102 protein-coding genes, 1 tRNA gene and 3 pseudogenes are annotated in these 107,520 nt (G+C 72.3%); 55 read left to right on the top strand and 51 right to left on the bottom strand.

Annotation, left to right across the window (positions count from 1 at the left end; genetic code table 11):
• Both IG88_RS43830 and IG88_RS0124250 read right to left on the bottom strand, forming a co-directional pair.
• Positions 1-301: pseudogene (locus IG88_RS43830) on the bottom strand (hypothetical protein); the annotation flags it as partial.
• A 4-nt stretch (positions 302-305) separates the two neighbouring features.
• Positions 306-968, bottom strand: a complete 663-nt coding sequence (locus IG88_RS0124250; protein ID WP_031045000.1) for a hypothetical protein — start codon at positions 966-968, stop codon at positions 306-308.
• A 163-nt stretch (positions 969-1,131) separates the two neighbouring features.
• Between IG88_RS0124250 and IG88_RS0124245 the strand changes: the two genes are divergently transcribed.
• Positions 1,132-1,638 (top strand): GNAT family N-acetyltransferase, encoded by a 507-nt coding sequence (locus IG88_RS0124245; RefSeq protein WP_031044997.1) that lies wholly within the window; start codon positions 1,132-1,134, stop codon positions 1,636-1,638.
• Between the two features lie 6 nt (positions 1,639-1,644).
• On the opposite strand, the gene IG88_RS0124240 is transcribed toward IG88_RS0124245, so the two are convergent.
• A complete protein-coding gene (locus IG88_RS0124240; RefSeq protein ID WP_037836528.1) occupies positions 1,645-3,747 on the bottom strand; it encodes an MDR family MFS transporter in 2,103 nt (700 codons plus the stop codon).
• 201 nt (positions 3,748-3,948) lie between these two features.
• Between IG88_RS0124240 and IG88_RS0124235 the strand changes: the two genes are divergently transcribed.
• Positions 3,949-5,184 carry a peptidoglycan-binding domain-containing protein gene (locus IG88_RS0124235; protein ID WP_031044991.1) on the top strand — a complete coding sequence of 412 codons (1,236 nt, stop codon included), beginning with the start codon at positions 3,949-3,951 and terminating at the stop codon, positions 5,182-5,184.
• 433 nt (positions 5,185-5,617) lie between these two features.
• Here IG88_RS0124235 and IG88_RS0124230 read toward each other — a convergent pair whose 3' ends face one another.
• Complete coding sequence (locus IG88_RS0124230; protein WP_031044988.1) at positions 5,618-6,283, bottom strand: HAD family hydrolase; 666 nt, start codon at positions 6,281-6,283, stop codon at positions 5,618-5,620.
• 156 nt (positions 6,284-6,439) lie between these two features.
• The gene (locus tag IG88_RS0124225) at positions 6,440-7,021 is read right to left on the bottom strand and encodes a TMEM165/GDT1 family protein (protein WP_031044986.1); all 582 of its coding nucleotides are present in this window, start codon (positions 7,019-7,021) and stop codon (positions 6,440-6,442) included.
• Between the two features lie 455 nt (positions 7,022-7,476).
• Between IG88_RS0124225 and IG88_RS0124220 the strand changes: the two genes are divergently transcribed.
• From IG88_RS0124220 to IG88_RS0124210, 3 genes are all read left to right on the top strand, one after another.
• Entirely contained in the window at positions 7,477-8,121 is a 645-nt protein-coding gene (locus IG88_RS0124220) for an HNH endonuclease family protein (protein ID WP_031044983.1), read from the top strand.
• Positions 8,122-8,513: 392 nt separating this feature from the next.
• Positions 8,514-8,975: a DoxX family protein gene (locus IG88_RS0124215; RefSeq protein WP_031044980.1), complete on the top strand. Its 462-nt coding sequence runs from the start codon at positions 8,514-8,516 to the stop codon at positions 8,973-8,975.
• Between the two features lie 306 nt (positions 8,976-9,281).
• Complete coding sequence (locus IG88_RS0124210) at positions 9,282-9,911, top strand: DedA family protein (RefSeq protein WP_031044978.1); 630 nt, start codon at positions 9,282-9,284, stop codon at positions 9,909-9,911.
• A 34-nt stretch (positions 9,912-9,945) separates the two neighbouring features.
• Here the strand turns inward: IG88_RS0124210 and IG88_RS0124205 are convergent, their stop codons facing one another.
• Positions 9,946-10,179: a DUF2277 domain-containing protein gene (locus tag IG88_RS0124205; RefSeq protein ID WP_030399711.1), complete on the bottom strand. Its 234-nt coding sequence runs from the start codon at positions 10,177-10,179 to the stop codon at positions 9,946-9,948.
• Between the two features lie 4 nt (positions 10,180-10,183).
• On the bottom strand, positions 10,184-10,708 hold the full coding sequence (locus IG88_RS0124200) for a GNAT family N-acetyltransferase (RefSeq protein ID WP_031044976.1): 525 nt from the start codon (positions 10,706-10,708) through the stop codon (positions 10,184-10,186).
• 114 nt (positions 10,709-10,822) lie between these two features.
• Between IG88_RS0124200 and IG88_RS0124195 the strand changes: the two genes are divergently transcribed.
• Positions 10,823-11,179: a hypothetical protein gene (locus tag IG88_RS0124195; RefSeq protein WP_031044973.1), complete on the top strand. Its 357-nt coding sequence runs from the start codon at positions 10,823-10,825 to the stop codon at positions 11,177-11,179.
• A gap of 59 nt (positions 11,180-11,238) precedes the next feature.
• Here IG88_RS0124195 and IG88_RS0124190 read toward each other — a convergent pair whose 3' ends face one another.
• The 3 genes from IG88_RS0124190 to IG88_RS0124180 all read right to left on the bottom strand — a co-directional run bounded on the left by IG88_RS0124190 (position 11,239) and on the right by IG88_RS0124180 (position 12,601).
• Positions 11,239-11,901: a DUF305 domain-containing protein gene (locus tag IG88_RS0124190; protein WP_031044953.1), complete on the bottom strand. Its 663-nt coding sequence runs from the start codon at positions 11,899-11,901 to the stop codon at positions 11,239-11,241.
• A gap of 84 nt (positions 11,902-11,985) precedes the next feature.
• Complete coding sequence (locus IG88_RS0124185) at positions 11,986-12,435, bottom strand: DUF6153 family protein (protein ID WP_031044950.1); 450 nt, start codon at positions 12,433-12,435, stop codon at positions 11,986-11,988.
• A 91-nt stretch (positions 12,436-12,526) separates the two neighbouring features.
• Positions 12,527-12,601: transfer RNA gene (locus tag IG88_RS0124180), tRNA-Val, on the bottom strand.
• 229 nt (positions 12,602-12,830) lie between these two features.
• Here IG88_RS0124180 and IG88_RS0124175 point away from each other — a divergent pair.
• The 4 genes from IG88_RS0124175 (at position 12,831) to IG88_RS0124160 (ending at position 16,204) form a co-directional block, all read left to right on the top strand.
• Entirely contained in the window at positions 12,831-13,601 is a 771-nt protein-coding gene (locus tag IG88_RS0124175) for a DUF4097 family beta strand repeat-containing protein (protein ID WP_031044948.1), read from the top strand.
• 71 nt (positions 13,602-13,672) lie between these two features.
• Positions 13,673-15,076 carry a hypothetical protein gene (locus tag IG88_RS0124170; protein WP_031044944.1) on the top strand — a complete coding sequence of 468 codons (1,404 nt, stop codon included), beginning with the start codon at positions 13,673-13,675 and terminating at the stop codon, positions 15,074-15,076.
• 53 nt (positions 15,077-15,129) lie between these two features.
• The gene (locus IG88_RS0124165) at positions 15,130-15,345 is read left to right on the top strand and encodes an FmdB family zinc ribbon protein (protein ID WP_031044941.1); all 216 of its coding nucleotides are present in this window, start codon (positions 15,130-15,132) and stop codon (positions 15,343-15,345) included.
• Between the two features lie 88 nt (positions 15,346-15,433).
• Positions 15,434-16,204, top strand: coding sequence for a DedA family protein (locus tag IG88_RS0124160; RefSeq protein WP_031044938.1), 771 nt, complete (start codon positions 15,434-15,436; stop codon positions 16,202-16,204).
• On the opposite strand, the gene IG88_RS0124155 is transcribed toward IG88_RS0124160, so the two are convergent.
• From IG88_RS0124155 to IG88_RS0124145, 3 genes are all read right to left on the bottom strand, one after another.
• On the bottom strand, positions 16,122-16,934 hold the full coding sequence (locus tag IG88_RS0124155; RefSeq protein WP_031044935.1) for a hypothetical protein: 813 nt from the start codon (positions 16,932-16,934) through the stop codon (positions 16,122-16,124). The two genes, IG88_RS0124160 and IG88_RS0124155, sit on opposite strands and share 83 nt — an antisense overlap.
• On the bottom strand, positions 16,934-19,441 hold the full coding sequence (locus IG88_RS0124150; protein ID WP_031044932.1) for a phosphoribosyltransferase: 2,508 nt from the start codon (positions 19,439-19,441) through the stop codon (positions 16,934-16,936). The genes IG88_RS0124155 and IG88_RS0124150 overlap by 1 nt, the downstream gene beginning before the upstream one ends.
• 104 nt (positions 19,442-19,545) lie before the next feature.
• The gene (locus tag IG88_RS0124145) at positions 19,546-20,712 is read right to left on the bottom strand and encodes an HpcH/HpaI aldolase/citrate lyase family protein (protein ID WP_031044927.1); all 1,167 of its coding nucleotides are present in this window, start codon (positions 20,710-20,712) and stop codon (positions 19,546-19,548) included.
• A gap of 208 nt (positions 20,713-20,920) precedes the next feature.
• On the opposite strand from IG88_RS0124145, the gene IG88_RS0124140 reads away from it, so the two are divergent.
• The gene (locus IG88_RS0124140) at positions 20,921-21,919 is read left to right on the top strand and encodes a TerD family protein (RefSeq protein ID WP_031044925.1); all 999 of its coding nucleotides are present in this window, start codon (positions 20,921-20,923) and stop codon (positions 21,917-21,919) included.
• 36 nt (positions 21,920-21,955) lie between these two features.
• Here the strand turns inward: IG88_RS0124140 and IG88_RS0124135 are convergent, their stop codons facing one another.
• The 6 genes and pseudogenes from IG88_RS0124135 to IG88_RS0124110 all read right to left on the bottom strand — a co-directional run bounded on the left by IG88_RS0124135 (position 21,956) and on the right by IG88_RS0124110 (position 26,258).
• Positions 21,956-22,687, bottom strand: coding sequence for a TerD family protein (locus IG88_RS0124135; protein ID WP_031044923.1), 732 nt, complete (start codon positions 22,685-22,687; stop codon positions 21,956-21,958).
• Between the two features lie 151 nt (positions 22,688-22,838).
• Positions 22,839-23,696 (bottom strand): annotated as a pseudogene (locus tag IG88_RS0124130) (DUF475 domain-containing protein); the annotation flags it as partial.
• A 49-nt stretch (positions 23,697-23,745) separates the two neighbouring features.
• A complete protein-coding gene (locus tag IG88_RS0124125) occupies positions 23,746-24,321 on the bottom strand; it encodes a TerD family protein (RefSeq protein ID WP_031044916.1) in 576 nt (191 codons plus the stop codon).
• Positions 24,322-24,499: 178 nt separating this feature from the next.
• Positions 24,500-25,075, bottom strand: coding sequence for a calcium homeostasis/redox stress adaptation protein (locus IG88_RS0124120; RefSeq protein WP_030399727.1), 576 nt, complete (start codon positions 25,073-25,075; stop codon positions 24,500-24,502).
• Positions 25,076-25,214: 139 nt separating this feature from the next.
• Positions 25,215-25,673 carry a peroxiredoxin gene (locus IG88_RS0124115; RefSeq protein WP_030399728.1) on the bottom strand — a complete coding sequence of 153 codons (459 nt, stop codon included), beginning with the start codon at positions 25,671-25,673 and terminating at the stop codon, positions 25,215-25,217.
• Positions 25,674-25,820: 147 nt separating this feature from the next.
• Positions 25,821-26,258: a DUF3052 domain-containing protein gene (locus IG88_RS0124110; protein ID WP_030399729.1), complete on the bottom strand. Its 438-nt coding sequence runs from the start codon at positions 26,256-26,258 to the stop codon at positions 25,821-25,823.
• 422 nt (positions 26,259-26,680) lie between these two features.
• Here IG88_RS0124110 and aceE point away from each other — a divergent pair, with 422 nt between their 5' ends.
• Positions 26,681-29,437, top strand: a complete 2,757-nt coding sequence (aceE, locus tag IG88_RS0124105; RefSeq protein ID WP_031044911.1) for a pyruvate dehydrogenase (acetyl-transferring), homodimeric type — start codon at positions 26,681-26,683, stop codon at positions 29,435-29,437.
• Positions 29,438-29,557: 120 nt separating this feature from the next.
• Here the strand turns inward: aceE and IG88_RS0124100 are convergent, their stop codons facing one another.
• Positions 29,558-29,863 (bottom strand): hypothetical protein, encoded by a 306-nt coding sequence (locus IG88_RS0124100; protein WP_031044909.1) that lies wholly within the window; start codon positions 29,861-29,863, stop codon positions 29,558-29,560.
• Between the two features lie 96 nt (positions 29,864-29,959).
• Positions 29,960-31,570: an MFS transporter gene (locus tag IG88_RS0124095; protein ID WP_031044907.1), complete on the bottom strand. Its 1,611-nt coding sequence runs from the start codon at positions 31,568-31,570 to the stop codon at positions 29,960-29,962.
• Positions 31,571-31,685: 115 nt separating this feature from the next.
• Here IG88_RS0124095 and IG88_RS0124090 point away from each other — a divergent pair, with 115 nt between their 5' ends.
• The 3 genes from IG88_RS0124090 (at position 31,686) to IG88_RS0124080 (ending at position 34,604) form a co-directional block, all read left to right on the top strand.
• Positions 31,686-32,369 (top strand): TetR family transcriptional regulator, encoded by a 684-nt coding sequence (locus IG88_RS0124090; protein WP_031044905.1) that lies wholly within the window; start codon positions 31,686-31,688, stop codon positions 32,367-32,369.
• A gap of 54 nt (positions 32,370-32,423) precedes the next feature.
• On the top strand, positions 32,424-33,644 hold the full coding sequence (locus IG88_RS0124085) for an alpha/beta hydrolase family protein (protein ID WP_031044902.1): 1,221 nt from the start codon (positions 32,424-32,426) through the stop codon (positions 33,642-33,644).
• A 66-nt stretch (positions 33,645-33,710) separates the two neighbouring features.
• Positions 33,711-34,604 (top strand): DUF4429 domain-containing protein, encoded by an 894-nt coding sequence (locus IG88_RS0124080; protein ID WP_031044900.1) that lies wholly within the window; start codon positions 33,711-33,713, stop codon positions 34,602-34,604.
• Positions 34,605-34,635: 31 nt separating this feature from the next.
• Here the strand turns inward: IG88_RS0124080 and IG88_RS0124075 are convergent, their stop codons facing one another.
• Together IG88_RS0124075 and IG88_RS0124070 are read right to left on the bottom strand one after the other, a co-directional pair.
• Positions 34,636-35,652 (bottom strand): aldo/keto reductase, encoded by a 1,017-nt coding sequence (locus tag IG88_RS0124075; RefSeq protein WP_031044897.1) that lies wholly within the window; start codon positions 35,650-35,652, stop codon positions 34,636-34,638.
• Positions 35,649-36,134, bottom strand: coding sequence for a MerR family transcriptional regulator (locus IG88_RS0124070; RefSeq protein ID WP_031044894.1), 486 nt, complete (start codon positions 36,132-36,134; stop codon positions 35,649-35,651). The genes IG88_RS0124075 and IG88_RS0124070 overlap by 4 nt, the downstream gene beginning before the upstream one ends.
• 96 nt (positions 36,135-36,230) lie before the next feature.
• Here IG88_RS0124070 and IG88_RS0124065 point away from each other — a divergent pair, with 96 nt between their 5' ends.
• A complete protein-coding gene (locus IG88_RS0124065) occupies positions 36,231-36,698 on the top strand; it encodes a GNAT family N-acetyltransferase (protein ID WP_031044891.1) in 468 nt (155 codons plus the stop codon).
• 366 nt (positions 36,699-37,064) lie between these two features.
• Here IG88_RS0124065 and IG88_RS0124060 read toward each other — a convergent pair whose 3' ends face one another.
• Positions 37,065-37,466 (bottom strand): RidA family protein, encoded by a 402-nt coding sequence (locus tag IG88_RS0124060; RefSeq protein ID WP_031044889.1) that lies wholly within the window; start codon positions 37,464-37,466, stop codon positions 37,065-37,067.
• A 103-nt stretch (positions 37,467-37,569) separates the two neighbouring features.
• Between IG88_RS0124060 and IG88_RS0124055 the strand changes: the two genes are divergently transcribed.
• Positions 37,570-37,953, top strand: a complete 384-nt coding sequence (locus tag IG88_RS0124055; protein ID WP_031044886.1) for a winged helix-turn-helix transcriptional regulator — start codon at positions 37,570-37,572, stop codon at positions 37,951-37,953.
• A gap of 503 nt (positions 37,954-38,456) precedes the next feature.
• Entirely contained in the window at positions 38,457-39,284 is an 828-nt protein-coding gene (locus tag IG88_RS0124045; protein WP_031044881.1) for a serine hydrolase domain-containing protein, read from the top strand.
• On the opposite strand, the gene IG88_RS0124040 is transcribed toward IG88_RS0124045, so the two are convergent.
• On the bottom strand, positions 39,281-39,931 hold the full coding sequence (locus IG88_RS0124040; protein ID WP_031044878.1) for a pirin family protein: 651 nt from the start codon (positions 39,929-39,931) through the stop codon (positions 39,281-39,283). The genes IG88_RS0124045 and IG88_RS0124040 overlap by 4 nt on opposite strands.
• A 62-nt stretch (positions 39,932-39,993) precedes the next feature.
• On the opposite strand from IG88_RS0124040, the gene fasR reads away from it, so the two are divergent.
• The 5 genes from fasR to IG88_RS0124015 all read left to right on the top strand — a co-directional run bounded on the left by fasR (position 39,994) and on the right by IG88_RS0124015 (position 45,014).
• Entirely contained in the window at positions 39,994-41,199 is a 1,206-nt protein-coding gene (gene fasR / locus IG88_RS0124035) for a fatty acid biosynthesis transcriptional regulator FasR (RefSeq protein WP_031044876.1), read from the top strand.
• 89 nt (positions 41,200-41,288) lie between these two features.
• Complete coding sequence (locus IG88_RS0124030) at positions 41,289-42,215, top strand: ACP S-malonyltransferase (protein WP_031044871.1); 927 nt, start codon at positions 41,289-41,291, stop codon at positions 42,213-42,215.
• Positions 42,216-42,231: 16 nt separating this feature from the next.
• A complete protein-coding gene (locus IG88_RS0124025) occupies positions 42,232-43,263 on the top strand; it encodes a ketoacyl-ACP synthase III (protein WP_031044869.1) in 1,032 nt (343 codons plus the stop codon).
• A 102-nt stretch (positions 43,264-43,365) separates the two neighbouring features.
• The gene (locus tag IG88_RS0124020) at positions 43,366-43,614 is read left to right on the top strand and encodes an acyl carrier protein (RefSeq protein WP_031044864.1); all 249 of its coding nucleotides are present in this window, start codon (positions 43,366-43,368) and stop codon (positions 43,612-43,614) included.
• A 110-nt stretch (positions 43,615-43,724) separates the two neighbouring features.
• A complete protein-coding gene (locus tag IG88_RS0124015) occupies positions 43,725-45,014 on the top strand; it encodes a beta-ketoacyl-[acyl-carrier-protein] synthase family protein (RefSeq protein WP_031044862.1) in 1,290 nt (429 codons plus the stop codon).
• 101 nt (positions 45,015-45,115) lie between these two features.
• On the opposite strand, the gene IG88_RS0124010 is transcribed toward IG88_RS0124015, so the two are convergent.
• Positions 45,116-45,610 carry a DUF3145 domain-containing protein gene (locus IG88_RS0124010; RefSeq protein WP_030399745.1) on the bottom strand — a complete coding sequence of 165 codons (495 nt, stop codon included), beginning with the start codon at positions 45,608-45,610 and terminating at the stop codon, positions 45,116-45,118.
• A gap of 256 nt (positions 45,611-45,866) precedes the next feature.
• Between IG88_RS0124010 and IG88_RS0124005 the strand changes: the two genes are divergently transcribed.
• The 3 genes from IG88_RS0124005 (at position 45,867) to IG88_RS0123995 (ending at position 49,355) form a co-directional block, all read left to right on the top strand.
• A complete protein-coding gene (locus IG88_RS0124005) occupies positions 45,867-46,778 on the top strand; it encodes an SGNH/GDSL hydrolase family protein (RefSeq protein WP_031044858.1) in 912 nt (303 codons plus the stop codon).
• A gap of 35 nt (positions 46,779-46,813) precedes the next feature.
• Positions 46,814-47,785: an aldose epimerase family protein gene (locus IG88_RS0124000; protein WP_031044856.1), complete on the top strand. Its 972-nt coding sequence runs from the start codon at positions 46,814-46,816 to the stop codon at positions 47,783-47,785.
• Positions 47,786-48,050: 265 nt separating this feature from the next.
• Positions 48,051-49,355, top strand: a complete 1,305-nt coding sequence (locus tag IG88_RS0123995) for a hypothetical protein (RefSeq protein WP_031044854.1) — start codon at positions 48,051-48,053, stop codon at positions 49,353-49,355.
• Here IG88_RS0123995 and IG88_RS0123990 read toward each other — a convergent pair.
• The 3 genes from IG88_RS0123990 to IG88_RS0123980 form a co-directional block, all read right to left on the bottom strand.
• Complete coding sequence (locus IG88_RS0123990) at positions 49,327-50,151, bottom strand: EI24 domain-containing protein (protein WP_031044852.1); 825 nt, start codon at positions 50,149-50,151, stop codon at positions 49,327-49,329. The genes IG88_RS0123995 and IG88_RS0123990 overlap by 29 nt on opposite strands.
• A 40-nt stretch (positions 50,152-50,191) precedes the next feature.
• Positions 50,192-50,611: an organic hydroperoxide resistance protein gene (locus IG88_RS0123985; RefSeq protein WP_031044849.1), complete on the bottom strand. Its 420-nt coding sequence runs from the start codon at positions 50,609-50,611 to the stop codon at positions 50,192-50,194.
• Positions 50,612-50,739: 128 nt separating this feature from the next.
• On the bottom strand, positions 50,740-51,762 hold the full coding sequence (locus IG88_RS0123980; protein ID WP_031044846.1) for an NADP-dependent oxidoreductase: 1,023 nt from the start codon (positions 51,760-51,762) through the stop codon (positions 50,740-50,742).
• 114 nt (positions 51,763-51,876) lie between these two features.
• Between IG88_RS0123980 and IG88_RS0123975 the strand changes: the two genes are divergently transcribed.
• Both IG88_RS0123975 and IG88_RS0123970 read left to right on the top strand, forming a co-directional pair.
• Positions 51,877-52,332 carry a MarR family winged helix-turn-helix transcriptional regulator gene (locus tag IG88_RS0123975; protein ID WP_031044843.1) on the top strand — a complete coding sequence of 152 codons (456 nt, stop codon included), beginning with the start codon at positions 51,877-51,879 and terminating at the stop codon, positions 52,330-52,332.
• A 156-nt stretch (positions 52,333-52,488) separates the two neighbouring features.
• Positions 52,489-53,100, top strand: a complete 612-nt coding sequence (locus tag IG88_RS0123970; protein WP_031044840.1) for a sugar O-acetyltransferase — start codon at positions 52,489-52,491, stop codon at positions 53,098-53,100.
• Positions 53,101-53,103: 3 nt separating this feature from the next.
• Here the strand turns inward: IG88_RS0123970 and IG88_RS0123965 are convergent, their stop codons facing one another.
• Positions 53,104-53,856 (bottom strand): SCO2400 family protein, encoded by a 753-nt coding sequence (locus tag IG88_RS0123965; protein WP_031044838.1) that lies wholly within the window; start codon positions 53,854-53,856, stop codon positions 53,104-53,106.
• A 214-nt stretch (positions 53,857-54,070) separates the two neighbouring features.
• Here IG88_RS0123965 and IG88_RS0123960 point away from each other — a divergent pair, with 214 nt between their 5' ends.
• From IG88_RS0123960 to IG88_RS0123925, 8 genes are all read left to right on the top strand, one after another.
• A complete protein-coding gene (locus IG88_RS0123960) occupies positions 54,071-55,237 on the top strand; it encodes a mandelate racemase/muconate lactonizing enzyme family protein (RefSeq protein WP_031044835.1) in 1,167 nt (388 codons plus the stop codon).
• Complete coding sequence (locus IG88_RS0123955; RefSeq protein ID WP_031044833.1) at positions 55,234-56,250, top strand: zinc-dependent alcohol dehydrogenase; 1,017 nt, start codon at positions 55,234-55,236, stop codon at positions 56,248-56,250. The genes IG88_RS0123960 and IG88_RS0123955 overlap by 4 nt, the downstream gene beginning before the upstream one ends.
• Positions 56,251-56,404: 154 nt before the next feature.
• The gene (locus tag IG88_RS0123950; RefSeq protein WP_031044830.1) at positions 56,405-57,376 is read left to right on the top strand and encodes a hypothetical protein; all 972 of its coding nucleotides are present in this window, start codon (positions 56,405-56,407) and stop codon (positions 57,374-57,376) included.
• Between the two features lie 95 nt (positions 57,377-57,471).
• Positions 57,472-58,584 (top strand): multiple monosaccharide ABC transporter substrate-binding protein, encoded by a 1,113-nt coding sequence (chvE, locus tag IG88_RS0123945; protein WP_031044828.1) that lies wholly within the window; start codon positions 57,472-57,474, stop codon positions 58,582-58,584.
• A 32-nt stretch (positions 58,585-58,616) separates the two neighbouring features.
• Positions 58,617-60,185 (top strand): multiple monosaccharide ABC transporter ATP-binding protein, encoded by a 1,569-nt coding sequence (gene mmsA, locus IG88_RS0123940; protein WP_031044824.1) that lies wholly within the window; start codon positions 58,617-58,619, stop codon positions 60,183-60,185.
• The gene (gene mmsB / locus IG88_RS0123935; protein ID WP_031044820.1) at positions 60,182-61,426 is read left to right on the top strand and encodes a multiple monosaccharide ABC transporter permease; all 1,245 of its coding nucleotides are present in this window, start codon (positions 60,182-60,184) and stop codon (positions 61,424-61,426) included. Before mmsA ends, mmsB begins: the two co-directional genes overlap by 4 nt.
• A 67-nt stretch (positions 61,427-61,493) precedes the next feature.
• Positions 61,494-62,642, top strand: coding sequence for an aldose epimerase family protein (locus tag IG88_RS0123930; RefSeq protein WP_031044818.1), 1,149 nt, complete (start codon positions 61,494-61,496; stop codon positions 62,640-62,642).
• A 128-nt stretch (positions 62,643-62,770) separates the two neighbouring features.
• Positions 62,771-64,375 (top strand): pyridoxal phosphate-dependent aminotransferase, encoded by a 1,605-nt coding sequence (locus tag IG88_RS0123925; protein WP_031044816.1) that lies wholly within the window; start codon positions 62,771-62,773, stop codon positions 64,373-64,375.
• 11 nt (positions 64,376-64,386) lie between these two features.
• On the opposite strand, the gene IG88_RS0123920 is transcribed toward IG88_RS0123925, so the two are convergent.
• The 14 genes from IG88_RS0123920 to IG88_RS0123855 all read right to left on the bottom strand — a co-directional run bounded on the left by IG88_RS0123920 (position 64,387) and on the right by IG88_RS0123855 (position 78,018).
• On the bottom strand, positions 64,387-65,682 hold the full coding sequence (locus IG88_RS0123920; RefSeq protein WP_031044813.1) for a lytic transglycosylase domain-containing protein: 1,296 nt from the start codon (positions 65,680-65,682) through the stop codon (positions 64,387-64,389).
• Positions 65,683-65,738: 56 nt separating this feature from the next.
• The gene (locus IG88_RS0123915) at positions 65,739-66,536 is read right to left on the bottom strand and encodes a hypothetical protein (protein ID WP_031044809.1); all 798 of its coding nucleotides are present in this window, start codon (positions 66,534-66,536) and stop codon (positions 65,739-65,741) included.
• A 49-nt stretch (positions 66,537-66,585) separates the two neighbouring features.
• Complete coding sequence (locus IG88_RS0123910; protein ID WP_031044808.1) at positions 66,586-67,134, bottom strand: nuclear transport factor 2 family protein; 549 nt, start codon at positions 67,132-67,134, stop codon at positions 66,586-66,588.
• 26 nt (positions 67,135-67,160) lie between these two features.
• On the bottom strand, positions 67,161-67,958 hold the full coding sequence (locus IG88_RS0123905) for a nuclear transport factor 2 family protein (RefSeq protein ID WP_078861584.1): 798 nt from the start codon (positions 67,956-67,958) through the stop codon (positions 67,161-67,163).
• 86 nt (positions 67,959-68,044) lie between these two features.
• Positions 68,045-68,560 (bottom strand): hypothetical protein, encoded by a 516-nt coding sequence (locus IG88_RS0123900; RefSeq protein WP_031044804.1) that lies wholly within the window; start codon positions 68,558-68,560, stop codon positions 68,045-68,047.
• Positions 68,557-69,846: an MlaD family protein gene (locus IG88_RS0123895; RefSeq protein WP_031044801.1), complete on the bottom strand. Its 1,290-nt coding sequence runs from the start codon at positions 69,844-69,846 to the stop codon at positions 68,557-68,559. Before IG88_RS0123895 ends, IG88_RS0123900 begins: the two co-directional genes overlap by 4 nt.
• A complete protein-coding gene (locus IG88_RS0123890; RefSeq protein ID WP_031044799.1) occupies positions 69,843-71,048 on the bottom strand; it encodes an MCE family protein in 1,206 nt (401 codons plus the stop codon). Before IG88_RS0123890 ends, IG88_RS0123895 begins: the two co-directional genes overlap by 4 nt.
• On the bottom strand, positions 71,045-72,067 hold the full coding sequence (locus IG88_RS0123885; protein WP_031044797.1) for an MCE family protein: 1,023 nt from the start codon (positions 72,065-72,067) through the stop codon (positions 71,045-71,047). Before IG88_RS0123885 ends, IG88_RS0123890 begins: the two co-directional genes overlap by 4 nt.
• Entirely contained in the window at positions 72,067-73,119 is a 1,053-nt protein-coding gene (locus IG88_RS0123880; RefSeq protein ID WP_031044796.1) for an MCE family protein, read from the bottom strand. The genes IG88_RS0123885 and IG88_RS0123880 overlap by 1 nt, the downstream gene beginning before the upstream one ends.
• Entirely contained in the window at positions 73,116-74,180 is a 1,065-nt protein-coding gene (locus IG88_RS0123875) for an MCE family protein (protein ID WP_031044794.1), read from the bottom strand. Before IG88_RS0123875 ends, IG88_RS0123880 begins: the two co-directional genes overlap by 4 nt.
• Positions 74,177-75,433: an MCE family protein gene (locus IG88_RS0123870; RefSeq protein WP_031044791.1), complete on the bottom strand. Its 1,257-nt coding sequence runs from the start codon at positions 75,431-75,433 to the stop codon at positions 74,177-74,179. Before IG88_RS0123870 ends, IG88_RS0123875 begins: the two co-directional genes overlap by 4 nt.
• 1 nt (position 75,434) lies before the next feature.
• Entirely contained in the window at positions 75,435-76,241 is an 807-nt protein-coding gene (locus IG88_RS0123865) for an MlaE family ABC transporter permease (protein WP_031044788.1), read from the bottom strand.
• 5 nt (positions 76,242-76,246) lie between these two features.
• Positions 76,247-77,011 carry an MlaE family ABC transporter permease gene (locus IG88_RS0123860; RefSeq protein ID WP_031044785.1) on the bottom strand — a complete coding sequence of 255 codons (765 nt, stop codon included), beginning with the start codon at positions 77,009-77,011 and terminating at the stop codon, positions 76,247-76,249.
• Complete coding sequence (locus IG88_RS0123855; RefSeq protein ID WP_031044782.1) at positions 77,008-78,018, bottom strand: ABC transporter ATP-binding protein; 1,011 nt, start codon at positions 78,016-78,018, stop codon at positions 77,008-77,010. Before IG88_RS0123855 ends, IG88_RS0123860 begins: the two co-directional genes overlap by 4 nt.
• A 653-nt stretch (positions 78,019-78,671) precedes the next feature.
• On the opposite strand from IG88_RS0123855, the gene IG88_RS0123850 reads away from it, so the two are divergent.
• The 4 genes from IG88_RS0123850 to IG88_RS0123835 all read left to right on the top strand — a co-directional run bounded on the left by IG88_RS0123850 (position 78,672) and on the right by IG88_RS0123835 (position 83,439).
• Positions 78,672-79,304, top strand: a complete 633-nt coding sequence (locus IG88_RS0123850; RefSeq protein ID WP_031044778.1) for a hypothetical protein — start codon at positions 78,672-78,674, stop codon at positions 79,302-79,304.
• A gap of 139 nt (positions 79,305-79,443) precedes the next feature.
• Positions 79,444-81,057: a DUF6801 domain-containing protein gene (locus IG88_RS0123845; RefSeq protein ID WP_031044773.1), complete on the top strand. Its 1,614-nt coding sequence runs from the start codon at positions 79,444-79,446 to the stop codon at positions 81,055-81,057.
• 45 nt (positions 81,058-81,102) lie between these two features.
• Positions 81,103-82,044 (top strand): hypothetical protein, encoded by a 942-nt coding sequence (locus tag IG88_RS0123840; RefSeq protein WP_031044767.1) that lies wholly within the window; start codon positions 81,103-81,105, stop codon positions 82,042-82,044.
• A gap of 183 nt (positions 82,045-82,227) precedes the next feature.
• Entirely contained in the window at positions 82,228-83,439 is a 1,212-nt protein-coding gene (locus IG88_RS0123835) for a helix-turn-helix domain-containing protein (RefSeq protein WP_031044764.1), read from the top strand.
• A 21-nt stretch (positions 83,440-83,460) separates the two neighbouring features.
• Here IG88_RS0123835 and IG88_RS0123830 read toward each other — a convergent pair whose 3' ends face one another.
• Positions 83,461-84,429, bottom strand: coding sequence for an arabinan endo-1,5-alpha-L-arabinosidase (locus IG88_RS0123830; RefSeq protein WP_031044761.1), 969 nt, complete (start codon positions 84,427-84,429; stop codon positions 83,461-83,463).
• A 263-nt stretch (positions 84,430-84,692) separates the two neighbouring features.
• Between IG88_RS0123830 and IG88_RS0123825 the strand changes: the two genes are divergently transcribed.
• The gene (locus tag IG88_RS0123825) at positions 84,693-86,261 is read left to right on the top strand and encodes a substrate-binding domain-containing protein (RefSeq protein WP_031044758.1); all 1,569 of its coding nucleotides are present in this window, start codon (positions 84,693-84,695) and stop codon (positions 86,259-86,261) included.
• Between the two features lie 144 nt (positions 86,262-86,405).
• A complete protein-coding gene (locus IG88_RS0123820; protein ID WP_031044755.1) occupies positions 86,406-89,168 on the top strand; it encodes a beta-galactosidase in 2,763 nt (920 codons plus the stop codon).
• On the opposite strand, the gene IG88_RS0123815 is transcribed toward IG88_RS0123820, so the two are convergent.
• Positions 89,143-89,859: a MarR family winged helix-turn-helix transcriptional regulator gene (locus tag IG88_RS0123815; RefSeq protein WP_234332261.1), complete on the bottom strand. Its 717-nt coding sequence runs from the start codon at positions 89,857-89,859 to the stop codon at positions 89,143-89,145. The two genes, IG88_RS0123820 and IG88_RS0123815, sit on opposite strands and share 26 nt — an antisense overlap.
• 110 nt (positions 89,860-89,969) lie before the next feature.
• Between IG88_RS0123815 and IG88_RS0123810 the strand changes: the two genes are divergently transcribed.
• The 8 genes from IG88_RS0123810 to IG88_RS0123780 all read left to right on the top strand — a co-directional run bounded on the left by IG88_RS0123810 (position 89,970) and on the right by IG88_RS0123780 (position 97,457).
• Positions 89,970-90,941, top strand: coding sequence for an aldo/keto reductase (locus IG88_RS0123810; protein ID WP_031044748.1), 972 nt, complete (start codon positions 89,970-89,972; stop codon positions 90,939-90,941).
• A gap of 77 nt (positions 90,942-91,018) precedes the next feature.
• Positions 91,019-91,666 carry a Gfo/Idh/MocA family protein gene (locus IG88_RS44410; RefSeq protein WP_234332259.1) on the top strand — a complete coding sequence of 216 codons (648 nt, stop codon included), beginning with the start codon at positions 91,019-91,021 and terminating at the stop codon, positions 91,664-91,666.
• Entirely contained in the window at positions 91,667-92,110 is a 444-nt protein-coding gene (locus IG88_RS44405; protein ID WP_234332258.1) for a hypothetical protein, read from the top strand.
• Positions 92,111-92,306: 196 nt separating this feature from the next.
• Positions 92,307-93,422 (top strand): NAD(P)-dependent alcohol dehydrogenase, encoded by a 1,116-nt coding sequence (locus IG88_RS0123800; RefSeq protein WP_031044745.1) that lies wholly within the window; start codon positions 92,307-92,309, stop codon positions 93,420-93,422.
• Between the two features lie 46 nt (positions 93,423-93,468).
• Positions 93,469-94,551, top strand: coding sequence for an MBL fold metallo-hydrolase (locus IG88_RS0123795; protein ID WP_031044732.1), 1,083 nt, complete (start codon positions 93,469-93,471; stop codon positions 94,549-94,551).
• Positions 94,552-94,608: 57 nt separating this feature from the next.
• On the top strand, positions 94,609-95,514 hold the full coding sequence (locus IG88_RS0123790; RefSeq protein ID WP_031044726.1) for an NADP-dependent oxidoreductase: 906 nt from the start codon (positions 94,609-94,611) through the stop codon (positions 95,512-95,514).
• A gap of 51 nt (positions 95,515-95,565) precedes the next feature.
• The gene (locus IG88_RS0123785; RefSeq protein WP_031044723.1) at positions 95,566-96,315 is read left to right on the top strand and encodes an alpha/beta fold hydrolase; all 750 of its coding nucleotides are present in this window, start codon (positions 95,566-95,568) and stop codon (positions 96,313-96,315) included.
• Positions 96,315-97,457: a Gfo/Idh/MocA family protein gene (locus IG88_RS0123780; RefSeq protein WP_031044721.1), complete on the top strand. Its 1,143-nt coding sequence runs from the start codon at positions 96,315-96,317 to the stop codon at positions 97,455-97,457. The genes IG88_RS0123785 and IG88_RS0123780 overlap by 1 nt, the downstream gene beginning before the upstream one ends.
• A gap of 48 nt (positions 97,458-97,505) precedes the next feature.
• On the opposite strand, the pseudogene IG88_RS41555 reads toward IG88_RS0123780, so the two are convergent.
• Positions 97,506-97,787: pseudogene (locus tag IG88_RS41555) on the bottom strand (aldehyde dehydrogenase family protein); the annotation flags it as partial.
• 228 nt (positions 97,788-98,015) lie between these two features.
• On the opposite strand from IG88_RS41555, the gene IG88_RS0123775 reads away from it, so the two are divergent.
• Positions 98,016-98,210, top strand: a complete 195-nt coding sequence (locus tag IG88_RS0123775; RefSeq protein WP_031044718.1) for a hypothetical protein — start codon at positions 98,016-98,018, stop codon at positions 98,208-98,210.
• Between the two features lie 31 nt (positions 98,211-98,241).
• Here IG88_RS0123775 and IG88_RS0123770 read toward each other — a convergent pair whose 3' ends face one another.
• The 4 genes from IG88_RS0123770 to IG88_RS0123755 are packed head-to-tail and all read right to left on the bottom strand — an operon-like array spanning position 98,242 to position 102,938.
• Complete coding sequence (locus IG88_RS0123770) at positions 98,242-99,747, bottom strand: alpha-N-arabinofuranosidase (RefSeq protein ID WP_031044716.1); 1,506 nt, start codon at positions 99,745-99,747, stop codon at positions 98,242-98,244.
• A 43-nt stretch (positions 99,748-99,790) separates the two neighbouring features.
• On the bottom strand, positions 99,791-100,654 hold the full coding sequence (locus tag IG88_RS0123765; RefSeq protein ID WP_031044713.1) for a carbohydrate ABC transporter permease: 864 nt from the start codon (positions 100,652-100,654) through the stop codon (positions 99,791-99,793).
• Positions 100,651-101,592 (bottom strand): carbohydrate ABC transporter permease, encoded by a 942-nt coding sequence (locus IG88_RS0123760; protein WP_031044710.1) that lies wholly within the window; start codon positions 101,590-101,592, stop codon positions 100,651-100,653. The genes IG88_RS0123765 and IG88_RS0123760 overlap by 4 nt, the downstream gene beginning before the upstream one ends.
• Positions 101,589-102,938, bottom strand: coding sequence for an extracellular solute-binding protein (locus tag IG88_RS0123755; protein WP_031044707.1), 1,350 nt, complete (start codon positions 102,936-102,938; stop codon positions 101,589-101,591). The genes IG88_RS0123760 and IG88_RS0123755 overlap by 4 nt, the downstream gene beginning before the upstream one ends.
• A 255-nt stretch (positions 102,939-103,193) precedes the next feature.
• Between IG88_RS0123755 and IG88_RS0123750 the strand changes: the two genes are divergently transcribed.
• The 4 genes from IG88_RS0123750 to IG88_RS0123735 all read left to right on the top strand — a co-directional run.
• Positions 103,194-103,745 (top strand): hypothetical protein, encoded by a 552-nt coding sequence (locus IG88_RS0123750; RefSeq protein WP_031044705.1) that lies wholly within the window; start codon positions 103,194-103,196, stop codon positions 103,743-103,745.
• On the top strand, positions 103,742-104,923 hold the full coding sequence (locus tag IG88_RS0123745) for an MAB_1171c family putative transporter (protein ID WP_031044701.1): 1,182 nt from the start codon (positions 103,742-103,744) through the stop codon (positions 104,921-104,923). The genes IG88_RS0123750 and IG88_RS0123745 overlap by 4 nt, the downstream gene beginning before the upstream one ends.
• Before the next feature lie 82 nt (positions 104,924-105,005).
• The gene (locus IG88_RS0123740; RefSeq protein ID WP_031044699.1) at positions 105,006-106,217 is read left to right on the top strand and encodes an MAB_1171c family putative transporter; all 1,212 of its coding nucleotides are present in this window, start codon (positions 105,006-105,008) and stop codon (positions 106,215-106,217) included.
• Positions 106,207-107,520 (top strand): NAD(P)/FAD-dependent oxidoreductase (locus IG88_RS0123735; RefSeq protein ID WP_107452284.1); only part of this gene is annotated, 1,314 nt, incomplete at its 3' end. The genes IG88_RS0123740 and IG88_RS0123735, both read left to right, overlap by 11 nt.

Below are 107,520 nucleotides of genomic sequence, written 5' to 3'. Positions count from 1 at the left end.
TGCCGGGGGCGGCGGGGGCACCGCCCGGGTCGGCGGGGGTGCCGGGGGTGGCAGGGGCGCCCGGGTCGGCCGCCGTACCGGGGCCTGCGAGGCTGCCGGGCTCGGCAGGGGCGCCGGACCCGGCCGCGGTACCGGCGTCGGTGTTGGCGCCGGGACCGCCGGGGCCGCCCCGGTCGTCGGGGTGGACGGCCTCGCCGGGGTCGGTGCCGGCGTCGTGGCCGGTGCGGACCCTGCCGGTGCCGTGGACGGTGCCGCCGGCGTCGGGGCCGGTGCCGGAGGTGCCTGTCGCTGCTTCGGACATGGGGTCAGCTCTCCTTCGGGCTGCGCTTGGCGAAGGACCACGTGGAGGACGGACGGGCGGCCGCCGCCGGTGCCCCCTCCGTACCGGTGCGGCGCCCGTCGCCGCCGCCGTCGTGGCGGCCCGGCCGCGTCAGCGCCTCGAACAGCGCACGGGCCTCGACCATGGACGCGCGCAGCTCCTCCGTACCGGCACCGTCGCCGTCCACGCCCGCGTGCGTGGCGCGGTGCACGCGGCGGTAGCCCTCGACGTGGTGGGCGTGGTGCACGGACAGCGCCGTGAGCTGCTCCTCGTACTGCCCGCCGTCCGGGAAGCCCCGCGCACCGGCGAGTTCCGCGAGCAGCCGGTCCGCCTCGGCGACCGCCTCGCGCGGGGAGTCGACGAAACGCTCCTGAGCCGCGGTCCAGCGCGCCACGAAGCGCTCGCGCTCGGCGGGCTCCAGGGGCCGGGTGCGCAACGACCCGTGCCGCCGCACCCGTTCGGCCAGCTCGCGCTCGGCGGCCTTGGTGTCGCCGTCGTGCCGTGCCACGGCCAGGTCGTACTCGGGCCCGAAGCGCCGCTTCAGGCTGCCGCCGTGCCGGGGGCCCCGCGCGCGCAGGGCAAGGACGGCCGCGGCGACGAGCACGACCGCCACGACCACGATCAAAGCGATGATCACGCCTGTGGACATGAGTGCCTTCCGGGTTCTCGGCCTGCCGGCCCTCCGAACGGGCCGGTTCGCGGATCGTGTTGCCCCCGAGTCCGCGCTCAAACGGCGCTCGGCGTGCACCCACCGCGCACCGGTGGGAAAATCCGCTTGCCCCGCGCGGGCCGGCCCGCCGACCATGCCCGCCATGACCTGGACCGTCGGCCCGGAACCGTACGACTCCCCCGTCGCCGCAGCCCTGTGGCGCGCGTACTACACGGAGGTGAGCGACCGCTGGTACCAGCTCCACGAGGGACACCCCACCGACCCCGCCGAGCTGGAGCGGGAGATCGCCGCGCAGTCCGGGGCCGACCTCGCGCCACCCCGGGGACGGCTGCTGGTCGCGCGCTACGCCGGTGAAGCGGCCGGCAGTTCGGGCGTACGGCTGCTGGACGGCACCACCGCCGAGCTGACCCGGGTCTTCCTGCACGCCGGGATGCGCGGCCGGGGCGGGGCCGCACTGCTCGTACGGGCCGCCGAGGACGCCGCGCGGGCGCTGGGGGCCGAGCGCATGGTCCTGGACACCAGGGCCGACCTCGTCGAGGCCCGGACCCTGTACGCGCGTCTGGGCTACACCGAGACCGAGGCGCACAACGAGCGTCCGTACGCCGAACACTGGTTCGCCAAGCCGCTGCGCCTCGACGGCGGCTCCTGAGGGCGCTCAGCCGGCCCGCGCGGGCGCCCGGCCCTCGCGCCCCTCCCGCCCCTCGCGGGTGGCGTGCCGGTCGTGCGGGCACTCCCGTTCCGAGCCGCACAGCTCGCCGGTCAGCTCCCGCACGAGCTGCACCAGGTCGGTCGGGCGGTCCGGGCCCCACCAGTCGCCGAGCAGCTCGGCGAGGGAGTCCTGCCGCGCCTGCGCCAGCCGTTCGGCGACCTCGCGGCCCCGGCCGGTGAGGACCAGGTCGGGACCCTCGCGGACGGCCAGGTGCCGTTCCTCCACCTGCCGGGCGGCCGCCATGACCGTGGCCAGCGGGACGGGGCTGCGCTCCGCGAGCTGGGCCGGCTCGACGCGGCCGTACTTCCTGACCCGCAGCAGCATCCAGCTCGACGCGGGCAGCAGGTCGTAGCCCGCCCGTTCGGTGATCCGGCGGTAGATCTCCCGGCGGCCCTCCCGGGTGCCGAGGACCGACAGGGCGCGGCACACCTCGTCGCGCGAGGAGCGTTCCACCGGGTTGCCGGCGAGGGTCTGGGCGGCGTCCGGCGCCGTGACCGAGCCGCGCAGCCGGTCCTCCTTGAGGAACCAGGCCAGCAGGAAGGCGAGCAGCGCGACGGGGGCGGCGTACAGGAAGACGTCGGTGATGGAGGAGGCGTAGGCGTGGATCGCGTCGGGGCGCAGCGCGGGCGGCAGGGCGCCGATGCCGCGCGGGTCGGCCTTGAGGGTGTCCGCGGAGACGCCGGGCGGCAGGGCGGCGCCCCGGAAGGCGTCGGCGAGCTGGTCGCCGAGGCGGCTCGCGAAGATCGTGCCGAAGATGGCCACGCCGAACGACGCGCCGATGGACCGGAAGAAGGTCGCGCCGGAGGTGGCGACGCCCAGGTCCTCGTAGGCGACGGCGTTCTGCACGATGAGGACGAGGACCTGCATCACCAGGCCGAGGCCCAGGCCGAAGACGAAGAAGTAGGCGCTCACCTCGGCGGTGGCACTGTGCTCGTCGAGCCGGTGCAGCAGGAGCAGTCCGAGGGTGGTGACGGCGGTTCCCGCGACGGGGAACACCTTCCAGCGGCCGGTACGGCTGACGATCTGCCCGGAGACGGTCGACGACAGCAGCAGGCCGAACACCATCGGCAGCATGTACACCCCGGACATGGTGGGGGTGACACCGCGCACGACCTGCAAGAACGTCGGCAGGTACGTCATCGCGCCGAACATCGCGAAGCCGATGACGAAGCTGATGACGGCGGAGAGCGTGAAGGTGCGGATGCGGAACAGCTTCAGCGGCAGGACGGGTTCGGCCGCCCGGCGTTCCACGGCCACGAAGAGGACGGCGAGGACGACCGCGAGCACCGCGAGACCGATGATCTGCGGGGAGCCCCAGGCCCAGGTGGTGCCGCCGAGCGAGGCCACCAGGACCAGGCAGGTGGCGAGGGAGGCGATGAGGAGGGTGCCGAGGTAGTCGATGACGTGCCGGGCGGTGCGGCGCGGGATGTGCAGGACCCCCGCGATCACGGCGAGGGCGACGACGCCGATGGGCAGGTTGATGTAGAAGACCCAGCGCCAGCTCAGGTGCTCGGTGAAGATCCCGCCGAGCAGCGGCCCGAGCACGCTGGTGGCGCCGAAGACCGCGCCGAACAGCCCCTGGTAGCGGCCGCGTTCACGGGGCGGGACCAGGTCGCCGACGATCGCCATCGACAGCACCATCAGCCCGCCGCCGCCGAGCCCCTGGAGGGCGCGGAAGACGATCAGCTCGGACATGCCCTGCGCGATGCCGCACAGCGCGGAACCGACCAGGAAGATCCCGATCGCGAGCTGGAACAGCTTCTTGCGTCCGTACTGGTCGCCGAGTTTGCCCCACAGCGGGGTCGCGGCGGTCGCCGCCAGCAGATAGGCGGTGACCACCCAGGACAGGTGCTCCAGCCCGCCCAGGTCGCTGACGATGGTCGGCAGCGCCGTCGAGACGATGGTCTGGTCGAGCGCGGCGAGCAGCATGCCGAGCAGCAGGGCTCCGATGGAGACGAGCACGCTGCTGGAGACCTGCTCCCGCTCCCCCTGCGCCCCGGGCCGCGACCCGGGATCCGTCGCCGCCGCCTCGCGCACCTCTCCGGCCATGTGGACCTCCACGGATGTCGTGACTCTCACGGATGCCGACGTGCACCGCCCATCCTGTTCGGTGTGACCGGTTATGGCCGTTTCAGTCCTCCGGAAGCCGCAGTTCCACCGGTACTCCGGGGGCTTGTGTGCGGAAGTGTGGAGAAGATCTGCATAATCTCTGGAGTTCGCGAGGGGAGTCGCGAGGGGAGGGACGAACACGTGAAGCAGGAGAAGGAACCGCCGCGGGAGCAGCCCGCGAGGACCTCGTGCCCGCAGTGCGGCACGCCCAGGGCGGCCGACAACACGCCGTCCTGCGCCTGCGGCACCAGGGCCGCCGACGCCCTGCGCGACGCGCGCACGGCCCAGGCGGCGGCCGCGGAGGACTTCGACCCGCTGCGCATACGGCCGTACGTGGAGCTGGACGGCGCCGCGGACCCCTCGGCCCCGCCGCCCGACGCATCCGGCGAGCGCCCGGCCGCGCCCCCGCCCGACCCGGACGCCACGATGACACTGCGCACGGTCGAGGCAGGTGCGGGTCCGGATGCCGGTGCGGGTGCGGGTAGCGGTACAGGTGCAGGGGCCGGTACAGGTGCAGGGGCCGGTACAGGTGCCGGTACGCGTACGGGCATCGGTGTGGGCGCGGGTGCGGGTACGGGTGCCGGTGGGACCGATGGGGACGCGCAGGCGACTTCACCGCTGCCGACGCCCCTCGCCCCGTCCGCCGGCGCGCCCAGCGCGCACGACCTGCGCCTGTTCGACGCCTCCGCCACCGCGCCCCTCCCGCGGGCGAACCCGGGCACGGAGGACGCGGGCGACGGGGAACGGCCCCCGCGCAGGCGTCGCAGGGGTGTACTGCTGAGTGCCGCCGGGGCGGTCGTCGTCATGGCCGGCGCGGCGGCATACGCCGGCGGGCTCTTCTCGTACGACGCCCCGTCCCGGGACGACGCCCTGCCGGACGAGGTGCGGGTGAGCGTGCCGGACCCGTCGACCGGCGAGGCATCGCCGAGTACCGGACCGAGCGCGTCCGCGGCCCCGCCGACCGCCTCCGCGTCCCCCTCTCCTTCCGCGTCCGCCTCCGCGTCGGCGAGCCCGAGCGCCTCCGCCTCGCCGTCCCCGTCGGCGTCGAGCGCCTCGCCCACACCGTCCCGGTCCGCGGAGCCGACGCGGAGCACGACCGCGCCGGCCGTCGACGCCCCGTCGGAGCCCGAGGACGACGCCGACCCCGGCGACGGCCCCACGCTGCAGCGCGGCGACCGGGGCCCGGAGGTCGTGGAACTCCAGCAGCGCCTGACCGGGATGAAGATGTACTGGGGCGCCCTCAACGGCAACTTCGACCGCCAGGTCGAGGACGCGGTCCGCCAGTACCAGTGGTACCGCGGCATCTACACCGACGGAGTCGGCGTCTACGGCCCCGACACCCGCCGCAGACTGGAGTCGGAGCGCGGGGAGCGGTAGCCGGTCCGACGCGGCGCAGCACCGTACGGCGCCGACCACTCGGGCGACAGCGGCAGGGCGTCGGCACCTCGGGCGGGAACCCCGAGGAGCGGAACCCCGGAAACAACAGCCGAGGGCACCACCGCCTCGGACACGACGGCCCGCGGGCGCCACAGCACCCCACACCGCAGCGGCGCGTAACCGCGGTCGCGGAGACGACAGTCACCGGCCCGAAGCCGGACACCCCGACGACCGCAGCCGCCGACACCACCGCCCGGCGACCGCAGCCGCCGGCACCACCACCCGGCGACCGCAGCCGTCGGCACCACCACCCGGCACACGACAGCCCGGACACGACCACGGCGACCACCCGCGCCCGACCCGCGCCGAAACGGTCCCGTGCGCGTCACACCGCCGCACCGCGGCGGCGGCCGGGGCGCAGGGGGCGCGGCCGTCAGCCGATGTGCAGCCGCAGCGACCCGTCCGCCGCGGCCTCGACCCGCACGCGCGTCAGGTCCTCCACGACCACGTCCGGCCCGTGGAGCCCGGCGCGCGGTCCGACCCCGACGACCCGCATGCCGGCGGCGCGCGCCGCGGTGATGCCGGCGCCGGAGTCCTCGAAGGCGATGCAGTCGGCGGGATCGATGCCCAGTTCGGCGGCACCCTTGAGGAAGCCCTCCGGGTCGGGCTTGCTGGCGCCGACCGACTCGGCGGTGACCCGGACGTCCGGCTGGGCGAGCCCGGCGGCGGCCATGCGCGCGGTGGACAGGGCCACGTCCGCCGAGGTCACCAGGGCGTGCGGCAGGCCACGCAGCGAGGCGAGGAACTCCGGCGCACCGGGGATCGCGACGACGCCCTCGGTGTCGGCGGTCTCCTCGGCGAGCATGCGCGCGTTGTCGGCGTGGTTCTGTTCCATGGGCCGGTCGGGCAGCAGCAGGGCCATCGAGGCATAGCCCTGCCGCCCGTGGACGACCTTCATGACCTCGTCGCCGTCCAGCCCGTGCCGGTCGGCCCAGCGCCGCCAGACGCGCTCGACGGCGGCGTCCGAGTTGACGAGGGTGCCGTCCATGTCGAGCAGCAGGGCACGGGCGGGCAGAACGGTGGCGGGGGTGGCCGTCATCGGCAGACTCCAAGGCGCGGGGAGGAAACAAGGCGGCCCCGCCCGCCGGTCAGGGAGAACGGGCGGGAGCCACTTTGTTCATCCACGGTACAAAAAGACCGGGATTCGCGCCACCGGCCCCCGTCACCGCGGCGGGCGGGCCCCGGCGCCGACGGCTCAGCCGGCGATCGCCTCCCACAGGCTCCACACGCCGAGGCCCAGCATGAGCACGGCCGCGATCTTCGTGATCAGCCCCAGCGGCACCCGCTTCATCAGGGCCTTTCCGCCGACGATGCCGAGCCCGGCCACCGCCCACAGCGCGAGCACCGCGCCGAGGCCGACGGAGAGCGGGTCGTCGTAGCGGGCGGCGAGGTTGGCCGTCATGATCTGCGTCAGGTCACCGAACTCGGCGACCAGGATGAGCATGAACCCGGCCCCGGCGACCTTCCAGAAGGACTGGTCCCGCGGCTTGCGGATCTCCTCGTCCTCCTCGTCCTTCTTCATCAGCAGCACGGCGGCGCCGCCCAGGAAGAGCACACCGGTGATCGCGTGCACGAGCTGCTGGGGCAGCAGGGTCAGCACGCTTCCGGCCGCGACCGCGAGCACGACGTGCAGCAGGAAGGCGGCGGCCACGCCCGCGAAGACGTACGAGGCGCGGTAGCGGGTGCCGAGGACGAGGCCGGCGAGCGCGGTCTTGTCCGGCAGTTCGGCGAGGAAGACGACACCGAAGACGAGTGCCGTCACGGTCAGGCTGATCAAGGTTCCTCAATCGGTCGGGGCCGCCCCGCCGAGAGTGCTGGTTGCGCGGATTCCACCGTCTCCGCGACGCGCGACACCTCGGCACGGCAGCACACGGTCCACCCTGCCGTACGGCACGGGCGCGCACTGCTTGCCGAAGGTCTCGCTGGCCGGCCTCGCGCACGAGGCCTGCCTCCGGGCGCCGGCTCAGGCTGGCTGAGCAGTATGTCGACGGTCCGGCGAAGAGCTACTCCCCTTCTGCGCCGTCCATAGTACGCGAACCCGCGCCCGCCCCCGAAGGCCGAAGGTCCCCTCGCACCCGCCGCCCGCGCGTTCCGTCACGAGTCCTGTCGCACACCTAGACGTGCCATGCACACGTCATTAACTTCTTACCGACCGCACACCTGCGCGTCATGCGGCGTCGCGAGCATTCCCCTGCCCGCGCCCCAACACCCCCACACCCCAAGGGAGTTCGCATGCCGAAGTTCTACGCGCGTCGACGGCTCGGTTTCCTCGCCGCGTTCACCGGACTCATAGCCTCCGCCGGCCTCCTCAACGGCCCCGCCGCCTCCGCCGCCCTCCCCACGCCGGTCAGCGCCGCCACCGCCCGCACCTACCTGGCCTCGCTCACGGTGGCCGCCGAGAACCGCACCGGCTACGACCGCGACCTCTTCCCGCACTGGATCACCCAGTCCGGCACCTGCAACACCCGTGAGACGGTCCTCAAGCGCGACGGCACGAACGTCGTCACCGACTCCTCCTGCGCCGCCACCAGCGGCAGTTGGTACTCCCCCTACGACGGCGCGACCTGGTCCGCCGCCTCCGACCTCGACATCGACCACCTCGTGCCGCTCGCCGAGGCATGGGACTCGGGCGCCGGCTCCTGGACCACCGCGCGGCGGCAGGCCTTCGCCAACGACCTGACCCGGCCGCAGCTCCTCGCGGTCACCGACAACGTCAACCAGTCCAAGGGCGACCAGGACCCGGCGACCTGGATGCCCTCGCGGACCGCCTACCGCTGCACCTACGTGCGCGCCTGGGTGCAGGTGAAGTACTACTACGACCTCTCGGTCGACTCCGCGGAGAAGTCCGCCCTGCAGGGCTACCTCGCCAACTGCTGACACCCGCCCCGCACTCCACGCGCAGAGCCTTCCCCACCGGACTCCCCCCACCGCCCCCCGCCGGACCCCCGATCCCGCCCTCGGCGCCCCTACCGCCGGGGGCGGCGCGGCGCGGACCGGGAACGGGCATGGCCGGAGGGGGGTGCCGGGCCCGGCGGACGGGTATGAATTGAGTCACATCGGCGAACCTCGCCGTGATCGTGGGAGCGCTCCCACCTGGTCCGGCGCCAGTGACGCGCCAGTGACCGCACGTCAGGTTATGGCTAAATGTTGAACTTGCAAGTACTCATTAGGCACACCTAACGTGGGCAGCCCACTCGGTTCCGTCCCCCATCGGCCACGCCCCGGCCGGTCGACCGAAGGAGCAACCCCCCATGCCCGGACGCCTCAACCTGCCAGGACGCCTCGACAGCGCCGGTGCCCAGCCCTACGTCCTCGGCCTGTTCCGCATAGTCGTCAGCCTGCTCTTCGCCTGCCACGGCGCCGCCTCCCTCTTCGGCGTCCTCGGCGGCGCGGCGGGGTCGGGCGGCACCATCGAGGCGGGCACCTGGCCGGGCTGGTACGCGGCCGTGATCCAACTGGTCGGCGGCGGCCTGGTCCTGCTGGGCCTGGGCACCCGCCCGGCCGCGGTCATCTGCTCCGGCTCCATGGCCTACGCCTACTTCAAGGTGCACCAGCCGGGCGCCCTGTGGCCGCTGGAGAACGGCGGTGAGGCTCCCGCCATGTTCTGCTGGGCCTTCCTGCTGCTCGCCTTCACCGGTTCCGGCGCGTTCGGCGTGGACCGCCTCCTCGCCCGGCGCTCCGCCGAGCGGGAGCAGCCCGCCCCGGAACGGCAGACACCGGTCGCGGCCTGACCCCGGCCGCTCCGCGTCGGCGGTGCCTCCTGCGCGGGGGCACCGCTGTCGCACGTGAGGACGGACGGCCCGAGGGGCGGGACGGCACGGCGGACAGGCAAGCAGGCGGGCAGGCGGGCAGGCGGGGTACGGCGCGGGTGACGCCGTTGTGAACGTCCCGCACCGAACGCACAAGCCCCCTGTGAACCCTCTGTCACACCCCGGGCGTACGCTGTATGGCTGTCATTGGCCGCTCCTGCCGTCCCCGCGTCTCGCGGCATGGCCCGGCCCGCGGGGGAGCTATCGGGAGTAGTGGTGGTCGAGAGTCTGCTGGGAAGCATCGGGTCGCTGGTCAGCAGCCCATGGATTTACGTGCTGGTGGCCGTCTCGGTGCTCCTCGACATCTTCCTGCCGGTGCTGCCGAGCGGCGTCCTGGTGATCACGGCGGCTACGGCGGCGGCCGCCGGTTCGGGAGCCGCGGCCGCCGGACGGGTCCCGCAGGACGTCCCCGACATCCTCGTCCTGACGCTCTGCGCCGCTGCCGCATCCGTCGCCGGAGACCTGGCCGTCTACCGACTCGCCTGGCGCGGCGGGGCGCGCCTGGACCGCGCCATCGCCCGTTCCCGGCGGCTGACCAGCGCGCAGGAACGTCTTGGCGATGCGCTGGCCCGCGGTGGCGGCGCCCTCGTCGTCCTGGCCCGCTTCGCCCCGGCCGGCCGCTCGGTCGTCTCCCTCGTCGCCGGGGCGGCCCACCGCCGGGTCCGCGAGTTCCTCCCCTGGTCCGCCCTCGCCGGGCTGGCCTGGGCCGCCTACAGCGTCGCCCTCGGCTACTTCGGCGGCCAGTGGCTGGGCGCGAGCTGGCTGGCGGCGGGGGTGTCACTGGCGGCGCTCTTCGGCGCGGGGGCGGGCGCGGCATACCTGATGCGCCGCCAGCCCCGGGCGAGCGAGGCGTCGTAGCGGACCGGACCGCGCGCGGCCCCGGCGAACGGGGTCAGGAGGCGCGTCGCGCGCCCGCGCCTCCCCGTATCTCCAGGCCGTCCAGCAGCTCGGCGGTGGCGTCGGCGACGGCCTCGACGGCCCGTTCGAAGACCTCCCGGTTGTGCGCGGCGGGCGCCCGGAAGCCGGAGACCTTGCGGACGTACTGAAGGGCGGCGGCCCTGATCTCGTCCTCGGTGGCCTCCTCGGCCAGCACGGGCGGACGCAGGGTCTTGATACTGCGGCACATGACGTCAGTCCTCCCTCTCCAGGCCGACGCGCCAGTCGTTCGACCTGATCCAGTGGCCCTTCGGATACTCGAAGTCGACCTGGCCGAACAGCGTGAACCCGGCCTTCCGGCAGACCGCGTTCGAGGCGGCGTGGCCGACGCCCGGAAAGGCGTGCAGATACCGGCCCGCCCCGGCCGGGCGAGCCGCCTCCCGTACGGCGCGGGCAGCCCGCACGGCCAGCCCGCGCCCCTGGAACTCCGGCAGCACACCCCACCCGGTCTCCCAGACCTCGGCGCCCTGCCAGGTCCGCTGCCAGTACCCGACGGAGCCGACGGTCTCGCCGCCGTCCGCCAGGACCACCCGGTACATCCGCCCCGTCGCCGGCTCGACGTGCCGGGCCAGGAGCCGGTCCTCGCTCTCGGGGCCGCCCAGGTGGGCGGTCATCTCCGGGCTGTTGAGCCTGCGCAGCAGCCACAGGTCCTCCTCCGCCCAGGGGGCCAGACGCACCCGCTCCCCGCCGGCTCCGGTCCGCTCGCTCACGCCGTCCATGTGTTCACCGTAGGGCAGGGGTCTGACAGCCGGGCCGGGCCGGGGAGCCACCCGTTCGCGTGAACCGCGGAAGGGAACGCGCGTCCCAAAATCGAACAGGCGTATCATTGAGGTGTGGCTACGACCTATGATTTTCCCAGTGACCTCCTCGCCGGTCAGGAGGAACTGCATCAGGTCCGGGCCGAGCTGTCGGCCCTGCTGAAGAGACTTCCGTGGTCCGTCGAACCGGTCGACGGGTTCAGCGACGACAACGGCTGGCGCAAGGTCGAGCGCCCCGCCTCGCCCGGCTGGTCGGCGGACGAGCAGGCCGAGGTGGAGAAGCTCCGGCAGCGCGAGCGCGAGCTGGCCGTCTTCGTCAGCACCCACCGCTACTGGTCGCAGACAACCGGCCCCGACCGGGTGCGGGCCCGGTCGGAGCTGAAGCACGCCCACGAGGGCCCGCCTCCCCAGGCCCCGCCCGGGGACGCCTGAGGAGCGCCGCCCGGGCAGGGCCGGAAGGCAAGGGAGGACGGACGGCCGGAAGCGGAGGCTCAGTCCTTGCCGAGGAGCTTGTTCATCTCGGTGATCTCGGCGTTCTGTGCGGTGACGACGTCCTCGGCGAGGGCCTTGGCCGGGGCGTAGCGGCCCTTCGCCTTCTCGGTCCCGGCCATCTCGACGGCGCCCTCGTGGTGCTCGACCATCATGGTCAGGAACATCGTGTCGAACGCCCGGCCCGAGGCCCGCTCCAGCTTCGCCATGTCCGCGCCGTCCATCATCCCGGGCATGCCCGCGTGCCCCGAGTGGTCCGTGCCGCTCATCGCCTCCGGCACCTCCTCGCCCCAGGCCGTCAGCCAGCCGGTCATGGTCGTGATCTCCGGGTCCTGGGCCTTCTCGATGCGCGCGGCGAGGTCCTTGACCGCGGGCGACGCCGACCGGTCAGCGGCCAGCCGTGCCATGTCGAGCGCCTGCCGGTGGTGCGGGATCATGCCCTGCGCGAAGGCGACGTCCTGGGCGTTGTGCGCGTTCTCGCCGGTCTCGCTCCCGGCGCCGCCGCCGGCCTCGGCGGGCGCGGACGCGGAGCCGTGCGGGCTGCCGTCGTGACCGCCGCCGGTGCCGCCGTCGCCGTCGCCTCCGCAGGCGGCGAGGACGAACGCGGCGGTGGCCGTGGCCGCCACCAGGACGGTGCGGCGCGTGCGGGTACGGATGCTGTTCATGGGTGAACTCCTGCTCTGGGAAGGGGGGATCGACATGCCGGTGCACCACGCCGCGCTCGGGCGGCGCGGGTGCGGGGGCGGTGTCTATATCCGCAGGAGCTGGAGTTCGGCGAGGGTGGGCGGTGCCCGCGCTCCGTCCGGCGCGTCGGGCGCGTACGCGCGTACGGTCCCCTCGCACCCGACGACCGGGACCGGGTCGGGGACGGGCGCGGGCAGCACCGGTCCGTCGCTCACCGCGCCGGAGGCGCACACCGCGTCGGCGTGCCGGAGGTGTCCGCCGCCGCAGGAGCCGTCGCCCGGCGGGCACCCCGCGTGCGTCCCGCTCGCGGGGGACGTGTGCGTACCGGTGCCGGCGGCGGCCGTCGTCGCCGCAGACGACGACGTGTGCGGCGGGTGCCCGGCGGTGTGGTCCGTGAGGCCGCCGCCGGGTGCCAGGCCGTGCATGCCGAGGAGCCCGGCGAGCAGTCCGAGCACGCACACGGCCTGCCACCACCGCGCGGGCGGTCGCCGGAGGTGCTGCTCGGGGCTCGTCACGGACCTCATCCTAGGGAGCGCGGGTACGACCGCACGCGTAAGGCCCCCGGAAGGACTCCGGGGGCCTTCGCACCGGCGACGGCGCCGGTCCTGGTGGGCGCGGACGGTTTCGAACCGCCGACATCCTGCTTGTAAGGCAGGCGCTCTACCCCTGAGCTACGCACCCAGGACGAGTCGACAGCCTACATGGCCCGGGGCGCTGCCCGGCAAACACGTTCGCGCCGTTCCCGGGCGTACGGGCCGGGGGTTAACCCCACCAGGGATCCGGTAGCGGCCCGGATCCCGGCCGGGGGCCCGTGCTCCGTAGGGTCGCCAGAGCCTCCCCGGAAGGTCGCCGCCACCGCGGAACGGCCCAGGGTGCGGCACCTCGTCGTCCGTTCCAGGGGGAGACCGTCATGACCGCCCGTACCGTTCCCGTCCGCGCGCTCGCCGCCGCCGGCGCCGTCGCCGTCCTCGTCGCGGGCCTGAGCGCCTGCGCCTCCGCCTCGGACGACAAGGACCCCGAGCACCGGTCGTTCGACCTGCCGGGCCGCACGCTCACCGTCGACTCCGACGACTCCGCCCTGGAACTGGTCGCCTCGGACGACCAGGAGTCCGGGAAGATCCAGGTCACCCGGTGGTTCTCCGGTTCGGTGGCCGTCGGTTCGGACCCGAAGGCGACCTGGAAGATGGACGGCGACCGGCTGGTGCTGCGGATGCACTGCTCCGGGGTCATCGCCGACTGCGCGGCCAGGCACCGCGTCGAGGTGCCGCGCGGCGTCGCCGTCAAGGTGAAGGACGGGGACGGCAGCGTGCGGGCGAGCGGGTTCAAGGACGCGTTGAACATCCGTACCGGCGACGGCTCCGTGCACGTCAGCGATTCGACCGGGCCGCTGGAACTGCGCACCGACGACGGGTCCGTGCAGGCCGAGGTCTCCTCCCGCCGGGTGAGCGCGCAGACCGGTGACGGTTCGGTCCGGCTGCGGCTCGGTGCCGTACCGGACCGGGTGGAGTCCCGTACGGGCGACGGTTCGGTGACGATCTCGCTGCCCCGGGCGACGTACCGGGTGACGACGCACACCGGGGACGGCTCGGTCGACGTGTCCGTGCCCACGGACGGCGCCAGCGCTCACGTGGTCGACGCCCGGTCCGGTGACGGCAGGATCACGGTCCGGACGGCGAACTGACCGGCCCGTGTGTTCGTCCTCAACGGGTGGGAGAATGAACCCGGGCAGGACGGACGACACGGGAGAGTGATGTGACGGCGACGCCATCGCAGCCGTACTCGCCGATGGCGGTGCGCGCCCGGCGCGCGCCGCGCAGCTCCCGCCGCCGGGCGACCGGCGCGGCCCGTGACGCGATCACGCTGCTGGGCCTGCCGCTGCTCGCCGCGCTGGCCCTGCCCGCCGCGTTCGCCGGGGGCGGCACGCGCCGCTGGTTCGGCGGGCGGGCCGAGAGCCAGCGGGCCGAGGCGCAGGCCGCGAAGGACGACGCGGCCGCCGCCTTCTACGAGCTGGACACCGCCCAGCGGGACCTGCGGATCTCGATAGAGACGATCGCGGCCGTCGACTCCTCCCCCGCGGCCCGGCGCGCCGTCTCCGACTTCGAGGCCCTGGGCCGGCGCATCGACGAGGTCAGCCACCAGTACATCAGCGCGGTCGACGCCCACGACCTGGACCGGGACGACCTGGAGGCCTCCGCCGCCTCCCGCGCCCGCGCCGAACTGACCGCCGCCAGGACCGAGCTGGGCCGGGTCAAGCAGGACCTCGACCGCTTCGCCGAGGGCCTCGGTCCCCTCCTCGGCAAGGCCGAGACCCAGCTGGCCCGGCTGGCACCCGCCGTGGAGCGTGCCCGGCAGGCCCTGCTCGCGGCCTCCAACGCCCTGGACACCGTGCGCGGGTCCGGACTGAAGGCGGACGACCTCGCCGCCCGGCTCGCCGCCCTCGGCCCGGAGCTGACCCGGCTGAACCAGGGCGCGGGACAGCACGGGGTGCCCGAGACCCTGGACCGGGCCGCGCGGGTCACCCGGGAGGCCGAGGCGGTCCGCGCCGAGGCGGAACGGCTGCCCGAGCGCGCCGCCGAGATCGACCACCGCCTGGTCTCCCTGCGCACCCGCGCCCAGGCCCTGACCACCCGCACCGGGCAGGTCGAGCCGGTCCTGAGCGAGCTGCGGCGCCGTTTCACCGCCGCCTGCTGGCAGGACCTCCAGCAGGTGCCGGACCAGGCCGCCGAATCGGTTCGGCAGGCCGAGCGCAAGCTGTCCGAGGCGCAGGCCGCCCGCGACGCACAGCGCTGGCCCGACGCGACCGCCCTGTTGTCGACGGTACGGGCGCTGCTGAACTCGACCGACGAGGCCGTCTCGGCCGCCGGCGACCGGCTGAGCCGGCTGAACGCCGTGCAGAAGGACCCGCAGCAGGAGATCGAGCGCACCCGCTTCGCCGTCCGCGACGCCCAGCGCCTGGCCATGGCGGGGCGCAACACCCCGGAGCCGCGGCACGCGCGCCCCCTGGACGAGGCCGTGGCGCGGCTGGAGCGGGCGACCGGCACGCTGGAGGGGCGCCACCCCGACTACTGGCACTTCCTGACGGAGACGGAGGCCGTCCGGCAGGCGGTGGCCCGGGTCGTCGCCCTGATCCGCGAGGAGCGCGGGGCCGGTCACTGACCGCCTCGCCCGACCGGGGTCCGCCGGCGGGCCGTGCCGGTTAACCTGTGCGCATGCCTCGCTACGAGTACCGCTGCCGGAGCTGCGGCGACACCTTCGAACTGAGCCGTCCCATGGCCGAGTCCTCGGCTCCCGCCGCCTGCCCGGCGGGTCACGAGGACACGGTGAAGCTGCTGTCGACGGTCGCGGTCGGCGGCTCGTCCTCCGCGCCCGCGCCCTCGTCGGGCGGCGGCGGAGGCGGCTGCTGCGGCGGGGGCTGCTGCGGCTGATCCCGGCGGGGCCGCGCTCCCGGTGGACGCGGCCGCCCGGTGCCCTTTCCTCAGGCTCCCTTCAGCCGCGTCTTTCTAGCGTGGCGTCATGACAGCCATCGCAGCGCAGCCGGCCGCGGACAGCGGCGCGGCCCCGCAGTGGATCAACGACCTCATGGACGCCCTCGGAGCGCCGGGAGCCGGTCTCGCCATCGCCCTGGAGAACCTCTTCCCTCCGCTGCCGAGCGAGGTGATCCTGCCGCTCGCCGGGTTCGCCGCGAGTTCCGGCCGGATGAACCTGATCGCCGTCCTGCTGTGGACGACCGCGGGTTCGGTGATCGGCGCGCTCGCCCTGTACGGCATCGGCGCGCTGCTGGGGCGGGACCGGACGGTGGCGCTGGCGGGCAGGCTGCCGCTGGTGAAGGTGTCCGACATCGAGAAGACGGAGGCCTGGTTCCTCAGGCACGGGACGAAGGCCGTCTTCTTCGGCCGGATGATCCCCGTCTTCCGCAGCCTGATCTCCGTGCCCGCGGGTGTCGAGCGGATGCGGCTGCCCGTCTTCCTGGCCCTGACGACCCTGGGCAGCGCGATCTGGAACACGGTGTTCGTGCTGGCCGGCTACGCGCTGGGCGACAACTGGTCCGAGGTCTCCGGCATCGCCTCGGCGTACTCGAAGGTGATCCTCGCCGGGGCCGCCCTGGCGCTGCTGGTCTTCGCCGTCCTGCGCCTGCTGCGGCCGGGCGCCGGTCACCGCAGGCGCGGCGGCCGGGGACGCGACGGGGACCCGGAGGACGGGCTCACCGAGCCGGGCGCGCCGCGCGCAGGAACTCCCGGAGGATCCGCTCCCCGGCCGCCACGCCGCGCTCGGGCAAGGCGCTGACCGCCGGGGCCGTCCACCCGGAGTCGGCCAGTTCGCCGTGGCCCGGGCGCCAGCCGCGGTCGGCGGCGAGCAGCAGGTCGGCGTCGAGGAGCGAGTCGCCCGCGGCGAGGGTGAGTTCGGCACCGGTGCGGCGGGCGACCTCGCGCACGGCGGCGCTCTTGGTGAGCGGCTTGGGCACGGCGTAGATCTTGCGGCCCTGGAGGGAGACGGTCCAGCCGCGGTTCTCGGCCCACACGGCGAGTTCCTTCACCCAGTCCGGGGGCAGCAGGTCGCGTTCGACCACCAGGTAGGCGAAGAGGTCCTCGGCGACCCGGTGCTTGCGCACCCACAGCGGGTCGGCCGTCTTCGCCAGGTGGTCGCGGACCTCGGCCAGCGAGGCGCATTCGTCGGCCAGCCGGGCGGTCACCCGGGCGTGCCAGGCGGGGTCGGAGACGCCGTCCACGAGCAGGTGGCCACCGTTGGCGCAGATGGCGTACGCGGGCGCGGGGCCGGGGAGGTTGATGCGCCGGTACTGCTCGCGGGTGCGGGTGGTGACCGGCACGAAGACCGCCGTGTCGCCGAGTTCGGCGAGCAGGCGGGCGGCCGTCTCCGTCAGGTAGGACAGGGGCCTGCCCTCGTAGACCTCCACGCACAGCAGCCGCGGCGCCTGCGCGTCGGGCACGGTCAGGCCGAGCGCGGCGGCGGAGTAGATGAGCGTGCGGTCGAGGTCGCTGGCGACGAGCACCGGCATCAGCGCGTCACCGCCTTGCCGTCGGCGCCGGTGGCGCCCCGCGTGTACCGGGGGTGGATCAGCCCGACGCAGGTGTACGGCAGGTCGGCGACCTCCTCCACGGGCACGCCCCGCTGCTCTGCCAGCAGGCGGACGTGGTCCAGGTCGGCGCCGGCGCCGGAGCGGGCCAGCACCTTCCACGGCACGCGGCGCAGCATCACCCGGGTGGTCTCGCCGACGCCGGGCTTGACGAGGTTCACGTCGTGGATGCCGTACTCCTCGCTGATGCGCTCCACGGCTGCCCAGCCCTCCCAGGTGGGGGTGCGGTCGGCGGAGAGGAGGTCCTTGGCCTGGGCGTCGACCGTCTCCGTGACGTCCGGGAAGCGGGCGGAGACGGCGTCGAGGAAGGCCGGGGACAGGTCGGCGGCGGCCAGCTCGCGGTAGAACTTGGCGCCGTGGAAGTCGTGCGGGCCGACCAGGTCGGCGCGGAGCACGGTGCGCGATATCAGGCCGGAGACGGTGGAGTTGAGGCACGCGGAGGGGATGAGGAAGTCGTCACGGGTGCCGTAGGTGCGCACGCAGGAGCCGGGGTCGGCCAGTACGGCGATCTCCGGGTCGAAGCCGGTGATCCCGTCGGAGACCTCGAAGTCGCGCAGGGCGGCGGCGAGTTCGCGGGTGATGGCGCCCTTGCCGGTCCAGCCGTCGACGAAGACGACGTCGGCGGGGTCGTGGTGGGCGGCCAGCCAGCGCAGGGCGTTGGCGTCGATGCCCCGGCCCCGGACGATCGACACCGCGTAGTGCGGGAGGTCGAGACCGTGCCGGAACCGCGCCCAGCGGCGCATCAGGACGCCGACCGGGGTGCCCGCCCGGGCGAGGGAGACCAGGACGGGGCGGGGCGAGCGCTCCGCGAGCACGACCTCGGTGACGGCGCCGACGGCGCGCGCCAGCCGCGCGGCGGACGCCTCCAGCGCCGCGTGGAACAGCTCCTGGTACTGCTCGCTGGGCTGGTACTCCACGGGCAGCGACTCGGCGTAGTGGGCACCGCCGCGCTGGATGGCCTCCTCGCGCTCCTCGGTCGGCGCCTCCAGGGTCACGTCGGAGAGGTCCTGGAGGAGCCAGCCGACCTCGTCGGGCGCGTACGAGGAGAAGGCGGGGCCGCGCAGCGGCTCGGGCAGCATGGAGGGCCTTTCGGGGGCGTGCGGGGCCCGCGGGACGTACGAGGGGACGACCGCGAGCAGGACGTGGGGGACGTGGGCGGCGAGCCGGGCGGCCAGTCCGTCCGGGGCGTGCAGCGCGGGGGTGTCGGCGACCGAGTCGACGACGGCGACCACGGCGTCGAAGCCGGCGCCCGCGACGTTGTAGGCGTAGCGCTCGCCGGGGCCGTCGTCCGGGTCGTCGTGCGCGGGGAAGACCAGGCGGGTGCGGATGGCGTAGCCGGGGTCGTCGACGGCGAGGACGGGTGAGCGGGTGGTGGTGGAGTAGCGCACCTCGACGCCGTCGCCGACGGTCCGCTCCAGCGCGTGGGCCAGGCGCAGGGGGGCGTACATGAGTTCCTCGAAGCCGAGGACGAGCACGCGCCGGGCCCCTGCGGGCAGGGCCCGGGCGATCCGCGCCGCCATGCCGGGCAGGGCGCCCTCCAGCCGGTTGCGGTCCGCGGCGGTGAACCCGTGCCGTCCGCCGTCGGGCACGTCGTGGGGCCAGCGCAGGTCGACGCGGACGGCGGAGCCGGGCGGCGCCTCGCCGGGCGCCGCCGCCGACGCCTGGGGGGCCGCTTCCGTGGCCGCCGCCTCGTGCCGGGCGACCAGTTCCTGCCCCTTCTCCAGCACCCCGGGCGGCAGCCGGACCGTGCCGGAGGCGGTGGTCACCAGGTCGACGCGGGCGCCTATCTCCCGGGCGAGGCCGTCCAGGCGGCCGGCGTCGGCGGGCGAGCGCATGTCGACGAGGGCCACCACCACGTACCGCGTGCGGGGGTAGCGCTCGTGCAGGGCGCGGACGGTGTTGAGCACCGTGTTGCCGGTGGAGAACTCGTCGTCGACCAGGACCAGCGGGCCGTCCCCGGCCAGCAGGGCCGGGTCCTCGGGCAGCAGGAGGTGGGAGGTCGCGTGCGAGTGGGACTCCTCGAAGCCGCCCGCGCGGGCGACCCCGGGGACCGCGCGGCGGGTGGAGTGCAGGTACGGGGCGGTGCCCAGGCCGTCGGCGACGGAGTGGCCCAGTCCGGTGGCGGTCTCCGCGTAGCCGAGGACGACCGCGCGGGCGGCCGCGTCGGCGCCGAGCAGGTCGCGCACGCGCCGGCCGAGGGCGACGCCGTGGCCGTAGACGACGGAGGGCGACTGGGGGACGTGCTTGCCGAGCACGTGGGAGACGAGCAGGTGCGCCCGCTTGGGGTTGCGGCGCAGGGCGAGCCCCAGCAGGCCGGTCAGCGCCTCGTCGCCGGTGAGTTCGACGCCGAGCCGCTCGGCGACCCAGGTGCCGGACCAGACTCCGGCCTCGTCGCCCACGGCGTGCGCGGCGTGCGCCCTGTCGGTCATGTACTCGTGCCTCCCGTCGTGCGCCGCGGCGTGCGCCCGGCGTCGGTCATGGATCGCTGGCGTCCGGTCGCCCGGCGGTCAGCTTGCGTCCGGTCGCCCGGCGGTCAGTCGGACAGGCCGGCGGCGAGCAGTTCCACGAAGCCGATGTCCTCGTTCGCCACCCCGAAGACCTCGGCGCGCAGCAGGGTCCGCTCGGCCCAGGCGCGGTGGGGCTTCACCTCGTTCATCTTGTTGGTGTAGGCCGACCTCATCACGCCCCCGCCGCAGCGTTCGGGCCGCAGGATGTCCTGGGCGTCGCTGAACTCCTCGTGGCTGACGACGGACAGCGCGTGCACGGGGAGCACGTGCGAGGGGTGGATGCAGGTCTTGCCCAGCAGGCCGTTGGCCCGGTCGAGGGAGATCTCGCGCAGCAGTCCGTCCATCGAGTGCTCGATGAGCTTCTGGCGCAGTTCGACGGCCTGCCCCTCGAGGAAGGGGCTCTGGCGCAGTTGCGGTTTGAACATGCGCTCCTGGACGCGGAAGTACTCCCACACGGGCCCGGTCACCGTGAAGCCGGTGCCGTCGGCGCGGGCGAGCATGTTCACCACGTCGGCGATCACGGAGGCGACGATCTGCACGTCGTAGGCCGTCATGTCGGGGCCTCTGCGCAGCCCGTAGGAGGAGCAGAAGTCGGTCACGCCGAGCCGCAGGGCGAGCACGCGGTCGCGGTACTTGTCGACCGCGCGGAAGATCCCCTCCAGCGTCTGCACCCGGGACTCGCGGTAGAGCAGGTCCGGGGACTCCAGCACGGGCATGGCGAAGAGCCTGCGGCCGGTGGCGGCCTCGGCGGCGGTGAGCGCCTCCAGGAAGGGCACGCCGCGTTCCTCGGTGAACTTCGGCAGCACGAACCCGGACAGCAGTCGCACGGCGGGGCCCAGGCGCCGTACGAGGTCGGGTATCTGCTCGGGGGTGCGGACCCGGACGAACAGCAGGGGGACGCCGTCGCCGGAACGTTCCGCCAGGTCCGTGAGATGGCGGACGAGGTTCGCCTCGCCGAACGGCACCTCGGCGTCGTCGATCGAGTCCTCCAGGCACAGGACCATCGACACCACCCCGCGCGCGCCCTGCTTCAGGATGTCGCCGGCGAGGTTCGGCCGGGTGGCCGGGCTGTAGAGGGTGGCACCCAGCGCCGCGGACAGCAGCCGGGCCGGGGAGTCGGCCGTGAACGAACAGGGCTCCTGATGGAAGAGCCGCTTCCGCACTTCAGGGGCCATCTGTCCGAAATGACGCATCTGAACTCCCCCGTGGTGTCTGGGCAACCTGTGAACCGCCGAAAGGTGGCCGGTAATAGTACGTACGTATCCATGTCGGAGGTTCCCACCGGGCATGAATTCCAGGTAACCCCGCCGTGTCGGCGGCGGCGACCCGGGGCACGCGCGCTCGTCCCGCGTACCCGCCCCCGCGTTGTCGTGACCAGGACGGAGAGGGCAGGATGACGGCATGACGCACGCGATGCTGAAGGGGTCGAACGTCCCACTGCAAGCCACCACGGTACGCGCCGTGCTGCGCTGGGCCCCCGGGCAGGGGGTCCCCGACGTGGACGCCTCCGCGCTGCTGCTCGGGACGGACGGGCGCGTGCGGTCCGACGAGGACTTCGTCTTCTACAACCAGCCCCGGCATCCCTCCGGCCAGGTCTGGCGGCTCGGCAAGAAGCGGGTGGCCGAGGGCCTGACCGACACGATCCAGACGGACCTCGCCGGCGTCGAGCCCTCCGTGAGCCGCATCCTGCTGGTCGCCTCGGCGGACGGCGCCGCCTTCGACCGGGCCGCGTCGCTGCGCATCCTGCTGTACGACGCGGCGGCGGGCGACGCGGAACCGCTGGCCCACTTCGACGTCAAGCCGGAGACGGGCGAGGAGACGGCGCTGATCTGCGGCGAGCTGTACCGGCGCGGAGAGGGCTGGAAGTTCCGGGCGCTGGGCGAGGGCTACTCCAACGGACTCAAGGGCCTGGCGACCGACTTCGGCATCTCGGTGGACGAGTCGGAGGGGGCGGACGATCCCATGGCGGCCCCGGGTCCCGAGCCAACCGCGCCCGCCCCCGCTCCCGCGCCCTCCGCTCCGTCCCAGTCCACTCCCGGCCCGCCCACGCCCGCCCAGTCCGCACCGGCGCCGTCCGTGGCCGCTCCCCCGGTGACCGGTCCCGACGAGCCGACGGCGGTGCAGCCCCTGCCCGACGTCTCGCGGCCGCTGCCGCCCGAGCAGCCCACCGGCGTGCCCGCGCAGCCCGGATACGGCTACCCCCAGCCGCCGGCCGCCCGGCCCGCGTACGGCTACCCCCAGCCGCCCGCCGCCCGGCCGGGGTACGGGTATCCGCAGGCACCCGCCGCGGCCGGGGCCGCCGGGGCGCAGTCGGGGTACGGCTATCCGCAGCCGGTCACCCAGGCGCCCGACCCGGACTTCCGGCTGCCCCCGCAGGGACCGCAGTTCGTGGGCCGGTAGGCGTCCGGCACCTCGGGCGCGGTCCCGGGTCCGGCGTTACGCCTTGCTCTTGTGCCCCCGGCCCCACTGCAGTCCCCAGCCGTAGAGCCGGTCCAGTTCGCCCTGGAAGCCGTAGACGAACTTCACCTCGCGGCGGACGAGGATCTCGTCCTTGACGTTCTCGATCATCACCACGGCGCAGGACCGGGCCTGCGGGTGGCGCTCGTCGAGGCCGATCTCGATGCGGGGGCCGTTGCTCGGGTAGAGCGTGACGACGGCGTGCGTCCGGTCGAAGGCGGGGGTCTGGTCGTAGATGTAGGCGAAGAGCAGCAGGCGCTTGATGGCGTCCTTGTGGTCGAGGTTGATGTAGAGCGTCTCGCCGGAGGCCGAACCGAAGCGGTCGTCACCGCTGAGCTTGACGTAGGGCGGGGCGTTCACCTCGCCCAGGAAGCCGCCGAGCGGCTGGACCACCCCGCGGGTGCCGTCCATCAGTTCGTAGAGGCAGCCGAGGTCGAGGTCGACGTTGACCATGCTCTGGCTGTGGCCCACGACCTCGGGGGGTTTGAGGGCCTTGAAGGGATGCCGCAGCAGGCTCTCGCGCTGGACGCCCGAGATGTCGGAGGTCCGCATCCGCCAGGAGAGGTTGACGCGGAGGTTGCCGGTCGCCGCGCCCTGCTTGGTCAGGGAGACCTGGCTGTGCCGTTTGGTGAGCTGGATGGAGTTGGTCGCCGCGCTGCCCGAGTCGAACTCGGACTCGCGGCCTCGCCACAGCCCGTCCAAGAAGCCCATTCCCGCCCCACCTTCTCGTCACCGCCGACGGGGCGGCCCCGAGGAGTCGTCCTCGTCGGCCGCCCCGCTCAGAGCGTTCCTCGTCCGGGCCGGGTTCACACCCGGGGCACGGGCGCACCGGGAGCGCGCGCCGGCCCGGAGTCAGGGGTCACACCCCGGAGGAGACCTCCGCCTTCGAGTTGGTGATGGCGAAGGCGCCGATGACGCCGTCGAAGGAGAACGACGCGTCCAGGACCTCCAGGTAGAGGAACATGAAGAACGCGGCCTTGCCCGCCAGTTTGACGGCCGACTTGGGCTTGCCGGTGCGGGCGGCCCGTTCCTCCTCCTCGTGCTCGCGTTCCTCCTCCTCTTCGAGTTTGTCCTCGAAGTAGCCGGAGAGACCGCCGACGATCATGTAGGTGATCAGTCCCGCGATACCGGCCAGCAGGACGGTCTCCGCCTTGTCCGCGTGGGCGCCGCCGTGCTGGTGGGCGTGGGCGCCGAAGGTGAGCGCGGAGACGAGCAGGACGACCAGGGCGATGCAGACCGACAGCATGTCGACCTTGCCGAGCTTGGCCAGCGGGCGCTCCAGCCAGGCCAGCCACTTGATGTCCCGGTCCTCGAAGATGAAGTCCAGGAAGATCATCAGCAGGAACATGCCGCCGAAGGCGGCGATCGACGGGTGGGCGTCGGTCACCAGTTCCTGGTAGCGGTCCTTGTCGGTGAGGGCGAGGTCGACGGCCTCGATCGGTCCGAGCTGGGCGCTGATGGCGACGATGACGACCGGGAAGACCAGGCGCATGCCGAACACGGCGATGAGGATGCCGATGGTGAGGAAGATCTTCTGCCAGAAGGCATTCATCTTCTTCAGGATCCCGGCGTTGACCACCGCGTTGTCGAAGGACAGCGAGATCTCCAGGATGGAAAGGATCGCCACGATGCCGAAAGCGGTCCACCCCCCGTAGAAGACCGCTGCGACCAGGCCGAGCGCGGTGACCGCGAACGACCAGCCGAAGGTTTTCAGAAGCACTGGCTACCCAATCGTGTGTGTACGGGGCTCCCCCGCGCCGTACTCGGCTTTACGAAACGTTGACTCCGAAGTCTAGAGCGATACCACGGAGCCCCGACGCGTACCCCTGCCCCACTGCACGGAACTTCCACTCGCCCTGGTAGCGGTAGAGCTCGCCGAAGATCATCGCGGTCTCGGTGGAGGCGTCCTCGCTGAGGTCGTAGCGGGCCAGCTCCTGGCCGTCGGCCTGGTTGACGACCCGGATGAAGGCGTTGCTGACCTGGCCGAAGGTCTGGCCGCGCTCGTCGGCCATGTGGATCGAGACCGGGAAGACGATCTTGTCGCAGTGGGCGGGCACCCGGGAGAGATCGATCAGCAGCGACTCGTCGTCGCCCTCGCCCTCGCCGGTGAGGTTGTCGCCGGTGTGCTCGATGGAGCCGTCCGGGCTCGTGAGCTGGTTGTAGAAGACGAACCACTCGTCGCCGAGCACCCGTCCGCCGCTGCACACGAGCGCGCTCGCGTCGAGGTCGAAGGGTGCTCCGGTGGTGGAACGCGCGTCCCAGCCGAGCCCGACCAGTACCTGCGTGAGGTTCGGTGCGACCTTGGACAGGGAGACGTTGCCGCCCTTGGCAAGCGTGACGCCCATGATGATGGTCCCTCCCCGGGTGATGGTTCTTGGGTTTCCTGCGCGTCCGGCGCCGCACGTAAACCGTGCGGCGCCGGACGTGTCGAGACCGTGGCCCCGCCGGACGATCGGGGCCGTCGTCCCCGGCCGCTGCGCCCCTCGGACGCCGGCCGCTCAGGTGCTCAGATTGCTCAGGTGCTCAGACGTTGACGCCGAAGTCCTGCGCGATGCCGCGCAGGCCGGAGGCGTAGCCCTGGCCGATGGCCCGGAACTTCCACTCCGCGCCGTGCCGGTACAGCTCGCCGAAGACCATGGCGGTCTCCGTGGAGGCGTCCTCGCTCAGGTCGTACCGGGCGATCTCGGCCTCGCCGGCCTGGTTGACGACGCGGATGAACGCGTTGCGGACCTGACCGAAGGACTGCTGGCGGTTCTCGGCGTCGTAGATCGAGACCGGGAAGACGATCTTCTCGATGTCGGCCGGGACGGTCGCGAGGTTGATCTTGATCTGCTCGTCGTCGCCCTCACCCTCACCGGTGAGGTTGTCACCGGTGTGCTCGACCGAGCCGTCCGGGCTCTTCAGGTTGTTGAAGAAGACGAAGTGCGCGTCACTGGCGACCTTGCCGGAGCTGTTCAGCAGCAGCGCGCTGGCGTCCAGGTCGAAGTCGGTACCGGTCGTGGTGCGGATGTCCCACCCCAGACCGACGATGACCGCGGTCAGGCCGGGGGCCTCCTTGGTCAGCGATACGTTGCCGCCCTTGCTGAGGCTGACTCCCACGAGTCCTCCATTGGTGTCCAGGGGCGGGATGCCCCGTAGTGCGTGGATGTCGGATCAACGAGTCGATCCTAGTGACGGGTTCCCGCGCCCCGCAGTCCCCGCCGCCGACCCGTCACGTGGTGTCGGCGGCGGGCGCCGCTCACAGGGTGTCGAGCGCCTTCACGTACGCGCTCAGGTCGCGGGCGTCCGGCAGACCGTTGACCACGGTCCAGCGCACGACGCCCTCCTGGTCGATGATGAAGGTGCCGCGGACGGCGCAGCCCTTGTCCTCGTCGAAGACGCCGTAGGCGCGCGAGACGTTGCCGTGCGGCCAGAAGTCGGAGAGCAGCGGGTACTCCAGGCCCTCCTGCTCGGCGAAGACGCGCAGGGTGTGGATGGAGTCGTTGGAGACGGCGAGCACCTGGGTGTCCCGGTCGGAGAACTGCGGCAGGTTGTCGCGCACCTCGCACAGCTCGCCCGTGCACACACCGGTGAAGGCGAAGGGGTAGAAGAGCAGCACGACGTTCTTGCGGCCGCGGAAGTCGGACAGCCGGACCGTCGCGCCGTGGTTGTCCTTCAGTTCGAAGTCGGGGGCCTTGTCGCCGACCTGGATCGTCATGTCCCGTTCGTCCCTTCCGCAGGAAGTCGTCCGTGGGTGGTTCGCTGGAAACACCCTACGCAGGGACGGCCGCGGCCTCGCGGACGGGCCGACGGCGGTCGGCCGCCGGCCCGTCCGGGGTCCGCTCGGAAGCGGGAGCCCGGAGGGCTACCGCTTGGACTTGGCGGCCTTGGGCGTCGCCAGCCGGCTGCCGCTCCAGTCCTTGCCGACGCTGACGCTCTTGGACGCCGTCAGTCCGGCGGTCGTGGAGGCCTCCGAGATGTCACTGGCCTCGACGTAACCGTCACGGCCGGTCTTCGGCGTGAGAAGGAGGATCGACCCGCCCTCTTCGATGTACGTGGTGGCATCCACCAGCGCATCCGTCAGGTCGCCGTCGTCGTCACGGAACCACAGCACGACGGCATCGGCCACGTCCTCGTAGTCCTCGTCCATCAGCTCGCCCTCGACGGCGCTCTCAATGGCCTCGCGGAGCTCCTGGTCGACGTCGTCGTCGTAGCCGATCTCCTGGACCACCTGCCCGGGCTGGAAACCCAGCCTGGCGGCAGGGTTCGTCCGCTCCTCCGCGTGGTCCGCGGTCGCGCTCACGGGTTGCCTCCTGATCATGTTCGGTAGATGTTCCGGGGCCTCGCGCGTGCGCGAAGCCTGGCCGTAGTCCACACGGGCGGGACGGATCGCGCAAGTACCCGGCGTCTGGGACCGCCGAAACGGTGACGATCCCGGCCGTGTCGCCGCAACTCCAGCCGCGCCGCCCAGCTCGAAGGTGACGTACACCACACCTATCTGCCCCGTTTGCGTATTTGGGAACCATGCGTGGGTACGAAACTCGAATGAACGTGCCCCCGATTCTCGTGGGAGAACCGGTTACCCCACGGTACAGATGACGATTGCCCCCGCGAGGTGGACGATGGGGCTCCGGCGGGGGAATCGGCGCAGAGACCCGGGAAGGACACCCGGGACACCCGGGAAGGACACCCGGAACAACGGCCCTCCGACAGCGAAGGAACAGCGTGGCTTCCGCATCCGATCGCAGTGATCGCAGTCCGATCATCATTGGCGGCCTTCCGAGTCAGGTTCCTGACTTCGACCCCGAGGAAACCCAGGAGTGGCTCGACTCCCTCGACGCCGCCCTCGACGAGCGCGGCCGGGAGCGGGCCCGGTACCTGATGCTGCGGCTGATCGAGCGCGCCCGCGAGCAGCGCGTGGCCGTGCCCGAGATGCGCAGCACGGACTACGTCAACACCATCCCGACCAAGAGCGAGCCGTTCTTCCCCGGCAACGAGGAGATCGAGCGCAAGATCCTCAACGCCACCCGCTGGAACGCCGCGGTGATGGTCTCGCGCGCGCAGCGGCCCGGTATCGGCGTCGGCGGCCACATCGCGACCTTCGCCTCCTCCGCCTCGCTGTACGACGTGGGCTTCAACCACTTCTTCCGGGGCAAGGACGAGGGCGACGGCGGCGACCAGGTCTTCTTCCAGGGGCACGCGTCCCCCGGCATCTACGCGCGCGCGTACCTGCTCGACCGGCTGAGCGAGCGGCACCTGGACGGCTTCCGGCAGGAGAAGTCCAAGGCGCCGTACATGCTGTCCTCGTACCCGCACCCGCGGTCGATGCCGGACTTCTGGGAGTTCCCGACGGTCTCCATGGGCCTCGGCCCGATCGGCGCGATCTTCCAGGCGCGGATGAACCGCTACATGCACGCGCGCGGGATCGCGGACACCTCCCGGTCGCACGTGTGGGCCTTCCTCGGCGACGGGGAGATGGACGAGCCGGAGTCGCTGGGCCAGTTGTCGATCGCCGCGCGGGAGGGCCTGGACAACCTGACCTTCGTGGTCAACTGCAACCTGCAGCGCCTGGACGGCCCGGTGCGCGGCAACGGGAAGATCATCCAGGAGCTGGAGTCGGTCTTCCGGGGCGCCGGCTGGAACGTGATCAAGCTGGTCTGGGACCGCACCTGGGATCCGCTGCTCGCCCAGGACCGCGACGGCGTGCTGGTCAACCGCATGAACACCACCCCGGACGGCCAGTTCCAGACCTACGCCACCGAGTCCGGCGCCTACATCCGCGAGCACTTCTTCGGCGACGACCACCGGCTGCGCAAGATGGTCGAGAACATGACCGACCAGCAGATCCAGCACCTGGGGCGCGGCGGCCACGACCACCGGAAGATCTACGCGGCGTACAAGGCGGCCCTGGAGCACAAGGGCCAGCCGACGGTGATCCTGGCCAAGACGGTCAAGGGCTGGACGCTGGGCCCGAACTTCGAGGGCCGCAACGCCACGCACCAGATGAAGAAGCTGACGGTCGACGACCTCAAGCGCTTCCGCGACCGGCTGCACCTGCCGATCTCCGACAAGGAGCTGGAGTCCGGCCCGCCGCCGTACTACCACCCGGGCCGGGACACCGAGGAGATGCAGTACATGCACGACCGGCGCCTGGCCTGCGGCGGGTACGTGCCGACCCGGGTGGTGCGGTCGAAGCCGCTGGCACTGCCGGACGACAAGGCGTACGCGACCGTGAAGAAGGGGTCGGGCCAGCAGTCCATCGCGACGACGATGGCCTTTGTGCGTCTACTCAAGGACCTCATGCGGGACAAGGAGATCGGCAAGCGGTTCGTGCTGATCGCACCGGACGAGTACCGCACGTTCGGCATGGACTCCTTCTTCCCGAGTGCGAAGATCTACAACCCGCTCGGGCAGCAGTACGAGTCCGTGGACCGGGACCTGCTGCTCGCCTACAAGGAGGCGCCGAACGGGCAGATGCTGCACGACGGCATCTCCGAGGCGGGCTGCACGGCCTCGCTGATCGCGGCCGGCTCGGCGTACGCCACGCACGGCGAGCCGCTCGTCCCGGTGTACGTCTTCTACTCGATGTTCGGTTTCCAGCGCACCGGCGACCAGTTCTGGCAGATGGGCGACCAACTGGCGCGCGGTTTCGTGCTGGGCGCGACCGCGGGGCGCACGACCCTGACCGGTGAGGGCCTCCAGCACGCCGACGGGCACTCGCAGCTCCTCGCCTCGACCAACCCGGCGTGCGTGGCGTACGACCCGGCGTTCGGTTTCGAGATCGCGCACATCGTCAAGGACGGCCTGCGCCGGATGTACGGCGGGGACGAGCAGCACCCGCACGGCGAGGACGTCTTCTACTACCTCACCGTCTACAACGAGCCCATCCGGCACCCGGCCGAGCCCGAGAACGTGGACGTCGAGGGCATCCTCAAGGGCATCCACCGCTTCAGCGAGGGCACGGGCGGCTCGGTCCCGGCGCAGATCATGGCCTCGGGCGTCGCGGTGCCGTGGGCCGTGGAGGCGCAGCGCATCCTCGCCGAGGAGTGGAACGTGCGCGCCGACGTCTGGTCGGCGACCTCCTGGAACGAGCTGCGGCGCGAGGCCGTGGCGTGCGAGGAGCACAACCTGCTGCACCCGGAGGAGGAGCAGCAGGTGCCGTACGTGACGCGGAAGCTGGCGGGTGCGCAGGGGCCGTTCGTGGCGGTGTCCGACTGGATGCGGTCGGTGCCGGACCAGATCGCGCGGTGGGTGCCGGGGACGTACCAGTCGCTGGGCGCCGACGGGTTCGGGTTCGCGGACACGCGCGGGGCGGCGCGGCGGTTCTTCCACATCGACGCCGAGTCGGTCGTCGTGGCCGTGCTGAGCGAGCTGGCCCGGGAGGGCAAGGTGGACCGGTCGGTGCTGAAGCAGGCGGTCGACCGCTACCGGCTGCTCGACGTGACGGCGGCGGACCCGGGGGCGGCCGGCGGGGACGCGTAGCCACGGCCCGGTCCGGACCGCACATGGCTCACCCCCGCCCGTCGCGGGCGGGGGTGAGCCATGTGCGGGTGAGCCGCGCGGGAACGCCGTGCGCGGGCGGCGGGTGATGCCGCGCTGCGGCTAGAACATCCCCTGGCCCGGCGCCGTCGCTCCGACGAGCGCGACGAGTGCCAGGAGCGTGTCGATGCCGCCCAGGGCCACGGCGACCACGGCCGGCACCGGGCGGGGCCCCGTCCAGCTACGGCCCATCGCGAACCATCCGCAGACGATCGCCGCTGGGCCGAGCACGATGCCCAGCGCGAAGAAGCCGGCGACCGCGCAGACGACTCCGACCACCGCGAGCGTCGCGCGGTCCGGCCCGGTCCGTGACCACGTCCGGCCACGTGAGCGGGGGTGCCTGCGCGATCCCTGTCCGAAGCTCGCCATCTTCAACTCCCTCGACTCCTCGTGGAGTTCGGGTACCCGCGAGTGGGGAGTCATGCCTGCTTCGGACCTGCCGCGTGCGCGCCGCCGCCCTGGGACTCAGATGTGGCCCATGCCCGCCCCCGCGTCCGCGTTCTCGCCGCGCTTGGTGAGGAAGGCGACGCACACCGCCACGACCGCGACCCCGGCGGCGACGAGCGAGGCCAGACCCATGCCGGAGATGAACGTCTCGTGGGCGACCTCCGTGATCTTCCCGGCGACCTGGGCCGGGGTCCCCTCGGGCACCGGCGGGACGCCGACCCGGACCGCCTCGGATGCCTGGTGAGCCTGTTCCGGCGTCAGTTCGGGAAGTCCCGCGTCCGCCCAGTTGCCCGCCAGGTCGTTGTCGACCTTGGAGGCCATCACGGCACCCAGCACGGCCGTGCCGAGGCTGCCGCCGATCTGCATCGCCGCCTGCTGGAGGCCGCCGGCCACACCCGAGAGCTCCAACGGGGCGTTGCCGACGATGACTTCGGTGGCGCCGACCATGACGGGTGCGAGACCGAGGCCCAGCACGGCGAACCAGAGCGACATGACGCCGCTGCCGGAGTCCGTCTCCAGCGTCGAGATGCCGAACATGGCGACCGCGGTGAACGCCATGCCGCCCACCAGCGGGATGCGCGGGCCGAACCTGGTGATCATCGCACCGGCCAGCGGCGAGGCGACGATCATCATGCCGGTGAGCGGCAGCAGGTGCAGACCGGCGTCGACCGGGCTCATGCCGTGGACGTTCTGCAGGTAGAAGGTGACGAAGAACAGACCGCCCAGGAAGGCGATGGCCATCAGGACCATCAGGACCACACCGGCCGACAGTGCCACCGAGCGGAACATCGCCAGCGGGATCAGCGGTTCCCGGACCCTGGTCTCCCAGAAGGAGAAGAGGGCGAAGCCCACCACGGAGGCGCCGATGTACAGCCAGGTCTGGCCGGAGCCCCAGCCCCAGTCGGCGGCCTTGATCAGCGCCCAGACGAGCGCGAACATCGAGACCGACAGCAGGACGATCCCGACGACGTCGAAGGAGCGCGGCGCGTTCTCGGCCCGGTGGTCCAGCAGGATCGTGACACCGAGCACGAGGGCGAGGACGCCCACCGGCACGTTGATGAAGAAGACGGACTGCCAGTTGACGTGCTCGACCAGCACGCCGCCGAGGATCGGGCCGCCCGCGGTGGAGGCGCCGATGACCATGCCCCAGATACCGAGGGCCATGTTGAGCTTCTCGGCCGGGAAGGTGGCCCGCAGCAGGCCGAGCGCGGCCGGCATCAGCAGCGCGCCGAACAGGCCCTGGAAGACACGGAAGACGATGACCGCCGTGATGCTGCCCGACAGTCCGATGGCGCCGGAGGCGGCGGCGAAGCCCGCCACGCCGATGAGGAAGGTCTGCCGGTGGCCGAAGCGGTCACCGAGCTTGCCCGCCGTGATCAGCGAGACCGCGAGGGCGAGGAAGTAGGCGTTGGTGATCCACTGGACGTCCGCGAGGCTGGCCTTCAGGTCGTCCTGGATCGCCGGGTTGGCGATCGCCACGATGGTGCCGTCCAGGGCCACCATCATGACCCCGACCGCGACGGTGACGAGAGTGACCCACGGATGGCCGCGCCATCCCTTGGCGGGCGCCGAATCCGCGGGGGCGCGGTCACCCGGCCCCAGCTTGCCGAGCGTGGTCTGACTAGTCATACCGATGAGGTTAATGACAGCCGCTGACAGTTGACAAACCAAATCACGAGTCAGTAACTGACAAGACATCCCCCATATACCCTGAACTGGGGAAACCGTACGAAGGAGAGCACTTTTGAAGGTGGCCGGCACGTCGGCGCCGCCGGAGACCGCACCCACGGTCTCCCGCCCGGGCCTGCGCGAACTCAAGAAGCAGCGCACCCGGGAGCTGCTGCTGCGCTCCGCCCTCGGACTGTTCACCGAGCGCGGCTACGAGGAGACGACGGTCGACGACATCGCCGAGGCCGCCGACGTCTCCCAGCGCACCTTCTTCCGCTACTTCACCTCCAAGGAGGACGCCGCGTTCTTCGCGGCACGGCTCGTGGAGGAGCACTTCGTCGACGCCGTGCGGGCGCGTCCGCCCGGGGAGGCACCGCTGGACGCGCTGCGCCTGGCCCTCGCGGCGAGCTGGGACACCATCGGCGAGGCCGTCGAGCAGGTGGTCCCGCTGGAGCTGCACATGCGCTTCTACCGGGTGATCGAGTCGACGCCCGCGCTGCTCGCCGCCCATCTGCGGCGCGCGACGGAGCTGGAGGAGCGGATCGCCCGCGTCGTCGCCGACCGCGAGGGACTGGACATCGACCAGGACCCGCGCCCCCGTGTGGTCGTGGCCGTCTTCGGCGCCGTGATGCGGGTCACCGAGCGGATCTGGTCGGGGCGCGACGACGCCGGGCTCGCGGCCCTGCGGGACCTGACGGCCGCGTACCTGGAGCACGTGTCACCGGCGCTCACCGGGGACTGGCGGCGCACCGAAACGTGATCCGTGTCACTGGATTCACGCGAGACCGGCCCGTTCTCCTAGTGTGTCCTCCCAGTGACTTCCTTCGACACCTCCCCGCAGTTGAACGTCTGGCGCGTCCTGCTCGCCCTGGCCGTCGTGTTCGTGATGCTGGCGACCACCGGCTGGACCGCCCTGCGCGACCAGCGGGGCCCCACCGCCCTCGAAGCGTCGGTCAAGGCCTGGGAGCACGGCCGGATCGACGGACGACGACTGCCGGACGCGCACGCGGCACCCGCCCGGCTGGCCCGCTTCTTCGCCTCGCTCACCGCGTGGCAGCGCACGAGCCTGGCCCGCCGCTACCCGCTGGCCGTCGGCAACATGAACGGCGCCCCCGTCCCCCTGCGCTACGCCGCCAACCGCGCCGCGCTGCGGCAGGCGCGGTCGGTGGAGCGCGCCCGCGTGCACGACAAGCGCCTCTCCCCCGCCGGGCAGCGCGAGGCGGCCCGGAAGGTGCGCAGCTACGAGTCGCTGCTCGGGTCCGGCCGGCACGTCCTCGCCTTCGACCCCGCGGGCTCGGGCAAGGTCGCCGAGGTCTTCGGGGACCTGGACCGCGCCGACCGCGTCTCGGTCGTCGTGCCCGGCGTGGACACCGAACTGCTCACCTACCAGCGCACCGACCGCAAGCGGTACTCGGCGCCCGCCGGCATGGCCGAGTCGCTGTACGCGGCCGAGCGCGCGGCGAGCCCCGGCACCGGCACGGCCGTGATCGCCTGGGCCGACTACACCTCCCCCAGCGGCCTCGGCATGGAGGCGGCCACGGCCAACCGCGCCGCCCGCGGCGCCGTACGGCTGAACGCCCTGGTGCGCGCGCTGCCCGGCAAGGCCCCCGTCTCCCTGTTCTGCCACAGCTACGGCTCGGTGGTGTGCGGCCTGGCCGCCGACGCGCTGCCCGCCCGGGTGACCGACATAGCGGTGGCCGGCAGCCCCGGCATGCGCGCCGACAGCGCCGCCCGCCTGGACACCTCCGCCCGCGTGTGGGCGATGCGGGACGCCGACGACTGGATCCAGGACGTGCCGTACGTGGAGGTCGGCGGCCTCGGGCACGGCGCCGATCCGGTGTCCGCCGCCTTCGGGGCGCGGGTACTGTCGGCACGGGACGCCCGGGGACACAGCGGGTACTTCGTCCCCGGTACGGACAGCCTGCGGAACTTCGCGGGGATCGGCGTTGGCGCATACCGCACGGTGGCCTGCGCCGACGAGGACGACACATGCCGGGCGGATTTGTCCGTGGCGACGGCGGCCGGACGCGCGTAGAGGCGCAGAAACTCCGGTTTGCACGGGGAGGGGACGGAGAGGCTCGTGCCGCATACGATGAGCCGCATGGGTGACGTACTGGCCGGATTTCATGCCGCCTGGGAGTTCGAGTCCGACTCCGTGCTCATCCGTTACGAACGGGGGATTCGGACACCCAAGCTGTTCCAGGCCCTGGGGGAACGCCGCGTGCCCCTGGAGGCGATCGAGGGCGTGACGCTCACGCCCGGCAGGCGCGGCACCGTCGTGCTGCGCGTGCAGCCGCGTGCGGGCGCCGATCCGCTGATCGAGGCGGCGGCGGGTCAGCTCAAGGAGAGCGGCGACCCCTACCGGCTGGTGCTGCCCGCCGAACGGGAGACGCTCGCGGAGTACTACGCCGACGAGCTGCGGGCGCTGCTGACCGAGACCGGCAAGACCGAGCGCTACCTGGTGGCCCCGCCGAAGGCACCCCTGCACTTCAAGGCGTACGACGGGAAGGCCTCCTTCGACGGGGAGGCGGTGTCCTTCCGGTGGTTCTGGACGGGCGCGTCCTCGGCGAAGTGGAAGGCCGGCGACCAGAGTTTCCCGGTCGCCGACCTGGGCGGGGTGGAGTGGCGGTCCCCGGAGATGTTCGACGGGTACCTGCGGCTGCTGCCGCGCGACGCGGCGCCGCCGGCCGTCCCCGCCGCTCCCGCCGTCCCCTCCGTCCCCGCCGTCCCCCAGGCCGACCAGGATCCGGCGGCGGTCGTGTTCGGGCTCGGGTACGGGCTGGTGCACGAGTCGCTGCCGTTCGCCGCGGCGGTGCTGGCCGCGGTGCGGGAGCGGGGGGCGGGCACCCCGGTTCCGGTTCCGGTGCCGGCACCCCGGCGTGATCCCGCCGACATCGCCGAGCGCATACGGCACCTGGGGGAGCTGCATCAGCAGGGGCTGGTGACGGACGAGGAGTTCTCCTCGAAGAAGGCGGAGCTGCTGGCGCAGCTTTGAGCGTCTGCCGGGCCCTTCGGGGTCTCTTCTGCTACTCCCGTCCGGCAGACGTGAACGTCATGTCCGCGTAGCGGTCGCCCGCGACCTTCTGCGCGATCGGCTCCAGCAGGGACAGCTCGTCCTGCGTCAGGACGATCCCGGTCGCCGCCGTGTTCTCCGCCACCCGCGCCGGCTTGCGCGTGCCCGGGATCGGAACGACCGGCAGGCCGTGCACCCGGGCCCGCTGCTGGACCCAGGCCAGGGCGATCTGGCCGAGGGTGGCACCGTGGGCCTCGGCGACACTGCGGACCGGCGCCAGGAGGGCCGCGTTGGCCGCCGCGTTGGCACCGGTGAAACGGGGCTGCTGACGACGGAAGTCGTCGTCCGTGAGGTCCTGTTCGGCGTCGGCGAAGGAGCCGGTGAGGAATCCCCGGCCGAGCGGGGAGTACGGGACGAGGGCCACGCCCAGTTCGCGGGCGGCCGGCACCACGCCCGCCTCGATGTCCCGGCTGAACAGCGACCACTCCGACTGCACGGCGGCGATCGGGTGCACGGCCTGCGCGGCCCGCAGCTCGCCGCCCGTCACCTCGCTCAGCCCGAGGTGCTTGACCTTGCCCTCGCGCACCAGCTCGGCCATGACGCCGACGGTCTCCTCGATCGGCACGTTCACGTCGCGCCGGTGCATGTAGTAGAGGTCGATGACGTCCAGGTCCAGGCGGCGCAGGCTCGCCTCGACGGCCTCGCGGACGTACGGGGCGTCGTTGCGGACGATGCGCCGGGCCGGGTCGTCCGGCGGTATGGACAGCGCGAACTTGGTGGCGACGACGACCTCGTCGCGGTGGGCCCTGAAGAACGGTGCCAGGAACCGCTCGTTCTCCCCCGCGCCGTAGGCGTCGGCCGTGTCGTAGAGCGTCACCCCCAGTTCCAGCGCCCGCTCCAGGGTGGCCCGGGAGGCGTCGGTGTCCGTGGGGCCGTAGGCGAAGCTCATGCCCATGCAGCCCAGGCCCTGGACGCCCACCTCGGGGCCGCCGTCGCCGAGCCGGGCCGTCGGGATCCTGCTGTCCGTCATCGGTTCGCTTCTCCTTCACGGGTGTGTGCGGCGTCGCCGTAGAAGCTGATCTTCCGGTCGAGTACGGCGAGGGTGTCCTGCAGTTCGGCGATCCGCGTCAGCACGTCGCGCCGGGTGGACTCCAGCAGGTCCCGCCGGTCGGGATAGGTGCTCTCGCCCTCACGGACCAGCTCCGCGTACCGGACCATGTCGGCGACCGGCATGCCGGTCAGGCGCAGCTTGCCGACGAAGTCGAGCCAGTCCAGGTCGCGGTTGCGGTAGCGGCGCTGCCCGGTGTGCGAGCGGTCGACGTGGGGCATCAGGCCGATCCGCTCATACCAGCGCAGCGTGTGGGCCGTCAGGCCGGTGAAGGCGACGACCTCGCTGATCGTGTAGCGGTCCTGCCCGTCGGGGCGCGGGTGCCGCGGGGGCAGGGCGGAGCAGATGTCCGTTCTGGTGGCGTTCGGCGCGAGCGCCCCGGCCGTGGTCTGCATCACCGTCATGGCCTCAACGCTATGACCTTGGAGTGCACTCCAGGCAAGCACCTCCGGCGGAAAAGAGCGGGACACCCGACCGCGCCGCTCACTACCGTGCCGGGCATGAGTTCCGTACGCCGTGCCGTGGCCGAGGACGCGGCGGAAGTGCTCCGCCTGCGTCAGGTGATGATCGCCTCCATGGACCCCGACGCGTCCACCGACTGGCAGGCCGGGTCGCTGCCCGGCCTGCGGACGAGACTGGCCGATCCGGACGGGGACTTCGCGGCGTTCGTGGTCGACCACCCCGGGCGGCCGGGCGCGCTGGCGGCGCTGGTGGTGGGCACGCTGGAGTACCGGATCGGCGGGCCGGGCAGGCCGGGAGGGCTGCTCGGGTACGTCTTCAGCGTCGCCACCGACCCCGGCGCCCGGCGTCGCGGGTACGCGCGGGCGTGCATGGCCGAGCTGCTGGCGTGGTTCCGCGAGCGGGGGGCCGGGCACGTCATGCTCACCGCCTCCCCCGACGCCGAGCCCCTGTACGCGTCGATGGGCTTCACGCGCGACACGACCCCCTCGATGCGGCTGTACCTGTGAGCCGCTTACTGGACTGTCCGATCCACCTGCGCGCCATGGAAGAGGCCTCCTGCCTCGTTTCGCCGGCCGCGACGAGCTGGTCCACCTCGGCTGGTACACACCACCGCCCCGGGTCAGCTCGTGCACGTCGCCGAGACGTCCGGCCGGCCGGTGATCCCCCGCCGCGACGAGCGGGCCCCACCCCACCGCGTCCGCCCGCCGAAGCACTGGGGCGTCCGGTCTCACCGACCGAGGGGCTGCCCGAGCACACCGTCGTCGCCCAATGCCGGGCCTGGACTCCTGCACGTTCGACGACGAGCAGAAGACCTGGACCTCCGTCCGGCGGGCCGAGCACCTCGAAGAGCCGTCGCGTGCGGGGAGGGGACCTCAAGCGGGCAGCTTCGTGTCGATGACGAAGCTGATCTCGATGACCTGGCCGGGCAAGGTCAGTTCAGTGACGCCCAGGACCGTGCTGGCCGGGCGGTGGTCGCCGAAGTACTCCCGGTTGCCCTCCGCTGCCGCATCGGCGTTCTGCCCCAGGTTCACCACGTACAGGGTCTGCGAGACGACCTGGTTCCGGGTGGCGCCGTAGTGGTTCAGGATTTTGTCCATGTTGGCGTAGGTCTGCTCGAGCTGGGCGGCGAAGTCGCCCGCGTGGAGGAACTCGCCCGCCACGTCGAAAGCGAGCTGTCCCGAGACATGGATCAGGTCCCCGGACTTGATCGCCTGTGAGTAGCCGAACTCGCTCTCGGCCGGCACGTGGTGATTGAAGACATCAACGGTGGCCATGGTGCTCACCTTTCCGGTTGTTGCTCGCTTGTGGTTACTCGGGAACTGTAAGAGAGTGAACGTCGACCTGGAAGAACGCACTTTTCGGTGACTGAGGAACCTGATGGTGACCAAGCAACTGCTCAAGGATCTGCCCGAGAACGCCGATCTGCGGCGCGCGGACTCCCTGGCGCGGGAGATCTTCTCGGACGTCGCCAACAAGTGGGCGCTCCTGATCATCGAGGCACTCGGCGAACGCACCCTGCGCTTCAGCGAGTTGCGGAACGAGGTCGAGGGCGTCAGCCACAAGATGCTCACCCAGAACCTCCGCATGCTGGAACGCAACGGTCTGGTCGACCGGAAGGTGCACCCCACCGTGCCGCCGAAGGTCGAGTACACCCTCACCGAGCCGGGCCGGGCCCTGCGCACCACGGTCGACGCCATCTGCGGCTGGACCCACCAGTACCTCGGACACATCGAGCGTGCACGCGGTCGGTTCGACACCTGACGACCACACCGCAAGGTCCCCGCACGTCGTGCGATCTGCCCTGACCGGTCTCAGCCCGCGCGGTCGTCGCCGATCCCCAGCTTCAGCCGAGACCGCACGCGCCCCGGGGCGACTTCGCGGTCATGGCAGGTGTCGGTGCTGCGGCCAGGACGCTCCGGGCTCCCCCGAGCACAGGCCCTCGAGGCCGGCCCTCGTCCAGGTGAGCCACTCACGGGCGGTCGCCGGGTCGGTGGCCGACGGGCACAGCGTAAACGGCACGGAAAGCCCCGTATCGGTGAACCAGCGCTCCAGAGCGGCCCTGCGGCGGGCGTACAGCCAGGCCGCGAGGCCTTGGCCGCCCAGGCGCGGGACGTCTTCGGCAGCAACGGCTCGATCAGCGACCACAGTTCATCCGACACGATCCACGGCCGCGACTGACGTTCTCCCGTGCCCAGACATACGAGCCAAGAGGCCGACAGCCTCATGATCAGCAGCTTTTGTTGGAGCCAGTTAGGCTCGACGCCATGTCCTTGAACAGCCTCGCGTCGATCGAGAACTGGCCGGTACCCACCGCCGCGGCGGGCGTCGTACGTGCCGACGGCACCGTGCTGGGCACCCACGGCCCGGCCGCGCACCGCTTCCCCCTCGCGTCGGTCACCAAGCCGCTCGCGGCGTACGCGGCGCTCGTCGCGTACGAGGAGGGCGCGATCGAGCTGGAGGAGCCCGCCGGGCCGCCCGGGGCGACGGTCCGTCACCTGCTCGCGCACACCTCGGGCCTGGCCTTCGACGAGCACCGGACGACCGCCCCGCCCGGGGAGCGCCGGCTGTACTCCAACGCCGGTTTCGAGCAGCTCGGCGACCACATCGCCGAGGCGGCGGGCATGCCGTTCGCCGAGTACGCGCGGCAGGCGGTGCTGGAGCCGCTGGGCATGACGTCCACCTCACTGGCGGGGTCCCCGGCCAAGGACGGCGTGTCCACGGTCGAGGACCTGCTCCGGTTCGCCGCCGAGGTGCAGGCGCCCCGGCTGCTCGACCCGCGCACGGTCGCCGAGGCGATGACGGTCCAGTACCCGGGCACCAAGGGCGTCCTGCCGGGCTACGGCCACCAGAACCCCAACGACTGGGGCCTCGGCTTCGAGATCCGCGACGGCAAGTCCCCGCACTGGACGGGCGCCTCGTCCTCGCCGCGCACCTTCGGCCACTTCGGCCAGTCCGGCACCTTCCTGTGGACCGACCCGGACGCGGGACTCGCCTGCGTGGCGCTGACCGACCGGCCCTTCGGACCGTGGGCGGTCGAGGCGTGGCCGCCGTTCACGGACGCGGTGCTGGCGGAGGCACGCAGCAGGTCCTAGGCCATCTCCCACAGCAGTACCTCGGCCCGCGTCACCGCCGCCGCCTCCACGCCCGCGGCGTCCGTGACGCGCGCCGCGTCGCCCGGGCCCAGCGTCTCCCCGCCCAGTGTCACCTCGCCCCGCACCACGTGCGCGTACACGTGCGCCCCGTCCGGCACCGCCGTCCGCTCCCCCGCGGCCAGGCGGCGCACGTGGAGCACGGCGCCCGCCTCCGGGACGGCGTACGGGGTGGAGTCGGCGATGCCGCGGACGATCTCGTAGGCGGGGTCGCCGCCGCTCTCGCGCGGGGCCAGCCACATCTGGACGAAGGTGAGGGGGACGGCGGCGTCGTTGCGCTCGACGTGGCGGACGCCGCCCGCCGAGCTGAGGCGCTGCACGTCCCCGGCGCGGACCACCGTCTCGCGGCCGGTGCTGTCGCGGTGGGTCAGCTCGCCCTCCACCACCCACGTGACGATCTCCGTGTGGCTGTGCGGGTGCTCGTCGAAGCCCGCGCCGGGGGCCAGGCGCTCCTCGTTGCAGGCCAGCAGGGCGCCGAAGCGCAGGTTGCCGGGGTCGTAGTGGGGGCCGAAGGAGAAGGCGTGGCGGGAGGTGATCCCTGCTGCCGGATCACCGCCCGGATAGCGCTCGTCGGCGCGGCGTACGTCCATCACGTCGTTCACGGTAGCCCCGGCGACACACCCGGCCGTCCCGATAAGGCAGTCTTGTCCCCGTGCCCGAACCCGAAACCGGCAAGCCCGACGCCCCCGCCCAGCCCGCACACCCGCACACCGCGACCCTGAAGCGGCTGGAGCAGTCCTCCGGATCGCTCGCCGCGCAGGCCATCGCGCGCATGGACGAGACGCTGCCGTGGTACCGGGCGATGCCACCGGAGAACCGTTCCTGGATCGGGCTGGTCGCACAGGCCGGCATCGCCGCGTTCACCGAGTGGTTCCGGCGGCCGGACGCGCCCCAGGCGATCTCCACCGACGTCTTCGGCACCGCGCCGCGCGAGCTGACCCGCGCGATCACGCTGCGGCAGACCGTGGAGATGGTGCGGACCACCATCGAGGTGATGGAGTCCGCGATCGACGAGGTCGCCGCCCCCGGCGACGAGTCCGTGCTGCGCGAGGCGCTGCTCGTGTACGCGCGGGAGATCGCCTTCGCGACGGCCCAGGTGTACGCGCAGGCCGCCGAGGCACGCGGTGCCTGGGACGCGCGGCTGGAGTCGCTGGTGGTGAACGCCGTGCTCAGCGGCGAGGCCGACGAGGGCGCCGTGTCGCGCGCCGCCGCGCTGGGGTGGAACTCGCCCGAGCACGTGTGCGTCGTGCTGGGCACCGCGCCCGACGGGGACTCCGAGCTGACCGTGGAGGCGATCCGGCGGGCGGCCCGGCACGCCAAGCTCCAGGTGCTGACCGGGGTGCTCGGGGACCGCCTGGTGGTGATCGCCGGAGGCCGCAACGATCCGCTGGCGGTGGCGAAGTCGCTGATCGGACCGTTCGCGCCGGGTCCGGTGGTCGCCGGTCCCGTGGTGCCGGACCTGCTGGCCGCGACCCGGTCCGCACAGGCCGCCGCGGCCGGGCTCAAGGCGTGCACGGCCTGGCAGGACGCCCCGCGCCCGGTGCTCGCCGACGATCTGCTGCCGGAGCGCGCGATCGCCTCCGACCCCTCGGCCCGCGAGCAGTTGGTGGAGGAGATCTACAGACCGCTGGAGGAGGCGGGTGCGGCTCTCCTGGAGACGCTCAGCGTCTACCTCGAACAGGCGAGCAGTCTGGAGGGCGCCGCCCGGATGCTCTTCGTTCACCCGAACACCGTGCGCTACCGGCTCCGACGTGTGACTGACGTCACCGGATGGTCACCCTCTGATGTACGGTCTGCGTTCACACTGCGGATCGCGCTCATCCTGGGGCGTCTGGCCGATGGAGATCCGCAGCTCTAGCATTTTGTACGGGTTCCACAAAACCCGCTCCCGTTCTTCGTCCCTGTCCCCACGGGCGGTCGCGGCCGTCCTCAAGAGAGAGTGTGAGTGTGCTCGTACTCGTCGCTCCCGGCCAGGGCGCCCAGACGCCCGGCTTCCTGACTGACTGGCTCGACCTTCCCGGCGCCGCGGACCGCGTCGCTGGGTGGTCCGACGCCATCGGACTCGATCTCGCCCACTTCGGCACCAAGGCCGACGCGGACGAGATCCGTGACACGTCCGTGGCCCAGCCGCTGCTGGTCGCCGCCGGTCTCCTCTCCGCCACGGCACTCGGTGACGCTCCCGGGTTCGCCCCCGGTGTGGTCGCGGGCCACAGCGTCGGCGAGATCACCGCCGCCGCCTTCGCGGGCGTCCTCGACGACACCGCCGCGCTCACCCTCGTACGCCGTCGGGGCCTGGCCATGGCCGAGGCCGCCGCGGTCACCGAGACCGGCATGTCGGCGCTGCTCGGGGGCGATCCCGAGGTGAGCGTGGCGCACCTGGAGAAGCTCGGCCTGACCCCGGCCAACGTGAACGGCGCCGGTCAGGTCGTGGCAGCGGGCACCATGGAACAGCTTGCCGCGCTCAACGACGACAAGCCCGAGGGCGTCCGCAAGGTCGTCCCGCTCAAGGTGGCCGGCGCGTTCCACACGCACCACATGGCGCCCGCGGTGGACGAGCTCGCCGAGGCCGCGAAGTCGCTGACGCCGTCCGACCCGAAGGTGACGTACGTCTCCAACAAGGACGGGCGGACCGTTGCCTCCGGCACCGAGGTGCTGGCGCGACTGGTCGGCCAGGTCGCCAACCCGGTCCGCTGGGACCTGTGCATGGAGACGTTCAAGGAACTGGGCGTCACCGCGCTGATCGAGGTGTGCCCGGGCGGCACGCTGACCGGACTGGCCAAGCGGGCGCTGCCCGGCGTGAGGACGCTGGCCCTGAAGTCCCCCGCCGACCTCGACGCGGCCCGCGAGCTCGTCGCCGAGCACACCCAGGCCTGACAAGGAGCGCGAGAGCATGTCGAAGATCAAGCCCAGCAAGGGCGCCCCGTACGCGCGCATCGTCGGCGTCGGCGGTTACCGTCCGACCCGCGTGGTGCCGAACGAGGTGATCCTCGAGAAGATCGACTCGTCCGACGAGTGGATCCGCTCGCGCTCCGGCATCGAGACCCGGCACTGGGCCGGCCCCGAGGAGACCGTCGCGGCGATGTCCGTGGAGGCCTCCGGCAAGGCGCTCGCCGACGCCGGGATCGACTCCTCGCAGATCGGCGCCGTGGTCGTCTCCACCGTGTCGCACTTCAGCCAGACCCCGGCCATCGCCACCGAGATCGCCGACCGCCTCGGCACGGACAAGGCCGCGGCCTTCGACATCTCGGCCGGCTGCGCGGGCTTCGGCTACGGCCTGACCCTGGCCAAGGGGATGGTCGTCGAGGGCTCGGCGGAGTACGTCCTCGTGATCGGCGTGGAGCGGCTGTCCGACCTGACCGACCTGGAGGACCGGGCCACGGCCTTCCTGTTCGGCGACGGAGCGGGCGCGGTCGTGGTCGGCCCCTCGCGCGAACCGGCGATCGGCCCGACGGTCTGGGGCTCGGAGGGCGACAAGGCCGGAACGATCAAGCAGACGATCCCCTGGGACCGTTTCCGCGGCGGCGACGTCTCCGGGCTCCCGCTCGACAGCGACGGCAACGTCAAGTTCCCCGCGATCACGCAGGAGGGCCAGGCGGTGTTCCGCTGGGCCGTGTTCGAGATGGCGAAGGTCGCTCAGCAGGCGCTGGACGCGGCCGGGATCAGCCCGGACGACCTGGACGTCTTCATCCCGCACCAGGCCAACGTGCGGATCATCGACTCGATGGTGAAGACGCTGAAGCTGCCGGAGCACGTCACGGTCGCCCGTGACATCCGCACCACCGGCAACACCTCGGCCGCCTCGATCCCGCTCGCGATGGAGCGGCTCCTGGCGACGGGTGACGCGAAGAGCGGTGACACCGCGCTCGTCATCGGCTTCGGGGCGGGTCTCGTCTACGCCGCGACGGTCGTTACCCTCCCCTAGGCACTCCGTGCCGGATCACGCGGTCCGGCAGGGAGAGCAGCAACACCCGTCGCGACGCGGCGGGCCGCCACACCCTCTGGACAACAAAGAAGGAGCGCCATCATGGCCGCCACTCAGGAAGAGATCGTCGCCGGTCTCGCGGACATCGTGAACGAGATCGCCGGCATCCCGGTTGAGGACGTCCAGACGGACAAGTCCTTCACCGACGACCTGGACGTCGACTCCCTGTCCATGGTCGAGGTCGTCGTCGCCGCCGAAGAGCGCTTCGACGTCAAGATCCCGGACGAGGACGTCAAGAACCTCAAGACCGTCGGCGACGCGACGAAGTACATCCTCGACCACCAGGCCTGATCCGCCGATACTCGGGCATACCCCGGGTATCGGGCAGATCCGGGCAGACTGCCCCGCCGCCCGGCGGTGGCGCCGTACGAATCCCGTATCCCGTTGGAGAAAGAATTCCCGTGAGCTCGACCAATCGCACCGTGGTCGTCACCGGTATCGGCGCAACCACACCGCTGGGTGGCGACGCAGCCTCGACCTGGGAGGGTCTGGTCGCCGGCAAGTCCGGTGCCAAGCCCCTGGAGCAGGAGTGGGCCGCCGACCAGGCGGTCCGCATCGCCGCCCCGGCCGCCGTCGACCCCTCCGAGGTCATCCCGCGGCCGCAGGCCCGCCGGCTGGACCGCTCGGCGCAGTTCGCGCTGATCGCCGCGCAGGAGGCCTGGAAGGACGCCGGGTACGTCGGCAAGGCGGGCGAGAGCCCCGCCGAGGACGGCGCCGCCCATGTCGACCCCGACCGGCTGGGCGCGGTCATCGCCTCCGGCATCGGCGGTGTGACCACGCTGCTCGACCAGTACGACGTGCTCAAGGAGAAGGGCGTCCGCCGCGTCTCCCCGCACACCGTCCCCATGCTCATGCCGAACGGCCCCTCGGCCAACGTGGGCCTGGCCGTGGGCGCCCGCGCGGGCGTGCACACGCCGGTCTCCGCCTGCGCGTCGGGCGCCGAGGCGATCGGCTACGCCATCGAGATGATCCGCACGGGCCGCGCCGACGTCGTCGTCGCGGGCGGCACGGAGGCGGCGATCCACCCGCTGCCCATCGCCGCGTTCGGCAACATGATGGCGATGTCCAAGAACAACGACGACCCGCAGGGTGCCTCGCGCCCCTTCGACGCGGCCCGTGACGGCTTCGTCCTCGGCGAGGGCGCCGGCGTCGTCGTCCTGGAGTCCGCCGAGCACGCCGCCGCGCGCGGTGCCCGCGTCTACGCGGAGGCGGTCGGCCAGGGCATCTCCGCCGACAGCCACGACATCGTGCAGCCGGAGCCGGAGGGCCGCGGCATCTCGGCCGCCCTGCAGAACCTGCTGGACCACACCGACCTGGACCCGGCCGAGATCGTGCACGTCAACGCGCACGCCACCTCGACGCCGGCCGGTGACATCGCCGAGCTGAAGGCGCTGCGCAAGGTCCTCGGCGACGACGTCGACCACATGGCGGTCTCCGCCACCAAGTCGATGACCGGTCACCTCCTCGGTGGCGCGGGCGGCGTGGAGTCCGTGGCAACCGTCCTCGCCCTGTACCACCGGGTGGCGCCGCCGACCATCAACGTCGAGAACCTCGACCCGGAGGCCGCGGCCCACGCGGACATCGTCCGCGGCGAGGCCCGCAAGCTGCCGGTCGAGGGCCGCATCGCCGCGCTGAACGACTCGTTCGGCTTCGGCGGCCACAACGTCGTCCTCGCGTTCCGGACGGTCTGAGCGGCCCGGACGCGTACGAGGAAGGCCCCCACCGACCGCGGTCGGTGGGGGCCTTCCTCGCAGGTGAGGGGTGCGGCTCGTTGCGTGCGTGGGGGCCCGTCTCAGACCACCTGGTGCAGCCAGCGGACCGGGGCGCCCTCGCCCGCGTGGCGGAAGGGCTCCAGTTCGTCGTCCCAGGGCTTGCCGAGGAGCTTGGCGATGTCCGACTCCAGGTCGGTCTCGCCGCGCTGGGAGCGGACCAGGGCGGCGCGCAGCCGGTCCTCGGGGATCATGATGTCGCCGTGGATGCCGGTGACGGCGTGGAAGATGCCGAGGTCGGGGGTGCAGCTGTAGCGCTCGCCCTCGACGCCCGCGGAGGGTTCCGCGGTGACCTCGAAGCGCAGTAGCTGCCAGCCGCGCAGTGCGGAGGCGAGTTTGGACGCGATGCCGGACTGCCCCTGCCAGGAGAACTCCGAGCGCCAGGTGCCGGGGGCGGCGGGCTGCCGGATCCAGTCCAGGCCGACGCGGGTGCCGAGCACCCCCGCGATGGCCCACTCGACGTGCGGGCAGAGCGCGCGCGGCGCGGAGTGCACGTACAGGACTCCACGTGTCGTCACCGGAACCTCCGGGCTGAGCGGGACATCTCGGAACGGGTGGAACGGCCGTGGCCACGCGGGCCACGTTCATGGCGAGGCTACCGTGCGACGGGGCAAGGAGTGTGACGTACCGTCGGTCCCGCCGCCGACAAAACGCCGCCATTCACCCGGCAGGACGCTTGTACGGGTGTGAGCCGTTGCATCGCCGCCCCCGGGAACCCTCGCGGGGTGTCATGGGTTGAGCACGTTGGAGGCACGAGGCGAGGGGTGGACCGGAATGGGCCGAGGGACGGACCGGGCGACGCGGTACGGGCGTCGCCGGGCGTGTGCCGCGCTCGCCGTGCTGACCGCCGCCGCCCTGGGCGCGGCGGGCTGCGACACCGCGGGCGGCGACTCGGCCGCGCCGTCCGCCGGCGCGTCGAAGCGGGCGAAGACGGCCCCCGTCTGGGACACCAGCCCCAAGTCGGTGGCCGCCGTGGGCGATTCCATCACGCGCGGCTTCGACGCCTGTGCGGTGCTGTCGGACTGCCCGGAGGTGTCGTGGGCGACGGGCAGCAGCGCGAAGGTCGACTCGCTCGCCGTACGGCTGCTGGGGAAGGCGGACGCGGCCGACCGGAGCTGGAACTACGCGGTCACCGGCGCCCGGATGGCGGACCTGACCGGCCAGGTGACGCGGGCGGCGAAGCGCCGGCCGGAGCTGGTGGCGGTGATGGCGGGGGCGAACGACGCGTGCCGGTCCTCGGCCTCGGCGATGACGCCGGTGGCGGACTTCCGGGCGCAGTTCGAGGAGGCGATGACCACCCTGCGCGAGAAGCTGCCCAAGGCGCAGGTGTACGTGTCCAGCATCCCGGACCTGAAGCGGCTGTGGTCCCAGGGGCGCACCAGCCCGCTGGGCAAGCAGGTGTGGAAGCTGGGCATCTGCCCGTCGATGCTGGGCGACGCGGACTCCCTGGACGCGGCGGCGACGTCGCGGCGCAACGCGGTGCGCGACCGGGTGGCGGACTACAACGAGGTGCTGCGGGAGGTCTGCGCGAAGGACCGCCGGTGCCGCACGGACGACGGCGCGGTGCACGCGTACCGGTTCGGCACGGAGCAGTTGAGCCGCTGGGACTGGTTCCACCCGAGTGTCGACGGCCAGGCCCGGCTGGCGGAGATCGCGTACCGCGCGGTCACCGCGAAGTCGCCGTGAGCGGTCCTGACCTGGGATGACCTAGAGTTCCGCACATGAGCGAACTCTTCGGCACACTTTCCGACGGCACCCCGGTACACCGCTGGACGCTGGAGCGGTCCGGCGTACGGGTACGGGTCCTGTCGTACGGCGGGATCGTGCAGTCGGCCGAGGTCCCGGACCGGGACGGCAACACCGCCGACGTGGTGCTGGGGTTCGCGGACCTGGACGGCTACGTGACACACCCGGAGCCGTACTTCGGCGCGCTCGTGGGGCGGTACGCCAACCGGATCGCGGGCGGGCGCTTCCCGCTGGACGGGCGGACGTACGCACTGGCGGCCAACGAGGGGCCGAACGTGCTGCACGGCGGCGAGCGGGGCTTCGACAAGCGCGTGTGGGACGTCACGGCGGTCCCGGACGGCGTCCGGCTGAACCGGGTCTCCCCGCACGGCGAGGAGGGCTTCCCGGGGCGTCTGGAGATGTCGGCGACGTACACGCTGGACGGGTCGGGCGCACTGCGGATCGTGTACGAGGCGGTCACCGACGCGCCGACGGTGCTCAACCCGACCAACCACAGCTACTTCAACCTGGGCGGCTCGGGGCACACGGGCGGGCACGAACTGCGGGTGGCCGCCTCCCGGATCACGCCGGTCGACGCCGGTCTGATCCCGACGGGCGGCCTCCAGGACGTGACGGGCACGCGCTTCGACTTCCGGCGGGCACGCAAGATCGGCTCGGGTTACGACCACAACTTCGTCCTCGACAAGGGCGTGACCGGCGCCGCCGAGGAAGTCGCCGAGCTGTACGACCCGGCGTCGGGGCGGGTGCTCACGGTGGCGACGACCGAGCCCGGCCTGCAGGTGTACACCGCCGACCACCTGGGCGAGCCCTTCGCCCCCGGTGACGGTGTCGCGCTGGAGACGCAGCACTTCCCCGACTCGCCGAACCGTCCCGCGTTCCCGAGCACGGTGCTGCGGCCGGGCGAGGTGTTCCGCTCGGAGACGGTGTACGGCTTCTCGGTGCGCTAGGGGGCGCCGAGGGCCGAGCCCCGGCCCGGCCGTCAGGTTCCGGGCCGGGGCTGCTCCCGGGGCGCGCTCGCGGGCGGCCCGGGTCCGACGGTAATCGCCGTGGTGTTCCGGCGTTCCGTGATCGGGTGCCGGCCCAGGAGTCCGTACGAACCCTTCACAAGCGGCCGCGCCCCGGCCGCCCACGCACCGTGGCGCGCGCCCCTCCCGTCACGGGATACTTCCGCCTCCGGCAGCACCCCACGGCGACGGAAGGACCTGGACTCCCTTGACTCCCCTGCGTGTTCGGATCGGCGTACTCGGACTGGCCCTGGTGGCGGGGCTCGCGGCGCCCACGGCGGCGACGGCGGCACCCCCGGCGGCCGGCACCGGCACCGGCACCGGCACCGCGCCCACCGTCGAGGAGCGGCGGCTGGACGGCCCGGTGCCCCGGGAGATCCTGCGGCGCTCCGGATTCGACGCGGTGACACCGGCGTTCGCCCGGGGGCTCGCGCGGACCGGGTCCGTCCGCGAGGCGCGTGCCGTCGTGGCACGCGAGGGCGCGGCGCTGTGGCGCAGGGCGGTGGACCGGGCGCAGGGGCGCGGACCGGCCCGCGGGGACCTCAGCCGGGACGACGACCGGCCGCTGTACTGGGCGCGGCTCGGCATGACGCGTGAACTGCGGTCCTGGAACCCGGAGTTCGGACTGAGTGGTACTCAACGGGCGAAATTGCTGGAGGAGTTGGAGCGCACCTCGCGCGGGCAGGCCGATCTGCGCCTGCCTCCGCGGGCGCACCGCGAGGGGACGCACAAGGGCGTGAAACGGGTGCTGCTCACCGGTTTCGACCCGTTCACCCTGGACCGGGACATCCGGATCTCCAACCCGTCCGGGGCCGTCGCGCTCGCCCTGGACGGCACTGTGATCGACACCGCGGACGGTCCCGCGCGGGTGGAGACGGCCGTGTTCCCGGTGCGCTGGCGGGACTTCGCCGAAGGGGCGGTGGAGCGGGCGCTGCGGCCGTATCTGCCGCGGGCGGACCTGTTCACCACCGTGAGCCAGGGCCGGGTGGGACGGTTCGACGTGGAGCGGACCAACGGGGCGTGGCGGGGCGGCTTCCCCGACAACGAGAACGTCTCCCGCACGGAGACGGTCCCGGTGGCCGATCCGGCCTCGCAGCCGCAGTGGACGACGACCACCCTGCCGTACGCGGCGATCACGGCCGCGGACACCGGCCGCTTCCCCGTGTACGACAACACGGGGGTGACGGAGATCCCGGCGGGAGGCACCGAGCCGGTCGTGCGGCCGGACGGGCCCACGCCCGGTTCGACGGCCCGGGAGGGCGGCGGCGGGAACTACCTCTCCAACGAGATCGCCTACCGCGCGACGCTGCTGCGGGACCGGCTCGGGCTGCACGGCACGCTGCCGGGCGGGCACGTGCACACGCCGGTGCTGCGGTTCGGGCCCGGGAACACCGATCCGGCGACGGGGGCGGTCACCGACCCGGAGTTCGTGCGCGAGCGGCTGGACATCGTGGCGCAGACGCGGGCGATCGTCGCCGTGGCGGTCAGTGCCGCGGGTCCGGACCGGGGCTGACCGCGGCGTCGGCCGTACCGCCTTCGGACGGCTCCTCGGCGCCGTCGCGGGTCTCCTCGCCCAGCAGTTCGCGGGCGAGGAGCGTGGCGCCGGCGACCGCGCCCGGCATCAGGAACACCGCGACGAAGGGCACCAGGAAGGCCAGGCCCAGCGGGGTGCCGAAGCCCCAGACCAGCATGCGCCGGGAGCGCAGCAGGGCGAGGCGCTCGCGCAGTTCCACGCCGCGGCGCTGGAGTGCGACGGCGGCCAGCTCCTCGGTGAGGAAGAAGCCGGTGACGAAGAAGCCGACCACCGGGACCACGGTCTGGCCGACGACCGGCACGAAGCCGAGCGCGAAGAGCAGCACGCCCCAGACGGCGGCGCGGACGAGGATGCGCACGCTGTCGCGGCCGGAGATCCACAGCTCGCGCCAGAGCGGCAGGTCGGACTCGGGGGCGGTGCCGTCCGGGGAGACGTCGCGGTCGACCCGTTCGGAGAGGGCCTCGTAGAAGGGCTGGCCGACCAGCAGGGTGACCGCGGTGAAGGTGAGGACGGCCAGGAGCAGGGCGAGGGCGAACAGCACGGCGGTGAGGAAGCCGCGGAAGAGCCCGAGCCAGGGGCCCGGCCAGTCGTCGGCGAAGGGGGTCGCCCAGCCGACGAAGTCGCCGCCCCACAGCGCGAGCGCGATCAGTACGCCCACGTACAGCACCAGGGTGATCAGGCCCGGGACGAGTCCGAAGCCGTAGCTCCGGCCGTGCCGGGCCACCCAGCGCTGGCCCTTCAGCAGATGACCGAATCCCGCCCCAAGATCACGCATGGGCGGAACTCTACCGGGCGGCGCGCCGGCACCTTCCCGGTCAGGCGAGCGTGACGGTGATGTTGCCGCGGGTCGCCTTCGAGTACGGGCAGACCTGGTGGGCCTTCTCCACCAGCGACCGGGCGGTGGCGGCGTCGACGGACGGGATCTCGGCGGAGATCTCGACGATGATCCCGAACCCGTCGTCGTTCTTGCCGATGCCGACCTTCGCGGTGACGGTGGAGCCGGACACGTCGGCGCCCTCCTGGCGGGCCACGACGGCGAGCGCGCCCTGGAAGCAGGCGCTGTACCCGGCGGCGAAGAGCTGCTCCGGGTTGGTGCCCGCGCCGCTGCCGCCCATCTCCTTGGGCGGGTTGACGACCAGGTCGAGCTTGCCGTCGTCGGTGGCGACCCGGCCGTCGCGGCCGTTCTCGGCGGTGGCGACGGCGGTGTAGAGGACTTCGGACTGCTGGATGGGCATGGGGATGTCTTCCTCCTCGGTCCGCCGTGACTCGCGCCCACGATCACGACGGATTTCGGAATGACGCTACCGCATGCCGGAAGTCCCGTGAAGCCCGCCCTTTCCGCCGGACGGCCCCGCCCGGCGGGTCAGAGCTTGACGATCATCTTCCCGGTGTTGTCGCCGCGCAGGACGCCGAGGAACGCCTCCAGGTTGTTCTCGATGCCCTCGACGACCGTCTCGCGGTACTTCAGCTCGCCGTCGCGGACCCAGGGGCCGACCTCCTCGACGAACCGCGGCTGGAGGTCGTAGTGGTCGCCGACCAGGAAGCCCTCGATGCGGCCGCGGGTCTGGATGAGGCGGGCGAGGTTCTTCGGGCCGGGCGCGGGCTCGGTGTTGTTGTAGACCGAGATCATGCCGCAGACGGCGATGCGGCCGTTCAGGTTGAGGGAGCCGATGGCGGCCTCCAGGTGGTCGCCGCCGACGTTGTCGAAGTAGACGTCGACACCGTCCGGGGCGGCGGCGCGGAGCTGCTCGCCCACCGGGCCGTCCTTGTAGTTGAAGGCGGCGTCGAAGCCGTACTCGTCGAGGAGCAGCCGGACCTTCTCGTCCGAGCCGGCCGAGCCGATGACGCGGGAGGCGCCCTTGAGCTTCGCGATCTGCCCCACCTGGCTGCCGACGGCACCGGCGGCGCCCGAGACGAAGACGGAGTCGCCCTCCTTGAAGGCGGCCGTGCGCAGCAGACCGGCGTAGGCGGTGAGCCCCGTCATGCCGAGCACGCCCAGGTACGTCGACAGGGGCGCCGCGTCCGGGTCCACCTTGACGGCGTTCGCCGCGTCCACGGCGGCGTACTCGCGCCAGCCGAGGAAGTGCAGGACGTGGTCGCCGACGGCGATGCCCTCGGCGTTGGAGGCGACGACCTCCCCGACCGCGCCGCCCTGCATGACCTTGCCCAGCTCGTAGGGGGCGGCGTAGGACTTGGCGGCGCTCATGCGGCCGCGCATGTACGGGTCGACGGAGACGTACAGGTTGCGCACCAGCACCTGCCCGTCGCCCGGTGCCGGGACCTCTGCCTCGACGAGCGCGAAGTCCTCGGGCTCGGGCCAGCCGACCGGGCGGGTGACCAGGTGCCATTCGCGATTGACGGTGGGGAGTGCGGGGGAGTCGGTCATGGGGCGCCTTTCCTGGGGCTCACCGAGGCGTTGCCGCCCGGAATGTTTCATGTTCTGAAACAACCATGCGGCTGAACATTTCACGTTGTCAAACAACTGGGTACCCTGGATCGCATGGCCACACCACGCGACACGACCCGCCGCCCCGACGCACTCACCCTCGAAGTCGTCGAGCTGATCGGCGAGGTCGTGGCGCGCTTCCACGCGGACTACGAGGACGCGGCGGCGGAACGCGCCCTGACCGGGGCACAGGCCAAGCTGCTGAGCCTGCTGTCGCTGGAGCCGCTGCCGATGCGGAAGCTGGCCCGGAAGCTGAGGTGCGAGCCGTCCAACGTCACGGGCATCGTGGACCGCCTGGAGGCACGCGGCCTGGTCGAACGCCGCCCCGACCCCGGCGACCGGCGGGTCAAGGTCGCGGCGGCGACGGAGGAGGGGCGCCGGGTGGCCCGGGGCCTGCGGGAGTCACTGCACTTCGCGCGGGAGCCGCTGGCGGGGCTGTCGGAGGGGGAGCGGGTGGCGCTGCGGGACGCGCTGCGGCTGATGGTCGGGGAGGACTCGCCCGAGGACTGACCGTGACGCTCGCCGGCCCCGCCGCGGTCCCCGGACGGTCCGTGTCCGGAAAGGGCCCACCGCCCCCGTTCGACGCACGTAGGCTCTGGACGGCGCGTGTTCGGGCGTGGGCGCGCGGGGACGGTGCGGGAGAGGTCGGACGACGGGAGTTCCGCTGTGACAGATGCCGACGAGGCTGCAGTCCTCGCCCGGATCGCCCAAGGGCTCGTCTACACCGAGTCGGAGGCCGCCTTCCAGGGGCACCGACGCCGCACCGAGCAGATCTTCGAGTACAACCACACACCACCGGGCGAGACGGAGAGGCGCCGGTCGCTCCTCGTCGCGATCTTCGGCTCGGTCGGCGAACGCACGGTGCTGTTGCCGCCGTTCCACGCGGGGTTCGGCAGCAACGTCTTCATCGGCGACGACTTCTTCGGGAACGTGAACCTGACCTTCGTCGACGACGTGGACATCCGCATAGGCGACGGGGTCATGATCGCGCCCAGCGTGACACTGACCACGACGGGGCATCCGGTGCATCCGTCACGACGAGCCGACTTCGGACGGTTCTCGGAACCGATCGTGATCGAGGACCGGGTGTGGATCGGCAGCAACGCCGTGGTCCTGCCCGGCGTTCGCATCGGACACGGGTCGGTCGTCGGCGCCGGCAGTGTCGTCACCCGGAGCATTCCCCCGATGACCGTCGCGGTGGGGGCGCCCTGCCGGGTGGTCCGCCCCGTCACGGACGAGGACCTCGCCGAGCGCACCGCCCGGGCGCACCGTCCCTGACCCCTACGTGCACCACCACAGGAACCGGTCGCACGTCTCCGTCGGGGTCGGGTCCGGGGAGTCCGGCGGGGCGGGGGTCGTCGACGGGGGCGGGTCGTCGTCCGGGTCGGGGGCGGACGGGTCCGGGGACTGGTCCGCCGGTGGGGTGGTGCCCGGCGTCGGGGGGCGGGGGGCGGTGGAGGCGTCGGACTCGGGCGCCGATTCCGGCTTCGTCGCGTCCGGGGAGTCCGACGGGGAGCCCGACACCGTTGTCGGCGCCGACGCGCTCGGGGACGACGGCGTGCCCGAGGACGGGACCGTCGCCGCGGTGTCGCCGGCCGGGATCGACGACGCTTCGCCCACCTCGCGGGCCGCTCCGCCGTCCGTCGTCTCGCCGCCCGCCGCGGCCGGCGTCTCGGGGGTGTGCGGGGCGTCCGTGCCGAGTTCGGCGAGGCTCAGTCCCCCGGCGGCCAGGACGAAGCCTGCGGCAAGGAGCAGGGTCCGGCGGCGGCGCCTGCGATGGGCGGCGGCCCTGCGGTCGCGGCGGCCGGCGGGGGTACTGCCGGCAGCGGCTTCGCCGGAGTCGTCCCGCGGCTCGCTCCGGGGCTCCTCGTCGGCCGCCGTCGCCCGGTCCTCCTCGCCCACGGACGGCGGTGCGGTCCCCCCACCCGCCGTCAGATGGGCGTCCGAGGCGTGGAGTTCGTGGGCGGGCGTGCCGCAGCCCGGGCAGGCGAGGGCGCCGTTGAGGTGCCGTCGGCACGGGTGGCAGTAGTCCATGACGCGGGAAGGTTAAGTTCCGGGACGGGCGCGTTCCTAGAGGTCACTGTGAAAGTTGTGTGGGGAAGCGCCCGGTGGCGGTTCCTCCCCGTTCGCCGCATCGCCGAAACCGTTGTGTGTCCGACCCATTGACACTCCGCACGCCCCGTCCTTACTGTCACGCCAGCATTTCGAACGAGTGCCGAAATATCGAACAGAGCGAGGGGCAGCCGCCGTGCGCATCACCGGAATCAGCACACACGTGGTCGGGACGCCGTGGCGCAACCTGACGTACGTCCAGGTGCACACCGACGAGGGCATCACCGGAGTCGGCGAGACCCGGATGCTGGGGCACACCGACGCACTCCTCGGCTACCTGAAGGAGGCCGAGGCCAACCACATTCTGGGTTCCGACCCGTTCGCTGTCGAGGACCTGGTGCGCCGCATGAAGTACGGCGACTACGGCCGCGCGGGCGAGATCGTGATGTCGGGCATCGCCGTCGTCGAGATGGCGTGCTGGGACATCAAGGGCAAGGCCCTCGGCGTCCCGGTCTGGCAACTGCTGGGCGGCAAGGTCACCGACAAGGTCAAGGCCTACGCCAACGGCTGGTACACCACCGAGCGGACCCCGGAGGCGTACCACAAGGCCGCGCAGGGGGTCATGGAGCGCGGGTACCGGGCGCTGAAGATCGACCCGTTCGGCACCGGGCACTTCGAACTGGACCAGCAGCAGACGAACTACGCCGTGTCGCTGATCGAGGCCGTGCGCGACGCCATCGGGCCGGACGCCGAGCTGATGCTGGAGATGCACGGCCGGTTCTCGCCCTCCACCGCCGTCCGGCTCGCCCGCGAACTGGCGCCCTTCAAGCCCGCCTGGCTGGAGGAACCGGTCCCGCCGGAGAACCTGAAGGCGCTGAGGAAGGTCGCCGAGAAGGTCGACATCCCGGTCGCCACCGGTGAGCGCATCCACGACCGGATCGAGTTCCGCGAGCTGTTCGAGGACCAGTCGGTGGACGTCATCCAGCCCGACGTCGGCCACATCGGCGGCATCTGGGAGACGCGGAAGCTGGCCGCGACCGCCGAGACGCACTACACGCTGGTCGCCCCGCACAACGTCGGCGGGTCCGTGCTCACCGCCGCCTCCCTCCAAGTCGGCTTCACCTCACCGAACTTCAAGATCCTGGAGCACTTCAACGACTTCGCGGACGCGGAGATCAAGAAGGTGGTGAAGGGCGCCCCGCAGGTGAACCCCGAGGACGGGTGCTTCCACCTCTCCGACGCGCCCGGTCTCGGCGTCGAGCTGGACACCGACGCCGCGGCCGAGTTCCCGCAGCAGCAGGCGCGGTTCGACCTGTGGGCCGAGGGCTGGGAGCAGCGCAGGCCGAAGGGGACCGGGGCATGAGCGGCTCGGTCGTCGTCGAGGCGCCGGGGGTGCACCGGCTCGTGCCGCACGAGCCGCGCGAACCCGGCCCCGGCGAGGCGCTGGTGCGGGTGCACGCCGCCGGGATCTGCGGCAGCGACCGTGAGGTCTACCAGGGCAACCGGCCCGAGGGGTACGTGCGTTACCCGCTCACCCCCGGGCACGAGTGGTCCGGCACGGTGGAGCGGGTCGGCGCCGGGGTGCCCGGGGCGCTGGCCGGCCGGAAGGTGGTGGGCGAGGGCTTCCGCAACTGCCAGGTGTGCGACCGCTGCCACGCGGGCGAGACGACGCTGTGCACCGCCGGGTACGAGGAGACGGGGTTCACCCAGCCGGGCGCCATGGCCCCGACGCTGACCCTGCCCGCCCGGCTGCTGCACGCCCTGCCCGACGACGCCGATCTCACCGCCGCGGCGCTGCTGGAGCCCGCGGCCTGCATCGCCGCCGCCGCGCTGAAGGCGAACGCCCGGCCCGGTGAGCGGGTCGCCGTCGTCGGCACGGGCACGCTCGGCATGTTCGCCGTGCAGTTCCTGCGCGCCGCGTCCCCGGCCGAGCTGCTGGTGGTCGGGACGCGCGGGGACCGGGAGGCGCTGTCGCGGCAGTTCGGCGCCGGCGACTTCCGTACCAAGGACCGGCCGCTCCCGGACGACTTCGACGTCGTGATCGAGACCGCCGGGTCCGCGGACGCCGCCCGCACCGCGGCCGGGCTGCTGCGCCGGGGCGGCCGGCTGGTGCTGACCGGCATCCCGGCACCGGGCGCCGACGGCCTCGACCCGACCGACCTGGTCGTACGGCAGCTCGAAGTGCACACCGTCTTCGGGGCGCCGCCGGACGCCTGGGCGCACACGGTGCGGGTCTTCGCGGCCGGTCTGCTCGATCCGCGGCCGCTGGTGACGCACGAACTGCCGCTCTCGGAGTTCTCGCAGGCCATCGAGCTGGTGGGTTCCGGCGACCCGAAGGTCGGCAAGGTGCTGCTGCACCCGGACGCCCGCCCCTGAGCCGTACGCCGGTGCGGGGGCGATCCGACGGCCTCCGCACCGGCGTACACCCACCGGACCGGGCGGCTCCCCCCGGCCCCGGTCCGGTGTCCCGCAGCCCCTCGCACCCGCCGCCGCGAACTTCGTCCGACATACCGAACACTAAGGACAGCTTGTGACCGACCCTTCCGCCACGGCCGCCGCACGCAGGCCCGGTGAGCAGGCCCTCACCGCCCTCGGCCTGGCCGCGCCCGACCCCGATCCCGCCGACGCCTCGCCGCACTCCTTCCCGGGCGGTGGCCGCTGGCGCACCGAGATCCCCTCCTGCGAGGGGCCGGAGGCGCTGGCGGTGGTGCTCAAGGAGTCCTCGCGGCTGGACGTGCCGGTCCACCGGATCAGCCAGGGCAGCGGCGTGTGGATGCTGACCGACGCCGAGATCACCGAGATGGTCGAGGCCACCGCCGAACGCGACATCGAACTCTGCCTGTTCACCGGCCCGCGCGGCACCTGGGACATCGGCGGCTCCACCCGGACCGACTCGCGCGGGGCCGGACTGCGGGCACGCGGCCACGACGCGGTGGCCGGCTGCGTCGAGGACGCCGTGCGGGCGAGCGAGCTGGGCGTCAAGTGCCTCCTCGTCGCCGACGAGGGCGTGCTGTGGACGCTGCACCGGGCCCGCGCCGCCGGTCTCCTCCCCGCCGACACCACGCTCAAGCTCTCGGCACTCGTCGGCCCGGTCAACCCCGCCTCGTACGCGGTGTACGAGCGGCTCGGCGCCGACTCCATCAACGTGCCCAGCGACCTGACGCTGGATCACCTGACCGAAATACGGCGGGTTTCGGCCGCTCCGATGGACATGTACATCGAGGCTCCCGACGACCTCGGCGGCTACGTGCGGATGTACGAGGTCGCCGAGCTGATCCGGCGCGGTGCCCCGCTGTATCTCAAGTTCGGTCTCTCCAAGGCGCCCGGCATCTACCCGTACGGCCACCACCTGCGGGAACTGACGCTGGCCACGGCCAAGGAGCGGGTGCGGCGCGGCCGGCTGGCCCTCGATCTGCTCGCCCGGCACGGGGCGGACGGGGACATGGCGCCGCTCGGCACCCGGCTGCCGGGGGCGCTCAACCGGTTCGAGATCTCGTCATAACGTTCCGGAAACTCCCTTCTCAAAAGACGACACGACCGCGCACAATCCCACACACCTGCCTCGCCGAGCCAGTCCTCACATCAAGGATGATGACCATGCGCAACCGCAGAGCCGCACTCGCCGCGATAGCCTCCGCCGCCTCGCTCGCCCTCACGCTGACCGCCTGCGGCCAGAACAGCGAGGGCGGCAGCGACGAGGACAAGGGAGGCAGCGACGGCGCCACCGTCGGCATCGCGATGCCGACCAAGTCCTCCGAGCGCTGGATCACCGACGGCGCCAACGTCGAGAAGGAACTGAAGGCCAAGGGGTTCAAGACCAAGCTCGTCTTCGGCGAGGACGACCCGGACCAGCAGGTCTCACAGATCGAGAACATGATCACGCAGGGCGTGGACGCGCTCATCGTGGCCGCGATCGACAACAAGTCCCTCGGCAACGTCCTGCAGCAGGCCAAGGACTCCGACATCCCCGTCATCTCCTACGACCGGCTCATCCTCGGCACGGAGAACGTCGACTACTACGCGTCGTTCGACAACGAGAAGGTCGGCGAGCTGCAGGGCGGCTACATCGCCGAGAAGCTCGGCCTCAAGGACGGCTCCGAGAAGGGCCCCTTCAACATCGAGCTGTTCGCCGGCTCCAACGACGACAACAACACCCGGTACTTCTTCAACGGCGCGATGAAGGTCCTCAAGCCGTACATGGACAAGGGCCAGCTCGTCGTCCGCTCCAAGCAGACCGCCCTCAACCAGGTCACCACCCTGCGCTGGGACGGCGGCACCGCGCAGAAGCGCATGGACGACCTGCTCACCTCCAGCTACCGCAGCGCCAAGGTCGACGCGGTGCTCTCGCCGTACGACGGCATCTCCATCGGCATCCTGTCCGCCCTGAAGTCGGACGGCTACGGCTCCGGCAGCAAGGCCATGCCGGTCGTCACCGGGCAGGACGCCGAGATCGCCTCGGTGAAGTCGATCAAGGCGGGCCAGCAGACCCAGACCGTCTTCAAGGACCTGCGCGAACTCGCCAAGGTCGCCGCCTCGATGGTCGACGCGGTCCTGAACGACAAGAAGCCCGAGGTCAACGACACCAAGTCCTATGACAACGGTGCCAAGGTCGTCCCCGCCTACCTGCTCCAGCCGGTCAGCGTGGACAAGTCCAACTACGAGAAGGTCCTGGTCGGCGGCGGCTACTACACCGAGGGCCAGCTCAACTAACCGGGCTCCATCAAGGATTGGAAGGCACGACCATGGCGGGACCCGTCCTGGAAATGCGCTCGATCGTCAAGACCTTTCCCGGTGTCAAAGCGCTGTCGGACGTCACGCTGACCGTCCGCCAGGGCGAGGTCCACGCCATCTGCGGGGAGAACGGCGCCGGGAAGTCGACCCTGATGAAGGTGCTCTCCGGAGTCCACCCGCACGGCAGTTACGAGGGGGAGGTCCTCTTCGAGGGAGAGACCTGCCGGTTCAAGGACATCCGGGCGAGCGAACAGCACGGCATCGTGATCATCCACCAGGAGCTGGCGCTGGTGCCGTACCTGTCGATCGCGGAGAACATCTTCCTCGGCAACGAGCACGCCAAGCGCGGACTGATCAACTGGAACGACACCCTCAGGCACGCCAGTGAACTGCTGCGCCGGGTCGGGCTCGACGAGCACCCCGAGACCCGCGTCGCCGACATCGGCGTGGGCAAGCAGCAGCTCGTGGAGATCGCCAAGGCGCTCTCCAAGAAGGTGAAGCTGCTCATCCTCGACGAGCCGACGGCGGCGCTCAACGACGAGGACAGCGGCAAACTCCTCGAACTGATCCTTCAGTTGAAGGAACAGGGCATGACCTCGATCATCATCTCGCACAAGCTCAACGAGATCCGCCGGGTCGCCGACTCGGTCACCATCATCCGCGACGGGCGCTCCATCGAGACGCTCGACGTCAAGGCGGCGGAGACGACCGAGGACCGGATCATCAGCGGCATGGTCGGCCGCGACCTGGAGAACCGCTTCCCGGACCGGACCCCGCACCAGCCCGAGGAGGGCACGGCGCCGGCCCTGGAGATCCGCAACTGGACCGTGCACCACCCCATCGACCAGCAGCGCAAGGTCGTCGACGACGTCTCGATCGAGGTGCGGCGGGGCGAGATCGTCGGCATCGCCGGACTCATGGGCGCCGGCCGCACCGAGCTGGCGATGAGCGTCTTCGGCCGCACCTACGGCCGGCACGCGGGCGGCACGGTCCTCAGGGACGGCCGGGAGATCCGCACGAAGACCGTCCCGGAGGCGGTCGGGCACGGCATCGCGTACGTCACCGAGGACCGCAAGCACTACGGCCTCAACCTCATCGACACCATCAACCGGAACATCTCGCTGACCGCGCTGGCCAAGGTCGCCAGGCGGGGGGTCGTCGACGAGCACGGCGAGCAGCAGGTCGCCGAGGACTACCGCAAGTCGATGAACATCAAGGCGCCGACCGTCTTCGAACCGGTCGGCAAGCTGTCGGGCGGCAACCAGCAGAAGGTCGTCCTCAGCAAGTGGATCTTCGCCGGTCCCGAGGTGCTGATCCTGGACGAGCCCACGCGCGGCATCGACGTGGGCGCCAAGTACGAGATCTACACGGTCATCGACCGCCTGGCGGCCGAGGGCAAGGCGGTCGTGTTCATCTCCTCCGAGCTGCCGGAGCTGCTCGGCATGTGCGACCGCATCTACACGATGGCCGCGGGGCGGCTCACGGGTGAGTTCTCGCGGGCCGAGGCCTCGCAGGAAGCGCTGATGCGGCAGATGACGAAGGACAAGACGGACCAGAAGGACGAAGAGGTAAGCCGATGAGCACGGATGTGACCGCCAAGACCCCGGCACCGGCGCCGCCGGGCAAAGAGGGTTCGGCCTCCGGCGGCGGGCTGCTGGCGCTGATGCTCGACGGCATGCGCCGCAACATGCGCCAGTACGGCATGCTGATGGCCCTCGGCCTGATCGTGGTGCTGTTCGCGGTGTGGTCCGACGGCGACCTGCTGCTGCCGCGCAACGTCTCCAACCTGGTGCTGCAGAACAGCTACATCCTGATCCTCGCGATCGGCATGATGCTCGTCATCATCGCCGGCCACATCGACCTGTCGGTGGGCTCGCTGACCGCGTTCGTGGGGGCGACGGCCGCCGTGCTGATGGTCAACCACGACCTGGCCTGGCCGCTGGCGGTGATCCTGTGCCTGGCCATCGGCGCCGCCGCCGGGGCCGTGCAGGGCTTCTTCATCGCCTACCTCGGCATACCGTCGTTCATCGTGACCCTCGCGGGCATGCTGCTCTTCCGCGGTCTGACGGAGATCTTCCTCAAGGGCCAGACCCTCGGCCCGTTCCCCAAGGACCTGCAGAAGATCGCCAACGGCTTCCTGCCCGAGGTCGGCCCGAACACCAACTACCACAACCTCACCCTGCTGCTGGGCATCGCCCTGATCGCCTTCGTGGTGTACCAGGAGGTCCGCGACCGCAAGCGGCAGCAGGAGTTCTCCCTCGACGTGCCGCCGGTCAAGCTGTTCCTGCTCAAGCTGGTCGCGCTGGTCGCCGCGATCCTCGTGGTCACACTGCTGCTGGCCAGCTACAAGGGCGCCCCGATCGTGCTGCTCATCCTGGGCGTGCTGGTGGTCGGCTTCGGCTACCTGATGCGCAACGCGATCATCGGCCGCCACATCTACGCCATCGGCGGCAACCTGCCCGCGGCCAAGCTGTCGGGCGTGAAGGACAAGAAGGTCACCTTCCTGGTCTTCCTGAACATGGGCATGCTCGCGGCCCTGGCGGGTCTGGTCTTCGCCGCCCGCTTCAACGCGGCCTCGCCCAAGGCGGGCCTCAACTTCGAACTGGAGGCCATCGCGGCCTCGTTCATCGGCGGCGCGTCGATGAGCGGCGGTGTCGGCACGGTCCTCGGCGCGATCATCGGCGGTCTGGTGCTGGGCGTGCTGAACAACGGCATGAACCTCGTCGGCATCGGCACCGACTGGCAGCAGGTCATCAAGGGCCTGGTGCTGCTGGCGGCGGTCGGATTCGACGTGTGGAACAAGCGCAGGGTCGGTTCGTAACGGATCTCGGGCCCCGCCACTGACGGCGGGGCCCGCTTCTTCTCACGGAAGTACAGGAGCCGCACGTATGGAACTGAGCAGACGAACGGTCATAGCGTCGGCGGCGGCGGCCTCGGTGGCCGCGACCGCGGCCGGCGGCACGGCGTACGCGTCGGGAGGCGGGAAACCGGTGAAGGAACTCTTCGGCAGACTGGCCGACGGGACGAAGGTGTACCGCTGGTCGCTGGAGAACGGCGGCACGCGGATGAAGGTGCTCTCGTACGGCGGCGTCGTGCAGTCCCTGGAGATCCCGGACCGCCGGGGCCGCTACGCGAACGTCTCGCTGGGCTTCGACAACCTCGACGACTACGTGGCCCGCAGCCCGCACTTCGGCGCCCTGATCGGGCGGTACGGCAACCGCATCGCCAAGGGCCGCTTCACCCTGGACGGCAAGGAGTACCAGCTCTCCGTCAACGACGGCGAGAACTCCCTGCACGGCGGCGCCCTCGGTTTCGACTACCGGGTCTGGGACGTCGAGCCGTTCACCCGGGGCTCCGACACCGGCCTGGTGCTGCACTACACCAGCGTCGACGGCGAGATGGGCTACCCGGGCACGCTGCGGGCGAAGGTGACGTACACCCTCACCCGGCGCGGCGACTGGCGCATCGACTACGAGGCCACCACCGACAAGGCCACCGTCGTCAACCTCACCAGCCACGTCTACTGGAACCTGGCCGGTGAGGGCAGCGGCAGCATCGAGGACCACGAGCTGACGATCGCCGCCTCCCGCTACACGCCCACCGACGCGGGCCTGATCCCCACGGGCGAGCTGGCCCGGGTGGCCGGCACGCCCTTCGACTTCCGCCGGGGCAAGCCGGTCGGCCGGGACATCCGCGACGCCCACCCCCAGCTCGTCACCGCCCAGGGCTTCGACCACAACTGGGTGCTGGACAAGGGCATCACCGACCGGCCCGAGCACATCGCCACCCTGCGCGAGAACGCCTCGGGCCGCACCCTGCGCATCGCCACCGACCAGCCCGGCCTGCAGTTCTACTCGGGCAACTTCCTCGACGGCACCCTCACCGGCACCGGCGGCTCCCTCTACCGCCAGGGCGACGCCCTGTGCCTGGAGACCCAGCACTTCCCGGACTCGCCGAACCAGCCGTCGTTCCCCTCGACCGTGCTGCGGCCCGGACAGACGTACCGGACCACGACGGTGCACTCCTTCGACGCGTGAGCCCCGCCCACGGGGACGGCGGCGCACGGGCACAATTCCTTCACACCCGTTGAACGCCGTCCCGTCCGCCTCCGTATGAAGGGGCGGCCCGTGTTCCCCGCACGGGCCGCCCACCCACGGAGGTCCACGTGTCCGGCAACGTCACCTCGCTGTTCCGCGGCACCGCGGCGCACAGCCCCTCGATGGCGGCGCCGGCGCGGGAGAGCGGCGGGACGGCGGGCGCGGGACCGGTGGACTTCTGCATCCCCTGCAACCCCTACTTCCCCACCCCGGCGATGTTCGAGGAACTGTCCGGCCGGCTGCGCGAGATCGTCACGTACTACCCGAGCAGCGCCGACACCATCGCCGCGGAGCTGTGCGGGCTGCTCCAACTCCCCCCGCAGTGCGTGGCGATGGGCAACGGCTCCACCGAACTGATCACCTGGATCGACCACCTGCTGGTCCGCGAGTCCCTCGCCGTCCCCGTCCCCACCTTCGGCCGCTGGACCGACCAGCCCATGGAGACCGGCAAGCGCGTCGACATGTTCCCGCTCCAGGAGGCCGACGGCTTCGCCCTCGACCTCGACCGGTACGCCGAGTTCGTCCGGACCCGGGGCACCCGGGCCGTGGTGGTCTGCAACCCCAACAACCCCGACGGCGGCTACCGGCACAAGCAGGCGCTGGTGCAGTTCATGGACGCGATGGCCGACCGGGACCTCGTGGTGGTCGACGAGTCCTTCCTGGAGTTCGCCGACGCGGAGGCCGAACCCGGCGTGGCCCGGGAGGCGATGCTGCGCCCCAACGTCGTCGTGCTGCGCAGCCTCGGCAAGAACTTCGGGCTGCACGGCGTCCGCTTCGGCTACCTCGTGGCCAATCCGGCGCTCGCGGGCCGGGTACGGGCCATGCTGCCCAAGTGGAACCTCAACTCCTTCGCGGAGCACGTGGTGTTCATGCTGCGCGACCACGGCCCCGAGTACGCGCAGAGCCTGCACCAGGTGCGGCGGGACCGCCTGGAGATGACCGCGCGGCTGTCCGCGCTGCCCGGCCTGACCGTCTACCCCTCCCAGGGCAACTTCCTCTTCGTCCGCCTCCCCGTGGGCGCCGAGGGCACCGCCGTGCGGGACCGCATGCTCACCGAGCACCGGATCCTGGTCCGCGAGTGCGGCAACAAGATCGGTTCCTCCAGCCGCTTCCTGCGTCTCGTGGTCCGTCCCCAGGAGGACGTGCGTCGCCTGGTGTCCGGCCTGGAGCAGGTGCTCTACGGGACCGGGAGGGGAGCCGCCGTGCCCGGGCCGGCCACAGGGACCGGCTACAGCTCGGGCACGGCGGCGGTGGACCGTCTGATCCACGAGACCAACGGTTCCGGGATGCGCGCGATCACCGCCCGGACCGCCGCCGCCGGCAACGGCGCCCCGGGGCCCGCCCCGGGCACCGGCACCGGCGTGCCGCTCCCGGCCGCGGTGCCCGTCGCTCCGGCGGCGGCCGCCACGGCTTCCCCGGCGCCGGTCCCCCAGCCGGCGCCGTACCCCGGACCGGTGCCGGTCCCCCACCCGGCACCGGTCCCGCAGCCCCTGCCCGCGCCGGTGCCCGCGCCCGCCCCGGCCGCTTCGCGTCCGGCGACCGTCGGGCCGACCCCGCCCGGTGTTCCGGCCCACGGGGGTCTCACGGCCGCGCAGGTCCGGGGCTCCGACGGCCTGGCGTCGGTGCCGGCGACGGGCTGGCCGGACGCGACGGGGACGGGGCGGGCGGGCTGAGCCCCGCGGCGCTACTCGGTGGCGGTGGCCGCGGAGCCGGGGCCGGTCGGCGTGTCCGACGGGGCCGGGCAGGGCGAGTCCGTGGGCTCCGGGGACGGGGACGGGGACGGGGTTTGCGGTGCCGTGGAGCAGTCGTCGGTGGGCGTCGGGTCCGGTGAGGGTCCCGGGGTGTCCGTGGGGTCTCCGGTGGGCGTCCCGGTCGGCGGCAGGGAGGGGCCCGGGCTCGTCGGGGGCACCGACGGGGAGGTCGGGTGCGGCGCCGTGGAGGGGACGGGCCGGGACGGGGACGGGGACGGACCGTGGCTGCCGCCACCCGGCGTGGTGGGGGTCGGGTCCGGCCCGACGACGACACCGTCGTCCGCGCCACCGCCACCGCCACCCCGTCCGGCTCCTCCTCCGCCGCCGCTCCCGCCGTCGACGGGCGCGGTCGCCGGGGTGTCGCCGCCCGCGCCGGGGCTCCTCGGCACGACACCCTTGCCGTCGGGCACGGTGTGGACTCCCCTGCGGTAGAACTCCAGCCAGTACCTGACGGTTTCGAGGTAGGTGCGGGAGTTGTTGTAGCTCAGGACCGCCCGGTCCAGGTCCGCCGCCCGGCCCAGGTCCCGGCCGCCCGCGCAGAGGTAGTGCCCGGCCGCGAGGGCCGCGTCGAAGACGTTGTTCGGGTCGGCACGGCCGTCGCCGTTGCCGTCCGCGCCCCAGCGGGCCCAGGTGGACGGCAGGAACTGCATCGGGCCCACCGCCCGGTCGTAGACCGGGTCGCCGTCGTGGGCGCCGCCGTCCGTGTCCAGGATCAGGGCGAAGCCCTTCCCAGTCAGCGGCGGCCCGGTGATGCGGCCCAGGGTCGTGCCGGCGCGGTCGACCGCGCCGCCGCGTGCCTGGCCGGACTCGACCTTGCCGATGGCCGCGAGCAGTTCCCACGGCAGCCGGCAGCCGGGGTCGGTCCTGCCGACGGCCGTCTCCGCGGCGCGGTAGGCGCGCAGCACCGTGGCCGGGATGCCCGACTGGAGACGGACCTCGTCCCGCGCGTACGCGGCGGAGGCCGGTCCGCCCTCGCGCGTCGTCAGGGGCGGGAGTTCGGTGTGGTACGAGCCGTCGCCGGGCGGCGTGAACTCCGCGAACGGTCCGTCCGCCGTCGGCACGAACGGGTCGTCGGCCGCCGGTCCGGCGTGGGTGTCCTCGGTGTTCCCGGTGAGGCCGGGGGCCTGGGAGGCGGTGAGGGCCGCCATGGCCGCCACCGCGAGGGCGGTCGTGCGCAGTCCCTTGCGGGTCCGCCCGCGGTACAGGCGTCGGGCACGGCGTACGGGCATGGTCGTCACTCCTGTCGGGTCGGCGGGCGGGTCCGTCGGAGGTGCGGGCGGCCCGGTCAGCGGCCGAAGGTGTCGAGGGCGGCGACGAGCCAGCGTCCGTCGCGGTGCACGACGTCGACGGCGAGCATGGCCGCCGCGTACACGCCCTCGTCCCGCGCGTCCTGCTCACCGGCGCCCGCCTTGCTCTTCTCGTCCGTCGCCCTCTTCTTGCCGCCGGTGGCGACGCTGCTCTGGTCGGCGTAGACGAGGACGCGGGCCCGGTCGCCGTCGAGGCGTTCGACCGCGCTCTCGGTGACGGTCGTGGTGATCACCGCCTTCTGCGCGTCGGCCCGTTCGCGGACGTCGGCGAGCAGTTCCCGGTGCTGGTCGACGGCCTTGCCGGTCAGCAGCTCCTTCGCCGCCTTGTCGAGGGCGCCGGGGTCGGCGTGGTCGTAGGAGAAGAGGCGGTCGACGGCCTTGGTCGCCTGCCCCTTGATCTCGCTGGTGCGGGCGAGGTCGGTCAGGGCGGTGTTGCTCCGCGCGGGCTCGGACCTGAGCCCCTCGGCCTTCGCGTGCGCCCAGCCCGCGAAGCCGCCGAGGAGCACCGTCAGCGCGCAGAGCACGACGAGGAGCGGGGGGCGGCGGCGGGGCCGGGTGCGGGTGGTGTCCGGCTTCTCCCGGGCCGTGGTCGCGTCGGCCGGGGCGGCGGTCTTCGCCGGCTCCAGGACGGCCGTGGCGCCGCGGGCACCGGCCGGCCGTGCCGTCCCGGTCCCGGCGCGCTCGGTGGGTTCCGGGCGCGCGGTGGAGGGGGTGGGCCGGGTCTCGCGGGCCAGGCGGCGCCGCTGGCGGTTGATGTGGTGACGGGTCGTCGACATGGTGCGCTGTCCTCCTCGCTGCGGCCGGCTCGCTCGGTACGGTCCCGGGTCAGCCGGTCGGTGTGCCGCCCACGGGCGCCTGGCCCAGGGCGCTCAGCTTCCACCGGCCCTCGGTCCGGGTGAGTTCGCCGAGCATGCGGCTGTCCTTGTCGGTCTTCGCCCCGTCGGCCGCCTCGACGGTGACGCGCAGGGCGACCAGCACCCGGGCCCGGCCGGCGCGGTCGTCGAGTTCGGTGACGGCGCCGGACAGCACCCGGGCGGTGCTCACCGTCTTCGCCTCCTTCACCTGGGCCGCGAACTCCTCGCGTCCGGAGGCGAGTTGCTCGTGCAGTTCGCCGGTGGTCGACGACTCCCACAGGTCCAGGCCCCGCTTCAGCTCGCGGTGGTCGAGGGTGTTCAGGTTCTGCACGGCCTGCTCCCCGGCGGACAGTGCGGCGTCCCGCTGGACGGCGTAGGCGGCCTGCTCGTCGTGGGCCGCCCGGTACCAGTCCTGGCCGGCCCAGGCCGCGAAGCCGGCCGCCACGAGGGTGAGGACGAGGGCCAGCGCCGGGAGCGGCCGGGAGCGTCCGGCGTCGAGGAGGCGGACCGCGCGTTTCATGGGGTGCTCCAGTCTCCCGCGCATGCTCAGCGGGCCTTGATGTCGACGATCCGCCACCGGTCGTCGTCGAGCCGTGCCGTGACGGTGAGCTGGGCCGCCGCGGTGGTGTGCTCGGCCTTGTCCGCGCCCTTGTCCTTGCCCTTGCCCGGGGCCCGTTGGGAGGTCTGGTCGAGGAAGACCAGCAGGCGGGCCCGGTCGCCGTCGAGTTCGATCACTCCGGTGCGGACGGCGCGGGTGCTCAGGGTGACGCGCTGGTCGGCGAGGTCGTCGCGGACGCGGGCGAGGAGGGTTTCGTACTGGCGGGCGGCGCGGCCGTCGAGCACCGTACGCGCGGAGCGTTCGGCGGCCGCGGTGCCGTCCGGGGTGTAGGAGAAGATCCGGGCGAGCGCGTTGCCGACGTCGCCCGCGACGCGGGTGGTGGCCGCGGTGTCGGTGAGCGCCTGGTTCCGGGCGGGCGCCTGCGACCTCAACTCGTGCGCGCCGTAGAGGAACCCGCAGCCGCCGAGGACGAGTACGACGGCGGTGCCCACCAGGGCCGCCTTCCACAGCCGACCCCCCGGCGGCCGGGGCGCGGGGTCCTCGCCCTCGGGGGCACCGGGCCCGGCAGCCTCGGCCTCCGAGTCGTCGGGCTCGGCAGCACCGGGCTTGGCGGCGCCAGGCTCAGCAGCCTCGGCCTCCCGGGCGCCGGGCTCGGCGGCCCCGGGCTCGGTGGGCGTGGCGCTGGCAGCTCTGGCCCCGGCAACTTCAGGCCCGACGGCCCCGGCACCGGCAACTCCGGGCTTGGCAGTCTCGGGATCGGTGAGCGCGGCACCGGCAGCCTCCACCCCGGCACGTTCGGGCTCGGGGGCTCCGGCGCCGGATGCGGCGGGCTCGGTGGGTGGTGTGGTTCTGCGCTGGAGCCATGTCGGCGTCATCGCTTCTCGTCCCTCTCCTCCTCGACCGGCACCGCGCTCAGCGCCCTCACCTTCCACTCCCCCTCGCCCGTACGGGCCAGGACCGCCTCCAGGCGTTTGCGGTCGGTGGCCGGCTTCCCGGCGGTCCCGGCGGGGGTGACCTCGACGCGGACGGTGGCGATGAGCTTGGCCGTGCCGGCCCGCGTGTCGAGCGCGGTGACGGCGGCCTCGGTGACCGTGCCGCGCGCCGAGCTGCCCGCCTCGGCCTCGGTCCCGCCGAGTTCCTCGCGCAGCGGCCCGGTGGAGACGGCACGCCAGTCCCGGATGCCCCGCTCCGCGCTCTGCCGGGTGGTGGCGTCGAGGGTGGTGAGTACGGCGATGCCCGCGCGGCCGTCGGCGAGCGCTGCGTCCCGCTCCCGGCCGTAGGCGAGCGCGTCGTCGGTACGGGCCTGGGTGTACGTCCACGCGCCGGTGCCGCAGAAGGCGAGGGCCAGCGCGAGCCCCGTCCCGGCGAGGAGCCGCGCCCGCCTCATCGCGTGCTCCCGGGGCCGGCCGGGGCGAGGAGACCGGACAGGCCGGCCGGGGCCTCGCCGCTCTGTCCGGGCAGGGCGAGCGCGCCGGGCAGGGCCGGGGACGCGCCGCCCTTGGCGGGTGTACCGGCGCCGCTGCCCGAGGGCAGGGTGCCGGGCCGGGCCGGTTCGGGCACCGCGCCGCCCTTCGGGGCGTTGGCCGAGCCGCGCACGTTCTTGCCGCTGGAGGCCGGGGCGGTGCAGGCGGCGTCGGTGTTGAGGGCGGGCGCGGTGCCGAGGTCGAGGCCGTTGCGGTAGCGGGTGGCGCCGTAGCCGTCGGTGCAGGGCAGGGGGCTGAAGAAGGTGACGGCCAGGCCGAGGTCCAGCTTGCCCGCGTCGACGGCGGTGGCACCGGCCGAGACGGCCGCCGGGTACTTCACGAGGAGTTCCTCGATGCCGCGCTGCCGGGTGACGGCGACCTCGGAGGTGGTGAGGAGGTTGGCGAGGACCACGCCGAGGCTCGGGTCGAGGTCCCGCAGCAGGCCGCTGACCTGGGTGGCGGCCTCCGGGGTGACGGCGAGGAGACGGCGCAGGTCGGCGTCGGACCCCTTGAGGGCGGCGGCCAGGTCTTTCGCGCCCACGGCGAAGCCGCGGATGGCCTCGGCCTCCTGGGCCTGGGTGCGCAGCACCGTCTCGCCGTCGTTGATCAGCAGGGTGGTGGAGGGCAGGGCGCGGTCGGCGGCCTCGACGAAGTCGCTGCCGCTGTCGAGCAGCACCTGGAGGTCGTCGCCGTGTCCTTCGAAGGCCTTGCCGAACTCGTCCACGACCGTGCGCAGATCGTCCAGCGGCACCGAGCCGACCAGGTTGTCGACGCTGCTCAGCACGTCGGTGACGGGTGCGGGCACCTCGGTGTCGGCCTGTTCGATGCGGGTGCCGTCGGTGAGGTAGGGGGAGCCGTCGCTCTCGGGCCGCAGGTCGATGTACTGCTCGCCGACGGCGGAGAGCCCGGCGACCACGGCCTTGGTGTCGGCGGGGATGCGGGGCGCCGACTTCTTGATGCGCAGTTCGGCGACGACGCCTTCGGCGGTGAGACCGATCGGGCCGACGCGCCCCACCGAGACACCCCGGTAGGTGACGTCCGAGTGGGTGAAGAGACCTCCGGTGCGCGGGAGTTGGACGTCCACGGTGTAGTAGTCGGCGACGCCCACGTACCGGCCGAGGTCGGCGTAGCGGATGCCGAGGTAGGCGAGGGCGAGGACGGCGATGAGGAGGAAGGCGAGGTTCTTCAGCCGTACGGCGAGGGTGATCACCCCGTTTCACCCCCGGACTTCGCCCCGGTCCCGGACACGGAGGGCAGCGGCAGCGGCGAGGCGGGGCCGTGCTTCCCCGTGGACCGCTGCCCGGCCGCCGGCCCCGCCCCGGCGTCCGGGGGCGTGGACGAGGCGGGCGTGCTCCCGGGCACGAGCGGCGGGATCACCTCCGTCCCCGGTACCGCGACGACGCTCAGGTACGTGTTGAGGTAGTCGCCCTTCACCCCGCGCAGCACCTCGTCGGTGAACGGGTACGTCAGCAGCACCTGGAGCGAGTCCGGCAGGTCGGTGCCCGCGTCGGCGAGCGCCTTCAGCGTCGGTGCGACGGCCTTGAGGTCGGCGATCATGTCGTCCTTGCTCGCGTTGATGGTGGAGACGGCGACGCCGGAGAGCGTGTCGAGGGAGCGCAGCATGGTGAGCAGGGAGCCGCGCTGCTTCTCCAGCGTCTTCAGTCCCGGCGAGAGGCCGGTGAGGACGGTGCCGACGTCCTCCTTGCGGGTGGCGAGGGTCGAGGAGAGCCGGTTGACGGCGTCGAGGGCGTCGGTGATGTCCTCGCGGTGGTCGTCGAGGTCGCCCACCAGGGTGTTGACCCGCTTCAGCATGGAGCGGACCTCGGGCTCGCGGCCGCCGAGCGCGGCGTTGAGCTCCCGGGTGATGGTCTTGAGCTGGTTGACGCCGCCGCCGTTCAGGAGCAGGGAGAGCGCGCCGAACACCTCCTCGACCTCGGTGTTGCGGCTGGTGCGGGCCAGCGGGATGACGCTGCCGTCGGTCAGCCGGCCCGTGCCGCTCTCCTTGGCGGGCGCGACGAGCTGGACGTACTTCTCGCCGAGCAGACTGGACTGTTCGAGCCTCGCGGTGGCGTCGGCGGGCAGCTTCACATCGCCGTTGATCTCCATGGTGACGCGGGCCGACCAGTCGTCCTCGCCGAGTTCGACGCGGGTGATCCGGCCGACGGCGACGTCGTTGACGCGCACGGCGGCGTGCGGGACCAGGCTCAGTACGTCCTGGAGTTCGGCGGTGACGGTGTAGGGGTGGTCGCCGAGGTCGGCGCCGCCGGGCAGCGGCAGGTCCTCGATGCCGTCGAAGCCCGGCAGTCCCGCCGGGACCCCGCCGAGGGTGAGGGCGAGGGCGAGGCCGAGGGCGATCACTCCGCCGGCGGCGAGCCCGGCCGTCCGGCCCCTGGGGAGCGCTGCGCGTTTCATCGGCCGTCTCCCTTCTCCCGGGCGGTCGCCCCGGCCACGGGCAGCGGCAGCAGCGGTCCGCCGCTGCTGATCTCGTTGAGGTTGGCGCGGCCGTCGAGGGTGCGGGTGTCGGGGTTGTAGGCGTTCACGACGTTGTCCGCGGCCAGCGGTGCCACGTCCAGCGCCTCGGCCAGCGAGGCCCGCTGCTCGACGAGGGTCCGCGTGATGGGGACGAGGCGGTCGACGTTCTTCTTCAGCTCGCCGCGGTTGTCCTCGATGAAGGTCTTGACCTGGCCGAGTGCCTTGCCGAGTTCCTCCAGGGCGCCGGTGAGGTCGTCCTTGTTGTCGGCGAAGAAGCCGACGACCTCGTCCAGGCGTTCCTGGGCGGTGCGCACGTCGGTGTCCTTGTTCTTCAGCATGGTGGTGAAGGTCTGCAGGCTGCTGACCGTCCTGAACAGGTCGCCGCTGCTGCCGTCGAGGGTCCTGGCGGCCTTGCCGAACGCCTCGACGCTGTCCCCGACGGCCTCGCCGTTGCCGTCGAGGTTGGCGGCGCCGGTCTTCAGCAGGCCGGACAGCGCGCCGTCGGCGTTGGCGCCGTCCGGGCCGAGGGCGTCGCTGAGATCGGTGATCGAGTCGTAGATCTGGTCGATCTCGACGGGGACGCGGTTGCGGGAGGCGGGCAGGACGGCGCCGTCGGCGAGGGCGGCGCCCTTGCTGTAGGCGGGGGTGAGCTGCACGTAGCGGTCGGCGACGACGCTCGGTGCGACGACGACGGCCCGCGCGTCCGCGGGGGCCTTGATCCCCTCGTCCAGGCGGAGGCGGACGCGGACCCGGGTGCCCTCGGGCCGCACCGACTCCACCTCGCCCACCCGCACCCCGAGGATGCGCAGGTCGGACCCGGCGTAGACGCCGATGGCGCGGTCGAAGTAGGCGGTGACGCGGGTGCCGTCGGGCTCCAGGACCCGGGCGGCGACCAGGCCGCCGGCGGCGAGCACCACGAGGGCGAGCACCCCGGTGAGGATCTTTCGGCGTCGGGTCATCACGCACCGCTCCCCTGGGCCGCCGCCGGCTGTTTCGGCGGCAGGCATCCGGTCTCGGGCTGGGAGGCCGCGGGCAGGTAGTCGCGGGGCACGACGCCGCAGAGGTAGCTGTCGAACCAGCGGCCGTTGCCCAGGGTGTTGCCGACCAGTCGGTAGTACGGGCCGACGAGGGCGAGGGTCTTGCCGAGCTGGGTGTTGTTCTTCTCCAGGACGGTGGTGACGCGGCCCAGTGCCTTGAGGGTGGGGCCGAGCTGCTTCTCGTTGTCCTTGACGAGGCCGCCGAGTTCGGTGCCGAGGTCCTGGCTGCCCTTGAGCAGGGCGCTGATGGCGGCGCGGCGGTCGCGGAGTTCACCGAGCAGGGGGCCGCCGTCCTCGATGAGGGTCTCGAAGCTGGACTTCCTGTCCTCCAGGGTCTTGGTGAACCTGGCGCTGCCCTTGAGGAGTCGGGAGAGCTGGGCGTCGCGCTTGGAGAGGGACTTCGACAGGTCGGACAGCCCGGTGGCGGCCTTGCGCACGTGCGGCGGGGAGTCCTTGAAGGTGTCGGAGATGGTCTCGAAGCTCTCCGCGAGCCTGCCGGTGTCGATGTCGTCGACGGTGCCGCTGAGGTCCTGGAAGGCCTGGGTCACGTCGTAGGGGGAGGTGGTGCGGGTCAGCGGGATGCGGGAGCCGGGGTCCTGGCGGTGGGAGCCGAGCGGGTCGAGTGCCAGGTACTTGTCGCCGAGGACGGTCTTGATGGCGATGGCCGCGGTGGTGCGGTCGCCGACCCAGGCGTCCTCGACCTCGAAGCTGACCTTGACCTTGGCGCCGTCGAGCGCGACGCCGGTGACCCGGCCGACCTTGACCCCGGCGATGCGCACCTCGTCGCCCTTGTCCAGGCCCGCGGCCTCGGAGAAGTCGGCGCTGTAGGCGGTGCCGCCGCCGAAGGGGAGCCGGTCGGCGTTGTAGGCGAGGAGCGCGACCAGGGCGAGGACGAGCAGCCCGGCCACGCCTACGGCGACGGGGTTGCGTTCCTTGACGGGCTTGATGCGCGGCCTGCCGCTCGGGCGTTTCATCCGCGGCACCTCGATTCGGTGATCGCGATGCCGGTCGGCGGCCTGGAGCCGTCGGAGGTGGTCACTCCGCTCACGCGGGCCTCGCAGAGGTAGAGGTTGAACCACGATCCGTAGGAGGACAGGCGCGCGAGGGCGGTCATCTTGGCGGGGCTCCTGTCGAGGAAGTCCTCGATCTGCGGGGTGTGTTCGCCGAGGCGGGTGGCGAGCCGGCCCAGTTCGCGGACGTCCTGCTTGAGGGGGGCGCGTCCGTCCTCGAGCAGGCCGGCGGTGACGGTGGTCAGGTCGCCCATGGCGGCGACGGCCCTGCCGAGGGGTTTGCGGTCCTGGTTGAAGCCGGTGACGAGTTTCTGGAGGGTGACGACGAGGTCGTCGAAGCTGTCCTCGCGGTCGTTGAGGGTGTCCAGGACGGTGGTGAGGTTGTCGACGACCTCGCCGATCACCTTGTCCTTGGCGGCGACGGTGGTGCCCAGCGAGCCGATGTGCCGGATCAGGCCGTCGACGGTGGCGCCCTCGCCCTGGAGCACCTGCACGATCGATCCGGCGAGTTCGTTGACGTCCTTCGGGGACAGCCCCTCGAACAGCGGCTTGAAGCCGTTGAAGAGCAGGGTCAGGTCGAGGGCCGGGGTGGTGCGGTCCAGCGGGACGGTGCCGCCCTCCGGGAGGGTGCCGGTCAGGTCGCCGCTGCCGCGTCCCAGGGAGATGTAGCGCTGGCCGACCATGTTGAGGTACTTCACGGCGGCCGTGGTCGAGCGGGGCAGCGGGCGGTCGTCGCGGACGGTGAAGGTGACCTGGGCGGTGCGCCGGTCGACGACGCGTACGTCGGTGACCTCGCCGACCGTCACTCCGGAGATCCGCACGCTGTCGCCGTCCACGAGTCCGGTTACGTCGGTGAACAGGGCCTTGTAGGTGCTGGTCCCGGTGCCGGAGCCGGCACGGGAGCCGGCGACGCTCAGGCCCAGCACGGTGGTGGCGAGGGCGGTGACCACCACGAAGACGAGGGACTTGACCAGCGGCCCGGTCAGCGGGCGGCGGCGGGTGTGGGCGTGCTCGGACCCGGTCATCGCAGGGTCACCTCCGTGCCGCGGTAGAGCGGGCCCACCAGCAGGCTGCTCCAGTCGGGCAGGTCGCCGGGGCGTTCGCCGGCGGCGGGGGCGAGGAGTTCGTTGACGAGGTCGTTCTCCTGCGGGGAGTTGGCGGGCCCGAGGTCCTGCTCGGCGGCCGGGGTGGCGGCCCGCGCGGCCGGCCGGGGCAGGGTGCCGAGGTAGGGCACGGCGGGGCAGCGGGGTCCGCCGCCCGCGTCGTAGGCGGGGGTGTCGCGGCCGGGCCGGTAGGCGCCGCGGGAGGCGACGGTGGTGACGTCGACGTGGATGCCGGGGCGGTCGGTGCCCTTGCCGAGCGCCTTGTCCATGGCCGGCACGAACTCGGCGAGGGTGCGCAGGGTGCAGGGGAAGGCGGCGGAGTACTCGGCGAGCAGTTCCAGGGTGGGACGGCTGGTGGCGCCGAGCCGGATGATGTTGTCCCGGTTCTTGCGCAGGAAGGCGGTCACGTCCTCGGCCGTCCGGGTCGTGGCGCCGAGGGTCGAGGCGAGCTGGGCCTCCTGCTCGGCGAGGGTGCCGCTGGTGGTGGTGAAGTCGGTGAGCGCCGTGAGGATGTCGGGCGCGGCGTCCGCGTAGACATGGCTGACCTTCACGAGTTCCTTGAGGTCACGGTTGAGGGCGGGCAGGCTGGGGTTGAACTCCGCCAGGTGCTCGTCGAGCAGCGTGAGCGTGTCGCCGAGCCGCTTGCCGCGTCCTTCGAGGGCCTGCGAGACGGCGGACAGGGTCGCGGAGAGCTTCTGCGGCTGGACGGCGGTGAGCATCGGCAGCACGTTGTCGAGGACCTGCTGGAGTTCGATGGCGTTCGCGGACCGGTCCTGGGGGACGACGGCCCCGGCGGCCAGGGGCTCGGGCGAGGGGTCCGCGGGCGGCACGAGGGCCACGAACCGCTCGCCGAACAGGGTGGTGGGCAGCATCTGCGCGCGGACGTCGGACGGTACGTCGTCCAGCGCGCCGGGCTTCATGGCGAGGGTGAGCCGGGCGCCGTCACCGGTGGAGTCGACGGTGCGGACCTCGCCGACGACGACGCCGCGCAGTTTGACCTCGGCGCCCGGGTGCATCTGGTTGCCGGCGCTGCCGGTCTCGACGACCACCGGGTCGGAGTCGGTGAACTTCTTGTCGTAGACGGCGACGGCCAGCCAGATCAGCAGGCAGGGCACGAGGACGAACACCACCCCGGCCAGCCGGTGGCGCAGCACCTCGCCTCTCGGTCGGCTCATCTCACCCCGCCACCTTCACGGTCGTGGTCGCGCCCCACAGGGCCAGGGACAGGAAGAAGTCGGTGACGCTGATCAGCACGATGGCGTTGCGCACGGAGCGGCCGACGGCGACGCCGACCCCGGCCGGGCCGCCGGAGGCGCGGTAGCCGTAGTAGCAGTGGGCGACGATCACCATCACGCTGAAGATCAGCACCTTCAGTACGGACAGCAGGACGTCCGTCGGGGAGAGGAAGAGGTTGAAGTAGTGGTCGTACGTCCCCCGGGACTGGCCGTTGAACAGGACGGTCACGTAGCGGGAGGCGAGGAAGGAGGAGAGCAGCCCGATCGCGTAGAGCGGGACGATGGCGACCACGCCGGCGATGATGCGGGTGGTGACGAGGTAGGGCATGGAGCGGATGCCCATGCCTTCGAGGGCGTCGACCTCCTCGTTGATGCGCATGGCGCCGAGCTGGGCGGTGAAGCCGGCCCCGACGGTGGCGGAGAGGGCGAGCCCGGCGACGAGGGGGGCGATCTCGCGGGTGTTGAAGTAGGCGGAGACGAATCCCGTGAACGCGGCGGTGCCGATCTGGTCGAGGGCCGCGTAGCCCTGGAGTCCGACGACGGTCCCGGTGAAGAGCGTCATCGCGATCATCACGCCGATGGTGCCGCCGATGACGCCGAGGCCGCCGGAGCCGAAGGCCACCTCGGCCAGCAGGCGCTGGACCTCCTTGAGGTAGCGGCGCAGGGTCCTGGGGATCCACAGCAGGGCCCGGACGTAGAAGAGGAGTTGGTCGCCGGAGCGGTCGAGCCAGACGAGCGGGGAGGCCATCGACCTCAGCCTCCCTTCGGCGGGACGATCTGGAGGTAGACGGCCGTCATCACCATGTTGACGAAGAAGAGCAGCAGGAACGTGATGACGACGGACTGGTTGACGGCGTCGCCGACGCCCTTGGGGCCGCCGCGCGGGTTCAGTCCCCGGTAGGCGGCGACGATGCCCGCGATGAACCCGAAGACCAGCGCCTTGAGTTCGCTGACGTAGAGGTCGGGGAGCTGGGCCAGGGCGGAGAAGCTGGAGAGGTAGGCGCCGGGGGTGCCGCCCTGCATGATGACGTTGAAGAAGTAGCCGCCGAGGATGCCGACGACCGAGACCAGGCCGTTGAGCAGGACCGCGACGCCCATGGCGGCCAGGACCCGGGGCACGACCAGGCGCTGCACGGGCGAGACGCCCATGACCTCCATGGCGTCGAGTTCCTCGCGGATCTTGCGGGAGCCGAGGTCGGCGCAGATGGCCGAGCCTCCGGCCCCGGCGATGAGCAGCGCGACGATGAGCGGGCTGGCCTGCTGGACGACGGCGAGGACGCTGGCGCCGCCGGTGAACGACTGGGCGCCGAGCTGCTCGGTCAGCGAGCCGACCTGGAGGGCGATGACGGCGCCGAAGGGGATCGAGACCAGGGCGGCGGGCAGGATGGTCACGCCGGCGACGAACCAGAACTGCTCGACGAACTCGCGGAACTGGAAGGGCCTTCGGAAGACGGCCCGGACGACTTCGGCGGCGAGCGCGAAGAGTTGCCCGGTCTGCCGCAGCGCGCCGGTGATCACGCGCCGCTCCCGGCGGCGGGCATCGGGAGGGTGGCCGCCTCGGAACTCTTCGCGTAGGTCTCGCGGATGGCGGTGCGTGCGGCGGGCGGCAGCGAGTCGATCATGCCCAGGACGCGCTCGCGGCGCCGGGCGACGGCCCGCCGGGGCGGGAGGCCGGGCGACGGCTCGAGCTGCGGCACGATCACCCGGGGCGCGGCGGGGGCCGCGGGGGCGGCGTCCGCCTCGGCGGCGAGGGTGGCCGCGTCCTTCTCCTCGGACATCCCGATGGGCCCCTCGCGCCGGCCGCCGAGGAACTGGGCCACGACCGGCTCGTCGCTGGTGAGCAGCACCTCGCGCGGGCCGAAGGTGACCAGTTCGCGCAGGAAGAGCATCCCCATGTTGTCGGGCACGGTGGCGGCGATGTCGAGGTTGTGGGTGACGATCAGCATCGTCGCGTCGAGCTGGGCGTTGAGGTCGATCAGCAACTGGGAGATGTAGGCGGTGCGGACCGGGTCGAGCCCGGAGTCGGGTTCGTCGCACAGGATGATCTGCGGGTCGAGGACGAGCGCGCGGGCCAGGCCGGCCCGCTTGCGCATGCCGCCGCTGATCTCTCCCGGGAGCTTCCCCTCGGCGCCCAGCAGCCCGACGACCTCGATCCGCTCCATGACGATGCGGCGGATCTCGGACTCCTTCTTGCGGGTGTGTTCGCGCAGCGGGAAGGCGATGTTGTCGAAAAGGGACATGGACCCGAAGAGGGCGCCGTCCTGGAACATGAGGCCGAACAGTTTCCGGGTCTCGTAGATGTCCTTCTCCGGGCTGTTCACCATGTCCACCCCGTTGATGAGGACACGGCCCTGCTCGGGTTTGAGCAGCCCGATGAGCGACTTCAGGAAAACGGTCTTGCCGGTTCCGGACGGGCCCAGCATCACGCTGACCTCTCCGGCCGGAAGAGTGAGTGACACGTCCCGCCAGATGCTCTGCTTACCGAAGGACTTGGTCAGGCCCTCGACCACTACTTCGATTCCCATATCACCTCCAGCGGACGTCAAGCGGATGGCGCCGCGGGCCCGCACGTTAAGTCGGCCCGGAGCGCACTGACAACGGGTGCGGCACGGGTGTTCGGCGCCCCCGCGGAACTTGTCACCGCGCAGACAACCCGCCCGCCCCGCACTTGTCTCCGGGGAGACAGGGCGGGGTTCCGCGGTTCCGGGGGGCGTGGATCCCGCGGGACCCCGCCGGCGGACACCCCGGCCGCACAGGAGGTGGGCCGGAACGCGTCCGCCGGGGCTCCGGCCGACGGGGGCCACCGACCTGGAACCGAGCACCGCACCGGCACGTTACGGCCGAGTAACCTCGGCGGGCAACACCGGAATCGCACTTTTCCGGGATACCGACTTCGGCCATCCGGAACCTGTCAGGCACGACACAGAAACCCCTCGGAATCTTGTCACCGAGTGAGCGTTCCGACCCTGCGCCGAGCGCCTTCCGCGCGGATTTGCAGACCTCGGCCCCACCCGTCTTCCTTGGCAGTCGGTGACTAAGGCGAATCCCGATTCGCTCACTCTGGAAACAGCTTGCTCCGCTTTTCAAAGAATCATGGACGGCTGCATTGTTCGGCTATGTTTCCGGCGAGTAACGTCACGGCTCACTGCAGGCCAACCCTCAAGGAGACTTGCGAGCCATGAAGAAGAGCATCAGAAGGTCGGCCCTCGTGGCGTGTGCGGCCGCGTCGGCGCTCGGTCTCGCCGCCGCCCCGTCCTCGGCGGCGCCCTCCACGGTGTGGACCGTCACTCCCTCCCCGTCCTCGTTCAAGGCCGTCAACGTCGGCAACATCGTGCTGACCGCCACCATCCCCATGACGTGTACGACCTCGACCGCGGCCGGGACGATGGCGAGCACCACCGGCAACCCCGGCGACGTCGCCGACATCACCACCATGAACTTCGGCTCGTCCACCTCGCCGTGCACCAGTGTCCTGGGCAACGTCACCACCACGTCGGTCGTCCCGTGGGACGTCATCGCCGTGGACTACAACGCCTCCACCGGGGTCACCACCGGGTACGTCGGCAACGTCAAGGCCAACGTGACCGCCGGTGCCTGCAAGTTCACGGTGACGGGCAAGGCCTCGGGCACGTACACCAACTCCACCGGGTACCTCGCGATCAACAGCACCGCCGGTGAACTGGTGGTCAGCAACCCCGTCAACTGCGGTGCGGTCGTCACGACCGCCACCAAGCCCACCTTCAAGGGCACCTACGCGGTCACGGTGGCGAGCACCGGCGCCATCCCGAAGATCGTCGGCTCCAACCCGTAGGCCGCCGGCCGGACGCGGACGCCCGGCCGGCACCCCGGCCGGGCGTCCGCGGGCCCTGCGCCGTAATCGCGGAAGACGGGCCGTACGCCGCGTGCCCCGACAAGACCGGCCCCCGTCCGAGCCATCCGAGCGGAGTCGTATGAAAGCCACGCCAGCCGCCGCGCCGCGGCCGTCCCGGTCCCGTGCCCGGACCACGTCGGCCGCCGCGTTCGTCGTGCTCGCGGCCCTGGTGCCGACCACGGCCGCCGCCACCGGAAACCAGGAGGTCGCGGTCGAACTGCCCTACGTCTGCGCGCTGCCCTCGGGGCAACTGCCCGCGACGGTGAGCGTGTCGGCGACGTTCCCGGAACGGGCCGCGGCGGGCGAGGCGTTCACGCCGTCCGGCGTCACCACCACCGTCCGGCTCCCGGCGGAGGCGGTCGCGGACCTGGCCGCACGCGACGCGGCCGAGGTGCGGGCGGCCACCCGGCTCGACGTCGGCGTCGCCCAGAACGCGGCGACCGCCACGGCCGTCTGGCGGGGCACCGCCGAGCCGGCCGCCCTGCCGGAGACGGGGCCGCTGACGCTGGTCGCGACGGGGGACGTGCCCTCGGTGGCCGGGCAGGGCGGGGGCGACCTGACGTTCTCCGCGGGTGCCCTCTCGATCGACCTGGCGCTCGGGGCGGCGGAGGGCACCGCCGACGACACGGCCGCCGCGGACCCCGGCTCGCTGACCGTGGACTGCACCCTCGCCGAGGACGCACCGGAGCGGGGGCTGCTGGCGACCGTACCGGTCGGCACGGGCACGCCCGGGGCGAGCGGTGCCCCGTCCTCGCCGGAGCCGTCCGGGACGTCCGGGGCGCCGGGCGACGGGCAGCCGGACGGGAGCGGGGAGCCGTTGCCGGAGCGGCAGTCCGAGCGGTCGCCCGAGGTGCTGGAGAACCGGCCGGGTGCCGCCCCTGACCGCGACGACGTCCCGCCGTGCCGCTACGACGAGCAGCACCCGCCCACGGACGTGTCGCTCAGCGCCTACATCACCGGCTACGCCAACGTGAACAAGATGAAGGGCGCCGCGTACCTCCCGCCGTCCTGCGTGCTGATCGAGCAGGGCCTGCCGGTGCCGGGTCCGCCCGACCCGGACTACCTGATCTTCGACACCCTGTCGTACGCGAACTTCCACTACCAGGAGCGCAAGCAGACCCCGCCCTTCGAAGCGACCTTCCTGTCCTTCGACTTCGCGCCGGTGAAGGCCACCATGGTGATGGAGCAGACGGGCCCCATGCGCATCGACTCGCGGATGAAGATCCGCCTGTCGGACTTCACCACGATCACCGACACCTACGTCCGGGCCCCGCTGGTCCTGCGCGTGCTGGACCTGGAGGTCAACGGCACGCCCCTGGACGTCGGTTCCGGGTGCCGGACCCGGACGTCCCTCACCTCGAAGGACCCGGACCCCGCGAACTTCCCCGGCGACCACCTCGTGCTGTACGGCCGGGGCGAGCAGACCGCCGGCCTGCCGGCCACCGGCTACCTGCTCCTGAGCGGCGGCGCGCTGTCCGGCGAGATGTCCGTCCCCGCCTTCACCGGCTGCGGCAGCGACGGCGAGGACCTCGACCGTCTGCTCACCGCCTCCGTCTCCGGTCCCGGCAACTTCGTCAAGCAGGTCCAGGGCCAGACGTGTGCGATCGCCGCCCCCGTCTTCCCGAGCCCCGAGAACGAGGGTCAGTGCACCGAGGACCTCCAGCCCTACGAGATCCCCGTCGCCGAGCGCTGACCCGCCGCCGCCCCGCCCCTCCCACCTTCCCGGAAGGCCACCACCATGCGCCCGATCTCCACCCGCACCCGGCTCGCCACCGTGTCCGCGCTGACCGCGCTCGGCGCCTTCGCCTCGCTGGGCACGGCGACCGCCGCCGAGCCCTCGCTCAACGGCGAGTGGGCCCCCTTCACCCGCTGCCCCGTGGACGCGCCCGCGATGCTGAACGCCGACGGCTTCGACCGGACCCCGCAGTGCGTGGTGTCCACCTCGGCGAGCGGCACCATCAAGCTGGGCAAGACCACCGTGACGACCGGCCGGACCAACCTCCAGATGGGCGTCGTCCAGAACGCGGACGGCACCAGCAGCGTGGTCGCCCCCGCCTCCGGCGCCCTGGTCGCCGACCCCGCGACCGTGCCCGGCGGGCTGCTCGGCCTGATGTGCCCGAGCGACATCCCCGTGATCACGGGCATCTGCAAGTCGCTGGAGGGCTCGAGCCTCAACAGGATCACCGCGACCATGGAGTCGGTCGGCGCCCCCTACGCCTTCGACCAGACCGCCGGCGTCCTCACCGACATGCCCATCGTCGCCCTGCCGGTCCGCATCCACCTGGAGAACCCGCTCCTCGGCGACAAGTGCTACATCGGGACGGCCGCCAACCCGATCGTGCTGCGCCCGGAGAACCGCGACTACCCCGAGGCCGGGCTGACCTTCTTCCGGGGCGACGGCACCGAGGACCCGGCCGGCGAGATGAGCCGGATCAACCTCACCGGCGCCACCCAGAACGACGGCACCTTCGCGGTGCCCGGCGCCACCGGCTGCGGCCTGAACGTCGGCCTGATCAACGCCGCGGTGAACGCCAAGACCGGGCTGCCCTCCGCCGCCGGGAACAACAGCGTCACCCTCAACGACACCCGGACCCACCTCACCGGACTCAACGCGCCCGGGACCGTCGTCCCCGACGCCGGCAAGGTCCTGGCCGGGAACTGGCACTCGGCCGTCGGGTAACGGCCGAAGGCACACACAACCGGGACACGATTCCTCCCCAAGAGATGTACAATACAACAAAGTTGATTTACCTTCAGCTTTGCCAGACCGGTGAACGCCCCGTGGACCGGCCCGGCCGCCGCCCGCCCAGGACGGGGCCCCGCCGGTCCGCCCACCGGACATGTCGACGGCAAGGGATCACACATGCCCGCAATCGCGCGTCCCACGGTGCTCGGTGAACCGCTCGACCCCCTCCCCAAGAAGTTCGCGGCCTTCATGCGGCCGCTGCTCCCGGGGCTGCTGAACGAGATCCGCACCGAGGTCACCCGCAGCTATCCGGTGTACGGCAGGCTGCTCAACGGTCCGGACGGGGACGCGATCCGCCAGGGCGTCGAGCAGGCCCTGACCGCCTTCGTGGACCGGGTGGCCGACCCCACCAGCAGCTCGGAGCTGCGGGACGAACTGCTGCGCCGCTTCGGCCGGGTGGAGGCCTACGAGGGGCGCGACCTGGAGGTGCTCCAGGGCGCCTACCGGCTCGGCGCCCGCATCGCCCTGCGCCGGGCCAAGACCCTGGGCCGGCAGTACAGCCTCTCCCCCTCACTGATCCTCGCCTTCGCCGACGCCCTCTTCGCCTACGTCGAGGAGCTGGAGGCCATCACCCGCGAGGGGTACGCGGAGGTCCGGGAGCGGGCCGCCTCCGAGGAGTCCGCGTTACGAAGACAGTTACTGCACTTCCTGCTGGCCGCGGCCCCGCTGCCCAGGACGGCCGTCTCCGAACTGTGCAAGGCCGCCGCCTGGGAACTCCCCCCCTCCTGTTTCCTGGTCGCCCTGCAGTCCCCGGCGCCGGAACACATCCAGGCGGGTCTGGACCGGGACGTCCTCGCCGACCTGGACATACCGCAGCCGCACCTGCTCGTGCCCGGGGAGGCCACCCCCGCCCGCCTCGACATGATCGCCACCGCCCTGGCCGGCACCCGCGCCGCGGTGGGCCTGACGGTGCCGATCACCCAGGCCGCCGACTCCGTCCGCTGGGCCCGCCGGGTGCTGCAGCTCGTGGACGACGAGGTCATCGCCGACGCGCCGCTGATCCACTGCGAGGACCACCTGACGACCCTGTGGCTGCTGTCCGACCCGGCCCTGGTCGACCGGATCGCGGCCCGGGAACTGGCCCCGCTCGACGCGTTGCCGGCCAGGCGGCGCGACCGGCTCGTCGAGACCCTGCGCGTCCACGTGTCCACCCGGGCGCCCGCCGAGCAGGTCGGCGAGGCGCTGGGCGTCCACGCGCAGACCGTCCGCTACCGGCTGCGCACCCTGGACACCCACCTGGGCGACCGCCTCGCCGACCCCGACCACCGCTTCGCCATCGAGGTGGCGCTGCGCTCGCTGCACCTGCGCGGACACGACGGCACGGAGTGACGCCGGGGGCCGGCGCGCGCCTCAGCGGGCCACCGGCCAGCCGCTGCTCCAGTCCAGCAGGTTGATGCCGAGCTTGGGGGTGCCGTTGTCCTCGCCGTCGTAGTAGTGGTAGACGATCAGGTCGCCGTCCACGTCGTTCATGACCGACTGACCGCCGGGGCCCACGACGCTGCCGTGCGACTCCAGGACCGGCGTCCCGCCGTTGTCCGTCATCGCGACGCCGTTCCTGTCGCGGTAGGGCCCGGTGACGCTGGTCGCCCGGCCGACCTTGACCTTGTAGGTGGAGGCGGTGCCGGCGCAGCAGGTGTCGTAGGAGGCGAAGAGGTAGTAGTAGCCGTTGCGCTTGACGACGTACGGCGCCTCGACGGCCTTGGTGCCGGTCGGGCGGGAGGCCAGGGAGCGGCGGGCGGTGTCGGAGGCGAGCTGCTTGCCGGTGGCCGGGTCGACGCGGATCATCTTGATGCCGGTCCACCAGCTCCCGAAGGACAGCCACCACGTGCCGTCGTCGTCGACGAAGAGGTTGGGGTCGATGGCGTTGTAGTCGCTGGAGGAGTCCGACGTGTAGACGATGCCGTAGTCGCTCCAGGTGCCCGGCGCTCCGGTGGTGGAGCCCGCGAGGCCGATGGCCGAGGTGTTGGAGCCGAAGGACGAGACGGAGTAGTACATCAGGTACTTGCCGCCGTGGTACGAGATGTCCGGCGCCCATGCCTCCGGGACGGACGAGTACCGCGACCACCAGGCGGGCCGGGTGGCGAAGGCGTCGGCGCCCGCGGCGAAGGCGGTGCGGTCCGAGGAGGACTTGCTGCTGAGGCCGCCGCCGGTGGCGTAGAGCAGGTACTGCCCGGACGCGGTGCGGATCATCGTCGGGTCGTGGGTGACGACGGAGCCGGTGACCCGGCCGGGGCCGGGGTAGGCCGACGCCGTGGCGGGGACGAGGGCGAGCAGGGCGGCGGTGGGGAGAGCGAGGAGTGCGGCTCTTCTGCGGCGCATGGGGGGCTCCTGTTCTCATTCTTTTGTTCGAGATCCCGGACGGCGATCGTGTTGTCGGACGTGACGCAGTGAGGGAACCTAGAGTCGAAGCGGTTGCGCGTCAACGTCCCGGACGGCAGCGGCCGTTGATGTCCGGAAAACACCGGGTGCCGAAGGTGGCCCGCGCGTGAATTCGGCGCGGACAGTCACCCGGACCGCACCCGCCCGCGTCCCGCCCCCGCCACCATGGCCTCCCGTGTCACCGTCCTGAGGGGGAGCCGGACGTGAGTGTGTCCTGGGGTTCCGTGGCCGCCGTCCTGGGTCTGGCCGTGCCCGTCGCGGCCGCGCTGTGGGAGTTCGTGCTGGCGGGCCGCAAACGGCTCGGCTACCGCGTCCAGCTCGACACCACCATCCGGGACTCGGCCGCCTCGGGGCCCGACACGACGGTGCTGCAGCGCATGCAGTGGGACGGCACGAACCTGACCGACCCCTCGGTCGTCCTGCTGCGGATCGAGAACGCCGGCTGGACCCCCGTGGTCGCCGCCGACTACGTCGCCCCGGCCAACGACCCCGTGGGCATCCGCATCGCCTTCCCCGGCCGCCGCGTGGTCGGCATGACCGTCACCGAGCGCAGCCCGCAGGTCCCGCCCACCTTCTTCGTGCCGGGGGCCGAGGGGTTCGAGACCACGGGCCGGGAGATCAAGCTGCCCAAGGTGATCCTCAACCGCCGGGCGCACTACAAGGTCCTGGCCGTCCTGGACCGCGAAGAGGGCTTCGCCGAGCCGGAGTTCCCCGAACCGGAGGTCACCGCCGGGATCGTCGGCGGAGTGCGCGGCGGGAACATCAGGAAGACCGCCTACTACCCCTTCGCCTCGCGCCAGGTCCGCTGGCTGCTCGCCTCGCTGATCCTGGTCAGCGCCACGCAGTCCGCCCTCGCGCTGTCCGGGAACGACGAGGCCGCCGCGCCGCTGGACTGCGCCGCCGGGACCCTCCACCTGTCGGGTTCCACGGCCTTCGCGCCGGTGCTGCGGGAGGCCGCGCGGCAGTACGAGCGGACCTGCCCCGACGCGCACATCCCGCTGACCGCGACCTCCTTCAAGGGCAGCGTCGACGGACTCGACACCCTCGCCTCCGCCGGTGCGGGCGCCCGCCTCCCGGACGGCCGGGGCCTGGGCGACCGGCTGGCGTTCAGCGACGGGCCGAAGTCCGACGGCCGCCCGCGCCTGCTGCCCAGGCCCGTCGCGCTGTCCCTGTTCACCCTGGTCGTGCACGAGGACACGGGGGTCGAGGACCTGTCCCTGAAGCAGGTGCGGGACCTCTACGCCGGGAGGATCACCAACTGGAGCCAGGTCAGGGGCAACGACGTCCCCGTCCACCTGGTCAGCCGCAACCCCGGCTCGGGCACCCGGACCACGCTCGAACGCCAGGTCCTCGGCGGCCGCCCGCTCCCCGCGGTCACCACGCCCGACTGCGCCGGCCTCGACCGGGACCGGCCCGGCCGCTGCGAGGTGGGCGGCACCGGAACGCTGCTGGACACGGTGGCCTCCACCCCGGGCGCCCTCGGGCACAGCGAGGTCGGCGCCGCCGCCGCGCGCGACGACGTCCGGCAGATCCGCATCGACGGCTACCCGGCCACCCTGGAGGGCGCCGACGAGGGGGCGTACCCGTACTGGCAGACGGAGGTCGCCTACACCTACGGCGAACCGCCGGCCGACTCGGTCGCCGCGGGCTTCCTGCGCTACCTGGCCAACGAGGTCGGCAAGGACGTCATCCGCTCCAAGGGGCACCGCCCCTGCGCCGAACTGGACAAACCCCTGCTGTGCCGGCCGGACGGGTCCCCGGGCCCGTCGTAGGGAGTCCCGCGGGACAGGTGTGCGGGGCGCGGCACCGCGGTCCTCGTCCGGCCGCGGGGCCGGGCGCTGGGACAATGGCCCGGCACAGGCGGTCCCGGGCAGCCGACGGGACCGGAGGTACCGCGCGCAACAGGAGAGGCTCCCTTGGAGCTCAGCAGGCCCAGCAGGCTCGGCAGACGAGCGTTCACCGCCCTCGCGGGCACCACCGTCCTCGGGCTCGCGCTCGGCGGCAGCGTGAGCAGCGCGGCGCTGCCCTACTCCGCCGGCCCCGGTCCCGTGCCCACCGGCCCGCCGCCCGGCCCGCCCGGCGCCGACGGCCGGCGCCACCGGGTGGGCATGGACCGGTACTCCCTGCTGGTGGACGGCAGGCGGCTGGCGCTGTGGTCCGGCGAGCTGCACCCCTTCCGGCTGCCGAGCCCGTCCCTGTGGCGCGACGTGCTGCAGAAGCTGCGGGCGTACGGACACAACGCGGTCAGCGTCCGCCTCGCCTGGAACCAGCACTCCCCCGCCCCCGGCCGTTACGACTTCACCGGCGTCCGCGACCTCGACCTGTTCCTGCGCACGGCCGCCGAGTGCGCCCTGTACGTCGTGGTGCACCCCGGCCCGTACATCGGCGCGGACGTGGACGCCGGGGGTCTGCCCGGCTGGCTGACGACCGTCGGCGCCCGCGCCAGGAGCACCGACCCCGCCTATCTGCGCCACGCCGACGAGTGGCTGAGCCGGGTCAACGCGATCGTCGCCCGCCACCAGTTCACCCGGGGCACCGGCACCGTGCTGCTCTACCGGGCCGACGTCCCCGAGCGCGCCGGCCTGGACCGCCTGCGCGCACGGCTGCGCGCCGACGGCGTCGAGGTGCCCCTGCTGCACCCCGGCTCCCCGCTCGCCTGGGAGGAGCCGGAGCGGGCCCGGGACGCCGCCGAAACGCGGCGGCTCCACCTCGGGCGCCTGGCCCGCGGGAGCACGCTGCACAACGTCCGGATGGCCTACGGCGGCACCTCGTGGGGCTGGCTGGCCGCGCCGTCGGCGCCGTCACCGACGTACGACCCGGGCGCGGCGATCGACGAGGCGCGCCGGCCGACGGCGAAGCTGGCGCCGCTGCACCAGCTCGGTCATCTCCTGCGCCACGTACCGGACTTCACACGGATGACCGAGGCCCCCGCGGTCCGGGCCGCGGACGCCCGCATCCGGGTGCGGCACCTGGCCAACCCGGACACCGGCGCCCACGCGTACGTCCTGCGCAACGACTCCGCCGCCGACGTCACCTCGACGCTGCCGATGGGCGGCACCGACGTGGAGGTCACCGTCCCCGCCCGGGACGCCAAGCTGCTCGCCACCGGACTCCGCCTGGGCTCGGGGCGCAGGCTCGCGTACGCCACCGTGCAGCCGATGCTGTCGCTGAGCACCGGGAAGCTGGACATCGCCGCGTTCGCGGGGCGGGCGGGCGAGATGGCGCACCTGGTCCTGGACTGCCCCGAGGAGCCGTGGCCGACCCGGCTGGACGAGGAGGCGGCCTGGACCTTCGACGACGGCAGGCTGCACGTGATGGTGCCGCTGAAGGAGGACCGCCTCACCCGCGTGCGGGTGCGCAGCGGCGGCACCGACCGCACCCTGCTCCTCCTCTTCGCCGACGACGCCGCCTCGCTGCGGCTGTGGCCCTGCGAGACCCCCTCGGGCCGGATCCTGGTGCGCGGCCCCGAGCTGCTGCGCGAGGCCGCGCTGGACGGGGCCACCGTACGGCTGACCGGCGACACGGTCGACGAGCGGGAGCTGGAGGTGTGGGCACCGCCCGGCATCACCGACGTCACCTGGAACGGTGCCCGGGTGCAGTCGGGCCTGGGCCGCGCCCTGAGCCTGATGACGGTGTGGCCGCTGCCGGGCGTGCCCGGCCTGGCGCTGCCCGCGCTGAAGGGCTGGCGGCGGCGCCCGGAGAACTTCGAGGCCGAGCCCGGCTACGGCGACGAGGGCTGGACGGTGGCCGACCGGCGCACCTCGCACAGCACCACGCCGGTCCCCGACGGGCAGCCCGTGCTCTTCGCCGACGACTACGGCTTCCACTACGGCGACGTCTGGTACCGCGCCCGCCTCACCGGCGCCGCGGGCCTGGAGTCGGTGTCCCTGTCGTACCGCACGGGCGCCCGCGGCCTGCTGATGGCCTGGCTGGACGGGGAGCCGCTGGGCACGCACCGCATGGGGCGCGAGCACGACGACGGGAAGGGCACCTGGACGGCCACGGCGGACTTCCGGCTGCCGGACGGCCTGCGCGCGTCCCTGCGCGAGGAGCGCGGCGGGGGCACCGCACCACCCGTCCTGGCCGTCCTGGTCCGGCGCACGCAGCACGGCCAGGACGCGTACCGGGCGGCCCGCGGGCTGGTGTCGGCCCGGTTCGGGGGCGCCGAGCCGGACGTGAGCTGGCGGATCATGGGCGCCGCCGCCCCCGACCCGGTGCGCGGGCCGCTCAACCACGGCGGGCTGTACGGGGAGCGCCACGGCTGGCACCTGCCCGGTCACGACGACGGCGCCTGGGAGCCGGGCTCCCCCGCGGCCGCCGGGGACGGGGACCGGCGCCAGGGCGTGACCTGGTACCGGACCACGTTCCGGCTGGACGTCCCGCCGGAGACCGACGCGTCCGTCGGCCTCGCCCTCGGCGGCGCCCCGGGCCGGGACGTGCGCGTCCAGGTCTTCCTGAACGGCTGGAACATGGGCGAGTACGTGGGCGGCGCCCCGCACACCTTCGTCCTCCCGAACGGCATCCTGCGCACCCGCGCCGCCGCCAACACCCTGGCCCTCGCGGTCCTGACCGACGGCGACACCGCGCCGGGCACGGGCCCGGTCCGCCTGGAACTGCTGGGCACCGCGGCCGGCGGAGTACCGGTGGAACCCGTCACGTCCCCCGGCCGACGCCGCTGACCGGCGCTGATCCGGCGCCCGGCGGCGTCGTGCCCCGTCCGGCTCGTGACGTCCTGTGCCGGGACGTCCCCTCCCCGTCAGGGGCGTCGTCAGGCAGGGGCCGCGCGTCGGGTTGCCCGCGCTTGATGGCCGTCTCCACCGCGGTCCCGATGCGGCGCAGTGCCGCCAGTTCCTGAGGACTCAGGTCATCGATCAGGTACTCGCGGACTGCGGCGACGTGTCCCGGCGCCGCTGCCACCACTACGTCGTAACCGGCCTCGGTCAGCGTCGCGGTGGTACGCCTTCCGGAACCGGGGATCCGCTTGCGTGCGACCAGTTCGCGCTTCTCGAGCCGACCGACGACATGGGACAGCCTCGACAGTGACGCCGCCGTTCGCGCGGCCAGGGCGCTCATCTGCATGGTGCGGTCCGGCTGCTCGGAGAGGACCGAGAGCACCATGTACTCGAAGAAGGTCAGCTGAGCCTCGCGCTGCATGCGCGCATCCAGCGCGGCAGGCAGGCTGATCATGATCGCGGAGTTGGCCAGCCACGCCGCCAGCTCGTCGCCGTTCAGCCATCGCGTCCCGGCAACCGGACCGGTGGACTCCCCCGAGCCGGAGCCCTCGTCGGCACGAGCCGTCGCCTCGGCCGTCGGCCCGTTCCGCGGTCGCCGACGGCGTCGGCCGTTCGTGTCGTCTGCCGTGCTCGCCATGAGGACATCCTAGAACCACTTATTGACGCGTCAAGTTCGAGGGAGTAGAACTTGACGCGTCAAGTTCGCTCTGCGGCGCCGAGGCCCGCCCCACACGGAATGGACAACAGATGCAGTCCACGTCGCTCGGCAGGCTCGATGTCCCGCGCATCGGCCTGGGTGTCATGGGGATGTCGGCGTACTACACCGGCGCCGGCCGGGACGAAACCGAGTCGATCCGCACCATTCGTCGCGCCGTCGACCTCGGTGTCACCCATCTGGACACCGCCGAGGTGTACGGCCCCTACGTCAACGAGGAACTGCTGGGTCGCGCGATCAAGGGCCGCCGGGACGAAGTCGTCCTCGCCACCAAGTTCGGCCTCGTCTCCCACACCGGCCGGCCGGGCCCGGACAGCACCCCCGCCACCATTCACACGGCTGTCGACGGCTCACTGCGGCGGCTCGGAACCGACCGCATCGACCTCTACTACCAGCACCGGGTCGACCCCAGCACTCCCGTCGAGGAGACGGTGGGGGCGCTGAGCGAGCTGGTGGAGGCGGGCAAGGTCCTCCACATCGGGCTGTCGGAGGCGTCAGCGGCGACCGTCCGCCGGGCCCACGCGGTCCATCCCGTGGCCGCTGTCCAGAGCGAGTACTCGCTGTGGACGCGTGACCCGGAGGCCGAGGTGCTGCCCACGCTGCGCGAGCTCGGCATCGGACTGGTTCCCTACGCACCGCTGGGACACGGCTTCCTCACCGGTGACATCCGCACCCTGGACGGCTTGGACGCCGCCGACTGGCGTCGCTCCAATCCCCGGTTCACCGGCGACAACCTCACGCGCAACCTGCGCATCGTCGACCAGGTGCGCGAGGTCGCCGACGAGGTCGGGGCCACGCCCGTGCAGGTCGCTCTGGCCTGGCTGCTCGCGCAAGGAGACGGCATCGCGCCCATTCCGGGGACGACACGCATCGACCGCCTCGAGGAGAACAGCGCCGCCGACGGCATCCGGCTCACCCCGGGCCAGATCGCCCGCCTGAACAACCTCACACCGGCGTCCGGCGAACGCCATGCCGAGCCCGACATGGCCGCCGTCGACCAGTGAGTCAAGCGCGCACGCACCGATGTGCCCCGCGCACCACACCACGTCTTGCTCCAGCGAAAGAAACGGAACACCACATCATGTCAAGCACTCCCATTCGGGTCGGCATCATCGGCGCGGACACGAAGGCGAGCTGGGCGGGCGCATCGCACATACCCGCGCTGGCGGCACAGCCCGACTTCCACCTGGCCGGTGTGGCGACGCGGCACGAGGAGAGCGCGCGCGGCGCTGCCGAGGCGTTCGGCGCCGAGCGTTGGTTCGCGGACCCCTACGCGCTCATCGATGACCCTTCGATCGACCTCGTCACCGTCGCGGTGAAGGTCCCGGCCCACCGCGAGCTCGTCCTGGCGGCCCTCGCGGCGAACAAGGCCGTGTACGCGGAGTCGCCGCTGGGCGCGACCGTCGCGCAGACGGAAGAGATGGCTGAGGCGGCCGGCTCACTGCACACGGCGATCGGCCTGCAGGGCCGGCTCAACCCCTCGGTACGCCGCGCGGCGGAGATCATCGCCGAGGGCCGGCTCGGGCGGCTGCTCTCGGCGCGAGTCGCCGCGACGACCTTCGGCAACGGCCCGGAGTCGGTGAGCGCGTACGAGTACTTCGACAAGGCAGCGTCCGGAGCCGGTTTCCTCCCCATCGCCGCGGGCCACGTCCTGGACGTGGTCGAGGCCGTTCTCGGCGACATCACCGAGATCGACGCTCGCACCGAACTGCTCTGGCCCCAGGTTTAGTTGGCCGACACCGGCGCGATATCCGTCCGCGAGGTCCCGGATCACCTCGACGCCATCGCCAAGACCTCCTCGGGGGCGCCGGTCGGGGTGCAGATCCTGGCGGGCGTGCCCGCCGCCGACGCCCACTTCAGTCTGGAGGTACGCGGATCGGAGGGCTGGCTGAAGCTGACGGGCGACCACCCCGCGGGCGTTCAGGTCGGCGACCTCACCCTCTCGTCGAGCGTCGCCTTCACCGCGCCCGACCGCCCGGTCGCCACCGGCACGGGACCCACCGCCGCCGACATCTGGACGGGCGCCTCCATCAACGTCGGCGAGGTCTACGCCGGCCTGGCCCGCGACATCACGAACGGCACGCACCACACCCCGGGTTTCCAGCACGCCGCCCACAACAGCCGTCTCGTCGCCCGAGTCGAACAAGCCGCCCGGACCGGCGTCCGGCAGTGACGCCACCGCACCTCGCGGCACCGTGCACTACTGCCGTGACGGATACGGCGACCGATCCGCGGGCACGGGCGGCCGACATAGGTTCGGACCCGCTGAAGGATTCCTGAGGCCCCATCCCCCCGATCAGGGAGTCGTTGATGATGTCAGTCCCTCGTCACCATCGCCCTCGCGGCGCTTCGCGGCAGGCTCGCCGCACATGACCACCTCGGCGCGCGCCGCTGTTCTCGAAGCGCGGGACGGGCCCTTCGAATTCCGCGACATCGAGATCGAGGACCCGCGGCCCGACGAGGTACTCGTTCGCATGGTCGCGACCGGAATATGCGCGACCGACGCTCACGTGCGGGCGCAGCGAATGGCGACGCCGCTGCCGGTGGTGCTGGGGCACGAGGGGAGCGGAGTCGTCGAACGCGTGGGGGCCGCTGTCACCACCGTCGAGCCCGGTGACCACGTCGTCCTCTCCTACCACTCGTGCGGCCGCTGCAAGCCGTGCATGTCCTCGCACGCCGCCTACTGCGACAACGTCTGGGCGGCCAACTTCGCAGGTGCCCGCCTGGACGGCTCCAACGGACTCCACGTCGCCCACGGTGCTGAGCCGCACGGTCACTTCTTCGGCCAGTCCTCGTTCGCCACCCACGCCCTGACGCACCAACGGAACACGATCAAGGTCCCCCGCGATCTGCCCCTCGACGTCCTGGCTCCGCTGGGGTGCGGGCTGCAGACGGGCGCGGGGGCCGTGCTCAAGGCCCTCGCCGTGCCGGCGGGAGCGTCCTTCGCGGTCTTCGGTGTGGGAGCGGTGGGTCTGGCGGCGGTCATGGCGGCACATGTCGCGGGTGCCACCACCGTCGTCGCCGTCGACGTCGACGCCGGCCGCCTCGATCTGGCCCGCGAACTCGGAGCGACGCACCTCGTCGACCCCGGCCGGGTCGAGGATCTGACCGGCGCGCTCCGCGCCGTCGCCGAACGCGGTCTGGAGTACGTCCTCGACACGAGCGGCCGCGCGGAGAACCTCGACGCCGGGGTCGGCGCCCTGGCACCGATGGGCCGGTTCGGCTTCGTGGCGTTCCAGGAAGGAACGGGCGCCGTGCTCGACGCCGGGCGGCTCACGCTCGGCCAGTCGCTCCAGGGCATCATCCAGGGCGACGCCGTCTCGTCGCTCCTGATCAACGACCTTGCCCAGCTCTGCCGAGCGGGCCGGTTCCCCATCGACCGACTGCTGTCCTTCTACGACTTCGCCGACATCAACACCGCGTTCGAGGATGCGGGCTCGGGCCGCGTCACCAAGGCGGTCCTTCGATTCACGTCACCGGGATAGACCACCCGTTCGACGGATTACCGACAACACAGACAGGATCCCGTCGATGTGCCAGAGCAGTCAGATACCCATCAGCGTCGAAGAAACCCCGAACTTCTACGGGATCGACCACTATGGATTCCCCCGCGCGGGGGCGGACGACCCGTTGGACCCCGAGGGCTATTACCCCCCGTATTTCCAGAGCGAGCACTTCCAGAAGTACGGCTACCACGTGGAAGAACTGCGCGACGGCTTCTACTGGGTCACCAGTGCCGGCTACGACGCCGCATTCGTGGTGACCGAGGAGGGCGTGGTCGCGATCGACGCACCCCCGACGCTGGGCGAGAACATGCTGGCGGCGATCGAGGACGTCACCGACCGACCGGTGACCCACGTCATCTACAGCCACTGGCACGCCGATCACATCGGCGCGGCCTCCGTGTTCGGTCCCGACGTCGAGATCGTCGCCCACCGCATCACCAAGGAACTCCTGGAGCGCTTCCCCGACCCGAAGCGCCCCCTGCCGACGAGGACGTTCGACGACGAACTCGTCCTGGAAGTGGGCGGCGTGAGCCTGCAGCTCTCCTACAGGGGAGAGAACCACTGCCCCGGCAACATCTTCATCTACGCGCCGCGGCAGAAGGTGCTCACGGCCGTCGACATCGTCAGTCCGGGAAGCGTCACGTTCATGCACTGCGACGCCTCGCAGAACATCTCCGGCTGGTACGAGGCTCAGTCCCAGATCCTCGAATACGACTTCGACTACTTCGTCGGCGGGCACCACATGCATTACGGCACCTACGAGCAGGTGAAGCTGTGCGTGGAGTACTTCGCCGACGTGCTCGAGGGGGCGACTGCGGCGGTCGAGCGGTTCAGCCGCTCGGATGCGCTCGCCGACATCGTGACCGGCACCGGCTGGAACAGGATCTTCGTCGGCACCGAGAACTGGATCAGCTCCATGGCGAACTACACCACCCGCCACGTCCTGGAGAAGGAGACGAGCGACGGCCGGCTCTGGTGGGAGCGGCTGGCAGGAGCCACCACCCAGACCAAGTACCACGCGTACACCGTGCTGGAATCCATCCGCCTCGAACGGCCCCGGCCCGACTACCGCCTGCGGGGCGAGAATCCTCCGGTCTTCCTGACCTGACACCGTTCTGGTCCGAACGGTGCGAGCAAATGACCCTTGTACACGAGAAGGATCACCATGAAAGCCGTCGTCATCACCTCGTTCGGCGGACCCTCCGTGTTGCGGGTCGCGGAGGCTCCGCGACCGGTGCCGGGTCGGGGTCAGGTACTGGTGCGGGTTCACGCCGCGGGGGTGAACCCGGCGGAGATCCAGGCACGCGCCGGAGCGTTCCGCCTGCGTGCTCCCGCCGTCATCGGATTCGAGTGCGCCGGCGTCGTCGAGGCGGTCGGCCCGGGCGTCGACGAGGGCGTGGTCGGCGACCGCGTCGCCGGCTGGCCGGACTCCGCCACCCAGGGCTCCTACGCCGAGTACACGGTCAGCAGCAACTTCGCGACGATCCCCGACGGCGTTTCCTTCGAGGAGGCCGCGGCTACTGTCATCGGCGCCGACAACGCGGCGAGGGCTCTGGGGCTACTGGACATTCGCCCGGGTGAAACGCTCGTGGTCACGGGCGCGAGCGGTGCTCTGGGCGGCGCCGCCGTGCAGTTCGCGCGACAGCGGGGTGCAACGGTGATCGGCGTCGCCGGGACTGCCAACGCCGACTTCGTCAGGAGTCTCGGAGCGACCCCTGTCGCCCACGGCCCGGGCCTGGTCGATCGCATCCGTGCCGCCGCTCCGGGCGGGGTCGACGCCGCGCTCGACACCGCCGGCAAGGGGCTCCTTCCCGCCCTCGTCGATCTTCTCGGCGGCCCCGACCGGATCGTGACGCTCGCCGACCGCGATGCCGCACAACACGGCGTCGTATTCAGCCCCGGGGGCAGCGGCAACCGGGACCGCGGCCCTGTCCAGGAAGCCCTGGATCTGATCGCCGCCGGCGCATGGACCGCACGCATCGGCCGGAGCTTCCCGCTCGACGAGGCCGCGGACGCTCATCGCCTCGTCGCCACGGGCCACACCCACGGCAAAGTCATCCTCCTTCCCTGACTCGGCCGACCGGCCGCTCAACCACGACAACAATCAATCGGAGAATCCGCAATGCCTGCAGTCCTCGTCCATGGTGTACCTGATACCCACCGGCTTTGGGACACCGTCCGTTCCCATCTTCAGCGCGACGACATTGTGACGATCGATCTCCCCGGGTTCGGCGTACCTCTGCCAGCGGGATTCAGGTCGACGAAAGAAGAGTATCTCGATTGGCTTATCGAGAAGATCGAAGAGATCGGCGAGCCCGTCGACCTGGTCGGTCATGATTGGGGGTCTCTGCTCACGGGCCGTCTCGCGTCTGTCCGACCGGATCTGGTGCGGACATGGACAGGCATCAGCGGCCCCATCGATCCGGAGTATCCGTGGCACTATCTCGCCAAGATCTGGCAAACGCCGGGCGAGGGCGAGCAGTGGATGGCGGACCTCGACCTCGAGGCGTTCGCAGCAAGCCTCAACGAGGCGCAGATGCCGCGCGACGCGGCAAACGAATCGGTCCGGCATCTCGATGCCACCATGAGAGCAAGCATTCTCGCCCTCTACCGTTCGGCGATCGAGGTCGGGGCGGAGTGGAAGCCCGGCTTGAGCAACGTGACCGCACCAGCGCTGGTGATCTGGGGCCTGGACGACCCGTTTCTTCCTCACCGCTTCGCCGACGAGCTCGGTAATGCCACACGCGCACGTGCCGTCTTCAAGCTGCGCAGTTCGCACTGGCCGATGATAGAGCGGCCGGCCGATGTCGCGCGCGAACTCGAGGCCCACTGGGCTCACGGGGAGAACCCGCACCCGGCAGGAGCATCCTGATGACGAATTCAGCACATACCCGGATCGGCGTCGGCCTTGTCGGGGCTGGTGCCGATCGGGGCTGGGGCGCAGTTGCCCATGTCCCGGCGCTGCAGGCGCTCGACGCGTTCCAGATCCGCGCCGTCAGTACGACTCGCATGGAGAGCGCGAACGCGAGCGCTCGTCGGGTGGGCGCCGCTCTCGCCTTCGACACACATGAGGCTCTGGTCGTGCGACCGGAGGTCGACCTGGTGGTGGTCGCGGTCAAGGTGCCGGAGCACAAGCAGATCGTTTCCGACGCGCTGGCCGCGGGCAAGATGGTCTATTGCGAATGGCCGCTCGCAAGAAGCCTGTCGGAGGCCGAAGCGCTGGAGGGGTTTGCCCGCGAGCGGCGGCTGCGGACGGTTGTCGGGTTGCAGGGCGGCCTGCACCCGCCGATCCTCTTCCTTCGCGACCTCATCGCGCAAGGCGTGATCGGCAAGCCGCTCAGCACGAGCATCCGAGCGCATGTGGCCGACGACATGTGGGCCGGCCGATATGACCCGCCGGTCGAGTACATGGCCCACGCGAAGAATGGCGCCACGCTGCTGAGCATCATGCTCGGTCACGGGCTCGAACCGCTTGCGCGCGTGCTCGGCACGTTCGAGAGTCTGTCCGCCGTCGTCGCCAATCAACGCGGTGACGGCGTCCGCCTCTCCGATGGCGCGTCGCTGCCGAAGGACGCGCCGGACGAGATCGTCGTCGCCGGCGTTCTCGAAGGCGGGATCGCCACTTCGCTGCACTACAGTGCCGGGCAGCCCGCCGGCTCGGCGACGGTATGGGAGATCCAGGGCACCGAGGGCAGTGTGCGTGTGGAGTCGGCGTCGGGCTACATCCATTTCACCGATCTCACCATCGCTCTGCGCCGCGGCGGCGAGCCTGTCCAAGTGCTCCCGGTTCCCCCCGCCTATGCGGACCCCGACCTGCAACTCGACGCACCCGCAGCGGGGGTCGCCCGCCTCTACGCCCAGTTCGCCGCCGACCTCCGCGACGGAACCGCCGATGCGCCGGATTTCGCGGTCGCACTGGATCGCCACCGGGTGCTCGAGGCGGTCACACGGGCCGCCGAAACAGGTCACCGGCAGCATCTGTCCCGCCCCGACCGAATGAACTCCCGTCCCTGAACCCTGACGGCAGGGTGCCAACGGCGCAGGACGCGGGTCACAGTCGGCATCATCAGTGGTCCAGACGGTCCCGGCCCGCGGTTCGCGGCCGACGCGCAGGGGGCGGTCGACATCACGGGTCCAGATGCTCGCGGCCAGGCCGGACTCGGTGGCGTTGGCACGCGCCACGGCGTCGGCCTCGGAGTCGAACACCTCGAGGGTGGCGACCGGACCGAACACTTCGCGCTGCACGACCGGCGAGGACACGTCGGCGACCTCGACCAGGGAGGGGCCGAGGAGCGCCCGGTCCCGCTTGCCCCGCACAAGGACGGTGGCGTAGTCGGCGGCGGCCCGCCGGCCTGCCCCATTCCGTCGGTCCGACGGGACCGGTCACCCGGGCCGGGCACGGTCGCGTCGCTCAGGGCCGGGGCGCCGCCCCGTGCGGGGACTCGTCCACGCCCGCACGGCAAGAGCGATCTCGCCGTGCGGGCGTCCGCGTCCTTGGTGTGATGTCTGGGCCGGTTCGTCGTGGCCCGGCATCCACGGGCCCGAGACCGAAGCATCGGTGGTTCGCCGGCCGTGCGCGCCGCCCACGAGCCGTTCCCCAGCGACTCCCGCCACCTGCCCGCCCGTCGGCCGAGCCCGGAGCACCTGGGACGCAAGGAGACCGCCCTCCTGCTGGCGAGCGCCGTGATGCGCGGTGCCGGACTCGACCGGTCCCGGATCAGCTGCGAGGAGAACGGAAAGCGGCTCTGCGTGCCGGCGACGCCGTGATCCGGGAGAGCCGGCCCGACCGGCGCCGGGGTCAGCGCAGCCGGATCACGTTCCAGGACAGCGGCTCCAGGGCGGCGGTGAGCCTTCCGTCGGCCAGGGTCGTGCCGTCCACCGGGTGGGGGACGACGCGCTCGGGGTCGGTGAGGGTGTTGCGGGCGTCGGGGTCGGCGTCGGCGAGGGCGCTGTGCTCGACGACCTCGCTCACGCCCAGGCCGCCGAGGGCGACCTCCAGCGGGAGGGCCTCGGTGCGGGAGCGGTTGACGGCGAAGACGGTGACCGAGCCGTCCTCGGCGCGTACGGCGGTGGCGTGCAGGAGGTCGGCCTCGCCGTACTTCGCCGTCTCGTAGGTGGGCGAGTCCACGCGGACGTCGAGCACCTCGCCGCGGCCGTACTTCGACGCCTGGGAGAAGGGGAAGAAGGTCGTCTGGCGCCAGGCCGGGCCGCCCGGCTCGGTCATGATCGGGGCGATGACGTTGACGAGCTGGGCCAGGCAGGCGACGGTGACGCGGTCGGCGTGCCGGAGCAGGGCGATCAGGAGCGAGCCGAAGACGACCGCGTCCATGACGCTGTAGTTGTCCTCCAGGATCCGGGGCGCCTCGGGCCAGTCCAGGGCGCTGACCTCGGCGTTGGTCTTGGCCATGTACCAGACGTTCCACTCGTCGAAGGAGAGGTTGATCTTCTTCTTCGACTTGAGGCGGGCGCCGACGTGGTCGCAGGTGGCGACGACGTTCTCGATGAAGGACTCCATGTCGACGGCGGAGGCGAGGAAGGAGTCGACGTCGCCGTCGAGCGGTTCGTAGTAGGCGTGCAGGGAGATGTGGTCGACCAGGTCGTAGGTCTCCTGGAGGACGGTGGCCTCCCAGGTGGCGAAGGTGTCCATGGCCTGGCTGGAGGACCCGCAGGCGACGAGTTCGATGTCCGGGTCGATCTGGCGCATGGCGCGGGCGGTCTCGGCGGCGACGCGGCCGTACTCCTCGGCGGTCTTGTGGCCGGTCTGCCAGGGGCCGTCCATCTCGTTGCCCAGGCACCACAGCCGGATGCCGAAGGGGTCCTTGTCGCCGTGCTCGGCGCGCAGGTCGGAGAGCGCCGTGCCGGAGGGGTGGTTGGCGTACTCCTGGAGTTCCAGGGCCTCCGCGACGCCCCGGGTGCCGAGGTTGACGGCCATCATGGGCTCGGCCTGGGGGCCGATCTTCTTGAGGAAGGCGATGTACTCCGAGAGTCCGAAGCGGTTGGTCTCGGTGGAGCGCCAGGCCAGGTCGAGGCGGCGCGGGCGGTCCGCCACGGGGCCGACCGAGTCCTCCCACTTGTAGCCGGAGACGAAGTTGCCGCCGGGGTAGCGCACGGCGGTGACGCCGAGTTCGCGGACGAGTTCCAGCACGTCCTGGCGCAGGCCCTCGGCGTCCGCGGTGGGGTGGCCGGGCTCGAAGACGCCGGTGTACACGCAGCGTCCGAGGTGTTCGACGAAGGAGCCGAAGAGCCGGGGGTTGACGGCGCCGACGGTGAAGGCGGGGTCGAGGGTGAAGCGGGCGGTGCGCATCTTTTCCTTTCGGAGGGGGTGACGTGTCGGCGTACGGGGCGCGTTACTGGCCGGCCAGGCCCGTGTGCGCCACGCCCGCCACGATCTGGCGCTGGAAGAAGACGAAGACGACGATCAGGGGCAGGCCGGCCATGAGACCGCCGGCCATGAGCTGGGCCCACTGGATGCCGTAGGAGTTCATGACGGTCGCGATGCCGTTCGGCATGGTCATCAGGTCGGGGTTGTTGGTGACCATGTACGGCCACAGGAAGTTGTTCCAGGAGCTGATGAAGGTGAAGATGCCGACCGCCGCGAGCGAGGGGCGCGACAGCGGCACGATGATCGTGAAGAAGACGCGCCAGCGGCCGGCGCCGTCGATGAAGGCGGCCTCCTCCAGTTCGCGCGGGATGCCCTGGAAGAACTTGTAGAGGATGTAGACCATCGCGGCGGGCGCGCACTGCGGCAGGATCATGCCCCAGTAGGTGTCCACCATCCCCATCTGCTGGACGGTGGTGAACAGCGGCACGCCGAGCACGGCCGGGGAGACCATGAGCCCCGTCATCACCAGGCCCATCAGGACGCCCTTGCCGCGGAACTCGGTGCGGGCGAAGCCGTATCCGGCGAGCGCGGCGACCAGCAGCACGATCGTCGTCACGCACACGGAGACGACCAGGGAGTTGACGAACCAGTTGGTGATGTTGCCGTTGTCGAGCATGGCCGACCACGCCTGGCCGGTCCAGTCCTTCGGGAGCCAGTGCGGCGGCACCTCGACGGCCTCGGTCTCCGACTTCAGGGAGGTGAACAGCGCCCAGGCCAGCGGTGCCAGGAACACCGCGGAGACGGCCGTGCCGAGGAGCGTGAGCACGATCTGGCCGGGGGTCCAGCCCCGGCGGGGCCGGGTGCGGACCGGCGGTGCGGCGGTGGTCATCGGCCACCCTCCTCACGGTTGCGCAGCAGCCACATCCGGGCGAGGGCGACGGCCGCGATGAGCACGAAGAAGATGATGGAGATCGCGGAGGCGTAGCCCACGCGGTAGCTGGTGAAGCCCTGTTCGAGCGTGTACTGCACGAAGGTGCGGGTCGAGTCCTCGGGGCCGGGCCCGAAGTCCTGCATCACGACGGCCTGGTCGAAGACCTGGAGCGAGGCGAGGATCTGCAGGGCGACGACGAGCCCGGTGATGTTGCGCAGCATCGGCAGGGTGATGTGGACCGTGCGGTGCCAGGCGTTGGCGCCGTCGAGCTTGGCGGCCTCGTAGAGGTGGGCGGGGATGCCCTGGAGGGCGGCGAGGTAGAGCAGGAAGCTGAAGCCGACGGTCCACCACAGGGTGGTGATGACGACCGCGAGCATGGCGTACGACTTGTCGCTCAGCCACGGCGTCTCGATGCCGAAGACGTGGTTGATCATGCCGGTGCCGGGGTTGAAGAGCCACTGCCACAGGTTGGCGGCGACGGTGGACGGCAGCAGGAACGGCAGGAAGAAGCAGAGCCGCCACAGCCACTTGCCGCGCTCGATGTGGTGGGCCAGCATCGCGAGGAAGAAGGCGAGGACGGTGATGCAGGGCACGACGAGCAGCGTGAAGTACGCGCTGTGCCCGAGCGAGTCCCACATCAGGGGGTCCTGGAGGGCCTCGCGGTAGTTGTCCAGGCCGACGAAGTGCGCGCCCTCGCCGGAGATGTTGGCGTCGGTGAAGCTGAGGTAGAGGCCGCGCAGCAGCGGCCAGACGACGAAGAGCACGAACAGGGCGAGGAAGGGCGCGACGAACCAGCCGCCGTGCTGGAATCCCTGCCTGCGCCCCGCGGTGGCGCTGTCCGCGGCGGTCTTCGCGCGCGCCGGGCGGACGATCGTTTCCGCACTGGTCGTCGTCATGCGGCCGCACCTCCCTGCGCGGCGGTCCTGCCGTCCATCGGGTTCTTCATGGCGAGCAGTTCGGTGAGGACGCCCTTCATCCGGCGGGCGGCGCTCTCCGGCTTGGCGGACCCGGCGGTCGAGCTCATCACGACGGGGCCGATGCGCTGGGCGAGCAGTCCGGTCGAGCCCGCGAACCACACCTTCGGCTCGGTGGCCTGGTGGTCCATCGCGGAGACGTACTCGCTCTGCGGCTGGAGTCTGCGGTACGCGGCCGAGGACAGGGTCGGCATGTACGCGGGGATGTGGCCGCCGCCGGCCCACTGCCGGGCGTGCCGCACGATGTAGGCGGCGAGGCGGTGGGCGGCGTCGTTCGTGGCGCCGCTGCGGTCGGGCTGGTGGGGCAGGACGAAGGCGTGGGACTCGGCGTGGGTGGCCCGCCTGCCGAAGACCGGCGGCAGCGGGGCGGCGCCGTAGTCCAGCTTCGCGGTGTCGAAGACCGGCACCGACCAGTTGCCCTCCCAGGTGAAGGGGGCGCCGTTGACGAACTGTTCGGCGTCGGCGGCGCCCGCGACGGAGTAGCCGTCGGTGATGTGGCGGCGCAGGAACTCCAGGACCTCGGTGGCCTTCGCGGTGTCGAAGGTGACGTCGGTGTTGGCCGCGTCGAACCAGGTGCCGCCGAGCTGGGTGTAGAAGGCGACGAACATCCACCACTGGATGTTGAGGTCGTTGACGTGCAGGCCGAGGGTCTGCAGTCCCTTCCTGGTGGCCTTCCTGGCCTCCTTGAGCAGGGCGAACCACTCGTCGGTGGAGGTGACGGGGACCATCCGGCCGTCGTCGCCGAGCAGGCCCGCCTTCTTCAGCACGTCCTTGCGGTAGAAGCAGAGCTGGACGTGGATGTCGAGCGGCAGGGCGTAGAGCTTGCCGTCGATGACGGCGCGCTTCCACAGCTCGGGGTTGAAGTCCTCCTGCCGGACGCCGTACTTGGCGAGCAGGGCGGGGTCCCAGGGGTCGAGGAGGCGGCCGGGCGAGAAGCCGGTGACGCGGCCGAGGTGCATGACGCCGAGGTCGGGCGCGCGGTTGCCGGCGGCGGCCATGGCGAGCTTGGTGTAGAAGGGGCTGCCCCACTGGAGGGTGGAGTCCTTCACGTCGATGCCGGGGTTGTCCCTGCGGAAGGAGTCCAGCATCGCGATCATGTTGTAGCCGTCGCCGCCGCTGAAGAGGTTCCAGTAGCGCACCCGGGTGTCCGCCCCGGAGGCGAGCGCGTCGGCGCCGGTGCCGAGCGCGGCGAAGCCGAAGCTGCCCGCGACCGTGAGGCCGCCCGCCGCGGCCAGAAAGTGCCTGCGATCCAGGCCAGGTCGTCCCATGCCCTGCCCCATCTGTCGTCGTTCGCTGTGCGGCGCCACCGGATGTTCGGCATATCGAATGACGCTCGTAACTTCGAACGGGAAACGTAGGTGGGAAGCGCTTGCGCGTCAATGGTTCGGGCAGGATCTCGGGCAGGACTTTCGCGGAGGGTGACCGGATGCCCTCGGACCTGCCGGGGAACTGGCCGCCGGGGCACGCGTCTTGGCATATTGCAGGGGTGACCGGAGGACCGCCGGGGGGACGAGGAGACAAGCGTGCGAACCAGGAAGGAGATGCGGCGGCTCGCCGACACCCTCACCGACCCCATCCGGGTGGCCGTGCCTGCCGATCCCGAGGTGCTGTTCGACGCGCTCGTCGCCTCCGTCAGCGCGTGGCGGGGCCGGGAGGTGGTCGTGCACCGGGCGGCGTTCCCGCCGCACACCGCGAGCGGACTGTGGCTGGAGCGCGAGCACCACGACGACGTGGTGGTGGACGAACGCGCGGCCGTCTGGCACCAGATCGTGATCCTGTGCCACGAGGTCTGGCACATGAACCGCCGCCGGGCCGAGGCGGAGGCGGGGGCTGAAGCAGGGGCCGCCGCGGCGGCCGTCGGCCGTCCCCGGCCGATGGCCGCGCGCACCGACTTCTCCCTGGCCGAGGAGCAGGAGGCGGACCGTTTCGGCATGCTGATGGGCAGTCGGCTGCGCACCTGGCTGGACGCCTCCACCGACTCGGTCTTCGCCACCGGGGGCGGCGACCCGGCCGGCCCGCGCAGCCTCGCCGGGCGCATCGGCGCCGCGCTCAACTACCGCGGGACGACACGGTGAACAGCGCGATCAACTACCTGAGTTGCGCGGCGCTCTGGCTCGGCCTGGCGATGAAGGCCCCCGACCTGCTGCGGCACCGGCACGATCCCTACCTCCGGGCCATCTGCGCCGTGCTCGGGCTGGCCGGGCTCTGCTTCCTGCTCGGGGCGCCCCCGACGGTCGGCGCCGTCAACCGCCTGAGCGGCGTGCCCAACCTCGCCGCGCCGCTGACCTACGCGGCGATCACCGGGTACTGCGCCGCCTCCCAGGTCCTCGTCGTCCACTGGCGCGGCGGCCCCCGGATGCACCGCACCGCCCGCCGGTGGACGCTCGCCTACGCCGTCGTGGTCCTCGGCATCGCGGTGGCCTTCGCGCTCGGCGAGGCGCCCGTGGAACGCCGTACCGACCTGGACACCTACTACGCGACGACCCCGTTCATCGCCCAGATGATCGTGCTGTACCTGGTCGCGCACCTGACCGCGGTGACCGTCACGACGGTCTCCGCGCTGCGCTGGGCACGGGAGGTGCGCGGCGGGCTGCGGGCCGGGCTGCTGCTGCTCGGGGCCGGTTCGCTGTGCGGCGCCGGTTACAGCGTCACCAAGCTCGTCGCGGTGAGCGCCCGCTGGTCCGGGCACGACTGGTCGGCGCTCGGCACCACCGTCTCCCCGGCCGCGGCCGGACTCGGCGCCCTGCTGGTGGTCGTCGGGGTGCTGGTGCCGCTGGCCGCCCCGCGGCTCGCCGGGCGGCGGCGCGCGGCCCGCGCCTACGCGCGGCTCGAACCGCTGGAGCGGGCCCTGGACGGCCTGCTCGTCCGCCGGTCGCTGCGCCTGCCCCGCCCCCGGTTCGCCTCGCCCGCCACCCTCCTGATGTGGCGCCGCACCAGCATCCACAACGCGCTCGGCCACTTGGACGCGTACTGCGACCGGGACCTGTACGACCGGACCCGGGCCGACGCGCTGGCCGCGACGGGGGACCCCGAGCTGGCCGGGGCGAAGGCCTGGGCCGAGGTGCTCGCCGACGCGCTGCGCCACGAGGCCGCTCCCGGCCCGGCGCCGGTGCGGGCCGCCACCGGCGGGCCCCCGCTGCCCGCTCCGGACCCGGCGGCCCTCGCGCGGATCGCCGACGTGCTCGGCGGCGCCGTACGGGTACCCGCAGCGCCCGCCCTGCCGAGCGGCAGGGCCACGGCGGGCACCGCGTGAGGGCCGCGAGGCGCCCCGACGGCCGCGGGGGCGCGCGGCGCGGCCGTGCCGGTGCGGTCCCGCGGGGAAGGAGTGGTCGGGCGTGAGTCTCGTCGTCTACCTGGCGGCCCTGGTGTTCGGCATGACCTCGGTGCTGCTGTTCCGCCGCCCGCGCACCGCCGTCCGTGATCCGCTGACCCTGTCCACCTGCGCGGCGATCGTCCTGGGCGCCCTGGTCTTCGTGTGCGCCGCCCCGGCCACCCTCGGCACCGTCAACCGCCTCACCGGCGTCCCCAACTTCGGGGCCCCGCTGACCTACGGCATGCTCTCCGCGTACAGCTGCGCGGTGCTGGTGCTGCTGATCAACTGGCGCGGCGGTCCCCGGTCGGTGGTGCGGCGCGCGGTGCTGCGCAGCATGGCCGCCTACGGTCTGCTGGTGGCCGCCGTCGTCGTGCTGTTCCTGCTCGCCGACGCGGACACCGAGCGGCTGACCGACCTGGACACGTACTACGCCGGTACGCCGTTCATGCGCGAGATGATCCTGCTGTACCTGCTCGGGCACAGCGCGGCGATGCTGGTGATGTGCGTCGTCTGCGTCAAGTGGAGCCGTGAGGTGGACGGCCTGCTGCGGACCGGGCTGCGGCTCATCCTGCTGGGCGCGCTGCTGGACCTGGTCGGGTTCCAGTGCACCAAGTACACGGCGGTGGTGGCGCGGTGGGCGGGGCACGACCTCGACTTCCTGTCCACCACGGTGGCCCCGCCGATGGCGTCGCTGGCGGCGCTGGTGTGTTCCGTCGGGTTCGCCCTGCCCCGGCTGCTGCCGTCGGTGCTGGCCCACTGGCGGGGGCTGGACGACTACCGGCGCCTGGGCCCGCTGTGGTCGCTGGTGAGGTCGGTCTCCACGGCCCCCAAGCCGCCGGCCCCCTGGTGGCAGCTTCCCCGGGCCCGGCTCCAGTGGCGCGAGGTGTCCATCCACGACGCCCTGCTCACCCTGGCGCCGTACTTCGACCACCGGGTCCGGGAACGGGCCCGCGACGCCGCCCTGCTCGCGGGCCGGTCCGCGCACGAGGCCCGGCTGGCGGCGGAGGCCGCGATGCTCACCGACGCGGCGCGCCGGGCCGCCGCCCACGAGGAGCCGCCCGACACGGCCGGTTCCTACCGGCTGCACGCCACCGAGGTGCCCGGCCCGAGCGGTCTGGTGGAACTGTCGCAGGCGCTGCACCGCCCGCCCGGGCGGGCCGCCGCGCCCGGGGGCCCGAACCCGTCCGCCCTGACCGGAACCCTGACCGAACCCGAGGAGCCCCATGTCGCGTAGAGCTGTCGTCGTCGGTGCCGGAGCGGCCGGGATGCTGGCCGCGGCCGTACTGGCCGGCGCGGGCGTGGAGGAGGTCGTCGTACTGGACCGGGACGAGCTTCCCGACGGACCCCGCGGGCGCCGGGGGCTGCCCCAGGGCCGGCACGCGCACCTGCTGATGGCCGGCGGGCTGGCCGCGATGGAGGAGATCGTGCCCGGCGTGAGCCTGCGCAAGCGGCTGCTGGCCGCCGGGGCCCACGAGGTGTCCCTCAGCTCGGGCCTGCTGGCCCGCACCCCCGAGGGCTGGCTGCGCCGCTGGCGGCGCGAGGGGCCCGTCATGCTCACCTGCACCCGTGCGCTGGTGGACTGGACGGTACGTTCCGCGGTGCTCGAACACCCGTCGGTCGAGGTCCGCGAGGGGACCGCGGTCGCCCTGACGGGGTCGGCGGGGCGGGTGCGGGGGGTACGGGTGTCGGGACCGGGCGGCGAGGCGGACCTCGACGCCGACCTGGTCGTCGACGCGAGCGGGCGCGGCACGCGGATCCTCGCCTGGCTGGAGGGGCTCGGGCTGCCCGGCGTGCGGACCCGGACCGTGGACGCGGGACTGGTCAACGCCTCGCGCCTGTACCGGACACCGGCCGGGGCGGAGCGGTTCCCGCTGACGATCGTGCACGCCGACCCGTACGCCGCCCGGCCGGGCCGCAGCGCCATGGTCATGCCGGTCGAGGGCGGCCGGTGGCTGGTGAGCTGCGGCGGCACGCGCGGCGGTGAGCCGCCGGCCGACCCCGAGGGCTTCCTGCGCTACACGCTCGGCCTGCCGGACCCGATCGTCGGCCGGCTGATCTCCGGCGCCGAACCCCTGACCGACGTGCACCTGAGCCGGTCCACCACCAACGTCCGGCACCACCTGGACAAGGCGCCCCGCTGGCCGGAGGGCCTGGTGGTCCTCGGCGACGCGCTCGGCACCTTCAACCCGGCCTACGGACAGGGCATGTCGGTGGCCGCGTTCGGCGCCCGGGTCCTCGGCCGGGAGCTGGAGCGGGCCGGCCGCCTCGACGCGCCCGGCCTCGCCCGGCGGGTGCTGCGAGGGGCGGCCCGCCCGGTGGACGCCGCCTGGGCCGTGGCCGTGGGGCAGGACGTCCTCTACCCCGCGACGCGCGGCGGCGGCCGGCCGGGGATCGCCGACCGGGCGGTGACCGCCTACACCCGGCGCCTGACCAGGGCGGCCACCGGCAGCTTCGCGGCGGCCTCCGCGCTCTGGGACGTCACCAGCATGCGCACCCCGCCGACCCGGATGTTCCGTCCCCCGGCGGTCCTGGCCGCC

It is taken from the genome of Streptomyces sp. NRRL F-5650 (assembly GCF_000721365.1).
In the GTDB taxonomy this organism is placed as follows: Bacteria; Actinomycetota; Actinomycetes; order Streptomycetales; family Streptomycetaceae; genus Streptomyces; species Streptomyces ardesiacus.
The sequence above is the reverse complement of the archived record's forward strand: the minus strand, read 5'-3'. Positions and strand labels throughout refer to the sequence as shown.

What these genes read in the sequence shown, in the direction of transcription:
- IG88_RS0124250 (WP_031045000.1), bottom strand. Translation starts at nt 968, where the DNA reads ATGTCCACAGGCGTGATCATCGCTTTGATCGTGGTCGTGGCGGTCGTG.
- IG88_RS0124245 (WP_031044997.1), top strand. Translation starts at nt 1,132, where the DNA reads ATGACCTGGACCGTCGGCCCGGAACCGTACGACTCCCCCGTCGCCGCA.
- IG88_RS0124240 (WP_037836528.1), bottom strand. Translation starts at nt 3,747, where the DNA reads ATGGCCGGAGAGGTGCGCGAGGCGGCGGCGACGGATCCCGGGTCGCGG.
- IG88_RS0124230 (WP_031044988.1), bottom strand. Translation starts at nt 6,283, where the DNA reads ATGACGGCCACCCCCGCCACCGTTCTGCCCGCCCGTGCCCTGCTGCTC.
- IG88_RS0124220 (WP_031044983.1), top strand. Translation starts at nt 7,477, where the DNA reads ATGCCGAAGTTCTACGCGCGTCGACGGCTCGGTTTCCTCGCCGCGTTC.
- IG88_RS0124205 (WP_030399711.1), bottom strand. Translation starts at nt 10,179, where the DNA reads ATGTGCCGCAGTATCAAGACCCTGCGTCCGCCCGTGCTGGCCGAGGAG.
- IG88_RS0124200 (WP_031044976.1), bottom strand. Translation starts at nt 10,708, where the DNA reads ATGGACGGCGTGAGCGAGCGGACCGGAGCCGGCGGGGAGCGGGTGCGT.
- IG88_RS0124190 (WP_031044953.1), bottom strand. Translation starts at nt 11,901, where the DNA reads ATGAACAGCATCCGTACCCGCACGCGCCGCACCGTCCTGGTGGCGGCC.
- IG88_RS0124175 (WP_031044948.1), top strand. Translation starts at nt 12,831, where the DNA reads ATGACCGCCCGTACCGTTCCCGTCCGCGCGCTCGCCGCCGCCGGCGCC.
- IG88_RS0124165 (WP_031044941.1), top strand. Translation starts at nt 15,130, where the DNA reads ATGCCTCGCTACGAGTACCGCTGCCGGAGCTGCGGCGACACCTTCGAA.
- IG88_RS0124160 (WP_031044938.1), top strand. Translation starts at nt 15,434, where the DNA reads ATGACAGCCATCGCAGCGCAGCCGGCCGCGGACAGCGGCGCGGCCCCG.
- IG88_RS0124155 (WP_031044935.1), bottom strand. Translation starts at nt 16,934, where the DNA reads ATGCCGGTGCTCGTCGCCAGCGACCTCGACCGCACGCTCATCTACTCC.
- IG88_RS0124150 (WP_031044932.1), bottom strand. Translation starts at nt 19,441, where the DNA reads ATGACCGACAGGGCGCACGCCGCGCACGCCGTGGGCGACGAGGCCGGA.
- IG88_RS0124145 (WP_031044927.1), bottom strand. Translation starts at nt 20,712, where the DNA reads ATGCGTCATTTCGGACAGATGGCCCCTGAAGTGCGGAAGCGGCTCTTC.
- IG88_RS0124140 (WP_031044925.1), top strand. Translation starts at nt 20,921, where the DNA reads ATGACGCACGCGATGCTGAAGGGGTCGAACGTCCCACTGCAAGCCACC.
- IG88_RS0124135 (WP_031044923.1), bottom strand. Translation starts at nt 22,687, where the DNA reads ATGGGCTTCTTGGACGGGCTGTGGCGAGGCCGCGAGTCCGAGTTCGAC.
- IG88_RS0124125 (WP_031044916.1), bottom strand. Translation starts at nt 24,321, where the DNA reads ATGGGCGTCACGCTTGCCAAGGGCGGCAACGTCTCCCTGTCCAAGGTC.
- IG88_RS0124115 (WP_030399728.1), bottom strand. Translation starts at nt 25,673, where the DNA reads ATGACGATCCAGGTCGGCGACAAGGCCCCCGACTTCGAACTGAAGGAC.
- IG88_RS0124100 (WP_031044909.1), bottom strand. Translation starts at nt 29,863, where the DNA reads ATGGCGAGCTTCGGACAGGGATCGCGCAGGCACCCCCGCTCACGTGGC.
- IG88_RS0124095 (WP_031044907.1), bottom strand. Translation starts at nt 31,570, where the DNA reads ATGACTAGTCAGACCACGCTCGGCAAGCTGGGGCCGGGTGACCGCGCC.
- IG88_RS0124080 (WP_031044900.1), top strand. Translation starts at nt 33,711, where the DNA reads ATGGGTGACGTACTGGCCGGATTTCATGCCGCCTGGGAGTTCGAGTCC.
- IG88_RS0124075 (WP_031044897.1), bottom strand. Translation starts at nt 35,652, where the DNA reads ATGACGGACAGCAGGATCCCGACGGCCCGGCTCGGCGACGGCGGCCCC.
- IG88_RS0124070 (WP_031044894.1), bottom strand. Translation starts at nt 36,134, where the DNA reads ATGACGGTGATGCAGACCACGGCCGGGGCGCTCGCGCCGAACGCCACC.
- IG88_RS0124065 (WP_031044891.1), top strand. Translation starts at nt 36,231, where the DNA reads ATGAGTTCCGTACGCCGTGCCGTGGCCGAGGACGCGGCGGAAGTGCTC.
- IG88_RS0124060 (WP_031044889.1), bottom strand. Translation starts at nt 37,466, where the DNA reads ATGGCCACCGTTGATGTCTTCAATCACCACGTGCCGGCCGAGAGCGAG.
- IG88_RS0124055 (WP_031044886.1), top strand. Translation starts at nt 37,570, where the DNA reads ATGGTGACCAAGCAACTGCTCAAGGATCTGCCCGAGAACGCCGATCTG.
- IG88_RS0124045 (WP_031044881.1), top strand. Translation starts at nt 38,457, where the DNA reads ATGTCCTTGAACAGCCTCGCGTCGATCGAGAACTGGCCGGTACCCACC.
- IG88_RS0124040 (WP_031044878.1), bottom strand. Translation starts at nt 39,931, where the DNA reads ATGGACGTACGCCGCGCCGACGAGCGCTATCCGGGCGGTGATCCGGCA.
- IG88_RS0124025 (WP_031044869.1), top strand. Translation starts at nt 42,232, where the DNA reads ATGTCGAAGATCAAGCCCAGCAAGGGCGCCCCGTACGCGCGCATCGTC.
- IG88_RS0124020 (WP_031044864.1), top strand. Translation starts at nt 43,366, where the DNA reads ATGGCCGCCACTCAGGAAGAGATCGTCGCCGGTCTCGCGGACATCGTG.
- IG88_RS0124005 (WP_031044858.1), top strand. Translation starts at nt 45,867, where the DNA reads ATGGGCCGAGGGACGGACCGGGCGACGCGGTACGGGCGTCGCCGGGCG.
- IG88_RS0124000 (WP_031044856.1), top strand. Translation starts at nt 46,814, where the DNA reads ATGAGCGAACTCTTCGGCACACTTTCCGACGGCACCCCGGTACACCGC.
- IG88_RS0123990 (WP_031044852.1), bottom strand. Translation starts at nt 50,151, where the DNA reads ATGCGTGATCTTGGGGCGGGATTCGGTCATCTGCTGAAGGGCCAGCGC.
- IG88_RS0123985 (WP_031044849.1), bottom strand. Translation starts at nt 50,611, where the DNA reads ATGCCCATCCAGCAGTCCGAAGTCCTCTACACCGCCGTCGCCACCGCC.
- IG88_RS0123980 (WP_031044846.1), bottom strand. Translation starts at nt 51,762, where the DNA reads ATGACCGACTCCCCCGCACTCCCCACCGTCAATCGCGAATGGCACCTG.
- IG88_RS0123975 (WP_031044843.1), top strand. Translation starts at nt 51,877, where the DNA reads ATGGCCACACCACGCGACACGACCCGCCGCCCCGACGCACTCACCCTC.
- IG88_RS0123965 (WP_031044838.1), bottom strand. Translation starts at nt 53,856, where the DNA reads ATGGACTACTGCCACCCGTGCCGACGGCACCTCAACGGCGCCCTCGCC.
- IG88_RS0123955 (WP_031044833.1), top strand. Translation starts at nt 55,234, where the DNA reads ATGAGCGGCTCGGTCGTCGTCGAGGCGCCGGGGGTGCACCGGCTCGTG.
- chvE (WP_031044828.1), top strand. Translation starts at nt 57,472, where the DNA reads ATGCGCAACCGCAGAGCCGCACTCGCCGCGATAGCCTCCGCCGCCTCG.
- mmsA (WP_031044824.1), top strand. Translation starts at nt 58,617, where the DNA reads ATGGCGGGACCCGTCCTGGAAATGCGCTCGATCGTCAAGACCTTTCCC.
- mmsB (WP_031044820.1), top strand. Translation starts at nt 60,182, where the DNA reads ATGAGCACGGATGTGACCGCCAAGACCCCGGCACCGGCGCCGCCGGGC.
- IG88_RS0123930 (WP_031044818.1), top strand. Translation starts at nt 61,494, where the DNA reads ATGGAACTGAGCAGACGAACGGTCATAGCGTCGGCGGCGGCGGCCTCG.
- IG88_RS0123920 (WP_031044813.1), bottom strand. Translation starts at nt 65,682, where the DNA reads ATGCCCGTACGCCGTGCCCGACGCCTGTACCGCGGGCGGACCCGCAAG.
- IG88_RS0123915 (WP_031044809.1), bottom strand. Translation starts at nt 66,536, where the DNA reads ATGTCGACGACCCGTCACCACATCAACCGCCAGCGGCGCCGCCTGGCC.
- IG88_RS0123910 (WP_031044808.1), bottom strand. Translation starts at nt 67,134, where the DNA reads ATGAAACGCGCGGTCCGCCTCCTCGACGCCGGACGCTCCCGGCCGCTC.
- IG88_RS0123900 (WP_031044804.1), bottom strand. Translation starts at nt 68,560, where the DNA reads ATGAGGCGGGCGCGGCTCCTCGCCGGGACGGGGCTCGCGCTGGCCCTC.
- IG88_RS0123890 (WP_031044799.1), bottom strand. Translation starts at nt 71,048, where the DNA reads ATGAAACGCGCAGCGCTCCCCAGGGGCCGGACGGCCGGGCTCGCCGCC.
- IG88_RS0123885 (WP_031044797.1), bottom strand. Translation starts at nt 72,067, where the DNA reads ATGACCCGACGCCGAAAGATCCTCACCGGGGTGCTCGCCCTCGTGGTG.
- IG88_RS0123880 (WP_031044796.1), bottom strand. Translation starts at nt 73,119, where the DNA reads ATGAAACGCCCGAGCGGCAGGCCGCGCATCAAGCCCGTCAAGGAACGC.
- IG88_RS0123875 (WP_031044794.1), bottom strand. Translation starts at nt 74,180, where the DNA reads ATGACCGGGTCCGAGCACGCCCACACCCGCCGCCGCCCGCTGACCGGG.
- IG88_RS0123870 (WP_031044791.1), bottom strand. Translation starts at nt 75,433, where the DNA reads ATGAGCCGACCGAGAGGCGAGGTGCTGCGCCACCGGCTGGCCGGGGTG.
- IG88_RS0123865 (WP_031044788.1), bottom strand. Translation starts at nt 76,241, where the DNA reads ATGGCCTCCCCGCTCGTCTGGCTCGACCGCTCCGGCGACCAACTCCTC.
- IG88_RS0123855 (WP_031044782.1), bottom strand. Translation starts at nt 78,018, where the DNA reads ATGGGAATCGAAGTAGTGGTCGAGGGCCTGACCAAGTCCTTCGGTAAG.
- IG88_RS0123850 (WP_031044778.1), top strand. Translation starts at nt 78,672, where the DNA reads ATGAAGAAGAGCATCAGAAGGTCGGCCCTCGTGGCGTGTGCGGCCGCG.
- IG88_RS0123845 (WP_031044773.1), top strand. Translation starts at nt 79,444, where the DNA reads ATGAAAGCCACGCCAGCCGCCGCGCCGCGGCCGTCCCGGTCCCGTGCC.
- IG88_RS0123840 (WP_031044767.1), top strand. Translation starts at nt 81,103, where the DNA reads ATGCGCCCGATCTCCACCCGCACCCGGCTCGCCACCGTGTCCGCGCTG.
- IG88_RS0123835 (WP_031044764.1), top strand. Translation starts at nt 82,228, where the DNA reads ATGCCCGCAATCGCGCGTCCCACGGTGCTCGGTGAACCGCTCGACCCC.
- IG88_RS0123830 (WP_031044761.1), bottom strand. Translation starts at nt 84,429, where the DNA reads ATGCGCCGCAGAAGAGCCGCACTCCTCGCTCTCCCCACCGCCGCCCTG.
- IG88_RS0123815 (WP_234332261.1), bottom strand. Translation starts at nt 89,859, where the DNA reads ATGGCGAGCACGGCAGACGACACGAACGGCCGACGCCGTCGGCGACCG.
- IG88_RS0123810 (WP_031044748.1), top strand. Translation starts at nt 89,970, where the DNA reads ATGCAGTCCACGTCGCTCGGCAGGCTCGATGTCCCGCGCATCGGCCTG.
- IG88_RS44410 (WP_234332259.1), top strand. Translation starts at nt 91,019, where the DNA reads ATGTCAAGCACTCCCATTCGGGTCGGCATCATCGGCGCGGACACGAAG.
- IG88_RS0123800 (WP_031044745.1), top strand. Translation starts at nt 92,307, where the DNA reads ATGACCACCTCGGCGCGCGCCGCTGTTCTCGAAGCGCGGGACGGGCCC.
- IG88_RS0123795 (WP_031044732.1), top strand. Translation starts at nt 93,469, where the DNA reads ATGTGCCAGAGCAGTCAGATACCCATCAGCGTCGAAGAAACCCCGAAC.
- IG88_RS0123790 (WP_031044726.1), top strand. Translation starts at nt 94,609, where the DNA reads ATGAAAGCCGTCGTCATCACCTCGTTCGGCGGACCCTCCGTGTTGCGG.
- IG88_RS0123785 (WP_031044723.1), top strand. Translation starts at nt 95,566, where the DNA reads ATGCCTGCAGTCCTCGTCCATGGTGTACCTGATACCCACCGGCTTTGG.
- IG88_RS0123780 (WP_031044721.1), top strand. Translation starts at nt 96,315, where the DNA reads ATGACGAATTCAGCACATACCCGGATCGGCGTCGGCCTTGTCGGGGCT.
- IG88_RS0123770 (WP_031044716.1), bottom strand. Translation starts at nt 99,747, where the DNA reads ATGCGCACCGCCCGCTTCACCCTCGACCCCGCCTTCACCGTCGGCGCC.
- IG88_RS0123765 (WP_031044713.1), bottom strand. Translation starts at nt 100,654, where the DNA reads ATGACCACCGCCGCACCGCCGGTCCGCACCCGGCCCCGCCGGGGCTGG.
- IG88_RS0123760 (WP_031044710.1), bottom strand. Translation starts at nt 101,592, where the DNA reads ATGACGACGACCAGTGCGGAAACGATCGTCCGCCCGGCGCGCGCGAAG.
- IG88_RS0123755 (WP_031044707.1), bottom strand. Translation starts at nt 102,938, where the DNA reads ATGGGACGACCTGGCCTGGATCGCAGGCACTTTCTGGCCGCGGCGGGC.